General features: G+C 41.0%; 87 protein-coding genes, 3 pseudogenes and 1 riboswitch. Of the genes and pseudogenes, 64 read left to right on the forward strand and 26 right to left on the reverse strand.

Annotated elements, in window-relative coordinates; translation table 11 throughout:
* The first annotated feature begins 736 nt into the window (after nucleotides 1-736).
* The 22 genes from HMPREF0106_RS17150 to HMPREF0106_RS17045 all read left to right on the forward strand — a co-directional run bounded on the left by HMPREF0106_RS17150 (nucleotide 737) and on the right by HMPREF0106_RS17045 (nucleotide 21,129).
* Nucleotides 737-2,053, forward strand: a complete 1,317-nt coding sequence (locus HMPREF0106_RS17150) for a hypothetical protein (protein ID WP_157133800.1) — start codon at nucleotides 737-739, stop codon at nucleotides 2,051-2,053.
* Between the two features lie 2 nt (nucleotides 2,054-2,055).
* Complete coding sequence (locus tag HMPREF0106_RS17145; protein WP_050427860.1) at nucleotides 2,056-2,994, forward strand: glycosyltransferase family 2 protein; 939 nt, start codon at nucleotides 2,056-2,058, stop codon at nucleotides 2,992-2,994.
* A 3-nt stretch (nucleotides 2,995-2,997) separates the two neighbouring features.
* Entirely contained in the window at nucleotides 2,998-4,212 is a 1,215-nt protein-coding gene (locus tag HMPREF0106_RS17140; RefSeq protein ID WP_009039464.1) for an O-antigen ligase family protein, read from the forward strand.
* A gap of 11 nt (nucleotides 4,213-4,223) precedes the next feature.
* Nucleotides 4,224-5,324 carry a glycosyltransferase family 4 protein gene (locus HMPREF0106_RS17135; RefSeq protein ID WP_157133801.1) on the forward strand — a complete coding sequence of 367 codons (1,101 nt, stop codon included), beginning with the start codon at nucleotides 4,224-4,226 and terminating at the stop codon, nucleotides 5,322-5,324.
* Between the two features lies 1 nt (nucleotide 5,325).
* A complete protein-coding gene (locus HMPREF0106_RS17130; RefSeq protein ID WP_009039466.1) occupies nucleotides 5,326-6,441 on the forward strand; it encodes a polysaccharide deacetylase family protein in 1,116 nt (371 codons plus the stop codon).
* A 2-nt stretch (nucleotides 6,442-6,443) separates the two neighbouring features.
* A complete protein-coding gene (locus HMPREF0106_RS17125; protein ID WP_009039467.1) occupies nucleotides 6,444-7,358 on the forward strand; it encodes an ATP-grasp fold amidoligase family protein in 915 nt (304 codons plus the stop codon).
* The gene (locus HMPREF0106_RS17120) at nucleotides 7,355-8,458 is read left to right on the forward strand and encodes a glycosyltransferase family 4 protein (RefSeq protein ID WP_009039468.1); all 1,104 of its coding nucleotides are present in this window, start codon (nucleotides 7,355-7,357) and stop codon (nucleotides 8,456-8,458) included. The genes HMPREF0106_RS17125 and HMPREF0106_RS17120 overlap by 4 nt, the downstream gene beginning before the upstream one ends.
* 554 nt (nucleotides 8,459-9,012) lie before the next feature.
* A complete protein-coding gene (locus HMPREF0106_RS27760; protein WP_232286767.1) occupies nucleotides 9,013-9,138 on the forward strand; it encodes a hypothetical protein in 126 nt (41 codons plus the stop codon).
* A gap of 217 nt (nucleotides 9,139-9,355) precedes the next feature.
* The gene (locus HMPREF0106_RS17110) at nucleotides 9,356-9,862 is read left to right on the forward strand and encodes a nucleotidyltransferase domain-containing protein (protein WP_157133802.1); all 507 of its coding nucleotides are present in this window, start codon (nucleotides 9,356-9,358) and stop codon (nucleotides 9,860-9,862) included.
* A gap of 1 nt (nucleotide 9,863) precedes the next feature.
* The gene (locus HMPREF0106_RS25410; protein WP_009039470.1) at nucleotides 9,864-10,517 is read left to right on the forward strand and encodes an acyltransferase family protein; all 654 of its coding nucleotides are present in this window, start codon (nucleotides 9,864-9,866) and stop codon (nucleotides 10,515-10,517) included.
* A gap of 479 nt (nucleotides 10,518-10,996) precedes the next feature.
* A complete protein-coding gene (locus tag HMPREF0106_RS17100; RefSeq protein ID WP_009039472.1) occupies nucleotides 10,997-12,091 on the forward strand; it encodes a glycosyltransferase family 4 protein in 1,095 nt (364 codons plus the stop codon).
* 93 nt (nucleotides 12,092-12,184) lie between these two features.
* Nucleotides 12,185-13,228, forward strand: a complete 1,044-nt coding sequence (locus HMPREF0106_RS17095; protein ID WP_157133803.1) for a glycosyltransferase — start codon at nucleotides 12,185-12,187, stop codon at nucleotides 13,226-13,228.
* Nucleotides 13,210-13,836: a hypothetical protein gene (locus tag HMPREF0106_RS17090; protein WP_009039474.1), complete on the forward strand. Its 627-nt coding sequence runs from the start codon at nucleotides 13,210-13,212 to the stop codon at nucleotides 13,834-13,836. The genes HMPREF0106_RS17095 and HMPREF0106_RS17090 overlap by 19 nt, the downstream gene beginning before the upstream one ends.
* Complete coding sequence (gene pssD / locus HMPREF0106_RS17085; protein ID WP_009039475.1) at nucleotides 13,833-14,288, forward strand: PssD/Cps14F family polysaccharide biosynthesis glycosyltransferase; 456 nt, start codon at nucleotides 13,833-13,835, stop codon at nucleotides 14,286-14,288. The genes HMPREF0106_RS17090 and pssD overlap by 4 nt, the downstream gene beginning before the upstream one ends.
* Nucleotides 14,285-14,752 (forward strand): glycosyltransferase, encoded by a 468-nt coding sequence (locus HMPREF0106_RS17080; protein WP_009039476.1) that lies wholly within the window; start codon nucleotides 14,285-14,287, stop codon nucleotides 14,750-14,752. The genes pssD and HMPREF0106_RS17080 overlap by 4 nt, the downstream gene beginning before the upstream one ends.
* Before the next feature lie 20 nt (nucleotides 14,753-14,772).
* Entirely contained in the window at nucleotides 14,773-15,528 is a 756-nt protein-coding gene (locus HMPREF0106_RS17075) for a glycosyltransferase (RefSeq protein WP_009039477.1), read from the forward strand.
* Nucleotides 15,525-16,430, forward strand: a complete 906-nt coding sequence (rfbA, locus tag HMPREF0106_RS17070; protein ID WP_009039478.1) for a glucose-1-phosphate thymidylyltransferase RfbA — start codon at nucleotides 15,525-15,527, stop codon at nucleotides 16,428-16,430. The genes HMPREF0106_RS17075 and rfbA overlap by 4 nt, the downstream gene beginning before the upstream one ends.
* A 12-nt stretch (nucleotides 16,431-16,442) precedes the next feature.
* Entirely contained in the window at nucleotides 16,443-17,576 is a 1,134-nt protein-coding gene (locus tag HMPREF0106_RS17065) for a dTDP-glucose 4,6-dehydratase (protein ID WP_009039479.1), read from the forward strand.
* Nucleotides 17,577-17,578: 2 nt separating this feature from the next.
* Nucleotides 17,579-18,160 (forward strand): dTDP-4-dehydrorhamnose 3,5-epimerase, encoded by a 582-nt coding sequence (gene rfbC, locus HMPREF0106_RS17060; RefSeq protein WP_009039480.1) that lies wholly within the window; start codon nucleotides 17,579-17,581, stop codon nucleotides 18,158-18,160.
* Between the two features lie 530 nt (nucleotides 18,161-18,690).
* Nucleotides 18,691-19,680, forward strand: a complete 990-nt coding sequence (locus HMPREF0106_RS17055; RefSeq protein ID WP_009039481.1) for an NAD-dependent epimerase/dehydratase family protein — start codon at nucleotides 18,691-18,693, stop codon at nucleotides 19,678-19,680.
* A 7-nt stretch (nucleotides 19,681-19,687) separates the two neighbouring features.
* The gene (locus tag HMPREF0106_RS17050; RefSeq protein ID WP_032851204.1) at nucleotides 19,688-20,686 is read left to right on the forward strand and encodes an MraY family glycosyltransferase; all 999 of its coding nucleotides are present in this window, start codon (nucleotides 19,688-19,690) and stop codon (nucleotides 20,684-20,686) included.
* Between the two features lie 5 nt (nucleotides 20,687-20,691).
* The gene (locus HMPREF0106_RS17045; protein ID WP_009039483.1) at nucleotides 20,692-21,129 is read left to right on the forward strand and encodes a WbuC family cupin fold metalloprotein; all 438 of its coding nucleotides are present in this window, start codon (nucleotides 20,692-20,694) and stop codon (nucleotides 21,127-21,129) included.
* Nucleotides 21,130-21,405: 276 nt separating this feature from the next.
* Here the strand turns inward: HMPREF0106_RS17045 and HMPREF0106_RS17040 are convergent, their stop codons facing one another.
* From HMPREF0106_RS17040 to HMPREF0106_RS17035, 3 genes are all read right to left on the reverse strand, one after another.
* Nucleotides 21,406-21,828 (reverse strand): N-acetylmuramoyl-L-alanine amidase, encoded by a 423-nt coding sequence (locus HMPREF0106_RS17040; RefSeq protein ID WP_004309229.1) that lies wholly within the window; start codon nucleotides 21,826-21,828, stop codon nucleotides 21,406-21,408.
* Nucleotides 21,829-21,833: 5 nt separating this feature from the next.
* On the reverse strand, nucleotides 21,834-21,941 hold the full coding sequence (locus HMPREF0106_RS27020) for a smalltalk protein (protein WP_151920958.1): 108 nt from the start codon (nucleotides 21,939-21,941) through the stop codon (nucleotides 21,834-21,836).
* Between the two features lie 162 nt (nucleotides 21,942-22,103).
* Complete coding sequence (locus HMPREF0106_RS17035) at nucleotides 22,104-22,592, reverse strand: DNA-binding protein (RefSeq protein ID WP_004303576.1); 489 nt, start codon at nucleotides 22,590-22,592, stop codon at nucleotides 22,104-22,106.
* Nucleotides 22,593-22,811: 219 nt separating this feature from the next.
* Between HMPREF0106_RS17035 and HMPREF0106_RS25775 the strand changes: the two are divergent.
* A pseudogene (locus tag HMPREF0106_RS25775) lies at nucleotides 22,812-23,030 on the forward strand (DUF4248 domain-containing protein).
* A 181-nt stretch (nucleotides 23,031-23,211) separates the two neighbouring features.
* Here the strand turns inward: HMPREF0106_RS25775 and HMPREF0106_RS17030 are convergent.
* Together HMPREF0106_RS17030 and HMPREF0106_RS17025 are read right to left on the reverse strand one after the other, a co-directional pair.
* A complete protein-coding gene (locus HMPREF0106_RS17030) occupies nucleotides 23,212-25,053 on the reverse strand; it encodes a DUF3987 domain-containing protein (RefSeq protein WP_009039484.1) in 1,842 nt (613 codons plus the stop codon).
* Nucleotides 25,054-25,080: 27 nt separating this feature from the next.
* The gene (locus HMPREF0106_RS17025) at nucleotides 25,081-25,710 is read right to left on the reverse strand and encodes a BT4734/BF3469 family protein (RefSeq protein ID WP_009039485.1); all 630 of its coding nucleotides are present in this window, start codon (nucleotides 25,708-25,710) and stop codon (nucleotides 25,081-25,083) included.
* A gap of 682 nt (nucleotides 25,711-26,392) precedes the next feature.
* Here HMPREF0106_RS17025 and HMPREF0106_RS17020 point away from each other — a divergent pair.
* From HMPREF0106_RS17020 to galE, 8 genes are all read left to right on the forward strand, one after another.
* On the forward strand, nucleotides 26,393-26,818 hold the full coding sequence (locus HMPREF0106_RS17020; RefSeq protein ID WP_004317952.1) for a SoxR reducing system RseC family protein: 426 nt from the start codon (nucleotides 26,393-26,395) through the stop codon (nucleotides 26,816-26,818).
* Between the two features lie 7 nt (nucleotides 26,819-26,825).
* Nucleotides 26,826-27,740, forward strand: coding sequence for a Fe-S cluster domain-containing protein (locus HMPREF0106_RS17015; protein WP_008022714.1), 915 nt, complete (start codon nucleotides 26,826-26,828; stop codon nucleotides 27,738-27,740).
* 24 nt (nucleotides 27,741-27,764) lie between these two features.
* The gene (gene rsxC, locus HMPREF0106_RS17010) at nucleotides 27,765-29,102 is read left to right on the forward strand and encodes an electron transport complex subunit RsxC (protein WP_004309220.1); all 1,338 of its coding nucleotides are present in this window, start codon (nucleotides 27,765-27,767) and stop codon (nucleotides 29,100-29,102) included.
* A gap of 5 nt (nucleotides 29,103-29,107) precedes the next feature.
* A complete protein-coding gene (locus HMPREF0106_RS17005) occupies nucleotides 29,108-30,115 on the forward strand; it encodes an RnfABCDGE type electron transport complex subunit D (protein WP_008022713.1) in 1,008 nt (335 codons plus the stop codon).
* Nucleotides 30,112-30,849, forward strand: a complete 738-nt coding sequence (locus HMPREF0106_RS17000) for an RnfABCDGE type electron transport complex subunit G (protein WP_009039486.1) — start codon at nucleotides 30,112-30,114, stop codon at nucleotides 30,847-30,849. The genes HMPREF0106_RS17005 and HMPREF0106_RS17000 overlap by 4 nt, the downstream gene beginning before the upstream one ends.
* A gap of 14 nt (nucleotides 30,850-30,863) precedes the next feature.
* Nucleotides 30,864-31,448, forward strand: coding sequence for an electron transport complex subunit RsxE (rsxE, locus tag HMPREF0106_RS16995; protein ID WP_004295586.1), 585 nt, complete (start codon nucleotides 30,864-30,866; stop codon nucleotides 31,446-31,448).
* A 22-nt stretch (nucleotides 31,449-31,470) separates the two neighbouring features.
* Nucleotides 31,471-32,043 (forward strand): electron transport complex subunit RsxA, encoded by a 573-nt coding sequence (rsxA, locus tag HMPREF0106_RS16990; protein ID WP_004303570.1) that lies wholly within the window; start codon nucleotides 31,471-31,473, stop codon nucleotides 32,041-32,043.
* Between the two features lie 223 nt (nucleotides 32,044-32,266).
* Nucleotides 32,267-33,301: a UDP-glucose 4-epimerase GalE gene (gene galE / locus HMPREF0106_RS16985; protein WP_009039487.1), complete on the forward strand. Its 1,035-nt coding sequence runs from the start codon at nucleotides 32,267-32,269 to the stop codon at nucleotides 33,299-33,301.
* Nucleotides 33,302-33,557: 256 nt separating this feature from the next.
* Here galE and ispE read toward each other — a convergent pair whose 3' ends face one another.
* A complete protein-coding gene (gene ispE / locus HMPREF0106_RS16980; RefSeq protein WP_009039488.1) occupies nucleotides 33,558-34,382 on the reverse strand; it encodes a 4-(cytidine 5'-diphospho)-2-C-methyl-D-erythritol kinase in 825 nt (274 codons plus the stop codon).
* A gap of 234 nt (nucleotides 34,383-34,616) precedes the next feature.
* On the opposite strand from ispE, the gene dnaB reads away from it, so the two are divergent.
* From dnaB to HMPREF0106_RS16960, 4 genes are all read left to right on the forward strand, one after another.
* A complete protein-coding gene (dnaB, locus tag HMPREF0106_RS16975) occupies nucleotides 34,617-36,176 on the forward strand; it encodes a replicative DNA helicase (RefSeq protein WP_009039489.1) in 1,560 nt (519 codons plus the stop codon).
* 111 nt (nucleotides 36,177-36,287) lie between these two features.
* Nucleotides 36,288-38,750 carry a phenylalanine--tRNA ligase subunit beta gene (gene pheT, locus HMPREF0106_RS16970; protein WP_009039490.1) on the forward strand — a complete coding sequence of 821 codons (2,463 nt, stop codon included), beginning with the start codon at nucleotides 36,288-36,290 and terminating at the stop codon, nucleotides 38,748-38,750.
* A 33-nt stretch (nucleotides 38,751-38,783) separates the two neighbouring features.
* Nucleotides 38,784-39,524: a YebC/PmpR family DNA-binding transcriptional regulator gene (locus tag HMPREF0106_RS16965; protein WP_008022700.1), complete on the forward strand. Its 741-nt coding sequence runs from the start codon at nucleotides 38,784-38,786 to the stop codon at nucleotides 39,522-39,524.
* An 8-nt stretch (nucleotides 39,525-39,532) separates the two neighbouring features.
* Entirely contained in the window at nucleotides 39,533-39,778 is a 246-nt protein-coding gene (locus HMPREF0106_RS16960) for a TIGR03905 family TSCPD domain-containing protein (RefSeq protein ID WP_008022698.1), read from the forward strand.
* A gap of 209 nt (nucleotides 39,779-39,987) precedes the next feature.
* On the opposite strand, the pseudogene HMPREF0106_RS28410 reads toward HMPREF0106_RS16960, so the two are convergent.
* A pseudogene (locus HMPREF0106_RS28410) lies at nucleotides 39,988-40,059 on the reverse strand (hypothetical protein); the annotation flags it as partial.
* Between HMPREF0106_RS28410 and HMPREF0106_RS16955 the strand changes: the two are divergent.
* A complete protein-coding gene (locus HMPREF0106_RS16955; protein ID WP_008022695.1) occupies nucleotides 40,038-41,291 on the forward strand; it encodes an Nramp family divalent metal transporter in 1,254 nt (417 codons plus the stop codon). The pseudogene HMPREF0106_RS28410 and the gene HMPREF0106_RS16955 overlap by 22 nt on opposite strands.
* Nucleotides 41,292-41,320: 29 nt before the next feature.
* Nucleotides 41,321-42,082, forward strand: coding sequence for an exodeoxyribonuclease III (locus HMPREF0106_RS16950; protein WP_032851206.1), 762 nt, complete (start codon nucleotides 41,321-41,323; stop codon nucleotides 42,080-42,082).
* Here the strand turns inward: HMPREF0106_RS16950 and HMPREF0106_RS16945 are convergent.
* Together HMPREF0106_RS16945 and HMPREF0106_RS16940 are read right to left on the reverse strand one after the other, a co-directional pair.
* The gene (locus tag HMPREF0106_RS16945) at nucleotides 42,077-42,484 is read right to left on the reverse strand and encodes a secondary thiamine-phosphate synthase enzyme YjbQ (protein WP_008022692.1); all 408 of its coding nucleotides are present in this window, start codon (nucleotides 42,482-42,484) and stop codon (nucleotides 42,077-42,079) included. The genes HMPREF0106_RS16950 and HMPREF0106_RS16945 overlap by 6 nt on opposite strands.
* Nucleotides 42,485-42,497: 13 nt before the next feature.
* Nucleotides 42,498-42,764, reverse strand: a complete 267-nt coding sequence (locus HMPREF0106_RS16940) for a hypothetical protein (protein WP_008022690.1) — start codon at nucleotides 42,762-42,764, stop codon at nucleotides 42,498-42,500.
* Nucleotides 42,765-42,856: 92 nt separating this feature from the next.
* Here HMPREF0106_RS16940 and HMPREF0106_RS16935 point away from each other — a divergent pair, with 92 nt between their 5' ends.
* The 5 genes from HMPREF0106_RS16935 (at nucleotide 42,857) to nhaA (ending at nucleotide 48,248) form a co-directional block, all read left to right on the forward strand.
* Nucleotides 42,857-43,315, forward strand: a complete 459-nt coding sequence (locus tag HMPREF0106_RS16935) for a C-GCAxxG-C-C family protein (protein ID WP_009039492.1) — start codon at nucleotides 42,857-42,859, stop codon at nucleotides 43,313-43,315.
* Between the two features lie 155 nt (nucleotides 43,316-43,470).
* Nucleotides 43,471-43,671 carry a winged helix-turn-helix domain-containing protein gene (locus tag HMPREF0106_RS16930; protein ID WP_004295603.1) on the forward strand — a complete coding sequence of 67 codons (201 nt, stop codon included), beginning with the start codon at nucleotides 43,471-43,473 and terminating at the stop codon, nucleotides 43,669-43,671.
* A 128-nt stretch (nucleotides 43,672-43,799) separates the two neighbouring features.
* Nucleotides 43,800-45,581, forward strand: a complete 1,782-nt coding sequence (gene lepA / locus HMPREF0106_RS16925) for a translation elongation factor 4 (protein ID WP_004312779.1) — start codon at nucleotides 43,800-43,802, stop codon at nucleotides 45,579-45,581.
* Nucleotides 45,582-45,722: 141 nt separating this feature from the next.
* Nucleotides 45,723-46,901: a hypothetical protein gene (locus HMPREF0106_RS16920; RefSeq protein ID WP_008643708.1), complete on the forward strand. Its 1,179-nt coding sequence runs from the start codon at nucleotides 45,723-45,725 to the stop codon at nucleotides 46,899-46,901.
* Between the two features lie 45 nt (nucleotides 46,902-46,946).
* Complete coding sequence (gene nhaA, locus HMPREF0106_RS16915; protein ID WP_004312783.1) at nucleotides 46,947-48,248, forward strand: Na+/H+ antiporter NhaA; 1,302 nt, start codon at nucleotides 46,947-46,949, stop codon at nucleotides 48,246-48,248.
* On the opposite strand, the gene HMPREF0106_RS16910 is transcribed toward nhaA, so the two are convergent.
* The 4 genes from HMPREF0106_RS16910 to HMPREF0106_RS16895 all read right to left on the reverse strand — a co-directional run bounded on the left by HMPREF0106_RS16910 (nucleotide 48,245) and on the right by HMPREF0106_RS16895 (nucleotide 52,810).
* A complete protein-coding gene (locus tag HMPREF0106_RS16910) occupies nucleotides 48,245-49,480 on the reverse strand; it encodes a DNA recombination protein RmuC (RefSeq protein ID WP_009039493.1) in 1,236 nt (411 codons plus the stop codon). The genes nhaA and HMPREF0106_RS16910 overlap by 4 nt on opposite strands.
* Entirely contained in the window at nucleotides 49,480-50,334 is an 855-nt protein-coding gene (gene map, locus HMPREF0106_RS16905; RefSeq protein WP_008643702.1) for a type I methionyl aminopeptidase, read from the reverse strand. The genes HMPREF0106_RS16910 and map overlap by 1 nt, the downstream gene beginning before the upstream one ends.
* A 100-nt stretch (nucleotides 50,335-50,434) precedes the next feature.
* Complete coding sequence (locus HMPREF0106_RS16900) at nucleotides 50,435-51,058, reverse strand: DUF4858 domain-containing protein (RefSeq protein WP_009039494.1); 624 nt, start codon at nucleotides 51,056-51,058, stop codon at nucleotides 50,435-50,437.
* 111 nt (nucleotides 51,059-51,169) lie between these two features.
* Nucleotides 51,170-52,810 carry a B12-binding domain-containing radical SAM protein gene (locus HMPREF0106_RS16895; protein ID WP_009039495.1) on the reverse strand — a complete coding sequence of 547 codons (1,641 nt, stop codon included), beginning with the start codon at nucleotides 52,808-52,810 and terminating at the stop codon, nucleotides 51,170-51,172.
* A gap of 111 nt (nucleotides 52,811-52,921) precedes the next feature.
* Here HMPREF0106_RS16895 and HMPREF0106_RS16890 point away from each other — a divergent pair, with 111 nt between their 5' ends.
* Nucleotides 52,922-53,320: a hypothetical protein gene (locus tag HMPREF0106_RS16890; RefSeq protein WP_009039496.1), complete on the forward strand. Its 399-nt coding sequence runs from the start codon at nucleotides 52,922-52,924 to the stop codon at nucleotides 53,318-53,320.
* 74 nt (nucleotides 53,321-53,394) lie between these two features.
* On the opposite strand, the gene HMPREF0106_RS16885 is transcribed toward HMPREF0106_RS16890, so the two are convergent.
* Nucleotides 53,395-54,315: an RluA family pseudouridine synthase gene (locus tag HMPREF0106_RS16885; RefSeq protein ID WP_004312314.1), complete on the reverse strand. Its 921-nt coding sequence runs from the start codon at nucleotides 54,313-54,315 to the stop codon at nucleotides 53,395-53,397.
* 112 nt (nucleotides 54,316-54,427) lie between these two features.
* Nucleotides 54,428-55,798, reverse strand: coding sequence for a 23S rRNA (uracil(1939)-C(5))-methyltransferase RlmD (gene rlmD, locus HMPREF0106_RS16880; protein WP_229037639.1), 1,371 nt, complete (start codon nucleotides 55,796-55,798; stop codon nucleotides 54,428-54,430).
* Between the two features lie 247 nt (nucleotides 55,799-56,045).
* On the opposite strand from rlmD, the gene ppdK reads away from it, so the two are divergent.
* Nucleotides 56,046-58,766, forward strand: coding sequence for a pyruvate, phosphate dikinase (gene ppdK, locus HMPREF0106_RS16875; protein WP_004312312.1), 2,721 nt, complete (start codon nucleotides 56,046-56,048; stop codon nucleotides 58,764-58,766).
* 108 nt (nucleotides 58,767-58,874) lie between these two features.
* Here ppdK and HMPREF0106_RS16870 read toward each other — a convergent pair whose 3' ends face one another.
* Nucleotides 58,875-59,438 carry a YdeI/OmpD-associated family protein gene (locus HMPREF0106_RS16870; protein WP_008643692.1) on the reverse strand — a complete coding sequence of 188 codons (564 nt, stop codon included), beginning with the start codon at nucleotides 59,436-59,438 and terminating at the stop codon, nucleotides 58,875-58,877.
* A 406-nt stretch (nucleotides 59,439-59,844) separates the two neighbouring features.
* Between HMPREF0106_RS16870 and HMPREF0106_RS16865 the strand changes: the two genes are divergently transcribed.
* Nucleotides 59,845-60,378 carry an outer membrane beta-barrel protein gene (locus HMPREF0106_RS16865; RefSeq protein ID WP_009039498.1) on the forward strand — a complete coding sequence of 178 codons (534 nt, stop codon included), beginning with the start codon at nucleotides 59,845-59,847 and terminating at the stop codon, nucleotides 60,376-60,378.
* A gap of 196 nt (nucleotides 60,379-60,574) precedes the next feature.
* Nucleotides 60,575-61,147 (forward strand): porin family protein, encoded by a 573-nt coding sequence (locus HMPREF0106_RS16860; protein ID WP_008022665.1) that lies wholly within the window; start codon nucleotides 60,575-60,577, stop codon nucleotides 61,145-61,147.
* A gap of 144 nt (nucleotides 61,148-61,291) precedes the next feature.
* Here the strand turns inward: HMPREF0106_RS16860 and HMPREF0106_RS16855 are convergent, their stop codons facing one another.
* The 10 genes from HMPREF0106_RS16855 to HMPREF0106_RS16810 form a co-directional block, all read right to left on the reverse strand.
* Nucleotides 61,292-61,900, reverse strand: coding sequence for a thiamine phosphate synthase (locus HMPREF0106_RS16855; protein WP_004313169.1), 609 nt, complete (start codon nucleotides 61,898-61,900; stop codon nucleotides 61,292-61,294).
* Nucleotides 61,901-61,962: 62 nt separating this feature from the next.
* Entirely contained in the window at nucleotides 61,963-62,655 is a 693-nt protein-coding gene (locus HMPREF0106_RS16850; RefSeq protein ID WP_008643680.1) for a HesA/MoeB/ThiF family protein, read from the reverse strand.
* 4 nt (nucleotides 62,656-62,659) lie between these two features.
* On the reverse strand, nucleotides 62,660-63,784 hold the full coding sequence (thiH, locus tag HMPREF0106_RS16845; protein ID WP_008643679.1) for a 2-iminoacetate synthase ThiH: 1,125 nt from the start codon (nucleotides 63,782-63,784) through the stop codon (nucleotides 62,660-62,662).
* A gap of 87 nt (nucleotides 63,785-63,871) precedes the next feature.
* Nucleotides 63,872-65,569: a phosphomethylpyrimidine synthase ThiC gene (gene thiC / locus HMPREF0106_RS16840; RefSeq protein ID WP_008643678.1), complete on the reverse strand. Its 1,698-nt coding sequence runs from the start codon at nucleotides 65,567-65,569 to the stop codon at nucleotides 63,872-63,874.
* Nucleotides 65,570-65,582: 13 nt separating this feature from the next.
* Entirely contained in the window at nucleotides 65,583-66,356 is a 774-nt protein-coding gene (locus tag HMPREF0106_RS16835; RefSeq protein WP_009039499.1) for a thiazole synthase, read from the reverse strand.
* 167 nt (nucleotides 66,357-66,523) lie between these two features.
* Nucleotides 66,524-67,144 carry a thiamine phosphate synthase gene (locus tag HMPREF0106_RS16830; RefSeq protein WP_004313164.1) on the reverse strand — a complete coding sequence of 207 codons (621 nt, stop codon included), beginning with the start codon at nucleotides 67,142-67,144 and terminating at the stop codon, nucleotides 66,524-66,526.
* A 4-nt stretch (nucleotides 67,145-67,148) separates the two neighbouring features.
* Nucleotides 67,149-67,349 (reverse strand): sulfur carrier protein ThiS, encoded by a 201-nt coding sequence (thiS, locus tag HMPREF0106_RS16825; protein WP_008022653.1) that lies wholly within the window; start codon nucleotides 67,347-67,349, stop codon nucleotides 67,149-67,151.
* Between the two features lie 60 nt (nucleotides 67,350-67,409).
* Nucleotides 67,410-67,503, reverse strand: a riboswitch (TPP riboswitch).
* A gap of 55 nt (nucleotides 67,504-67,558) precedes the next feature.
* Nucleotides 67,559-69,541, reverse strand: coding sequence for an ATP-binding protein (locus HMPREF0106_RS16820; protein ID WP_009039500.1), 1,983 nt, complete (start codon nucleotides 69,539-69,541; stop codon nucleotides 67,559-67,561).
* A gap of 151 nt (nucleotides 69,542-69,692) precedes the next feature.
* Nucleotides 69,693-70,310, reverse strand: a complete 618-nt coding sequence (locus HMPREF0106_RS16815; protein ID WP_004295710.1) for a superoxide dismutase — start codon at nucleotides 70,308-70,310, stop codon at nucleotides 69,693-69,695.
* Nucleotides 70,311-70,385: 75 nt separating this feature from the next.
* Nucleotides 70,386-72,125 carry a hypothetical protein gene (locus HMPREF0106_RS16810; protein WP_009039501.1) on the reverse strand — a complete coding sequence of 580 codons (1,740 nt, stop codon included), beginning with the start codon at nucleotides 72,123-72,125 and terminating at the stop codon, nucleotides 70,386-70,388.
* A gap of 146 nt (nucleotides 72,126-72,271) precedes the next feature.
* Here HMPREF0106_RS16810 and HMPREF0106_RS16805 point away from each other — a divergent pair, with 146 nt between their 5' ends.
* The 18 genes and pseudogenes from HMPREF0106_RS16805 to HMPREF0106_RS16735 all read left to right on the forward strand — a co-directional run bounded on the left by HMPREF0106_RS16805 (nucleotide 72,272) and on the right by HMPREF0106_RS16735 (nucleotide 96,254).
* A complete protein-coding gene (locus HMPREF0106_RS16805; protein WP_004312306.1) occupies nucleotides 72,272-74,650 on the forward strand; it encodes an ATP-dependent helicase in 2,379 nt (792 codons plus the stop codon).
* Nucleotides 74,651-74,675: 25 nt separating this feature from the next.
* Nucleotides 74,676-75,368 (forward strand): hypothetical protein, encoded by a 693-nt coding sequence (locus HMPREF0106_RS16800; protein WP_004312305.1) that lies wholly within the window; start codon nucleotides 74,676-74,678, stop codon nucleotides 75,366-75,368.
* 266 nt (nucleotides 75,369-75,634) lie between these two features.
* The gene (locus HMPREF0106_RS16795; RefSeq protein WP_004312304.1) at nucleotides 75,635-77,197 is read left to right on the forward strand and encodes an ATP-binding protein; all 1,563 of its coding nucleotides are present in this window, start codon (nucleotides 75,635-75,637) and stop codon (nucleotides 77,195-77,197) included.
* Between the two features lie 93 nt (nucleotides 77,198-77,290).
* The gene (locus HMPREF0106_RS16790; RefSeq protein WP_009039502.1) at nucleotides 77,291-78,217 is read left to right on the forward strand and encodes an Rpn family recombination-promoting nuclease/putative transposase; all 927 of its coding nucleotides are present in this window, start codon (nucleotides 77,291-77,293) and stop codon (nucleotides 78,215-78,217) included.
* A gap of 750 nt (nucleotides 78,218-78,967) precedes the next feature.
* Nucleotides 78,968-79,711, forward strand: coding sequence for a hypothetical protein (locus tag HMPREF0106_RS0124505; RefSeq protein WP_032851180.1), 744 nt, complete (start codon nucleotides 78,968-78,970; stop codon nucleotides 79,709-79,711).
* Entirely contained in the window at nucleotides 79,708-80,028 is a 321-nt protein-coding gene (locus HMPREF0106_RS0124510; protein ID WP_032851182.1) for a transcriptional regulator, read from the forward strand. Before HMPREF0106_RS0124505 ends, HMPREF0106_RS0124510 begins: the two co-directional genes overlap by 4 nt.
* A 174-nt stretch (nucleotides 80,029-80,202) precedes the next feature.
* On the forward strand, nucleotides 80,203-80,433 hold the full coding sequence (locus tag HMPREF0106_RS25785; RefSeq protein ID WP_074705171.1) for an NVEALA domain-containing protein: 231 nt from the start codon (nucleotides 80,203-80,205) through the stop codon (nucleotides 80,431-80,433).
* Complete coding sequence (locus tag HMPREF0106_RS16785; RefSeq protein WP_009039503.1) at nucleotides 80,402-81,484, forward strand: BF3164 family lipoprotein; 1,083 nt, start codon at nucleotides 80,402-80,404, stop codon at nucleotides 81,482-81,484. Before HMPREF0106_RS25785 ends, HMPREF0106_RS16785 begins: the two co-directional genes overlap by 32 nt.
* Before the next feature lie 220 nt (nucleotides 81,485-81,704).
* The gene (locus tag HMPREF0106_RS16780) at nucleotides 81,705-81,953 is read left to right on the forward strand and encodes an NVEALA domain-containing protein (RefSeq protein WP_009039504.1); all 249 of its coding nucleotides are present in this window, start codon (nucleotides 81,705-81,707) and stop codon (nucleotides 81,951-81,953) included.
* Nucleotides 81,954-81,958: 5 nt separating this feature from the next.
* Entirely contained in the window at nucleotides 81,959-83,104 is a 1,146-nt protein-coding gene (locus tag HMPREF0106_RS16775) for a hypothetical protein (RefSeq protein WP_032851183.1), read from the forward strand.
* Between the two features lie 110 nt (nucleotides 83,105-83,214).
* Nucleotides 83,215-84,075 (forward strand): DUF1573 domain-containing protein, encoded by an 861-nt coding sequence (locus tag HMPREF0106_RS16770; protein ID WP_225739769.1) that lies wholly within the window; start codon nucleotides 83,215-83,217, stop codon nucleotides 84,073-84,075.
* 18 nt (nucleotides 84,076-84,093) lie between these two features.
* The gene (locus HMPREF0106_RS16765; RefSeq protein WP_009039507.1) at nucleotides 84,094-86,100 is read left to right on the forward strand and encodes a transglutaminase-like domain-containing protein; all 2,007 of its coding nucleotides are present in this window, start codon (nucleotides 84,094-84,096) and stop codon (nucleotides 86,098-86,100) included.
* Entirely contained in the window at nucleotides 86,091-87,974 is a 1,884-nt protein-coding gene (locus tag HMPREF0106_RS16760) for a glutaminase domain-containing protein (protein ID WP_009039508.1), read from the forward strand. Before HMPREF0106_RS16765 ends, HMPREF0106_RS16760 begins: the two co-directional genes overlap by 10 nt.
* Nucleotides 87,971-88,847 (forward strand): annotated as a pseudogene (gene lepB / locus HMPREF0106_RS16755) (signal peptidase I). Before HMPREF0106_RS16760 ends, lepB begins: the two are co-directional and overlap by 4 nt.
* 3 nt (nucleotides 88,848-88,850) lie before the next feature.
* A complete protein-coding gene (locus tag HMPREF0106_RS16750; RefSeq protein WP_009039509.1) occupies nucleotides 88,851-90,506 on the forward strand; it encodes an O-antigen ligase family protein in 1,656 nt (551 codons plus the stop codon).
* Between the two features lie 8 nt (nucleotides 90,507-90,514).
* Complete coding sequence (locus tag HMPREF0106_RS16745) at nucleotides 90,515-91,606, forward strand: efflux RND transporter periplasmic adaptor subunit (protein WP_032851208.1); 1,092 nt, start codon at nucleotides 90,515-90,517, stop codon at nucleotides 91,604-91,606.
* Nucleotides 91,607-91,628: 22 nt separating this feature from the next.
* Nucleotides 91,629-94,712 carry an efflux RND transporter permease subunit gene (locus HMPREF0106_RS16740; RefSeq protein WP_009039511.1) on the forward strand — a complete coding sequence of 1,028 codons (3,084 nt, stop codon included), beginning with the start codon at nucleotides 91,629-91,631 and terminating at the stop codon, nucleotides 94,710-94,712.
* Nucleotides 94,713-94,793: 81 nt separating this feature from the next.
* Nucleotides 94,794-96,254: a TolC family protein gene (locus HMPREF0106_RS16735; RefSeq protein WP_085931287.1), complete on the forward strand. Its 1,461-nt coding sequence runs from the start codon at nucleotides 94,794-94,796 to the stop codon at nucleotides 96,252-96,254.
* Nucleotides 96,255-96,423: the final 169 nt, after the last annotated feature.

Consider the following 96,423-nt stretch of genomic DNA (forward strand, 5'->3'; position numbering starts at 1 on the left):
AAGTGACAGGATGGCACACGTTTCAGCGGTATATCATACCATCATCTCAACCTGTAAGATGCAGGGTGTGTCTGTGCTTGATTATTTCAAGAGATTTTTCAGCGAAATTGTTAAAGGACGTAGGGATTATGAACATTTGTTACCCTTGACAATCGGACTGGAGTAATAACAAATATTAAAAATCAGTATCTTTTTTGACGTTATTTATGAGGGAACCGCCTTGTGGCGGCTTTCCTTGGGGTACACGTCAAAATTGGACGCTAACATATAAAAATAGCGAATACCTATCTTTATGATAGGTTAGTTAGCGTCCAAAAAGACGTATATGAAATTCCCTAAAGAATGAAGACATTTGCAACTGTAACCTTGTGGATAGTGCTAGGTTGTATCGATTACGAGAATCTATTACCGATAACTATCGGGATAAGAAATAAACATTAAAAGAAAATTTTTATTTTGGCATTTTTTATAAAAAAAGCCTCTGAAGTGCGGACTTTACTATATGATATGTCAAAATTGGTGCTAACCCCCAATGTCAGATTATACATCAAATAATAAGCGAATAGCGAAGAACACGATGTTTTTGTATATCCGAATGTTTTTCTCGCTGATAGTGTCTTTGTATACGTCAAGGGTGGTGCTTAATACCCTTGGTATTGTAGATTATGGAGTGTATAACACAGTGGCGGGATTTGTCACTATGTTTGCGTTCCTTAATTCTACATTGTCTGCAAGCATGCAGAGATTTTATAATTATGAAGGAGCTCGCGATGGTATAGAAGGATATAAGAGAGTATATTCAGTTGGTATACTAATCCATGTGATTGTTATGCTGATCATTCTTGTATTGTTGGAGACTATTGGTATCTGGTATATAAACAATGTGATGGTTGTACCTGAAGATCGCTTAGTAACAGCAAATGTCGTATTCCAATTCTCTGTTGCATCACTTTGTCTGTTGGTGATGACGATACCGTATATAGGAGCTGTAATGGCATCAGAGAGAATGGACTTTTATGCAATAGTAAGTGTGATGGATACCTTGTTTAAATTGCTTTGCATATTGGCATTGCCTCATCTTCCATTTGACAAGTTATCTACTTATGGAGCATTATTGCTGCTTATTTCCATAATGGATTTCTTGGCATATTCAATATATGTAAAGCGAAAGGTTTTAAAGTTCAAACTTGAATTGCACGCTGATAAGTTATTAATTAAACAGCTCTTATCATTCTCGGGGTGGAATGTCATAGGAACCTTTGCATTTATGTTAAAGGGGCAAGCCTTAAATATGTTGCTCAATTATTTTTTCGGACCTGTCATTAATGCGGCCCGTGGTGTTGCTTACCAGATAAATGGGGCCATCAGTTCTTTCTCTTCGAACATTGTAGTGGCTTATAGACCTCAGATTGTACAAGCGTATTCCAGAGGCGAAGAGTCAAGAGTAAATTTTTTATTTTTCTCACAATCCAAGATTTGTTTTGCACTAATTGCTTTATTGATCACTCCAATAATAATCGATATTGACTATATCTTGGGTCTTTGGTTAGGGGATGCTGTGCCCCAATATACGGACATCTTTGCTACTTTGGTTTTGCTTGATTCTTTGGTCTGTACGCTCAACGCCCCATGTACACAAGTTGTTTTTGCTACAGGAAATATTAAAGGTTACCAAATCGCCTCTTCATGTGTTAATCTATTACTCTTGCCTGCATGTTGGCTCTTTCTGTACCTCGATTTTGATGCCACATCAACGTTTGTTATAACCATAATATTTTCAGTTCTGAATCAGGTTGTATGTGTAATTCAAATGCTGAAAGTATTTAACCTGAATGTTAAACAGTATTTATTAAAGGTTATTGTTCCATGTATGGCATTCATTTCCTTGTGTTCGCTTCCGGGATATTTAGTTTACATAAATATGAATCAATGCATCCTTCGATTAGTATGTATTGGATGTGTAAGTGTCCTTTGGGGATCCGCTTTAGCATATTTATTACTCTTTGATAGTAGTGAAAGAAAACGAATTATAACAATGATAAAGCACAAGTGATTATGCCAAAGCTTTCTGTGATTGTCCCAATCTATGGGGTAGAAAAATATATAGAAAGGTGTGCTCGTAGTCTATTCGAGCAGACACTTGAGGATATTGAATATATTTTTATTGACGATTGTACCCTCGATAAATCTATTGGGATTCTCAAACGACTTATCGAAGAGTATAGAACAAGTCTTAAAGAGAAAAATTATTCTGTGACTATTGAGAAAATGCCAAAGAATACAGGACTACCTGGTGTTAGAAAATATGGAATACAACTGGCTACAGGGGAATATGTAATTCATTGTGATTCTGATGATTGGGTGGATTTTGATATGTATCGTCTAATGTATGAAAAAGCAAAAGCAGATGATGCGGATGTTGTTTCTTGTGGTTATATAGTACATGATGGTGACCGACACCTTCGTCAAATGAAGGAGACTCCTAAAGTTTTGAAGGAGGATGCGATTAAGCAAATGATGCTGCAACAAACCCATTGGGTACTTTGGAATAAGCTATTTAAAAGGTCATTATACAATAACCCACTTATATATCCTACAGAGAATATGGGAGAGGATATGGCTCTTTCATTACAATTAATGTATTATTGTAATAAGATGAGCTATATAGATGATGATTTATATTATTATTTTTATAACCGAGAATCTTTAACAAATACAAAGGACGAAATAGCTTCTTTGAAGCGATTTAGTCAAACACATAGGAATTGTGAATTAGTGTATGACTTTTATTCATCTAAAGGTGATTTCAAGGTATACAAAAAAGCATTAGAATGGCTCAGGATGGTTGTAAAAATGCACATAGATAAAAGTACACATAAGGGTAAAATTCTATGGAAGTCAACTTATTTTCATGTAGAGTTTAAGTTATTGTTTAATCCCTTAATAACTAATGAACAAAGAAAGATTGTTTTACGAAAAATTCTTCGAAGATAGGACATGAACACAAAAGCATTATCATCATATCAACTAACCTTAGCATACATAACTATTTTTTTATGGATAGTATGGAGACCATTCTCTTTGATGGTTATTCATTTTGATGCTGGTCAGCGTGTATCTATACTTTTCTTGGTATTATGTTTGTTCTTTACAGGTTCATTATTGGTTAAATTTATATTTACAAAACCTATTTCATTACTCTCTTGGGTGTGTATCTATGGATTTGTGAATGCCATAATAAAACATTCTGCTCTCTTAGAGCAAGATAATGGGTACTTCTACCTCATGTATCATACAGTAATGCCTTTTTTGTTATTTGTTATAGCAATTCTATGTTTTGAGAATGATTTTGAAAAGACTGTTAGAGTAGTATCCAGAGCTTTGGTTGTCTATTCAATAATAACCATCGCTTTTGCGGGGAACATTACCGGAAATGAGAGAATGGAGTCTGGTTCAATAAACATTAATGAAGTTGTTCTTTATTGCTTGTGTGGCGTTAGTTTTATGTTTTTAAGATATGTAAGAGGTCAAATTTCCAAAACTGAAATGCTTACGGTCGCTTTCCCCATCTTTGTTAGTGTGATGGCTGGATCTCGTATGGGGCTACTTACACTCTTCATTATTGTGATTGGATTATTATCCTCCAAATTAGATTTTAAAAAAACAGGAACATTTATATTCTTGATAGTAGGTAGTATTGTGTTATATTTTGGTATTGACTATATATTGCATAATACTTTTGCTGGTGAGCGAGTACTAGGAACCCAAAATGAAGTAAATGATAGATATGCAGATTTCAAGACAGGAACCATATTGGACTTATTGGGAGATAGAGGTTTTATGTATTATTATAGTTGGCCTCTTTTCTTAGAACACCCAATTACAGGAATTGGTCTCTACAACTATATTCAATATAGCCCTTGGGGAATGCGCCTTCATACTGAATATGCAACACAATATGTAGAAAATGGATTACTTGGTTTTATTCCATTCATTTCCTTTTTGATCATTTTATTGAAGAAGCTTAAGATAACAAAAAAAGAAAATAAAATATTGAATGAGGTTAACAGTATAAAAATGATATTTTTTATCTTGTCATCTGTATTGTTTTCAAATCTAGTACTGTGGTCTTTTGACATGGTATGTGTTTATTTGGTATATGCTATGGTTGCGGTATATCCATCGCATAACTCGAAACTTCATTTGAAATAAAGATAATGATTATGAGAACAGTACTATTTTTTTCTTCACTTTATCCGACAATAACTGGAGGAATGGAGGTATATAATTATCATCTTTCAAACAAGTTGCTTAATGGTGATAGAGATGATATTATTATGGTTACTTCAGACCCATCTCGAAAGGCTAGTAGTAAGGTCGTCAAAGTTAGTAATCGGTTGTTTTTGACACGCAGATGGGGGCTTGATATATTATCAATGTTTGTGTGTTGTCTCTTTTCGTCCAAGACAAAGATTAGAGATTGGAACTGTATAATGGTTCCATATACAAGCAGTTTTGAACTGAGTGTATGGCCAATTCTATTATTTCAAAAACTATTTGGCTTTAAGTACTCCATTCATTGTCATGGAGGGGGTGCCAAACCTTGGAAGTATTTTAACCTGCAGAAATCTTTTTTTGATAAGGCTATTCACAAGGCAGCAGTGTCTGAAGCGTTAAGAGTAGAATACAGCAAGCGTCTTGGATATGAATTGGAATATCTACCACCATTGGTCGAGTTCACTTCTCCTCAGGAAGATGTCCAGTCTCTTAAGAAAAAATATGGTGTAGAGCGTTTCAAAAAAGTGATTCTTTATGTAGGAAGTATTAAGCCTTTGAAAGCTCCTGAGGTTCTTTTGAAAGCATATAGCTCTTTTAGTGCAGATGTAAAGTCAGATACTTGCCTTCTTTTCGCAGGAGATGGTCCATTGCGTAAGGAACTGGAGCAGAAGTATGTATCAGATTCAATTATCTTTTTGGGTAGTGTACCTAACAACAAAGTATGCGAACTTTTTACATTGGCGGACTACTACTGTATTCCTTCGTGGTTTGAGGGGACATCGGTCTCTCTCTTAGAAGCAATGAGTAAACAATGTTGTTGCATAGGTACAGATGTTCAAGGTATCAATACTATGATTCAGAATGACGTTACAGGGCTTTTGTTTCTGAAAGATGATGATGTCGCACTCTCACAATTGTTCTTGAAGGTGTTGAATAACGAGCCGCTCTCACATAGTCTCGGATTGAAAGCGGCAGAGTTCTACAATACACATTATTCGTATTCCAATCATATATCTCAAGTTCTTGAATTCATAGATTATAAATAATATGCGCAACGTAATCATGATGCACAGTGTAGGTAGCATACACACAAGTTGGAAAGAGGCTTGGCTATCTATCGAAACTCAGCAGTTTAAATATTTGTGCAAATATTTAAAAAGACATAAGTATCGCACCCATTATCTTGACTATTGGTATATTAATGAAGGAAAAGGTATTGATAAGAAAGATCTTTTCTTGACATTCGATGATGGATATCTGGATAACTTGCTTGTTGCATATCCGATAATGAAGAAGTACGGCATTAAGGGTACAATCTTCATTAATCCTGAGTTTGTTGATCCTAGTTCTGGTATTAGAACATTGGAAAGCAATAAGGGAGAGACAAGAGGTTTTCTTAATTGGGATGAAATCAAGTTTCTGGATAAGACAGAGGAGTTTGATATACAATCTCACAGTATGTCACATAACTTCTATTTTAAGTCAGACAAGTTGATAGACATTCATGATGGTAGTGACAAATATCATTGGTTAGCTTGGATAAGCAGGCCTAAGCGTAAACCATTCTGGCAACTTGAATCACAAGGAAACTTTACTCCTAAAGGTTATCCGGTATTTGAGTATTATAGAGCTTTGGGACTTCGCAGATATTTTCCAGATGAAGAATTGATTAAGTTATCAGAAGAACTGTATAATGAGAATACTCCAAAGGAACAAATTATTGAACAACTGAATTTTTTTAAGAAAACACATCCTGGTAGATTTGAGAGTGATTCTGAAATGGAAGAACGCTTCAAATATGAGCTTTTTGATAGCAAGAGAATACTCGAAGAAAAGTTAAACAAACAGATAACGATTCTTTGTTGGCCAGGAGGCGGTTATAACGATGCTTCATTACGTATTGCTCAAGAGGCTGGATATTGGGCGTCAACAATAGCTTCGGCAGATAATACGGGGTTCTTTGATAACTCAGGAAATATCTACAAACGAATTGTAAGATATCCAATGTCTTCAAATGTAAAATGTGGACAATGGGTGGGAAAAACAAGAGTCGTGATTGCGACCCTTCCTGCACATCTTGTTGTAAAAATGAAACTCGAAGAAGGAGATTTCATGTGGAAACTATTTAGTAAAATCAGAGGTTTAATTAATAGAATGAAATAGCTATGAGACCAATATTATATTATCTGAAGCATCCAAAGGATACTGCAGTGTTTGCATTTATGAAGATAGCACCATTTCTACCAGATTCTCTCCATCTACGTATTCTTTATAGGATTGAAATGGGTAAAAGACTCAATTTGTCTAACCCGGTTACTTTTTGTGAGAAACTACAGTGGCTGAAACTCTATAACAGAAAACCAGAATACACTAAGATGGTGGATAAACTTGCGGCGAAAGAATATGTTGCAAGTATAATCGGTAATGAATACATTATTCCTGTTTTGGGAGTTTGGAATAATCCTGAGGAAATTGACTTTGATAGTCTTCCAGTACAGTTTGTACTTAAAACTTCTCATGGAGGTGGCGGAAACGGAGTAATAATCTGTAAGGATAAATCTAAACTGGATATTAATGGTACAAGAAAGAAGTTGAAAGAGCTTATGAAGCAGGATATTTATCGCTCTCGTGTAGAATGGCCATATAAAGATGTCCCTAAGAGGATATTTGCTGAAAAATTTATGGTTGATGAAAGTGGAAATGAACTGAAAGACTATAAACTTCTGAATTTTGGAGGTGAGCCTCTCTATATAGAGGTAGATAGTGGCCGTTTTACTGATCATATCCGTAATATATATAATACTCAATGGGAGTTTCAGAATATCGCCATAGGTTATAGGAATGACCTTGGTGTACATTTTGAGAAGCCTAAAGAATTGAAAAAAATGGTTGATTTGGCGAGAGTCCTTTCAAAAGGTCTTCCTTTTTTGCGGACTGACTTTTATGTAATTAATGACAAAATATATTTTGGTGAGCTTACTTTTTTCCAGAGAAGTGGATTTACTTCGTTCACTCCTTCATCTGTAGATTTAGCTCTGGGAAATAGGATCGTCTTACCAGTTAAAACAACCCAGAAGTGAAAATAGTAATAATCACCGACCATCTTCGCGGAGGTGGAAAAGAAAGAAGATTAATAGAGCTGATTAAAGTTCTATCAACTTCGAACGATAAATATCAGTTTGTCATCATTATGATGGATGGTAAGAGCGAGGAGGATATTGCATATAAGTATATTCTGGAGTGCGATATCCCTGTCATCTACCTCGGAGGAATGAGTCGTATTAAGCAGATATCGAGAATCTACTCGATCTGCAAGAGCGAGAAAGTGAGTCTTGTTCATTTCTGGGCACCAATAATCTATGGATATTGTCTCGCTCCCATTCGTTTGTTTTTGCATATACCAATGATTAGTTCCTCCATAACTAGTGCTCGCAAGCAGGGAGGTAACAAGTTTTGGATGTGTAAACCTTCATATCTGTTGTTTGATAAGATTCTCTCTAACTCTTATCAGGCGTTGAAGATTAACGAGGTTCCGAAACGGAAGGCAATCTGCATATACAATGGTTATAATCCAGAACGTTCTTTTATTAAGACACAAGCAGAGGAAATACGAAAACGTTACAATATAAAGACTACTCATATTGTTTCAATGGCCGGAGAGTATTCTTACCGCAAGGATTATCCTCTTTTCGTAAAAGCTGCAAACAGAGTGCTTGAGCAGAATCCGGATGTCACATTTCTCGCTATGGGTAGTGGAGATTCTACTCCATACGAAGAACTCATTGCGCCAAACTGTAAAGACCGCATTAGATTTGTCGGACGTGTGACTGATGTGGAATCTGTTTACAATGCTAGTGATGTAGTGGCACTTGCTACAACCGTCGAGGGTGTGAGTAATGCAATTATGGAAGGAATGGCGCTTGGAAAACCGATAGTATCAACAAAAGGACCATTCGTTGGAACTTCGGAGATTGTAGAGCACGGTATAAGCGGATTCCTTACAGAGTATCACGATGATAAAGTATTCGCAGAATATATCCTATGCCTTCTTTCCGATTCAGAGCTTCAACAGCAGATGGGTGAAAGAGGAAAGCGGATTGTAGAGGAAAAGTTTAGCATTGAGCAAATGATTAGTGAGTTTGTAAAAGTGTATGATATGTACAATAGTAAGAATTCATAAGCATGCTGTTTAATTCCTAACTTAATTTGTTTCTTCATCTTTCTATTGTATTGGATGATATCAGTCACATACAACAAGGCGAGAAATCTAGTATTGCGATATATGAGAGAATTCTTCAAATAAATTGTAATTAACAAATACTATATAATATATGATACACAAATTTTGGCTAATGCTATTTTACGGAATAGCCAACCATCTCCCAGATTCGTATACAATGTTTTTGGGCAGACTTTCTAATAAATTACGCATTATTATATGTAAACATATCTTTAAAGAATGTGGAAAGGTAACAACCATCAATCGAAATATCTATTTCGGAAATGGCAAAAACGTAGAGATTGGAGATTATAGCGGGATTGGTTCAAATTGCGTTTTGCCAAATGATATAAAGATTGGTAAATATGTAATGATGGGACCAGAACTTTATTGTCTAAGTTACAGTCACATAATAGATAATCCTGATATCCCGATGTGTCAACAGGGGGGGGGTAAGGTGTTCATATTCAGGGATTTGTATCGGAGATGATGTCTGGATTGGTGGCAAGGTAATTATTACAAAGGGACGGCACATCGGTAATCATAGTATTTTGGGTGCAGGTGCTGTAGTAACAAAAGACGTTCCTGACTATGCAGTTGTGGGCGGTAATCCTGCAAAGATTCTAAAAATGCGTAAATAATCATCGTAAATTTTATGTTCAGCAAATGAGTTTTTCATACATTATATTGCTTTTTAAAAAACATAAGAAGCATTTGCCCGAGAGATTGAAGGGTACGTTTATTGGCGAGTTTTGTCGCTATGGTTTTATGATTTTCCTTTCTGCCTGGATACTGCAAGGAGTTAGGATTACTAATTGGCGAGAGGTGGTGATTCGCTATGCGATAGATATCATACTTATGGCAATTATGATTTCTTTTGGGGTTCATTGGGCATTGGCATTCTTTATTGCTCATAGCATTAACTTCACTTTGAACGGTCAGCTCTTCGCTATGTACACCCACATGGGTGCTACCGGTGTAAAGGCAGAAAAGTTCTTGAATGACACAATCAAGATGAGCAAGATGATCGAGAAGCATAAATTCATTCGTGCTTCTATCGCCTATGGCTCATTGTCAAGGGGATGCTATAAGAGGACTTCAGATATTGATATCCGCTTGATACCGGCAGAAGGAGGATGGTGGGCAACGGCTTTCTATGCAGTATGGCTTAGGACATGGGCATTTTTCGTTCACTATCCGCTTGATATGTATTGCTATGATCCGAAGGTGGTAGTTAAGAAGATGCGTTCGGACGAGCTACCTATTATGGTGAATGAGAGGGACAAATGTATGATGCAATGGTATCCAGAGCGAGTAGAGTTTGACGAGTTTATCAAGATATTTACCGAAGCAAATATTAAGTAATATGACACGAACGAAACGATACGATTGGGTTGATTTCATGAGAGGAATAATGATGTTCTTGGTGGTGCTGTATCATAGTGAAGTTTATTATGGTTCCGGACATTCATGGAGCTGGATATTCGAACCTTTCTTTCTCTCAGGTTTCTTCTTCATCAGTGGATATCTCTTCACAAGAGATATTACTAAAGTAGATTTCATGTCAAAGCTTAAGCAGGTGTTTAGGGCTATCATAGTACCGTATTTCATATTTGTGATAGTGATGGCTTTTCCAAAGATAGTATTGGGACATTCGAATGCACAACAGATTCTTATTGACATTGTCATGTTAAGAGCATCGTGGTTCGTTATTGCCATTGCAGTAATGCAGTTGCTATATGCTGCTATATTATACATTAGGCCATCTGTGCCAAGTATAGTTGTTTCCACAGCCTTTATGTTTTTGATAGGTTATGCATTTGTGCTGATGTATCGTGACTGTCAGCAGTGGTGGGTAGAGAATCTATGGTTATACTCAAATGATTTACCAAACCGACTGCCGGCATGCTTGAATCTTGCACTTGTGCAGAGTCCATTCTTTGCGTTGGGAATACTTTTCAAATATTTTGAAGGTAGTATTTTAAATATGTCATTTGTGGTGGGGGGGGTAAATCGTTGATAATCAGTATGCTGTTGTATGTTGTGTTGTATATTTGGATAGATCATTCTTATATAGGTAGCTCAATGTGTGTAGCGATGGATCAATACAATAATATATTACTTATCTTTTTAATAGGACTGATAGGGATCTGGGCATTAATGTGCATAAGCAACAGGATACAGAACGGAAAATTGCTGAACTATATCGGCAAGTATTCGATATTGTTTTACTTTTTAAATGGTGCAACCCTCACATTCGTATCAGCATTGATGAAGAAGGTTGCCTTTATGGATCCTGATAACTATTTCAATCAGTTCCTTGTTGCGGTTATCGCTACAGTTGTTATGTTTCCTTGTGTATGGTTTATCAACAAGTATTTGCCTCTGCTTAGTGGCAATAAAGATAGTTTCAATAAGTTGTCGAAAAAATTGGGACTCAGAATTCAATGGTAGTTCTAGAACTACCTGAATAATAGAAGATAATTCTTTGAAAGAATAATGAAAGTATTGAATTTGATTTGGGGCTTCACTTTAGGGGCTGGTATAGATAAGTGTTTTCTTACCTATGCTAGATTGGGTGAAGTGGATAAGGAGGTGGAAGTCCTGTCCGTCTGCATTAATTTACAAAATCTCAACTCTCATATAGAGCCACTTCGTGAGATAGGAGCTGAGTTTATAAATATTAAAAGCAGGACAGACTTTTCTTGGGTTAATAAATTGAAGGAACTTGTAGATAGGGAGCAGCTCGACATAATATTTACCCATGGTTTCAATGGTGCCATTGTCGTGCTGATAGAGCGTTTGTTTAAAGGGGTAAAGTTACCTGTAGTATTCTCCTACCATGGCCTTTATAATCCTCCGACTCCTTCGCGAAAGTTTATAGCACCCGTGTTTAATGGTTTGCCAATATGGATATATAAGCACTTAGCCAAGAAGGTGGTCAGTGTTTCTGATGATTCGGGCAGGCAACTGATTACTCGTGGTGTTCCTCCATCAAAGGTGGTAACTGTATATAATGGAATTAAGGATATCTGTACTGATACTAAGGTGGAGATGAATAATGATGTAGTAAACATCGTGAGCTGTTCGCGAATTGATGCCATCAAGGGATTAGATGTACTTCTTGACGCATTAGCTATATTGCGAGATAAAGGCTTGATGTTCCATTATTATATGATTGGCGAAGGTCCGGAATTGGATTCACTGAAAAAACATTGTGCAAGCTTAAATCTAAATGATTATGTCACCTTTGCAAGTTATCAGACAAATATTGCAGAATGGTTGAATGGGGCTGATATTTTCACTATTACATCCTATCAGGAGAATCATTCGATTGCTGTTTTGGAGGCTATGCGGGCAGGTAAAGCAATTGTTGCCACAAATGTTGGTGGTAATGGAGAATCAATCAGAGATAGTTATGAGGGGTATCTCGTACCGGCTGGTGACACAGATGCATTAGCTGACGCTCTCGAAAAACAGATTAAGAATGGGGATTTAAGACTCCGGTTCGGAGATATGGCAAGAAAACGATTCGTCAATCTATTTACTGAAGAGGTTATGATGAAGAGTCTTGTAAAAGTTCTGAAAAGTTAAATGAAAGTCTTATTATACACTATAGAAATGGTAAAAGGCGTTGAGCGTCTGATGCCATGGAGGACTCTAATAGAAGTTGCAAAGCTTGCTTCTATGGAGATAGAGATCGCTATTTGTTCGGCTCAAGTGCCAGAAGAGGTGCGTGAGTATGAAGGGGTGAAAATCTATTCCATCGATTATGGAATAGTTGCTTTCCGGCAGTTTGTTATTGATGGAGGATGGGATGTGGTTTACTATCCCATTACATACCGTCAAGGTCTGAAAAATATGAGTGGGCTTACTACAATACCAGCAAGAAAGATAGCTTACATTCCTGGTGGCTTATGTCCATTGAGTGGATCCATGAAACTTATTCAGATGGGAGAAGTAAAGCGTGCTTTACCATATCTATTGGATACCGTCACTCCGCATAATCTCATTGCAAAGAAACTTCTTGATGCAGGATTTGAGTCAATCGTTTGTCAAACTCCTTTAACTTCAGAAGATGCTGCTCGAAGCGGTTGGGACAAGGTCGTTACAGCTTTACCCGGAAATATTTCTAACTCAAACTTAGATGCATTTGACGAAAGCTATTATGAGAAACTGGGATTGAAGAAACAGAAGTTCGTTTTGTTCAGTGGTGCTCCTGCTCTGACACGAGGTTCCATTCTCGCAATGAAAGCTTTCGATAAGGCAGCAGATAGGTTACCAGATACGAAGATGGTGATGCTGATGCGTAGGGATGTAAGTAGCGATTTTACAGCTTTTGATAAGGCTGTATCTGAAATAAAGAACAAAGACAGGTTTATAATTAGTTACGACAGGGTATCCCCCAACCAATTGTTCTACTTTTTCAAGAAAGCGTGGGTTGCAATGCTACCATTCTTGGTCGTACCGTCAGAGATTCCGCTGACATACTTCGAGGTTATGCAGTGGGGCATACCGATACTCACTTTTGAAAATGGAGGTACAACGGATTATCTGAGGAAAGGCTTGAAGATAGCCAAACATAGGACGGTTTCTTCTTTGGCAGAAGCTATTGTCGAAATTTGCAAAAATACGGAAGAGAGAAATCGTCTTTCGAACAATGCTAAAGAAATAATGTCTAACCATCCATCTTGGAATGAAACATCAAAGAAATGGCTAAGTGTATTATAATTAGTGGTATTGATGGCTCTGGAAAGAGTACGATCATAAATGAAACACAGATGGCTTTGGAGGCCGAAGGCAAAAAAGTGGGATATATTTGGCTCAGATTCAACCACTATCTGACCAAAGGAATGCATGCTATCGCTCGCGTATTGGGATTGAGCGTAAAGGTTCATAACGAGATGGGAGATGTGTGGCAACACAGATTGTATAAGAATCAGGTATTCTGTTCGCTCTATATTCTTACTACCTATTTGGATTCTTGGATGAGTCGATTGAAGTATAATAAAATGGCAAAGGGAAAGGACACCGTAATTTGCGACCGATGGATAACTGATATTTTGGTGGATTTGGCCACAAAGACCCATCGCAAAGACTTTCTTGACTCGAGATGGGCAAAACGATTTATGAAGATATTACCTGAAGGAGCCCGAATGTTTGTGGTCGTGAGAAATACGGAAGCTTTGATAGATTGCCGACTGGAGAATCGAGTGGATCCGAACTTCGAGTTCAGATTGGGGATTTACGAAGACCTCTGCAAGAAACACTATGTTACGGTAGTTGACAACAATGGAACTATAGCCAATAGCGTGAAACAGATTATTGATAGGTTATGAAGAAGGATTTGAAAATTTGTTGCATATCTTCTCATGGTGGACATCTGCATGAGATGATGGGAGCTATGGAAGGAATAAAAGGAAATATCGTATGGTTAACCCATAAAACAAAGGCTTCTCAAGTAACTTTAGAGGGAAAACCACATCATTTCATATTGGATCCTAATGTCAGTAAAATTAAGTTTGGAATTAATACGTTTCAAGCACTTTGGTATTTAATATTAGAGCGTCCCAAAGTAATTGTGTCCACGGGTAGTGGAATAGCACTCCCTATGATGTTACTTGGTAAATATCTTTTTCGCTCTAAATTGGTGTTCGTAGAGTCGGCTGCCATGGTAGTACAGCCATCCAAGACCGGTCGTGCCATATATAAGTATTGTGACTTATTTCTAATTCAATGGGAGTCACTCAGAAAGTTTTATCCTAACGCTAAATTTGTTGGTATATTATGATATTTTCAGGGTTTGGAAATGCGCCAGCTCATATGTCCTTTGATCGTATGGCAGAGGCTGTAGATGAGTTCGCAAAAATTTCAGAAGAAGAGGTACTAGTTCAGACCGGACACACCCAATATCAGTTTAAGTATGCAAGAACTGTCAAGTTTATGGAACATGAAGAATTACTCGAAACCATAAAAAAGGCAAGTCTAGTAATATTACAAGGTGGTTGGGGTACTATTGCTGAGAGTGTTGATTTGGGTAAGAAAGTTATCAGTATTCCAAGACGTGTAGGTCAAGAGTGTAATCACCCTCAGGAAGAGGTTGTTAGGCATCTTGAAAAAATGGGATGTTTGATTGGGTGCTATGATGAGAAGCAACTACCTATGATGGTAGAGAAATCCAGAACTTTCATTCCTAAACAACTACCAAAGGGAAGTGCTAAGAAATTACTTACAGAGTTTTTTGATTCACTATAAATCTTAGTAGAGAGTTAGATATGACAATATCGGTTGTACTGTTAGAGTATCACTCTATCAATGAAATCAGTTTGGCAGTGGATGCCATCCGCAAGCACGATAAAGAGTGCGAAATTGTGGTATCCAGCAATTCGTTATATAATGCAGAGGAGCAGAACAAAGCTAAGGAGGCGGTATCAAATGTCAAGTGGACTTTTAATAAAAAAAACGGTGGTTTCGGATATGGTATGTCCATGGGTGCCAAGGAGGCTGCAGGAGAGTATGTTGTATTCCTGAATTCAGATGTACTACTGCAATCTGATTTCAGCAGTATGATAGCATACATGGAAGAACATAAGAATGTAGGTCTGATTGCTCCAGAACTTGTAGATGAGAATGGAACTGTACAGGATAGCTACAGAAAGACTATCACTCCATGGAATTTCTTTTGGCGACATCTAGAACGCTTTATGCATATAAAGCATGAACTGAAGAAGACAGATCCAATAGTTGTGGATTGGGTAATCGGAGCATTTATGCTTACCAAGAAAGCGTATTTCGATATGGTAGGTGGCTTTGACTATAAGACCTATTTCATGTATGCAGAAGATATGGATTTGTGTCATGAATTGAAACTAAAGGGGCTTGATACAGTTTATTACCCTCTTGTTGCTGCTCAGTATGTGGGTACCCGAGCTGCACGGAGTAATAAGAAGTACACAAAGATATTTTTGTGTTCACTCTTCGGATATTGGAAGAAGAATCTATTCAGAAGAAACAAAAAGCATAATATATGAAAGGTATTGTTCTGGCCGGTGGTAGCGGTACTCGTTTATATCCTATCACCAAGAACATTAGTAAGCAGCTTATGCCTATTTATGATAAACCTATGGTGTATTATCCAATCAGTGTGCTTATGCTTGCGGGTATCAGAGATATTCTTATCATCTCTACACCTCATGATCTTCCTGGTTTCAAAAGACTTCTGGGAGATGGTTCAGATTATGGTGTTCATTTCGAGTATGCTGAACAGCATTCGCCAAATGGACTTGCGCAAGCATTCACCATTGGTGCAGACTTTATAGGTGACGATAGTGTTTGCCTCATTTTAGGTGACAATATATTTCATGGAGCGGGTTTTATCGGTATGCTCAAAGAGGCTGTTCATACAGCAGAAAAGGAGAGTAAGGCGACAGTGTTTGGTTATTGGGCAAACGATCCAGAACGATATGGTGTAGCAGAGTTTGATGTAAAAGGTAATTGTTTGAGTATTGAAGAGAAACCATCTCGTCCTAAAAGCAACTATGCAGTCGTCGGGCTTTACTTTTATCCTAATAAGGTGGTGAAGGTGGCTTCTACAATCCAGCCTTCAGCAAGAGGTGAGTATGAGATCACTACAGTAAATCAGAAATTCCTTGCTGATGGTGAACTCAAGGTTCAGACTCTTGGTCGTGGATTTGCTTGGCTTGATACAGGTACACATGATTCACTCTCAGAGGCATCAACCTATGTAGAGGTACTCGAGAAGAGACAGGGTCTCAAGATTGCATGCCTTGAAGGGATCGCATATCGTCAAGGATGGATTACTGATGAGCGCATGCGTGAATTCGCTCAGCTAATGATTAAGAATCAGTATGGTCAGTATCTACTCAAAGTAATTGACGAATTGAAAGAAGCAGGAAAACCGAATCTCGATTAAAAGAATACAATAATGAAGAATATAGTAATCACTGGTGGTGCAGGTTTTATTGGTAGCCATGTAGTTCGTCTTTTTGTAAACAAATACCCAGAGTACAAAATTATCAACCTTGATACACTCACTTACGCTGGTAACTTGGCTAACCTCAAGGATATTGAGGATAGACCAAACTATAAGTTCGTGAAGATGGATATCTGTGACTTCGATGCATTCTACAAATTGATGCAGGATGAACAGGTTGATAGCATTATCCATCTTGCAGCAGAGTCTCATGTAGATCGTTCTATCAAAGATCCTTTTACTTTTGCTAAGACTAACGTGATGGGTACTCTCTCTCTTCTTCAGGCAGTTAAGCTCTATTGGGAGTCGCTTCCTGATAAATACGAGGGTAAACGTTTCTATCACATCTCTACCGATGAGGTATATGGAGCACTCACTATGAATCATCCTGATGGCATCGAGCCTCCATTCATAACCAAGGCTAGTTCTGAAACTCACCATCTTGCTTATGGAGATGACTTCTTCTATGAGACTACAAGGTACAATCCTCATAGTCCTTATTCTGCCTCCAAGGCATCAAGCGATCATTTTGTCCGTGCATTCCACGATACTTATGGCATACCAACTATTGTGACTAACTGTTCAAACAATTATGGCCCTTATCAGTTCCCAGAGAAGCTTATTCCTCTCTTCATCAACAATATCCGTTATCGTAAACCACTTCCTGTTTATGGAAATGGAGAAAATGTACGCGATTGGCTATTTGTAGAGGATCACGCACACGCTATCGACCTTATCTTTCATAAGGGCACTATCGCTGAAACCTACAATATTGGTGGTTTCAACGAGTGGAAGAATATCGATATTATCAAAGTTATAATTAATACCGTAGATCGCCTTCTCGGTCGTGTAGAGGGGGAAGACATGGATCTTATCACTTATGTAACTGATCGCCTTGGTCACGACGCTCGTTACGCGATTGACTCTACAAAACTTCAGAAAGAACTTGGTTGGGAACCAAGTCTACAGTTTGAGGAAGGTATAGAGAAGACAGTACGCTGGTATCTTGATAATCAGGAGTGGCTGGATAATGTGACTTCTGGAGATTATCAGTCGTATTACGATAATATGTATAAAGGTAGATGAGCATGGAAGTAATCAAAACAAAAATAGATGGAGTTGTCGTCATTGAGCCTAAAGTGTTCAAGGATACAAGAGGTTATTTCTTAGAGAGTTTTTCACTGAGAGAGTTCGAGAAGAAAGTTCGCAAAATTAGTTTTGTACAGGATAACGAGAGCATGAGTTCTTATGGAGTTATGAGAGGTTTCCACTTTCAGTTTCCTCCTTATACCCAGAGCAAGCTTGTACGTTGCGTGAAGGGAAGGGTGCTTGATGTAGCAGTAGATATTCGCAAGGGTAGTTCGACTTATGGTCAGCATGTGGCAGTAGAACTCAGCGAAGAGAACCATCATCAGTTTTTTGTACCAAGAGGTTTTGCACATGGCTTTGCAGTACTTTCTGAGATCGCAGTATTTCAGTATAAGTGCGATAATTTCTATAATCCTCAGGCGGATGGTGGAATTTCTATCAAAGATGAGGGCCTTGGGATTAATTGGATGATTCCTTCTGAGAGTATTATTCTTAGCGAAAAAGATACGAGACACACTTTCCTAAAGAATTTTGACTCCCCGTTTTCTATTGATATGAATTTTTATCCGGAGTTTGAATAATGAATATTTTAGTAACAGGTTCTAATGGTCAACTAAAAAATAAGATGCGTATCATTAATAAAGAGGGTATAGATAAGTATATCTTTACTGATATTACAACAAGAAGGTGTAGAGACTAGTATTTTGACATAACGGATTTTGAAGCTATTCGTGAGATAGTAGCTGAGTATCTGGTAAATGCAATCGTAACGATTTTATCTACTACTTAGCGACTCCTCCACTAATATCAATCTTAAAGGCGATCCTTTTTTATCCATTCGATTTATCTAAAGTTTCAAGTCATAAATCTGAATAGAATTTCCGCTATTGAAGACCGTTCTAAATTTTTTGATGCAATTGACATGGTTTCTTAACGAGAACTATGGAGAAGCATATTGAGAAAAGAGGACTACATCACATCTGGCAGAATCAGTTTAGCTACAAGCTAATGTCAAATTTAAATGTATTAATTAACAAAACTCAAATTGGGCATCTTTCAAATGTTCAAACAAAGGGTAATGTCCTTTTGAGTACTTACAATAAGTTATTATATGAACATCCTCATTACCGGAGTCCACGGTTTCGTCGGCTCTAATTTAGTGAAGGCTCTCGCGCCTGAGAATACAATATATGGTTTGGATATTGTAGCTCCTGAGAAGGAAGGTGTAATAAAGACTTTCTCATGGGACGATCTAGGCAGTATTGACTTCCCGCAGATTAATGTTGTTATTCATCTTGCGGGTAAGGCCCATGACACTCGCAATAAGAGTGTGGCGGATGTGTATTTCAAAGTAAATACAGGTCTTACTCAACGTATTTTTGATTGGTTTCTTACCAATGGGTCAGCAAAGAAATTTATATTTTTCTCTACAGTAAAGAGTGCTTCAGACAAAGTAGAAGGCAAATGCCTTACAGAAGAATGCGTTCCCACTCCCGTAGGCCCTTATGGAGAGAGTAAAATTAAAGCGGAGGATTATATAATCGGGCATTTTGCCCCTGAAGCACTTAAACGTCCTTATCACAATTTTGATGATGGCGACTCTCTTGTAAAAGGGAAGAATGTATACATTATACGCCCTTGTATGATTCACGGACCTGGAAACAAGGGTAACCTCAATCTTCTTTATGGAGTAGTGAGCAAGGGGATTCCATGGCCTCTTGGTGCTTTTGAGAATCATCGGTCGTTTACTAGTATTGGAAATCTTTGTGTAGTAATTGACGGATTTTTAACTAAGAATGTACCTTCAGGTATTTATCATATGGGAGACGATGAAGCTCTTTCAACTAATGAACTCATTCAAGTTATTTGTGAGGCTCTTGGTAAGAAAGCTCATATATGGTGCATTCCGAAAGGTCTGATGAACGGAGTTGCAAAAGTGGGTGGTTGGTTTCATCTTCCACTCAATCCTCTTCGAATGCAGAAGCTCACAGAAAACTATGTAGTGAGTAATGCCAAGATTAAGGCTGCTCTTGGCATTACGCGGATGCCGGTAAGAGCGAAGGATGGATTGATGGACACTATTAGAAGTTTTAAGCAGTAGAATGATTATGAATGCATACTTGACTTACGGAATTATTTTTGTGATTCTATTGGCATTAGAGTTATGCTATTTCAAGGTAGCTGACCATTTTAACATCATTGACAAACCCAACGAACGTTCATCACACTCTACGATAGTATTACGTGGTGGCGGAATCATCTTCTTGATTGGTGTATGGATTTGGAGTGTCTTCTTTGGATTTCAATATCCCTGGTTTCTGGTAGGCCTGACGCTTGTAGCAGGCATTAGCTTTGTAGATGACATCCATTCATTACCGGACTCTGTAAGATTGGTCGCTCAGTTTGCAGCTGCCGCAATGGCATTCTATCAGCTCGGCATATTGCATTGGTCAATGTGGTGGATAATATTACTGGCACTAATCGTCTATGTCGGTGCCACGAATGTGATAAACTTCATGGATGGAATCAATGGTATCACAGCAGGCTACTCTTTGGCTGTATTGATACCGTTGGCACTGGTGAATATAAATGGTGTTTTTGTAGAACAGAGTTTGATCATATCAACGATTCTTGCTTCATTGGTGTTTTGTATTTTCAATTTCCGTCCGAAGGGTAAAGCGAAATGCTTTGCAGGGGATGTCGGCTCTATTGGTATTGCTTTTATTATACTGTTTCTGTTAGGTAATGTGATGATCAGGACAACGGATATTACTTGGCTGATATTCTTGTTAGTATATGGTGTGGATGGCTGTCTGACTATTGTACATCGTATTATGTTGCACGAGAACTTGGGCGAGGCACATCGTAAGCATGCTTATCAGATTATGGCTAATGAGTTGAAAGTGGGGCATGTAAAAGTTTCATTGCTGTATACGGTTATGCAGTTAGTGATTTCTCTTGGATTTATCTATCTTTGTCCCGATACGGTGTTTGCTCATTGGTTATATTTGGTGAGTGTATCAGCTGTATTGGCTATTGTTTACATATTGTTCATGAAAAAATACTATCAGTTACATGAAGAATATCTCATATCATTAAAACAATAACGATTATGGAATTTAATAAAGAATTTCTAGACAAGCTATTTGAACAGGCCACAGAAAATCCTCGTTTGCGTCAGAACTTTGACCTACGCACTTCATCTGCCGATACCAGTCAACGTATGCTAAACGCATTGCTGCCAGAAACTAAAGTGCCTATTCATCGGCATGAAGATACTACCGAAACAGTAATCTGCCTGTGTGGCAGTTTGGACGAAGTAATTTATGAGGAAGTAGTTTCATATGAGAATGATACGGATGATTTTCAGAAGGAGATGAATGTGCAAGATGTAGTTCGTAAGGTGGAGTATCGAGAAGTACAGCGTATCCATCTCAATCCTACAGAAACCAAATATGGTTGTCAGATACCAAAGGGGGCATGGCATACTGTGGAAGTGATTGAACCATCTGTCATCTTTGAGGCTAAAGATGGAGCTTATGCTCGTTAAACGATGAAAAACAGATGAAATGAATAGGAAGTACTGAAAGTGCTTTTTAATACGTTATGTTATAATTGAACATTTACAATGGAATGAAAAAATGTAGGTCCCTAGATTCATGTGACAAACATAAATCCCTACATTTAGTAGATTAGGAGCAATATAGTGATATTGTCCTAATCTCGCTCTTCATATTAGTGTTAACACTAATATGATTTCCAAAAATACCAACTGTCTGTGAAGATCGTTGATATTTTTTTTATACAATAAGACAGTGGTGGAAATCTAAAAGGATGCTATTTCTGCATACTCTTTCACCGCATCAAAGCACGGACATCCTTTCATTGGATTCAAGTCCCGGTGTCCCACAATCAACGCTTTCGGAAACTGCCTTTTCAACTCCCTCAACAAGGCAAGCAGGGCTCCTTCTTGCTCCAATGTACGCGTATCTTTCGGTTTCCCGTTCGCATCCAATCCTCCCTCATAACAAACACCTATCGAATGGGCATTATGATTACGGCAGTGTGCCCCGACCTTTTCTAACGCACGTCCCCGGTGAATCTCCCCATCGCGAGTAATGTAAAAATGATAGCCCATATCGCGGAAACCACGGTGCAAGATATGATCCTGTCGGCAAGCCTCCGCCGAAAGGGACTTTCCTTCCGGCGTGGCACTGCAATGAATGATAATTAATGTAATAGTCCGCATGGGGGTTACATGCAACTTTGTATTCCGAACACACCTCCGATGGCGGTGGCTACAGTGATAATGATTTTGAGAACTAAGCTCCATACGGAGCGGGGAGATGATGAATTACTCATAATAAGAGGTTTTGAATAAATTAATAATAGTTTTCTTTGTCACAGATTTACTATAGATTTACCACAGATCTACACAGACTCACACAGATAAATAATCGACTACTTTAGTAACTACCAATTCAATATAATCTGTGGAAATCTGTGTAATCAGTGGTGAACCTTTTAAGCAGCCGGGTCAGGTGCTTCGCCACCTCCGTCCGGTTTCGGATCAGGGTTGTCACCCGAATCAGAACCTCCTCCGGCGGTTGTCGGTTTCTGATATTCCGCCTGCTGCTTCAACTGACTGTCGAGTTTCAGATTATTAGTCGACAGATTACCGGTAGCACGAGCTTTCAGACGCATACCGCTAATGTTCTTTTCCAACGAGAACTCTTCCAGCGTATCGGCTGCCTTACTACGAATACCCACACCGAAAATGGCAAGATCATCAATTTTCACACACTTGCCGTCCAGCAACAATTCCTTGATGCAATCTACCATATCCGAAAGCACACCTTTGATGACCCCACCGGAATACGGTGAATTGTGCTTCGACATATGTTCGGCAAGCTTGGCCAAATCAAACGTTTCATCGCTTACTGCACGGGCGAACCACTTACCCGCATTCAAGCCTTTCTTCTGCTGGTTCTGATAAATTTTGTAACGAATCATAAAACAATAAATTAAAGGGTTAAACATATTGTCCGGGGATTCTTTTCCCTTTCGACGATACAAAAATACTACTCCGGATCTCCCGGAAATCAGCTGTGCACGGTTGTGTCTGGTAGCGGTCGGTTATTTGTCATTATAGTCGGTTATTCAATGGAAAAACGTTGGTTATATAGTCGTTTTTTGTTATTTTTGTAACAGTAAATCAGAAATATATCCATCATGAGTGAATTTAAAATACGTGCTTACGGGCGCATGGAACTGGCGCAACTCTATTCTCCGCAACTAACTGACATCGCTGCCTATCGAAAAATGAAGAAATGGATCTCTTTGTGTCCCGGACTTCTACAACGTCTGTAAGACTTAGGCTACGAATCAAAGCGACGCTCATTCACACCGTTGGAGGTGAGAGTCATTGTGGATGCTTTAGGAGAGCCTTAAATAAAGCGTCGCTTTATGGTGTATAAAGCACCGCTTTACGATGTCTAAAGCTTAGCTTTACACCTCCTAAAGCGATGCTTTATGCAGGACAAACGATTGTTTCAGTCAAAACGGATGTGGTAATTGAAATGACTACTGCATCCGTAAGTAAAACAGGTACAGTAGGTACACTTTTTCCGGTTCACTCATACACACACGCACGCGCATACAACCCTTTACCGTCCATACTGATTAATTTTCCGTGTTTGGTGAGACGCTTCAGCCAAGTGAGGGCTGTGTTTTCCTTAATTCCCATGGCAACTGCTTCTTCCAGTAACTGTGTACGAGTAAATTCATCACCCAGTTTCTGGAAGAGATAATCACGATCGGCATTAGGACGGTGGCTGATTTCTGTATTGGGGAGGAACGATAGAATATGCGTGGCATGACAGTAGAGAGGTTCCGCAAGACTAAGCACAGCATGAAAGTCTTCCTGTGAAATGGATACATCCCAACGAGTGATGATGTCATCTTTGCGGTTGTCCGCAGGAATCTCCTTGTCCGGTGTGAAAGGAGAGGTGGGAGAGGTCTTGAAGTCGTAGGGCTGCGGGCTTTCGAGGGCACGCAATACGGCTACTTCCGACATGATTCTGCATAGATTGACGGCCAGACGTGCCACAAAACTATACATTTCCCTTCCATTAGCTACACTGGAGCGTTCAAACAAGTCGGAAAAGACGGTGTCGATTTCTTCTTTTTGTTCATCCGTGAGTTGCAGGGTATGAATGCCGTGCGCTTTTATCACGCTCAACTTTTCTTTCCATTCCAGTCCCATAGCGGTGAATATCTCCTCCCAATCTATCTCGTTGTCCATAAATTGGCTGATCCATTTACTGATTCCGCACATGTAATAATATAATTGGCGGGAGTATGATCCGTCTTCTGCCGTCGGAATGAAAGTTTGCACCTGCGACGGCGTACCCGAAATCAGGACGGAAAGATAGCTTTTCTTCACTTCCCGGTATTCCTGGTCGGTGCGGCGGTTGTAGGACAAGCGGTCGTGGTCGAACGCTTTGCGCAGGGTATCGCTCCAATGACCATGGTCCGATCCGATGGCGGTGGAAAGGGTGTCCGCTTCCGCTTCGCAGATAAGTCCGGTTCCGTCGGAGTCCATGATGTTTTGTAGGATACCCGTACCGGTGTTGTTGCCCGAAATGAGGAACATCCTGTTAGGGGGCATTTGTGGAGCCTCCTTTTTGGTTCGTTCTTTCCCCATAGCATCGTACTCGGCTTTCTCTTTTTTGTATGCTTTCATCTGTATGGCCACTTCTTTGCGGATCTCGTCGTGGATAGGTTCCACGAGTAAGCGGATGTAGGAAAGGATACCTTTGCCGGAAGCCGAAGGAGCCACTACGAAACATTGGAGGCTGGGGTGATGGTATTTGCCGCCATATAGGCATCGCACGTGGCGCGACATACAAGCACCCAGGGCAGTGAGCGCTCCCAATAACATGATGTCGTGTTGTATTGGGCTGCTCCCGGCTTTTATGATACGTTGCAAGAATTCCGGCCAGTTGTTTTTCGGAAAAGTGGGCAATTGATGTTGCGGTTCACTGCCCGGCAATAGTTCTTCTTCCCCTTCTCTTTCTTCGGAGATATTGTCATTCCCTACCTTATTATACGCGCCCGTGTGTGGGGGAAATTTGCGTGCTGTACCTGCTGTACCTTTTGTACCTGTGGGATGTTTGGGCATTTCTTCTATGCAGATGCTTACTCCCGTCGCTTCGGCAAGGTGGAAAGCGGTGCCCAGGTGCACTTCTCCACGTTGGGTGTGGAGTGCGTTGGAGAATACCCGTTCGGCATGTTCGCGCTGATACTTGGGAGATACCCGGCACAGGCGGTGAAAAAACTCACGTCCTGCTTCACCGCAATCCGTTGCGATGGCGAATGACAATTGTACGTATTCAAGATAAGTGGGAGCAATGTCCGCTCCTGCCGTTTCGACTGCTTCGGTGAGACGGCGTAAAGATTCAATATCGGTCATTTTGATTTATGATTTTTGATTTATGATTTATTTGTTGGTGGTTCTGAACAATGCTTCCGGGTCGTAACTAAGGAAACAGGATCTCACGAGGTCTTTGCCGGAGAAATCTACTTTGGATTTCGTTTCGGAAGAAACCGCTGTTACCGTATTGTATGCCGTCTCTACGTACCGCATCGCCCAACTCATGTTTTCTGTGATATTTTTTGTATCATTTGTCGTGGAGGAATAATGGCAAGGAACAAATGCCTTTACACCCAGTCCGCTGGGGCTGATAAAGGTGAGTACAGGTTGTAGGAGAGGATCGTCATAGAGCATACGTCGCATTTCCACTGCTTCCTGATAAGAGTGGAGACCGTCCACATCTACTATCACCAGGTGAGACGGGGAGACGAAATCCTTACAGCTACGGCGGGTGAATGTGCCGCAAGGGGTCACATACGGAAGCAATGATGCTTTGGCGGCTCGTATATCTGTGGCATTCCGTACTTGTGCGGTCAGGGTTTTGAGATTCTCATTGCAAGTAATCATTTGGAAAACTTGTTCGATGGAGACTTCGCAGAAGGGGATAAGCGTGGGAGGAGTCATCAGTCGGCCTTGTTTGTCTTTGATGGGAGCGATAGGTGGCATAAAATAGGACATTCTGTAGTTGTTTGACATCATTTTCTTTTTGTTATAAGTTAAAATGTTTATTTTTGCAAAAAATATGAGTGTGTTTCAAAAACACGGCATGAAGGTAGTAATAACAAAATAGACTCTACCCTGATATGTGAGGATAAAAGTTAAAATATTTAATTATTAAAGTGTGTATTTAACAACAAAAAACAAAGATGAAAAAGAAAACGGTTTGTTGCAGTGATTTGGGAGCTTATATTAATGAGTTGCTAAACGTGCGAAATTGAAAAATGAGTATGTATGCGAGACCCTGGGTATGGGACATGATGTTTTGAATGGCATAAAAAAGGGCTAAATCTCCCATTGAACGATTATATAAAAGTAATGAATCTCTGTTTGAATGCCTACAACGAAGAGGAGATTGAACTGATTTTGAATACGTTGGTGAGAATGTATCTGCGCTACTACAAGAAGAGGATAGTGGAGTAATCCGTGAAATAATTGATAGAAAATCCCGGCTGAATAAATAAAAACGGCTGGGATTTTTTTGTTTAGGATGTCTATTTGTCATTCTTGGGAAATATCAAATGGTAGCTATATCTTTTCCGTGTGCGATAACGAAAATGCAAAAAATAACAATTTATTATGTAGAAAAAGTTGGGGGAATGCTTCGTAGTTCATAAATAATGATTAAATTTGCCGCGATTTGTAATGCGGAGTTTGCAAAATGACGAATAATACTATAAAGCATCTAGGTATTGTGGAAAACATCCAAGGTTCTCATCTGTCGGTGAGGATTGTCCAGACATCGGCTTGCGCGGCTTGTAGCGCAAAGGGGCATTGTTCCTCGGCGGATAGTAAGGACAAAATCATAGATATTATAGATACCGCGGCTTCTTCCTATCAGGTGGGAGAGAAGGTGATGGTGGTCGGCGAAACGTCGATGGGCATGATGGCAGTGGTATTGGCTTTCGTACTTCCTTTCGTACTTCTTATTTTTTCATTGTTTCTTTTGATGGCGTGGATAGAGAATGAGTTGTATGCAGCACTTCTTTCTCTGGCTGTCCTTATACCTTATTATTTCGTTTTGTGGCTCAATAAAACGCGACTCAAACAACAATTTTCATTTACTATAAAACCAATAAATAACTAAAAACATTATGAATTTGATTCTGATTGCAGTGATTTCATTGGGAGCTATAGCGCTCGTGCTGGCCGCTATTCTTTATGTGGCTTCCAAGAAATTTGCCGTGTATGAAGACCCGCGGATTGCTCAGGTGGGAGAAGTGCTTCCCCAGGCTAATTGTGGTGGATGTGGCTATCCCGGTTGTAGCGGATTTGCCGACGCTTGCGTCAAAGCCGGTTCGCTGGATGGTAAATTCTGCCCCGTAGGTGGACAACCTGTCATGGCACAAATTGCTGATATCCTCGGACTTGCAGCCGGTGAAGCTGAACCGATGGTAGCAGTGGTAAGATGTAACGGAACGTGTGCCAATCGTCCGCGTACCAACCAATATGATGGTGCGAAGAGTTGTGCTATTGCCGCTTCGCTGTATGGTGGGGAAACGGGATGTAGTTACGGATGTCTGGGGTGTGGCGACTGTGTGGCTGCTTGTCAGTTCGATGCCATCCACATGAATCCTGAAACGGGGCTTCCGGAAGTGGATGAAGCGAAATGTACCGCTTGTGGCGCCTGTGTGAAGGCTTGCCCGAAAGCGATCATCGAAATCCGTCCGCAAGGAAAGAAGTCACGCCGCGTGTATATCTCTTGTGTGAATAAAGACAAGGGAGCTGTGGCACGTAAGGCTTGTACAGTGAGCTGTATCGGCTGTGGCAAGTGTGTGAAGACTTGTCCGTTCGAGGCTATTACGCTGGAAAACAATTTGGCTTACATCGATCCGAACAAGTGTAAATCTTGCCGGAAATGTGTGGAAGTTTGTCCGCAGAATAGCATTATCGAGTTGAATTTCCCGCCGCGGAAACCGAAAGAAGAAGCTCCGGCTGCTCCGAAACCGGCTACAAAAGTGGAAACTCCTGCTGCAAAGGCTACAGAAGCTCCGAAAGTAACAGAATAATAACAGAAAAAAATACAGAACTGTATGTTAAAGACATTTTCAATTGGTGGAGTTCATCCACACGAAAATAAATTGTCGGCACATCAACCTATTATCACAGCGGAAGTTCCTGCAAAGGCTGTTATTTTGCTGGGGCAGCATATCGGTGCGCCTGCAAAACCGGTTGTAGCGAAAGGGGATGTGGTAAAGGTAGGCACACGGATTGCCGAACCTGCCGGCTTTGTTTCGGCAGCAATTCACTCTTCGGTCAGTGGTAAAGTGGCGAAGATTGATACCATAGTCGATGCCAGCGGTTATGCGAAACCTGCCATCTTCATTGATGTGGAAGGCGACGAATGGGAAGAAACAATCGACCGTAGCACCACACTGGTGAAAGAGTGTGAACTTTCCGCAGAAGAGATCGTGAAGAAGATTGCCGATGCTGGAATCGTAGGTCTGGGCGGTGCTTGTTTCCCTACGCAGGTGAAACTTTGTCCTCCTCCTTCTTTCAAGGCTGAATGTGTGATTATCAATGCCGTAGAGTGTGAACCTTACCTGACTGCCGACCATCAGCTGATGCTGGAACACGCGGAAGAAATCATGGTGGGGGTTTCTATCCTGATGAAAGCGGTGAAAGTGAACAAGGCATTTATCGGAATCGAAAATAATAAGCCGGATGCTATCGAACTGATGACCAAAGTGGCTTCCAGCTATGCAGGTATCGAAGTAGTGCCCTTGAAGGTGAAATATCCGCAAGGAGGTGAAAAGCAGCTGATCGACGCGATTACCAAACGTCAGGTGGCGAGCGGTGCATTGCCTATCTCTACGGGAGCAGTCGTGCAGAACGTGGGAACAGCATTTGCCGTTTATGAAGCTGTACAGAAAAATAAGCCGTTGTTCGAACGTGTGATTACCGTGACAGGAAAGTCGGTTGCGAAACCTTCCAACTTCCTGGCTCGTATCGGTACACCGATGAAACAGTTGATTGACGCTTGCGGTGGTCTGCCCGAAGATACGGGTAAGGTGATCGGTGGCGGTCCGATGATGGGTAAGGCGCTCGTAAATATCGAGGTTCCTACTGCGAAGGGCAGTTCCGGTATCCTGATTATGAATCAGAAGGAAGCCAAACGTGGTGAGGCGCAGACTTGTATCCGTTGCGCGAAGTGCGTGAGTGCCTGTCCGATGGGACTGGAACCGTACTTGCTCGGAGCCTTGTCCGAAAACGGAGATTTTGAAACAATGGAAAAAGAAAGAATCATGGATTGTATCGAGTGCGGCTCTTGCCAGTTCACTTGTCCTGCCAACCGTCCGTTGCTCGACTACTGTCGTCTGGGCAAAGGCAAAGTAGGTGCTATGATTCGTGCACGTCAAGCTAAAAAATAACGAATATGGAAAATAAATTAATCGTATCACTATCACCCCACGTTCATGGCGGAGACAGCGTACAGAAAAATATGTATGGCGTGCTGATCGCACTGATTCCGGCTTTTCTGGTGTCTCTCTATTTCTTCGGACTGGGTGCCCTGATTGTCACGGCTACTTCCGTTGCAGCTTGTTTGTTCTTCGAATGGGCGATCGGGAAATATTTAATGAAGAAACCTACCACCACCATCTGCGACGGCTCTGCCATCATCACAGGTGTGTTGCTGGCATTCAACTTACCGTCTAATCTCCCTATCTGGATTATCATTCTGGGTGCACTGTTTGCTATCGGTGTAGGAAAAATGTCTTTCGGCGGATTAGGTTGCAATCCTTTTAATCCGGCACTGGCAGGACGTGTGTTCCTGTTGCTTTCTTTCCCGGTACAGATGACCAGCTGGCCGGTAGTCGGACAGTTGACCGCCTATACGGATGCTACCACCGGTGCCACTCCGCTGGCATTGATGAAACAAGCGATTCATGCTGCAGATAAAAGTGCGGCTATGGATGCTTTAAACCAGATTCCGGATGCATTGAGTTTGCTGATCGGACAGAATGGCGGATGCTTGGGTGAAGTGAGTGCATTGGCTCTATTGATCGGACTGGTTTATATGCTCTGGAAGAAGATCATTACCTGGCATATTCCTGTGTCTATCCTGGCTACCGTGTTTATCTTTGCAGGTATCATGCACTTGGCAGATCCGGAAAAATATGTTTCTCCGATATTGCAGTTGCTCTCCGGTGGTCTGATGCTGGGTGCTGTCTTTATGGCAACCGACTATGTGACTTCTCCGATGAGTAAGAAAGGAATGTTGATTTATGGTGTATGTATCGGTCTGCTGACGGTTGTCATCCGTCTGTTCGGTGCTTATCCCGAAGGTATGTCGTTCGCCATCCTGATTATGAATGCGTTCACTCCGCTGATTAATACCTATTGTAAACCAAAACGCTTTGGGGAGGTAGCGAAGAAGAAATGAAAAAGTTAGAATCATCTTTAAAGAATATGTTGCTGGTACTTACGGGCGTGACTGCTGTCTCCGTAGCGTTGCTGGCTTATGTAAATGAACTGACAAAAGGCCCCATTGCCGAAGCGAATGCGAAGACACTGAACGAGGCTTTGAAAAAGGTTCTTCCCGAATTTACCAATAATCCGGTAGCGGAAAGCGATACGATCTTCAGCGAGAAAGACGGAAAGAAGAATGTTGACTTTATCGTTTATCCGGCTAAAAATGGCGAAGAACTTGTAGGAACGGCCGTCGAAGCTAAATCAATGGGATTTGGTGGCGAACTGAAAGTGTTGGTAGGCTTTAACGCCGAAGGTAAAATCTATAATTACTCGTTACTCGCTCACGCGGAAACTCCGGGACTGGGTTCTAAAGCCGACAAATGGTTCGGAGCATACGACCCGGCCAAGGGAGAACAGGCTGTGTCTCATGAAGAGAGTAAAAAGTCTATTTTGGGGATGAATCCGGGTGAAGCTCCGTTGACCGTCAGCAAAGATGGGGGAGCGGTGGATGCCATTACAGCTTCTACCATTACTTCACGTGCGTTTTTGAATGCTGTAAATGCTGCTTATCAGGCTTATAAGGCAGAAGGTGGTAAAGTGAATGGTGTCAGCGGTGCTTCTCAAAAGGCTACAGGCGCAGACTCTGACACTGCTACGGGAGCTACGATAAAAGTTGAACTTACTGATTCGGTCAGTGCTAAATAAGAAAGGAGACAGATATGAATAACTTTAAAGTAATGATGAACGGGATTATCAAAGAGAATCCTACGTTTGTACTCCTGCTCGGTATGTGTCCTACATTGGGTACGACTTCGTCGGCCATCAATGGTATGGGTATGGGACTGGCTACCATGTTCGTTTTGATCTGCTCGAATGTGGTGATCTCTTTAATCAAGAACCTGATTCCGGATATGGTGCGTATCCCGTCGTTTATCGTGGTGATCGCGTCTTTCGTAACCTTGCTTCAAATGGTGATGCAGGCATACGTGCCGGGACTGTACGCTACGCTCGGACTTTTCATCCCGTTGATTGTAGTGAACTGTATTGTGTTGGGACGTGCCGAAGCATTCGCCGCCAAGAATAACGCAGTTGCTTCTATGTTCGACGGTATCGGCATGGGACTTGGTTTCACCATTGCCCTGACATTGCTGGGTGCTGTCCGTGAATTTCTGGGAACCGGTAAGATTTTCGATCTGACCATCATGCCGGAAGAATATGGAATGTTGGTATTTGTATTGGCTCCGGGTGCTTTCATCGCTTTGGGATACCTCATTGCGCTGATTAACAGTTTCAAGAAAGCCTAATTCAATTAAATAAGAAAAGAATATGGAATATATATTGATATTTATTTCGGCAATCTTTGTAAACAACATCGTGTTGTCGCAGTTCTTGGGTATCTGTCCGTTCCTGGGCGTATCTAAGAAAGTAGAGACTGCGATGGGTATGAGCGCTGCGGTTGCTTTCGTGTTGACCATCGCTACCATCGTTACCTTCCTGATTCAGAAGTTTGTGTTGGATGTTTTCGGGCTGGGATATTTGCAGACGATTACGTTCATTCTGGTCATTGCCGGATTGGTGCAGATGGTGGAAATCATTCTGAAAAAAGTATCGCCTGCTCTGTATCAGGCTTTGGGCGTGTTCTTGCCTTTGATTACAACCAACTGTTGTATTCTTGGTGTGGCTATCCTGGTGATTCAGAAAGACTACGACCTGCTGACAGGTGTTGTGTACGCGTTTTCTACGGCCATCGGTTTCGGTCTGGCACTGGTGCTTTTTGCCGGATTGCGCGAACAGATGAGCCTCGTGAAAGTACCTAAAGGAATGCAAGGCACTCCGATTGCCTTGATTACCGCCGGTTTGCTTGCTATGGCATTCATGGGATTCTCCGGCGTGGTGTAAGGATTTACAGTTGATAATTAAATAGGGGATTGGAAGCTCTGCTGTATGGCGTCATACAGCTTTGAGTTTCCAATTCTTTTTTATACCTGATTGCCACCCAATCGTACCTAAATTACTTTTCAGCAAATAAAATTGTGGCAAATTATTGCTATTCCATTTTATTTCCATACATTTGTAACTCAAACAATGATAAGCCGAGAAACTAACCATTTTTATAAAGTATATGAAAGAAAGAATTTTAGTAACAGGCGGGACAGGATACATAGGGTCTCATACTGTTGTAGAACTACAAAACAGTGGATATGAAGTAATCATCATCGATAATTTATCAAATTCAAGTGCTGACGTTGTTGACAATATAGAGAAAGTTTCCGGTATTCGCCCAGTTTTTGAAAAGCTGGATTGCCTGGACTTTGCTGGTCTTGATGCAGTATTTACAAAATATAAAGGAATTAAGGCGATCATTCACTTTGCAGCGAGCAAAGCAGTAGGAGAATCGGTACAGAAACCGTTGCTTTACTACCGTAATAACCTGGTTTCTTTGATTAACCTTCTCGAACTGATGCCAAAACATGGAGTAGAAGGTATTGTGTTCTCTTCTTCCTGTACGGTATATGGCCAGCCGGATGAATTGCCGGTGACAGAAAAGGCTCCGATTAAGAAAGCGGAATCGCCATACGGAAATACGAAACAGATCAATGAAGAGATTATTCGTGATACGGTAGCTTCAGGTGCTCCGATCAATGCGATTATGCTGCGCTATTTCAATCCGATTGGTGCGCATCCTACGGCATTGCTGGGTGAACTGCCTAATGGGGTTCCTCAAAACCTGATTCCATATCTGACCCAAACCGCCATCGGCATCCGTGAGAAACTAAGTGTGTTTGGTGATGATTATGATACACCGGACGGTTCTTGTATCCGTGACTTTATCAATGTTGTTGACTTGGCTAAAGCCCACGTGATCGCTATCCGTCGTATCTTGGAAAAGACACAAAAAGAAAAAGTGGAAGTGTTCAATATCGGTACAGGACGTGGCGTTTCTGTATTGGAATTAATAAATGGCTTTGAAAGAGCCACCGGCGTAAAATTGAATTATCAGATTGTCGGACGTCGTGCAGGCGACATTGAAAAAGTTTGGGCGAATCCGGATTTCGCAAACCAGGAACTGGGTTGGAAGGCTGTAGAAACTTTGGAAGATACTTTACGTTCTGCATGGAACTGGCAGCTGAAACTTCGTGAAAGAGGGATTCAATAAAAGAGATTTGTTTTAAAATAAACATAAAAGATTAAACAAATCGTGCATGCGATTTGTTTATTTGATGCTAATCGACCTGAAGCTGTTTATGAGTATGCGAATATACGTAAATAGTACTTATGCCTCCCCGGCATAGACAGGAAAGATTGCATAGTAGTTTTGTCGTGTTTTATTTTGTGTTTGTGTTGTGACGGTACTACGACGTGAGTCGTGGTACCGTTTTTTGTTCGCCCATACTGGGCGAACAAAACTATGTTTATAGCTTTCCTTTGAAACAGAAAACGTCGCTTTCTCCTATTGTTTCCGGTAAAGAAGTTCCGGGGGCGAACAGTCCGAACACTGAAGAGCCGGAGCCGCTCATGGAGGCGTAGATCGCTCCTTGATGATAGAGTTCTCTTTTAATTTCCCCAATAACGGGATGTTGCGGGAATACACTTGCTTCAAAATCATTGATTAGGATATCCTTCCATTCTGCAACTGGACGCAGGATTGCCTCTTTGACCGGATATTCCGGACGGTGGGGATGAATATTTGAAAAAGCTTCCCGGGTAGAAACGAAAACGTTCGGTTTGACAATCATGATTTGGTAACCGCTTAATGAAAGCTCGATTGGTGAGAACAGGTTTCCGATTCCTTCGGCATAGGTCGGCTTGTTTTTAATAAAGAAAGCACAGTCCGCTCCCAAAGTGGCGGCATATACCTCCAGCTGTTCTTCAGATAATTCCAGCTGAAAATGATCGTTGAGCAACTTCAGCATAAAAGCGGCATCGGATGAACCGCCCCCCAGTCCGGCTCCCGAGGGAATATGCTTATATAAATGAATTTCGACAGGGGGAAGATGAAACTCCTTATCCAGCAATGAATAGGCCTTTGCCACCAGGTTGTCTTCCGGATTGCCGGCTATCTCCATGCCATACTGGTGGAGGGTAATCTTCTTTTCTGTTTCAGAAGAAGTACGGATTTCGAGAGCGTCCTCGAGGGCTACCGGATAGAAAACGGTTTCCAGATTGTGATATCCGTCCGGGCGTTTTTCCGTGATGGAAAGTCCCAGGTTTATTTTGATATTAGGAAAAGCGAGCATAAGGTTATTTACTATTTTTCAATTTACGATTTACTATTTGCAGTGCCGCACATGACAATTAATCATGTGTTGAATGTAATTCGGGAGCAAAGTTAGTAAAATCTTCATTTTTCCTTATCCATTCTTCATGATTATATTCTATCTTTGTCGTCCCGACTGGAAAAACTCTGTTATAAAGGAGTCTGTCCGGTCGCAAAATAGTAAATAGTAAATTGTAAAATAGTAAATACCTCGATGGCCGAACAGAAAAGAAATACCCGCAATACAAAGTCTACTAAGGTACAACCGGTAAATGATTATGGACGTATTCAGCCGCAGGCACCTGAACTGGAAGAAGCAGTTCTGGGAGCTTTGATGATTGAAAAGGATGCTTACTCATTGGTGAGTGAGATTCTTCGTCCCGAATCTTTTTACGAACACCGACATCAGTTGATTTATTCTGCCATCACCGATCTTGCGGTGAATCAGAAGCCGGTGGATATTCTGACTGTAAAGGAACAACTTAGCAAACGCGGAGAACTGGAAGAGGTGGGAGGCCCGTTCTATATTACTCAATTGAGTAGTAAGGTGGCTTCATCAGCGCATATTGAGTATCACGCCCGTATTATTGCACAGAAATCTCTGGCGCGTGAGCTGATTACGTTTACAAGCAATATCCAGAGTAAGGCGTTCGATGAAACGCTGGATGTGGACGACTTGATGCAGGAAGCGGAAGGTAAACTTTTTGAGATTTCGCAGCAGAACATGAAAAAGGATTATACGCAGATCAATCCGGTGATTGACGAAGCCTATAAGCTGATTCAGAAGGCTGCGGCGCGAACCGACGGTTTGAGTGGTCTTGAGAGTGGTTTTACAAAGCTAGACAAGATGACTTCCGGTTGGCAGAATTCCGACCTTATCATTATCGCTGCACGTCCTGCGATGGGTAAGACCGCCTTTGTCCTTTCTATGGCTAAGAATATTGCTGTCGATTATCGGAACCCGGTGGCGTTGTTCTCGCTTGAAATGAGTAACGTTCAGTTGGTGAACCGTTTGATTGCGAATGTCTGTGAGATTCCGAGTGAGAAGATCAAAAGTGGACAGTTGGCAAATTATGAATGGCAGCAATTGGACTATAAACTGAAGAATCTGATGGATGCACCGCTTTACGTGGATGATACTCCGTCTCTGTCTGTATTTGAACTTCGAACGAAAGCGCGTCGTCTGGTACGTGAACATGGGGTGAGAATCATTATTATTGACTACCTTCAGTTGATGAATGCGAGCGGTATGGCGTTTGGTAGCCGTCAGGAAGAGGTTAGTACCATTTCCCGTTCGTTGAAAGGACTGGCGAAAGAGTTGAATATTCCGATTATCGCACTGTCGCAGTTGAATCGTGGTGTGGAAAGTCGTGAAGGTATTGATGGTAAACGTCCGCAGTTGAGTGACCTTCGTGAATCGGGAGCCATCGAGCAGGATGCCGATATGGTGTGCTTTATCCACCGTCCGGAATACTATAAGATTTATCAGGATGATCGTGGTAATGACCTGCGTGGTATGGCGGAGATTGTCATCGCCAAGCATCGTAATGGTGCGGTAGGCGAGGTGTTGCTCCGGTTTAAGGGAGAATTTACCCGTTTCTCCAATCCGGAGGACGATATGGTTATCCCGATGCCGGGTGAGCCTGCCGGGGCTATGTTAGGATCGAAAATGAATACAGGTAATGCAGGTTCCGTACCTCCTCCCGCGCCTGATTTTGCACCGCAGACAGCGAATCCGTTCGGAGCACCGGGGGATGGACCTTTGCCGTTCTAGTTGCGTCCCTGTGGTGAAATAACGCGCAATTTTTTATCAAACCTTCTCGGTCAACCGAAAAATCTTATTAACTTTGCGAATCTTTTTGAGAAACAATAAAAAATTAAGTATATGAATATCTCTTATAACTGGCTGAAAGAGTATGTCAACTTCGACCTGACGCCCGATGAAACGGCTGCTGCGTTGACTTCTATCGGCTTGGAAACAGGTGGTGTAGAAGAAGTGCAAACCATTAAAGGTGGTTTGGAAGGACTTGTGATCGGTGAAGTGCTGACCTGCACGGAACATCCTAATTCTGACCATTTGCATATTACTACTGTTAATCTGGGAGACGGTGAACCGGTACAGATTGTTTGTGGTGCCCCGAATGTGGCTGCCGGACAGAAAGTGGTGGTAGCTACTTTAGGTACGAAACTTTATGACGGTGACGAATGTTTTACCATCAAGAAATCAAAAATCCGTGGGGTAGAATCTACAGGTATGATTTGTGCTGAAGACGAAATCGGGATCGGTACGGATCATGCAGGTATCATCGTATTGCCGGAAACTGCTGTTCCGGGTACGCTTGCCAAGGATTATTATAATATCAAGAGCGATTATGTACTGGAAGTGGACATCACGCCTAACCGTGCGGATGCCTGCTCTCACTATGGGGTAGCTCGTGACCTGTATGCTTATCTGATTCAGAACGGTCGTCAGGCAACTTTACAGCGCCCGTCAGTGGATGGCTTTAAAGTGGAAAACCATGACTTGAATATCGAAGTGAAGGTTGAAAACAGCGAAGCTTGTCCGCATTATGCCGGTGTTACCGTGAAAGGTGTAACGGTGAAGGAGAGTCCGGAATGGCTGCAAAACAAATTGCGCCTGATCGGTGTGCGCCCTATTAATAATGTAGTGGATATTACGAACTATATCGTTCATGCTTTCGGTCAGCCGTTGCATTGCTTCGATGCCGGAAAGATTAAAGGCAATGAAGTGATTGTGAAAACAATGCCCGAAGGTACTCCGTTCGTTACGTTGGATGAAGTGGAGCGTAAGTTGAACGAACGCGACCTGATGATTTGCAACAAGGAAGAGGCCATGTGTATTGCCGGCGTATTCGGCGGACTGGACTCCGGTTCTACGGAAGCCACGACAGACGTATTCATCGAAAGTGCTTATTTCCATCCTACATGGGTGCGTAAGACGGCTCGTCGTCATGGCTTGAATACGGATGCTTCTTTCCGTTTCGAACGTGGTATCGATCCGAACGGCGTGATTTATTGCCTGAAACTGGCTACTTTGATGGTGAAAGAACTGGCTGGCGGTACGATTTCTTCTGAAATAAAAGATGTATTCACTACTCCTGCACAGGATTTTATTGTCGATCTTGCTTACGAAAAAGTACATTCTTTGGTAGGTAAAGTGATTCCGGTAGAGACAATCAAGAGCATTGTGACTAGCTTGGAAATGAAGATTACCAATGAAACGGCAGAAGGACTGACATTGGCTGTTCCTCCTTATCGTGTAGACGTGCAGCGTGATTGCGATGTGATTGAAGATATTCTTCGTATCTATGGATATAATAATGTGGAAATTCCGACTACGTTGAACTCCAGTCTGACTACAAAGGGTGAGCACGACAAGTCGAATAAATTGCAGAATCTGATTGCAGAACAACTGGTGGGTTGTGGATTCAATGAAATTCTGAACAACTCACTGACTCGTGCTGCTTATTATGATGGGTTGGAGGCTTATCCGTCCAATCACCTGGTGATGTTGCTCAATCCGTTGAGTGCTGATCTGAACGCTATGCGTCAGACCTTGCTGTTCGGCGGACTGGAAAGCATTGCTCATAATGCCAATCGTAAGAACGCTGATTTGAAATTCTTCGAATTCGGTAACTGTTATTATTTCAATGCTGACAAGAAGAACGAAGAGAAGGTACTGGCTCCTTATTCGGAAGATTATCACTTGGGCTTGTGGGTAACCGGTAAGAAGGTTTCCAATTCATGGGCGCATGCGGATGAGAACAGTTCGGTGTATGAATTGAAGGCTTATGTAGAAAATATATTGAAGCGTCTGGGACTGGATTTGCACAATCTGGTTGTAGGTAATCTGACAGACGATGTTTTTGCTGCCGCACTCTCTGTCAACACGAAGGGCGGAAAACGTCTTGCTTCTTTCGGTATTGTAACTAAGAAGCTGTTGAAAGCATTTGATATCGACAATGAAGTATATTACGCCGACTTGAACTGGAAGGAATTGATGAAAGCCATCCGTTCTGTGAAGATCAGCTACAAGGAAATCTCCAAATTCCCTGCTGTGAAACGCGACTTGGCATTGTTGCTTGATAAGAATATACAATTTGCCGAAATCGAAAAGATTGCATACGAAACAGAGAAGAAGCTGTTGAAAGAGGTGGAGCTTTTTGATGTATATGAAGGTAAGAACCTCGAAGCGGGTAAGAAGTCGTATGCGGTGAGCTTCCTGCTTCAAGATGAAAACCAGACTTTGAATGATAAGATGATTGATAAGATCATGTCGAAACTGGTGAAGAACCTGGAAGATAAACTGGGTGCCAAACTTAGATAAACTTAAAATTGTCATTATTAAAAATATAAACCAATGGGAAGAGCATTTGAATATAGAAAGGCCGCTAAACTGAAAAGATGGGGTCACATGGCTAAAACTTTTACAAGACTGGGTAAACAAATCGCTATCGCTGTAAAGGCAGGCGGTCCGGAACCTGAAAACAACCCGACGCTGCGTTCGGTGATCGCTACTTGTAAGCGTGAAAACATGCCGAAAGATAACATTGAACGTGCTATCAAAAACGCAATGGGTAAAGACCAGAGCGACTACAAGAGTATGACTTATGAAGGATACGGCCCTCACGGTATTGCTGTGTTTGTAGATACATTGACAGACAACACAACTCGTACGGTGGCTGATGTTCGTTCGGTATTCAATAAGTTCGGTGGCAATCTGGGTACAATGGGTTCTCTTGCGTTCCTTTTCGACCACAAATGTGTGTTCACTTTCAAGAAGAAAGACGGATTGGATATGGAAGAACTGATTCTCGATCTGATCGACTATGACGTGGAAGATGAATATGAAGAAGATGATGAAGAGGGAACAATTACTATCTATGGTAATCCTAAGAGCTACGCCGCTATTCAGAAGCATCTGGAAGAATGTGGCTTTGAAGATGTCGGTGGAGACTTCACTTATATCCCGAACGACTTGAAAGAGGTTACTCCGGAACAACGCGAAACATTGGATAAGATGATCGAACGTCTGGAAGAATTTGATGACGTGCAGACTGTCTATACCAATATGCAACCGGAAGAAGGGGAAGAGGAGTAAGACAGGTTATGGAATATGTTTATAAGACCCAGGGGACTTGCAGCACGAATATCGAACTGAATGTGGAAGATGGAGTGGTGAAGGAAGTTGCTTTCTGGGGAGGATGTAATGGTAACCTTCAAGGTCTTTCCCGCCTTGTGAGAGGGATGAAGGTAGCGGATGTGATCACAAAACTTGAAGGAGTGCGTTGTGGTGGCAGACCGACTTCATGTCCCGATCAATTATGTCGTGCATTGCATGAGATGGGATATTGATTGATTTTTCATTTATGTAAATTATATATTGATTTGTGGCCTCTGGCAATTGGTTTGTCGGAGGTCATTTTTTTAGCAGAAAGTCCTTATTTCTTTTTCTCGAGTAGTCCTTACTCAACCCTTTTATAATAATGTCCTCATAATTAGTGTATCATCTGTGTCCATAGGTCATCTACTTATTGGTCGGTATTTTGAACTAAAATTGATTCTCACTCGTTATTTATAAGTATATTTGTACTGGATAAACTATTATGCAAAAATGAAGAATATTTTTCAAGACTTAAGACGGAAAGATCATAAACGCTATCTGGGTGGACTGGATGTTTTTAAATATATTGGTCCGGGGCTACTGGTTACTGTAGGATTTATTGATCCGGGAAACTGGGCTTCTAATTTCGCCGCCGGTTCCGAATTCGGCTATTCCTTGCTTTGGGTGGTTACCTTGTCTACTATCATGCTGATTGTCCTTCAGCACAACGTTGCTCACTTGGGAATCGTTACCGGACTTTGCCTTTCGGAGGCGGCCACTAAGTACACCCCTAAATGGGTGTCACGACCTATTCTTGGCACAGCAGTACTGGCGTCGATCTCTACTTCCCTGGCGGAAATTCTGGGAGGTGCCATCGCGTTGGAAATGTTATTGGATATTCCTATTATATGGGGAGCTGTATTGACTACGCTTTTTGTCTCCATCATGCTTTTCACTAATTCGTATAAAAAGATAGAACGTTCCATCATTGCGTTCGTTTCTGTTATCGGGCTTTCATTTATTTATGAATTGTTTCTGGTGGAAATAGACTGGCCGGCTGCAACGGCGGGGTGGGTGACTCCTTCTTTCCCGAAAGGTAGTATGCTGATTATCATGAGTGTGTTGGGAGCGGTAGTGATGCCTCACAATCTGTTCCTTCATTCGGAGGTGATACAGAGTCACGAGTACAATAAGAAAGATGATGCTTCTATTAAGAAGGTATTGAAATATGAGTTGTTTGACACTCTTTTCTCAATGATTGTAGGTTGGGCGATTAACAGTGCCATGATTCTGCTGGCGGCCGCCACTTTCTTTAAGAGCGGTATTCAGGTAGAGGAACTGCAACAGGCTAAGTCTTTGCTCGAACCTTTATTGGGAAGTAATGCGGCAATTGTATTTGCATTGGCATTGCTGATGGCGGGCATTTCGTCAACTATTACGAGCGGAATGGCGGCAGGTTCTATTTTTGCAGGTATTTTCGGCGAGTCTTATCATATCAAGGACAGTCACTCGCAGGTGGGAGTTCTCTTATCTTTGGGAATTGCCTTATTGCTGATTTTCTTTATTGGAGATCCTTTTAAAGGATTGATTATTTCGCAGATGGTACTTAGTATTCAATTGCCTTTCACCGTGTTCTTACAGGTGGGACTGACGTCTTCCCGAAAGGTGATGGGCGATTATGTCAATAGTCGTTGGAGTACGTTCGTGTTGTACTCGATTGCTATTATCGTTTCGGTACTGAACATTATGCTTTTGTTTTCATAAAATGAACATGAACTTATAAATATAGAATGATGAAAATTATTACTTATAACGTGAACGGACTACGTGCAGCCGTATCTAAAGGGTTACCGGAATGGCTGGCACAGGAGAATCCTGATATTCTTTGTCTGCAAGAGACGAAACTGCAACCGGACCAATATCCGGGAGAAGTGTTTGAAGCATTGGGCTACAAGTCTTATTTGTACTCGGCGCAGAAGAAGGGATACAGTGGAGTGGCTATACTTACCAAGCGGGAACCGGACCATGTGGAATATGGGATGGGAATGGAAGCATACGATAATGAAGGACGTTTCATCCGTGCGGACTTCGGAGACTTGTCGGTAGTCAGTGTTTATCACCCTTCGGGAACAAGCGGGGATGAACGCCAGGCCTTTAAAATGGGGTGGTTGGAAGATTTCCAGAAATATGTGATGGAGTTGCAGAAGTCTCGTCCCAACTTGATTCTTTGCGGTGATTATAATATCTGTCACGAGCCGATTGATATTCATGACCCTGTCCGGAACGCGACCAACAGCGGTTTCCTTCCTGAAGAACGGGAATGGATGACGCGTTTCCTGTCTGCGGGATATGTGGACTCTTTCCGTACGCTTTGTCCGGAGAAACAGGAATATACCTGGTGGAGCTATCGTTTTAATTCGCGTGCCAAGAATAAAGGCTGGAGAATTGATTATTGTATGGTCAGCGAACCGGTACGCCCGCTGTTGAAACGGGCGTATATCCTGAATGAGGCCGTACATTCCGACCATTGTCCGATGGCTCTGGAGATATTATAGAATGGTAATACTCAATTTACGGGTGTCTCCTCCGTCGCGAAACTCGCCGAGGTAGACGCCTTGCCATGTACCTAAGTTCAAACGGTGGTTTTTGATGGGGATGGTGACCGAGCTTCCTATCAGGGAGGCTTTTATATGGGCACTCATATCGTCAGGGCCTTCAAGGGTATGGATGAAGTAGGGAGCACCGTCGGGGACAAGTTTATTAAAAAACGTCTGAAAGTCATGCCGTACGTCCGGGTCTGCATTTTCGTTGATGGTCAGTCCGGCAGAAGTGTGTTTGATAAAGACTACCAGCAGGCCGCTTTCAGGAAGTGCGGGTAGCTGTGAGACAATATCGCGCGTGATTAGGTGAAATCCGCGCGAATAATGAGGTAGTTGAATATCAAATGTTGTAGCCATAAATTTCCGTCTTTTAAAATTTGGATGGTGGATTCAGATCAACATACGGATCTTTGATGGCTGATTCCATCATCGCATTGATTGTAATTCCTGTATCTTCTTTGTAATTCCTTCTTTTGTTCCATTCACGTATGTCCTTAAGAGTGACATCACGTTTCTTTCTGTTTTGAGGGAAATTACTTTTTCTTTTCCTATCGGCATATTCATCCTTTCTGGCTGCGCTCATCATAGCTTGGATGGCAATGGCTGTTGATTCTTTATATGAAATAGTTTTGTTCATATTTTCTTTTTTTTGATTTTAATCTTTACGCCCTATCCGGTACAAAGATACTTTTTTATACTTTTGCACAAAATAAAAATGCAAAATAGTTTATGGAAGATAGAATACAGAAAGCAGTGGAGCTTTTTAGGAGTGGATATAACTGCTCACAGTCGGTGGTAGCGGCTTTTGCGGACATGTATGGATTTACACAGGAACAGGCATTGCGTATGAGTGCTTCTTTTGGCGGGGGCATCGGACGGATGCGTGAAACGTGTGGAGCTGCCTGCGGCATGTTTCTGGTGGCAGGCTTGGAAACCGGTGCTACGGAAGCAACTGACCGGGAAGGAAAAGCTGCCAATTATGCGGTAGTGCAAGAACTGGCGGCTGAATTTAAGAAGCGTAACGGCTCGCTGATTTGTGGCGAATTGTTGGGATTAAAGAAAAAAGAGCCGGTCTCCACTATTCCGGAAGAGCGTACTGCTCAATATTATAGCAAGCGTCCCTGTGCAAAAATGGTTGAAGAAGCGGCAAGAATTTGGTCGGAATATCTCGAAAAGCATCCAAAATGAGCTCCTAAAATGCTTTTTTATTACAAAAACGGTAAAAAAGTGCTCAATAAAGTGTTATATAACATAAAAATAACTATCTTTGCCTCCGAAATAAAATCTGAAAGTCTTTATGGCTGGAAAGATTTTAAGCATGTCTAACTAAAATTGCAAAGCAAATGTTGAAAGAAAAAGCTGGTGTAATTGCAGGTACTATCTGGAATGCACTGAACGAAACAGAAGGAATGACTGCCAAGCAGCTTAAAAAAGCAACTAAATTGGTTGACAAAGATCTGTTTCTCGGCCTTGGCTGGTTATTGAGAGAAGACAAAGTCTCTGTGGAAGAAGTTGAAGGTGAACTCTTCATCAAATTGATCTAAGCGAGTAACTCACTTAAGCAATAAAAAAATGCGTTGGTACATAATCATAATGTTATCAACGCATTTTTTTTTATTCCGCCATTTACGTATCTTTGCACACCAAAAAGATAAAATAATAAGAATTCAGAATGAAGAATATACGCAACTTTTGCATTATTGCTCATATTGACCACGGTAAGTCGACTTTGGCTGACCGTTTGTTGGAGTTTACACATACCATTCAGGTTACTTCCGGGCAGATGCTTGATAATATGGATCTGGAGAAGGAAAGAGGGATCACTATCAAGAGCCATGCTATCCAGATGGAATATACTTATCAGGGTGAAAAGTATATCCTTAACTTGATTGACACCCCGGGACATGTGGACTTTTCGTATGAGGTATCGCGTTCTATTGCTGCGTGTGAAGGTGCGTTGCTGATTGTCGATGCTTCCCAGGGAGTGCAGGCGCAGACGATTTCAAATCTGTATATGGCTATTGAGCATGACCTTGAGATTATTCCGGTGATTAATAAATGTGACATGGCGAGCGCCAATCCCGAAGAAGTGGAAGATGAGATCGTTGAATTGTTGGGCTGCAAACGGGAGGAAGTAATCCGTGCGTCCGGCAAAACGGGGATGGGAGTGGAAGAGATACTGGCGGCTGTGATTGAGCGGATTCCTCATCCGGAAGGAGATGAAGAGGCTCCGTTGCAGGCTTTGATTTTCGACTCTGTATTTAATTCTTTCCGCGGAATTATAGCCTATTTCAAGATCGAAAACGGTATGATTCGCAAGGGAGACAAGGTGAAGTTCTTCAATACGGGAAAAGAGTATGACGCCGATGAAGTAGGGGTGTTGAAAATGGATATGGTGCCTCGTAACGAACTTCGTACGGGAGATGTAGGATATATTATTTCCGGTATCAAGACTTCCAAAGAGGTGAAAGTGGGAGATACCATTACGCATATTGCCCGTCCGTGTGAAAAGGCTATTGCCGGTTTTGAGGAAGTGAAGCCGATGGTGTTTGCCGGAGTTTATCCGATTGAAGCGGAGGATTTTGAAGATCTCCGTGCGTCTTTGGAGAAGTTGCAGTTGAATGACGCGTCTTTGACTTTCCAGCCGGAATCTTCGTTGGCTTTGGGTTTTGGCTTCCGTTGTGGTTTCCTCGGATTGCTCCACATGGAGATTGTGCAGGAGCGCTTGGACCGTGAGTTTGATATGAATGTGATTACTACGGTGCCGAACGTTTCTTACCATATATATGATAAACAAGGTAATATGAAGGAAGTGCATAACCCTGGTGGTATGCCCGACCCGACGATGATTGACCATATCGAAGAGCCGTATATCAAAGCATCTATTATTACTACTACCGATTATATCGGCCCTATCATGACGCTTTGTCTGGGTAAACGTGGTGAATTGATCAAACAGGAATATATCTCCGGTAACCGGGTGGAAATCTATTATAATATGCCTTTGGGAGAAATTGTGATTGACTTTTATGATAAGTTGAAGAGTATTTCTAAAGGGTATGCTTCGTTTGATTATCATCCGAATGGTTTCCGTACTTCCAAACTGGTGAAGTTGGATATCCTCTTGAACGGTGAGCCTGTGGATGCGCTTTCCACTTTGACGCATATTGACAATGCTTACGATATGGGACGCCGGATGTGTGAGAAGTTGAAGGAACTTATTCCGCGTCAACAGTTTGATATTGCCATTCAGGCAGCTATCGGAGCGAAGATTATTTCTCGTGAAACCATTAAGGCGGTTCGTAAGGATGTGACCGCGAAGTGTTATGGTGGCGACGTGAGCCGTAAACGTAAACTGCTTGAAAAACAGAAAAGAGGTAAAAAACGAATGAAACAAATCGGTAACGTGGAAGTGCCGCAGAAAGCCTTCCTCGCCGTACTGAAGCTGGATTAAAAAAACACTGCCGCAAGCAATTTTTCAGAGATATGTTCTGAACAAATTGACTTGCGGTTAGTTTTTAATACACCAGGTGATTGCCTTCTGTCTGCAGAGCTTTCCTTGGCAATCACTTTTTAGGAACAAACAACTATAAATATGAGAAAAGTTCTGTCTTTTTCGGGCTTCCTGATGTTGGGGCTCGTCGTTTCGCAATTCTTGCCGATGATGGCAGGGGATGGCTATGGAGCTGTTAAATACATATCGAATGTATTGCTCTATGTATGCCTTAGTTTTATAATGATTAATGTAGGCCGTGAATTCGTTCTTGATAAGACACGATGGAAAAGTTACGCCCAGGATTATTTTATTGCCATGGCTACGGCTGCTTTGCCGTGGTTTATGATTGCCATTTATTATGTGTTTGTATTGCTTCCACCCGATTTTTGGAATAGTTGGGAAGCCTGGAAGGAGAACTTACTATTGAGCCGTTTTGCCGCACCGACATCAGCCGGTATTTTGTTTACAATGTTGGCGGCTATCGGGTTAAAGTCCAGTTGGATTTATAAGAAGATACAGGTGTTGGCTATTTTTGACGATTTGGATACGATTCTTTTGATGATTCCTCTTCAGATTATGATGATCGGGCTACGCTGGCAGTTGATTATTGTGGTAGTGATTGTGTTCCTGTTATTATCGATCGGCTGGCAAAGGCTGAATAAGTACGATTGGCGTCAGGATTGGAAGGCTATCCTCTTTTATTCAATAATCATATTTTTGGCTACTCAAATTCTTTATCTCGGTAGTAAGGAATTGTATGGGGAGGAGGGAAGTATTCATATTGAAGTCCTGCTGCCTGCATTTGTGCTGGGTATGATTATGAAACATAAGGAACATGACACGCCCGTGGAACGAAAGGTGTCTACCGGAATCTCATTTTTCTTCATGTTCCTGGTGGGGATGAGTATGCCGCATTTTATTGGTGTGAACTTTGCGGAGACTCATGCAGGTGCTTATTCCGTCACCGGTTCGCAGGAGATGATGTCGTGGGGGATGATTATGTTTCATGTAGTGATTGTCTCTTTATTGTCGAATATAGGAAAGCTTTGCCCGATGTTCTTTTACCGTGACCGGAAATTAAGCGAGCGACTGGCTCTTTCTATCGGTATGTTTACCCGTGGTGAGGTAGGAGCCGGAATTATTTTCATAGCGTTAGGGTATAACTTGGGTGGGCCGGCATTGGTGATTTCTGTTCTTACCTTGGTACTGAATCTGATTTTGACAGGAATTTTTGTACTTTGGGTCAAAAATCTTGCTTTAAGGAGTTATACTAATTAGAAAATTCTGTATATTGCAAAACTAATATTATAAAAACATTTCGTTATGACTATTTTGCGGACTATGCGGAACTTCTCGTCTATGAATATCACGGCGAGTATTCTTTTATTCCTGGCTGCTATCTCGGCAGCCATTATTGCGAACTCTTCTGTGGCTCCGGTATATCAGGAATTTTTGTCGCATGAACTTCATTTACAGATAGGAAATTTTAATTTGCTTTCGCATGGTGGGGAAAATCTGCGAATGATTGAGTTTATCAATGATGGTTTGATGACGATTTTCTTTTTATTGGTTGGACTGGAAATCAAACGTGAGCTATTGGTAGGTGAGCTTTCCTCTTTCCGTAAGGCGGCGTTGCCTTTCATTGCCGCTTGTGGTGGGATGTTGTTGCCTGTGATGATCTATTCGCTTATTTGTGTTCCGGGTAGTGAAGGCGGACATGGACTCGCCATTCCTATGGCTACGGATATTGCTTTTTCATTGGGGGTGTTGAGCTTATTAGGCAGCCGTGTGCCGTTGAGTTTGAAGATTTTTTTGACTGCTTTTGCGGTAGTCGATGATATCGGGGGAATTTTGGTGATCGCTCTTTTTTATAGTTCACATGTTGCCTATGGCTATCTTTTGGTAGCTATACTCTTTTATATTTTACTTTATTTTATAGGAAAGTATGGAACGACAAATAAGGTATTCTTCTTGGTGATTGGGGTGATTATCTGGTATTTATTTTTGCAATCCGGTATTCATAGCACTATTTCGGGAGTTATTCTTGCTTTTGTTATTCCCGCTAAACCTCGTCTGAATGTAGGGAAGTACATCGAAAAAATTCGTCATACCATTGCCGATTTTCCGGCAATGCAATCTGAAAGCATTGTGCTGACTAATGAGCAAATAGCCAAGTTGAAAGAGGTCGAATCGGCTTCCGACCGTGTAATTAGTCCGTTGCAGTCATTAGAAGATAATTTGCATGGAACAGTCAATTATTTGATTCTTCCTCTTTTTGCATTTGTCAATGCCGGCGTTGTGTTTAGTGGGGGAGGCGAATTAGTGGGAGCTGTCAGTATTGCTGTTGCTGCCGGTCTGTTACTGGGAAAATTTATTGGAATATATTTCTTTACCTGGCTGGCTATAAAAATAAGATTGACTCCCATGCCTTTAGGGATGACCTGGAAGAATCTTTCCGGAGTTGCATTGTTGGGAGGTATTGGCTTTACTGTATCACTCTTTATCGCTAATCTTTCTTTTGGGGTAGACTATCCTGTATTATTGAATCAGGCCAAATTTGGTGTATTGACCGGAACCGTACTTTCCGGCTTACTGGGATATGTCGTACTTCGGATTTCGCTTTAATCTGTCGATTCATCGTCTCCATCATCTATCGGAAGAATTTTCATGCTTTCTTCATGTGGCAATTGTTCAACTTGGCGGAGTTTTCGTTCGATAGCGCGAGTCCGCTTACCCATTACTTCTTCTAGTTGGTCGCCGGCATTTTGAAGGTTTTTCTGTACTTTTTCGAGTAGTCCTCCGAATTTGCTGAATTCTGTTTTTACAGCTCCTAATACCGTCCAAACCTCTCCCGTTCGCTTTTGAATAGCTAACGTGCGGAATCCCATTTGCAGGCTATTTAGGATAGCCCCTAGTGTAGTAGGTCCTGTGACAACTATTTTGTAATCTTTTTGCAGAGTTTCTACCAGGCTTGTTCTTCGGATTACTTCGGCATAAATGCTTTCAAAAGGCAGAAACATAATGGCGAAGTCTGTGGTAAAAGGAGGATCTACATATTTGTCGTGAATGTCTTTCGCCATTTTTTTGATGGTTGTTTCCAATTGCTTGCCGGACGATTCTATCAATGCAGTATCTCCTGCTTCAAAAGCATCATAATATTGTTCGTACACATCTTTGGGAAATTTAGCGTCGATAGGCAGGTAGACGGTGCTGTTCGCATCATCCTTTCCCGGAAGTTTGATTGCGAACTCAACGAATTCGGTTCCGCTTTTCTTGGTTTTTACATTAGCGTCGTATTGTTCCGGACTCATCATCTGCTCTAATAATGCTCCTAACTGAACTTCGCCGAATGTACCACGCATTTTTACATTGCTCAATACCTTCTTTAATCCGCCTACGTCTTGAGCCAGAGATTTCATTTCGCCTAGTCCTTTCTGCACATTCTCAAGTTGTGAGCGGACAATTTCAAATGATTGGCCAATGCGTTCGTTCAATGTCTTTTGCAATTTTTCTTCCACCATTGTCCTCATGTCATCCAACCTCTTTTCGGTCGATTTAATCAATGATTCCTGTTGACGGGCCATCATATCGAATTTCTGACGCTGCAGCTCTCCGTTAGTCAACATATTTTTGTGCAATGTGTCTTGCAATTGCTGCATATTCTGATTCAGCGTTTGAGTCATCTCCAAGCGGAGTTCCCGGATGCTGCGATTCAGTTCTTCGCGATTCTCCTGCATTTGTTGGCGCAAAGCTGTTTGCAGTTGTTCCGCTTGCGTTTGATTATTACCTTTTGTAAGTGACAGTATTAGTAAGACTATCACTAATGCAGCAACAACGATAAGTAAAATTAATTCCATTAATAAGTAAGAATTTCGTTTCCGGTTTCAGTAATCAGAATCATGTTTTCCCATTGGGCGGAGGGGAGTCCGTCGTCGGTGCAGACAGTCCATCCGTCGGCATCATCTATAAAGACTTCGTAGGTTCCCATGTTAATCATGGGTTCGATGGTAAAGGTCATTCCCGGTACGATCATCATGCCCGTACCCCGTCGGCCGAAATGCTCTACGTCCGGTTCCTCATGGAATTGCATCCCTACGCCATGTCCGCAGAGATCACGAACTACGCTGAACCCGTTCTTTTCTGCATGTTCCTGGATGGCGGCGCCTACATCACCCAGTTGTTTCCAGGGTTGTGCAGCGGCAATACCTATTTCCATACACTCTTTGGTGACTTGTACTAATCTTTGCATGTCAGGATTGACATCGCCAATCATAAACATACGGGATGCATCGGAGAAATATCCTTTATAAATGGTAGAAACGTCCACATTGATAATGTCTCCGCTTTTTAGAATCTCATTTTTGTTGGGAATACCGTGACAAACCACGTCGTTAATGCTTGTGCAGACGCTTTTGGGAAATCCTTCGTAGTTGAGTGGGGCAGGGATAGCGCCGTGGCTGGTGGTGAAATCATATACCAATACATCAATCTCTTCGGTGGACATTCCTTCCCGGATATTTTCTGAAATGTAATCCAGCAGTGCTGTATTGATTTTTGCACTTTCCCGGATGCCTTCCAGTTGTTCGGGAGTACGGAGTACTTTACGCGGTGGAAGTTTGTAACCTTGTTTTCTGTATTTCTGTATTTTTGCTTCTACTTCTGCCGGATAATTAGAGGGGGTAAACCGGAATCCCTTGATAAAGTTCTTCATTATGATAGCATATTTAATCGTATGACAAAGGTACGAGAATAAATGGAAAATATGCTTTCTTGCTTTCTAAAACTTTTCGATCCTCAATTATCAATAGGATTTACCATTCGTATGAAACGCTAACTTGAGGTATCCATTCCCATCTTTTTCGTATAGCATTATATTGGTATTGCATCCCTGTTTTGATTTTCCAGTTTTTGTTTATTTTGAAAACGACATTACTTCCCAATTTGGTTGGTTCCACTTCGGAGGGGAGCCCTCGGTATCTTCGGGTATCGAGGTTTTGTGAACCATATATATCGAGAGACCATCTGGAGGATAATTTATATTCCATTTGGCTTTGGATATGGAAATGATTGGAATTTTCTGCAAAGTCACTTTTACTATGCAGAATAAGATTCTTGTTTATTCTTAGCCAGGAATAAGTGGGTAAAAAGGTGGAACCTGGCTTTTGGAACATCTTGTATGTGTGAATAGAAGGTTTCGAAAAGATTGTGGAAGATTTTAAAGTGGGTAGTGTGGGATCAAAATCTACAAATGGTTTTCGAGAGTACATTTTTTGCTCTACTTTTTCGATAAGCTTTCTGTTTATCTTGATTTCCTGATCGGATTCCAACATTTGCTGAAGTCTCAATGAGTCCTGTTTGCTCCATTCTTGCCCTGTTGCGGATAAGGGGAACAATAATAAACAAAGAATATTCAATTGATATTTCCGAATGTCCATACACTGTGCTAGTAAAGTTTATTGTATGGACGGTGAAAAACAGGATATGCTGCTTTGAACGATTAGTGAATAGTAATTATTTCACATAATATGGGAATACTTTTCTTTTGTTTATGATAGTTTTCTAGCTTTGAAAACGGGTTGTATCTTCTGAATTTCCGATTCAAAGCCAAACCAGTAGCCATGTCCTTCTTCATCGACAGGGAGGAAACATAGTCGTAGATTTTCACGGTATGCACCGTATACTACTTCCCAACTTTCAGGAGGTAACTGTCTTTTGGTTCTTACTTTTTCTGCCGGAGCTTTTTTTAATGACATACCTGCTTCTATCCATGCAATACTGACTTGTGTCAGGTAGTCGGGATAATGATTCTTGCAGAAATCATAAAGGATTAATCCTCTTCTTTCCAAGCTAAGAGGAGTGTCGATGACATCTGTCCGGACCAGATGGTCGAGTAGGTCATGTATAAAATGGGGGTTCTCCAAAATTAGTATACGGGTGATATTTCGCCAGGTAGGAGTGTTATAGAAACCGTCTAACAGGCGTGACAGATAATGGGCTGTTTGTAACTCATCTACTGTGATTTCACGGGTTTGAAGTACTTCGTATGGAGGAAGTGGAGAATACTGTATACCTAATTCATCCGCTCTTCTTCGCATTTCGGTGCCCGGAAGTAATTTCAGAGATTCCAGTTGGATTTCTCCTGCGCCATACTCGGTTAAGGTACGGACGTCGTCGAAAATCTCTGATAGATGGTAGAGTGGGAGTCCGGCTATCAAGTCGGCATGAGTTTCCATGTTTTCAAGTGAACATAGATAATGGAGTCCGGCCAAAGCATTGGAGAGTTTTCCTATTCTTCGACTTTGTTCAAGCACGTTTTCCCGAAGGCTTTGGATACCGGCTTCCAGGTGCAGCAGACCTTTAGGCAGAGTGGCTAATTCCTGTTTGAGTTCATCGGAAAGTAGTGCCGGATGAATTTCCAGATGGAAACAGATGTCCGGGTATTCACGGAATAAATTTAATAGCTCTTTTGCCCGTTTATTATTGTAATTGAAAGTACGATCCAGTACTCGCACGTTTTTGATTCCGTGTTCGTGTATCACGTCGAGACGTTCTTTGATTGCTTCGAGAGATAAGGTACGAACCGGCTTTTCACCTCCACTGACACAAAAAGCACAGGTGTTAAAACATCCCCGGGTAGTTTCTAACTGCACAAATGGTTTGCTCCAATTGAAGAAACGGCTTTTTTCGGGAGGAACCAATTCAGAAAAGTTCATGACACGGGCAAGTCCGTTGTCCTGATATTCTCCTGATTCATTCAGGTAACAAAGTCCTGTGATTGATTTCCATTCCTTTCTTGGCTGATTCCACACTTTTAACCATAATGGAAATACTTCTTCGCCTTCTCCGCGAAACACTCCGCTTACAAATTTGTTCTTATATAAGAAAGCTTCATTATCTCCTAAAAATTCGGGACCTCCGAGTATAACACAGCAGTGAGGTAGTAATGCTTTTGCGCGTGAAACAATGTGCAGGAGTTGCTCATGATTGAATAGCCAATTGGTAGCTGCAATGATATCCGGTTGATGGCGGTAGATTTGATTGACGACACTGCCAGTGTTTTCATTGATCGTAGCGGAGACGGTACACCATTCAATGTCTGTATTATTTGCTATTTGGGCATGTAAGGCAGGTAATGCCAACGAAGAATGAGCGTACGAACTATTTAAATCAAGCCAAAGAAGTTTCATGTGGAAATTTTAATATTATCTTTGCAAAGGTACAAAAAACTTGTGGCTTGTGATGTATAGTAAATAAAAAACGCTAATTTTGTATTAATAAACGCAATAAACTAGAGAATTATGGAAATGATAAAGAAATATGCGGGTATCTTGATGATGCTGACTTTATTGGTTGGCTTTACTTCGTGTGAAGACGATGAAGATATTTATGACGATTTGATGGGACGTACTTGGGTTGGTGATTTATGGTTTGGTTCTGACAATAATCCGATAGAAAGTGGTATTCGTTTGGATAACAATGGTTTGGGAATAGATTACCAAGTCTTTGACTACGATGGTAGGCCGGCCGGTGATTTGCCATTCCGTTGGTGGGTGGATTATGGAACATTGTATCTTGATTATGGTTATGATTTTGCTTTACGTGAGATTAGAGGTGTTCGTGTTAGAGGTCGTTATTTGCAAGGTGATTTGTATCTTGATGGAGAATATATTGATTATATTGAGTTGCAGATGCAATAGAATAAATTATAATTTAAATAGAAAAGGAGTTATATCAATCGATATAACTCCTTTTCTATTTTGAGCATATTGTTTTATTTTTTTAGAAACAACTTCTTAAATTCCGCCGGATAAGGCGTCTCGAACTCCATTAAATCTCCCGTTACCGGATGATAGAAACAAAGTTTGAAGGCATGGAGTGCCAATCGTCCGATAGGGTTGGGAGAATCTTCTCTTCCATATCTTCCGTCGCCGATAATAGGATGGCCTAAATCCTGCATGTGTACACGAATCTGATTCTTTCGGCCAGTTTCCAAATCGAGTTCCAACAGAGAATATCCGTTAGCGCGTTTGATTGTCTTATAGTGGGTAATAGATTTTGATCCACCGTCATCATATTCACTGGAACTTACGTAAAGCGTTTTATCAGTCAGCCAGGAAACGACTGTATCATAATCTTTTTCCATACTACCTTCCACTACAGCTACATATCGGCGGTCGGTCACTATCTCATGCCAGTTGTCGCGTAGCGTCCGCTGCGTTTTTTCATCTTTGGCAAACATCATCAGACCGGAAGTATCTCTATCTAAGCGGTGAACGATAAACACACGGAATTGACGTCCGGAGCGTTGCACATATTCATTCAGTATCGTGTAGGCAGTGCGCTCTTTCTGACGCTCCGTATTGACGGATAGAAGTCCTTGCATCTTTTCGACGACAATGATATAGGCGTCTTCATATACAATCTTCAGCAATCTGTTATTAAATTCTTTCTTTCCCTTTTGCTTGCTGATTTTCACTTTCATGCCTGCTTCAAGGGGAAAGTTGAATTGCGTGGTTATCACATTATCAACAAACACGACCCGCTTGCTTAACAACGATTTTAATTTCGTGCGACTTGCATCCGGCATCTTGGCAGCCAGGAACTCCATTAATTCCATGGGCTCTTTGACTGCATAATTGGTATATTGAGCACGTGCTTTTTCTGCAGGAGTTCTTCTAGGTCTTTTTTTCATTTCTTTTTTCTTTTGAGAATTTATTTTTCACCACAGATTACACAGATTAACACAGATTTTTATTACTGATTATTATAATCTGTGCTAATCTGTGTAATCTGTGGTGAACTCTTTATCGAAGTTTCAGCAACACCACATTTTCTACGTGATGAGTGTGAGGGAACATATCTACGGGCTGAACAGCCTTCACCTTATACTTTTCATTCAGTAATTGCAGATCCCGCGCTTGAGTAGCAGGATTACAACTTACATATACAATTCGTTTCGGTTCCGCAAACAAAATGACATCAATCACATCCTGGTGCATACCGGCACGGGGAGGGTCTGTGATGATTACGTCGGGGCGCCCATGCTGATTGATGAAATCCTGCGTCAGCATATCTTTCATATCACCGGCATAAAAAATTGCGTTCTTGATATCATTGATTTCTGCATTCACCTTTGCGTCTTCAATAGCTTCCGGCACGTATTCAATACCGATCACCTGGCGGGCTTGGCGTGAAACGAAATTGGCAATTGTTCCTGTTCCTGTATAAAGGTCATATACCAGTTCGTTTCCTGTTAATCCGGCAAAGTTACGGGCTATCTTATATAAATTATAAGCCTGTTCCGAGTTAGTCTGATAGAATGATTTCGGGCCGACCTTGAAACGCAAGCCTTCCATTTCTTCAAAGATGTGGTCTTTCCCTTTAAATACGTGAACGTCCAAATCGTTGATGGTATCGTTGCACTTATTATTAATAATGTATAGAAGCGAAGTGATTTCGGGGAAAGAGTCCGCTACGAATTGGAGTAATTGCTTGAACAGTTCCATTTCGTGATCTTCTGTAATCTTGCAAATGACGATTACCATCAGTTCCCCTGTGGAAGATGTGCGTATAATCATATTCCGCAGCATACCTTCCTGTGTGCGCAGATTGATGAAAGAATAATCGTGTTCGTAAGCGTAGTCACGTACTGCGTTCCGGATGCGGTTGGATATATCATCCTGCAACCAGCATTTCTCAATAGCCAGTACTTTGTCGAATGCTCCCGGAATGTGGAAACCTACCGCATTCATCTGATCGTATTTCACGTCCTGACGAACTTCCTCGTTTGTCAACCAGCGCTTATTTGAAAAGGTGAATTCCAGTTTGTTTCTGTAAAACTCCGTTTTGTCAGAACCGAGAATCGGAGAAATCTCGGGAAGTTCGATCTTTCCGATACGTCTCAAATTATCTTCCACTTGTTTTTGCTTATATCTGATCTGCTCCGAATAGGGGAGCACTTGCCACTTGCAGCCACCGCATACGCCATAATGTTGGCAGAAAGGAACAGCGCGATTGGGCGACAGCTCGTGAAACTTCACCGCTTCAGCTTCGGCATATTTATTCTTTTTACGCTTGATTTGCAGGTCTACAACATCACCCGGCACTACATAGGGAACAAAAATCACTAGGTCGTTTACTTTTGCGATGGCTTTTCCTTCGGCAGCCACATCCATGATTGTTACCTTCTCCAATAAGGGAAGCTCTTTTTTCTTTCTTGCCACTTTTACACCAGTCTAATAATTACTTTGCAAAAGTAGGTATTTTTTTTGGAAAAAATTCGGGTATACAGAAATATTCCGGATTGTAATGTCGAAATTGCATTTTGATAGAAAGTTTTTTCGCAAAAAGTTTTCAAGTTTGCGAAATATCCTTAGATTTGCGAACAGAAAAAAGTCATAATGTAACTTTAAACACAATATTATGGATAAAAAAAGAGTTTATACCTTTGGTAATGGTCAGGCAGAAGGAAAGGCTGACATGAAGAATTTGCTCGGTGGTAAGGGAGCCAACCTTGCTGAAATGAATTTAATCGGAATTCCTGTCCCTCCCGGATTCACAATAACTACAGATGTTTGTACGGAATACAATACGTTAGGACGTGATAAAGTGGTTGAGTTGCTGAAAGATGAAGTTGTAAAAGCGATCGCTCATGTGGAAGCGTTGATGAAATCTAAATTCGGTGATGTTGAAAATCCTTTGTTGGTATCTGTACGTTCCGGTGCACGCGCATCTATGCCGGGTATGATGGATACGATCCTGAACCTCGGATTGAATGATGAAGTGGTGGAAGGTATTATCCGTAAAACGGGTAATGCACGTTTTGCATGGGACTCTTATCGTCGTTTTGTACAGATGTACGGTGACGTTGTGTTGGGCATGAAGCCTACCAATAAAGATGATATTGACCCGTTCGAAGCTATCATCGAAGAGGTGAAGAAAGCGAAAGGGGTAGAACTGGATAACGAGTTGAAAGTGGAAGACTTGCAGGAACTCGTAAAGAAATTCAAGGCCGCTGTAAAAGAACAGACCGGAAAAGATTTCCCGACTTGTGCATACGAACAACTTTGGGGAGCTATCTGTGCTGTATTTGATTCATGGATGAATGAACGCGCTATTCTTTATCGTAAGATGGAAGGTATACCTGATGAATGGGGTACAGCTGTCAATGTACAGGCTATGGTGTTCGGTAATATGGGTGATACATCGGCTACAGGTGTTTGTTTCTCACGAGATGCCGGTACAGGCGAAGACCTTTTCAATGGTGAATACCTGATTAACGCACAAGGTGAAGATGTAGTGGCAGGTATCCGTACTCCACAGCAGATCACTAAGATTGGTTCTCAACGTTGGGCTGTATTGGCTGGCGTTACCGAAGATGTTCGTGCTGCGAAATTCCCTTCAATGGAAGAAGCAATGCCGGAAATCTATAAAGAATTGGATGCTCTCCAGACTAAACTGGAAAATCATTATAAAGATATGCAGGACATGGAGTTCACCGTACAGGAAGGTAAACTCTGGTTCCTCCAGACACGTAATGGTAAGCGTACAGGTGCTGCTATGGTAAAGATTGCTATGGACTTGCTCCGTCAGGGTATGATCGACGAAAAGACTGCTTTGATGCGCGTGGAACCGAATAAACTTGATGAATTGCTCCACCCTGTATTCGATAAGGATGCTTTGAAGAAAGCCAAAGTGTTGACCCGTGGTCTTCCGGCTTCTCCGGGTGCTGCAACCGGTCAGATCGTATTCTTTGCTGATGACGCTGCCGAATGGCATGCTGCCGGTAAACGTGTGGTGATGGTTCGTATCGAAACTTCTCCGGAAGACTTGGCCGGTATGGCAGTTGCCGAAGGTATTCTTACGGCTCGTGGCGGTATGACTTCTCACGCGGCTGTTGTGGCTCGTGGTATGGGTAAATGCTGCGTATCGGGTGCAGGTGCATTGAACATTGATTATAAAAACCGTACGGTAGAGATTGACGGTGTACTACTGAAAGAAGGTGACTATATCTCTTTGAACGGAAGTACAGGTGTAGTATATAATGGTAAGGTAGAAACGAAGGCTGCAGAGCTTTCCGGCGACTTTGCCGAATTGATGACACTGGCTGATAAATATACTCGTTTGCAGGTACGTACCAATGCGGATACTCCTCATGATGCGGAAGTTGCACGTAACTTCGGTGCAGTAGGTATCGGCCTTTGCCGTACAGAACACATGTTCTTCGAAGGCGAAAAGATCAAAGCAATGCGTGAAATGATCCTGGCGGAAAATGCAGAAGGACGTCGGAAAGCATTGGCTAAGATTCTTCCATATCAACAAGAAGACTTCAAGGGTATCTTTAAAGCAATGGCTGGTTGCCCGGTGACCGTTCGTTTGCTCGATCCTCCTTTGCATGAGTTCGTTCCTCACGATTTGAAGGGACAGCAGGAAATGGCGGATACGATGGGTGTAAGCCTGCAATATATCCAGCAACGTGTAGAATCACTGTGTGAACATAACCCGATGTTGGGTCACCGTGGTTGCCGTTTAGGAAATACTTATCCTGAAATTACTCAAATGCAGACACGTGCAATTTTGGGTGCTGCATTGGAACTGAAGAAAGAAGGAGTGGAAACTCATCCGGAAATCATGGTTCCGTTAACCGGTATCTTGTATGAATTCAAGGAGCAGGAAAATGTGATTCGCTCGGAAGCTAAGAAATTGTTTGAGGAAGTAGGAGATAGTATTGACTTCAAAGTAGGTACAATGATCGAGATCCCGCGTGCTGCTTTGACTGCCGACCGTATTGCTTCTTCTGCCGAGTTCTTCTCATTCGGTACAAATGACTTGACGCAGATGACCTTCGGTTATTCTCGTGATGATATAGCTTCTTTCCTTCCTGTTTATTTGGAAAAGAAGATTTTGAAAGTAGACCCGTTCCAGGTTCTCGACCAGAATGGTGTGGGACAGCTGGTACGTATGGCTACAGAAAAAGGCCGTGCTATCCGTCCGGATTTGAAATGTGGTATCTGTGGTGAACATGGTGGTGAGCCTTCTTCTGTGAAGTTCTGTCATCGGGTAGGTCTGAACTACGTTAGTTGTTCTCCATTTAGAGTGCCGATTGCCAGACTGGCGGCCGCTCAGGCAGCGATAGAAGGATAGTCAAATACGCTGGTTAGGTACTTAACTATCTGATAAATAGGCTGTAAATACTTGTGAAAGTATTTGCAGTCTATTTTATTTTAGATTATCATTGATTTTTAGTTGGGATTAATAGTATTTCTCTATTCCGCCAAATCCTGTGATCTTTTTATTTTCTTTCGTTTTATTGATAAAGTTGTTTAATCGCTTTTCAAATTCTTCAGGTCGTTTTCTGGCTGCTTCAATGTATGCAATTCGGATACGTTTATATGCGTCGGAAAAATGGAGATAATTTTCCCATATTGTCTTATCTTCCTTCAATCTTTCAATTATATCATTGGGGAAAATGAAAGGATCAGATAATACATTTCGTATTTTATCCTCAAATTTGGGGTGTATCATTTTATTTTCCAATAGCCACTTAAGTCTTTCTTTGTTAGCTTGCGAATAGGTACTTTTAGGGTTTCTGGGTGTGAAATGCTGAATTTTATGTTCTTTGTCGAGCGATTTTATCGTACTGTCAATCCACTCGAAACAAAGAGCTTCTTCAACAGCGTCGTTGTATGTGATACTTTTTTCGCCTGAAGACTTGCTGGGAAATACAAACCAAACTTCATTGGCAGTCTCAAAGTTGTCATTCAACCACTTTCGCCAATCTTTTCTGTTCTCGAAATACTTTATTTCTATTGACATAACAAATCGTTTAAACTAACTGTTTTATTGCCTTTACTTTCATAATAACGAAGCATTTTACACTATACAATGTCAGTCAAACGCGTCTGTGTCTGATGGCTGAAAGGCTTACCACCCGTCAAAGATACTAAATCTTAAAGAAACAGTCCTCATTACTTCTTAAATCCTTTGGCTTATTATGGTATGACAACACTCACTACATGCAATATATTTGAATAAGAATCGATAGCAAGAATTTTGTGTTGCCATATAATATGATGTACAGAGTCTCCGTTAAACATTTATTTGGTGTTTATTATAAAAAACTAACTAAATGTTTGTTTGTTCATAAAAACTGCTTTACATTTGCACCCAGAAATCAATCGACCGAATTGGGGTCTAACGTTTAATTAAAAAAACAAAGAAAATGAAAAAGGGTTTATTATTGGTAGTTGTGATGTTAGCAACTATCGCTGTAAAAGCACAAGACATTTACGTAGGCGGATCTTTGAACGTTTGGCGTAACAGCACAGGCAACACTACTTCTTTTAAAATTGCTCCGGAAATCGGATACAACTTTAATGAAACATGGGCGCTGGGTGCTGAATTAGCGTATGGACATGAGTATGCAAACAAAGTTTCTATGAATTCATTTGACTTTGCTCCGTATATCCGTTTCTCTTATTATGAAAGTGGTATTGTGCGTTTATTCTTAGATGGAACCGCTTCAATCGGTTTTGATAAAGTGAAAGATGGAGATACTTTTAAAAGAGGTCAAGTCGGTTTGAGACCGGGAATCGCAGTTAAGTTGAATGACAATTTCTCTTTTATAGCTAAGTATGGTTTCTTGGGTTATCGGAGAAATATGGATTATGATGAGGATTATGCTCCTATTAAGCATTCATTCGGACTTAATCTTACTAGCGAAGACCTTTCAATTGGTTTCCACTACGCATTCTGATAAGAAGAAAAGTAATTCAACAAAATAGGAAAGGGAGTTCTCAAAAATAGGGAATTCCCTTTTTTTATGTATAATCTCTATAAATTACGCACTTGTTAACGAAAAAGTTGTTTAATACAAATTACAGTTATACATTTGTATTATTAAACAATGAGGTCAATAAAAACCTTTAGTATTAATTTAAAACTTTAAAATTATGAAGAAGAGTGTTTTGTTTGTTTTATTTGCGCTGATTTCAGTAGCAGGTTTTTCTCAAATTACAGGTTGGAATGCCAAGGTAGGGATGAACTTTAGTAATTATACAGGTGACCTTGATCTGAATGCAAAAGTTGGCTTTAAGCTTGGAGGAGGTTTTGAATATGCTTTTAATGATACATGGTCATTGCAGCCTTCATTATTCCTGACTAGTAAAGGTGCAAAGAAAGATGGAAATAGCATTAATGCAATGTATTTGGAATTACCGGTAATGGCTGCTGCACGTTTTAATGTTGCAGATAATACGAATCTTGTAGTTAATGCAGGTCCTTATTTTGCTTGTGGTATTGCTGGTAAGCAAAAAATTGATTTAGGAAATAACACAGAACGTAAAGTTGATACTTTTGGTGATGATGCTTTGAAGCGTTTTGATGCAGGTCTTGGCGTAGGAGTTGCATTGGAATTTGGTAGAATCATTGCAGGTTTGGATGGTCAATTCGGTTTGGTTGATGTGCAGAAATTTGGTAATCCTAAAAACATGAACTTTTCTATTGTTGTAGGATATAAGTTCTGATAAGAAAACACTGAAAATATAGAAAGCCGTTGCAGAAGGTAATTCGCAACGGCTTTTTTAATATTTCATGATTGGGAAAAACACTTCTCTTATTGGATAAAATGAGGAAGCATAACCAGTTAGTTTTATGATCGGCTATATTTATTAATCTGATAGTTTCTTCAGCTTTTTGAAATGCTCGATTACGGCTAAATAATTTTGGTCCTGACAAGCGTCGAATCTATTCCAGAGATCTCCTAAGACGACAGCCCCTCCGAAACCGAAATCCTTAATCTCCAATAAATTGTCTTCATTGATACCTCCCAATGCCATCACTTTCGAGTCGATAATCTTGGCTCTTTGTGCTTCGCGTAACTCTTCGGCAGTGTATGTTGAATAGTAATTCACTTTAGAGATACTGTCATAGATAGGGCTCATAAAAACATAGTCGTAAAAGTGCTTTCTGTTTTTTACCTCCTCCACTGAATGGCAGGAACAACTGATATGACCATAATAATCATGCGGTTCTTTGGGGTTACGTGCATTCAGGTGGATTCCCATCAGGTTGAATTCTTCTTTCAGATAAAAATGCTCATGTGTAACGATGCGACGGTGATATTTATCCGGAATAAGTGTCAATAGCCGTTCCGAATACATAGCCGGAGTCTCCGGCTTCCTAAGATGTAGGACATCCAGCCCCTCTTCGAAAAGAGCAGTAATAATCTTATCTTCTTCGACGAAGAAAGTAGGGGTGGTAACTACAATTAGTTTCATTTCTTTTGTTAAAATTGGATTGTTTAGCAAAGTTACTAATTAACTATGTCAGAAACCAACCTTTATAGTGAAAATTTGTTAGATTGCAGTGTCCGCAGGTCAATTGTCCATAGTTCGCCGGCTAAAACATCACCAAAACCACAGATTATTTTCAGTACTTCCGTAGCTTCAATGCTCCCTACAATGGCAGGAGTAACCCCCATCACTCCTTTGGGTGGAGGAGGCATCCGTTGCATTTCTTCTTCATCGGGATAAAGATCCCGGTAGTTTTTCTTTTGATTTCCGTAGTTGAACACAGAAACCTGTCCTTCAAAACCGCAGATAGCACCATATACGTAGGTTTTTTTCTGTTCAATGCAAATGTCGTTAATCAGGTAGCGGGTGGCAAAGTTGTCGCAGCCATCCACCACTATATCATATTCCTGAATGATATCATACGCATTGTCTTTCGTCAGCCGGGCAGCGTAGGGGTGTATTTCGATCTCACTGTTAAGAGCGGAGAGCCGTTCCGCAGCACAGATAGCTTTGGGTTTACCTAACTCCTTTTCGGAATAGAGCACTTGTCGTTGTAGGTTGGTGACGCTTACTAAGTCATCATCTACCAGCCCCAGGCATCCCACACCAGCACCTGCCAGGTAGAGAGCGATGGGAGAGCCCAGCCCTCCCACGCCTACAATAAGCACTTTGGCTTCCTGCAGTTTCTTCTGACCTTCTTCTCCGACTTCGGGAAGTATAATTTGTCTGTCGTATCGCATCTGTTTATCTTTTAAAATCAAAAGACTGATCCCAATCTTTCCAGACGGGTTCACGACCCAGTTTTTTCAAATCACGTTCCACTTCAACCGCCTTTCGCTCATCACTTACGTGAAATTGTTCCAGGGTTTGAGGATAACTGAAATATCCTCCCGGTTCAGTTTTACTTTCCGCACTCATTGTGGTTACGCCAAGTGTTGCCATGTGGTTTCGGATTTCTGCGCTCTCACGGGTAGAATAAGAGATATCTACATCATGGTCGAAGATTCGCATGGCGAATGTAAGTTGGGCGAGTTCCCGGTCATTCATGACTACATTCGGCTGGAATCCGCCGTTTTCAGACGGGCGCATACGCGGGAAGTTTACGCTATATTTCGTTTTCCAGTAATGCTTCTGTAAATAGCGCAGATGATAAGCCATCATCGTTACGTCGGTTCGCCATTCCTCCAGACCGATCAGGACACCCATACCAATCTTGTGTACACCTGCCTGTCCCATGCGGTCGAAGCCGTTTACACGCCATTCGAATTTTGACTTCATGCCTCTTGGATGATACGTTTTGTAATTTGCTTTATGGTAAGTCTCTTGAAAACAGATCACTCCGTTCAGGCCATGATTGGTCAGCTCTTTGTATTCTTCCATTTTAAGAGGCATTACTTCAATTTGCAGGTTGCTGAAGTAAGGCTTTGCCAAATCCAACGCCCGGGCAATGTATGGAACACCTGCTGCGGCCGGGTTTTCACCGGTTACAAGCAGTAGATTCTCAAAAGGAGCCAACCGTTTGATGGCTTTGTATTCATTGACAATCTCTTCCTCTGTCAATATCGTTCTCTTCATCGGATTGCTGATGTGAAAACCGCAATAGACACAGGAATTGGTACATGAATTAGTCAGGTAGAGCGGTACAAACATAGAGATTGTCTTACCGAACCGTTCCATTGTATATTTCTGACTAAGGCGTGCCATCACTTCCAGATAAGGAGTGGCGGCAGGTGAAATCAGCGCCATAAAGTCGTTGACATCCAGATGCTCTTTTTTACCCAACGCACGGCGTACGTCAGCATCTGTTTTGGAATAGATGGCTTTTGTCGTCTCTTCCCAGGATATTTTTTCTAATTCGTCTGAGAACATTTTATTCAATTATAAATTAAAAATTGAAAATTAAAATGAGGGGAGAGAGGTAGGTCAGTGGCCCGACGTTTTGTTTCTCCCCACTCATTATTTATTGCCTTTGGCACTTTTCTTTAAATCGCGTGACAATCTCATTGCACAGAAATTAGGTCCGCACATCGTACAATATTCTCCATCGATATGGTGTCCTGCACGGAAATAGGTCTGCGCCCGTTCCGGATCGAGAGACAGGTCGAACTGGTCTTTCCAGCGGAACTCATAGCGAGCTTTACTCAATGCGTTGTCGCGTACCTGTGCACCCGGGTGTCCTTTTGCCAGGTCAGCGGCATGAGCGGCTATCTTGTAGGTAATAACTCCTACGCGTACGTCTTCTTTATCAGGTAAGGCAAGGTGTTCTTTCGGGGTGACATAACAAAGCATAGCCGTCCCCAACCATCCGATTTGTGCGGCACCGATAGCAGAAGTGATATGGTCGTATCCGGGAGCAATATCCGTCACCAACGGGCCGAGCGTGTAGAAAGGGGCGTCATGGCATTTTTCAATCTGACGTTCCATGTTCTCTTTAATTTTATGCATCGGAACGTGTCCGGGGCCTTCAATAAATGCCTGAACATTCTTATCCCAGGCACGGAGCACCAGCTCTCCCATGGTATCGAGTTCGGCAAACTGCGCTTCATCGTTTGCGTCGTAGATAGAACCCGGGCGAAGTCCGTCACCTAATGACACGGCTACGTCATATTGTGCCAGAATATCACAGATATCGTCAAAATGATCGTATAAGAAACTTTCCTGATCGTGTACGAGGCACCATTTACTCATAATACTTCCTCCACGGCTGACAATGCCGCACAAGCGATTATCGGCAAGATGAACATTATGACGGCGAATCCCTGCATGGATGGTAAAGTAATCGACCCCTTGTTCACATTGTTCAATCAATGTGTCCCGGTAGATTTCCCAGGTGAGGTCTTCCACTATGCCATTCACTTTTTCAAGTGCCTGATAAATAGGAACAGTGCCTACCGGTACGGGACAATTGCGGATAATCCATTCACGTGTTTCATGGATGTTTTCTCCTGTGGAAAGATCCATCAACGTGTCTCCACCCCATTTACAGCTCCACAGTGCTTTCTCCACTTCTTCATCAATGCTGGAGGTAGTAGCCGAATTTCCGATGTTCGTATTGATTTTTACAAGGAAGTTACGTCCGATAATCATCGGTTCAGCTTCCGGGTGGTTGATGTTGGCCGGTAGTACAGCACGTCCCTCCGCAATCTCCTGACGAACAAATTCGGGGGTAATGTGAGTTTTAATTCCCAGTTCCTCACAATTCATATTTTCGCGGATCGCTACGTATTCCATTTCAGGAGTGATAATTCCTCTTTTGGCATACGCCATTTGGGTGATTGTTTCTCCTTTTTTAGCACGGTAGGGCAGGGCGATGTGTTCGAAACGTAAGTGATCGAGACTTTTATCATCTCTTCTCATTTGTCCGTATTCCGAAGTAATTTCAGGCAACTGTTCCACGTCACCACGACTCACGATCCATTCTTCACGCATGCGGGGCAGTCCTTTTTTGAGGTCAATGTTCATTTCTGCATCACTGAACGGTCCGCTGGTATCATATACATATATTTCCGGATTCGGTGTTGCTATCTTTTCTTCGCCTTCAAAGCTGACACTGGGTACTTGCTCCACTTTCCGCATCGCTACACGGATATTCGGATAAAGTTTACCGGGTAAATAGACTTTCTGCGAGCGGGGGAATTTTATTTTTTGTTCCATAGTTTATTCGTTTTTAATCAAGAAAAGCCGTTAGAGGTGAACTTGCTTCTGCCACGAAGTCGACGGCTTGTAATCCTAATCCTGCTTCGTAAGCCTGTCTTCCGGCTTCTGTAGCCGCTTTGAATGCTTTTGCCATTTCTACCGGATTTCCGGCAACGGCTATTGCGGTATTAACTAATACAGCGGAAGCTCCCAGTTCCATTGCTTCGGCAGCATGACTGGGTGCACCGATACCCGCATCTACGACTACCGGGATACCTGCCTGTTCGATAATGATTTGCAGGAATTCTTTGGTCTGCAATCCTTTGTTCGTACCGATGGGTGCACCGAGCGGCATAACGGTAGCTGCGCCTGCTTCTTCCAGCCGTTTGCAGAGTACAGGGTCAGCCTGGCAATAAGGTAACACGATAAAGCCCAGTTTCACCAGTTCTTCCGTAGCTTTCAGTGTTTCGATAGAGTCGGGGAGCAGATAGCGCGGGTCCGGATGAATTTCCAGTTTCAGCCAGTTTGTTCCAAAAGCTTCGCGAGCCAGTTGTGCGGCGAAAACAGCCTCTTCCGCGTTACGTACACCGGAGGTGTTGGGCAATAACTGAATATTCGGATGAATGATATGTTTCAGCATGTCGTCCTCTTTGTTATTCATGTCGATTCGTTTCATGGCAACAGTTACCATTTCCGTACCCGAAGCCAGAATAGCTTGTTCCATTACTTCATTGGAATTGAATTTTCCTGTTCCCAGAAAAAGACGGGAGCTAAATTCGCGTCCCGCAATTACTAACTTTTCCATTCTATATATTTTAGTTGATTATTTAAATGCTGATTTTTTGAGACAGAAGAACATAAGAACAAAAATAAAACAGTAGTTTAATAACAGTAGAAATAATTATCTAAGTGCAGCTTTTATGTTCTTTTGTTCTTCTGTCTGAATTAAAATTCCATTTATCATTTGACAAATTATAGATCACTTTCAATGATTCTACGTGTTTCTTCTACCGGATTATCTGCTCCGAGAATAGTTCCTGACAGGGCTATTCCATTTACTCCTGTATGAAGTATGGCAGGAATATCCTCAAAAGTGATTCCCCCGATAGCTACAACGGGGATTTCGATATTCGCTTCCTTCATCTGTGAAAGAATAGAAGAATAGCCCTCCAAACCCAGTACAGGGCTTAGATTCTTTTTAGTGGTAGTAAACCGGAAAGGACCAATGCCGAGATAATCGGCTCCGGCACGATAGTGCTGTACGACATCTTCGAAAGTGTTTGCAGTGCCGCCGATAATAAAGGCTTCACCAAGTATTTGGCGGGCCTGGTCGATAGGCATATCCTTTTTGCCTAGATGTACACCGTCCACTTCCAGCTTTTTGGCCAGTTCGACGTGGTCATCCAGAATCAGGATTGCTTCGTGCTCTTTGCAAAGCGGCTTCAGTTGCAGGGCTACTGCTTCCACTTCTTCGAGAAGAGCGTCTTTCATACGTAGCTGGATCCATTTGCATCCGCCTTCGAGTGCCATACGTGCCGATTCGAGGTACGAATACCGTTCGGTCTGATGCGTGATAAATTGTAGACTAATCATCTCCTTATCCTCCGCAAGCCGCTTTGATAATCACCAGGTTATCGTTCTCGTGTAGAATGAAACACTCCCATTCGGTACGGGGAATCATTTTGTTGTTTACGGCGATAGCAATGCCTTGAACCGGAAGTTCGAGCTGTGCTGTCAGTTGCGTAAGGGTAGAGTCAGGAGACATTTCCACCTCTTTGTTGTTCACTTGTACTTTCATTGTCCTATCAGAATAAATAAGTTGAAAGTAAATACAAAGAGCGTGCTTAAATGGAAAGGCGATAAGAAGAAACACAATCCCTACGTCAGTATTAACTGCCTCAGGTTCCTAGGGTATAATCTCAGCCCCTCATGGGGCACCCCTTTGTCTTTACGGGAGCAAAGTAAGCGAAAAAGAAACAGAAAAACACTAAATCAGTCGATTTTTTTTCATTTTTCTGTTGATTCCTGTTTTTTGATAGGATGAGAAAAGATAAATCGGGCACCATTTTTGTAGCTTTTGTCAATCCAGATATCACCTCCCATATATTGGATGGTCAGTTTGCAGATAGCCAGTCCCAACCCTGTACCTTGCACGAATTCATTCAGCTTTTCGAAACGTTGGAATACGAGTTCCTGTTTATCTTCGGGGATTCCCGTGCCGGTATCTGTCACCGAGAATAGCATACATTGCTTTTCTTCGTCCACTTCATAATCCAGCGTGATACTTCCTCCGGCAGGAGTGAATTTCAAGGCATTATTCAGCAGGTTGATAATAATCTGTTGCAGACGCAACGGGTCCGTGTAGAGCATGTAAGGCTCCTTAGGCATTTGGAGTTTGATGTCTACATCCACTGTCTTGTTCCGGTTGGTGAGAGTAATCATATTCTGGCAATGGTTCACCAGCTCGCACCATTCATAGTTGAATTGCAGCTTTCCTGATTCCAGGCGTGATATATCCAGTACATCGCTAATCAGTTGGAGCAATAAATTGGAATTAGTCTGGACGATATCCGCATATTCTTTCAATTCATCATTCTGCTCTACCGAACCGATAATCAGGCTGGAGAAACCGACAATTGCATTTAAAGGTGTCCGTATCTCATGGCTCATATTCGAGACAAAAGCACTTTTTAATTGATTAGCTTCTTCGGCGCGCTCTTTGGCGTCACGTAATTCGATTTCAGACTCTTCCAGTTTCTCTTTATCTTCCCGCAATTGTTGCGTGGTTCTTTCAAGGTGATTTTTCAGGATTTTCGTCCGGTAATAGTAATACAGGGAAATCATCAGACTTCCTACTAATACGAGGAAGATAATCAGGATAAATTGCACTTCTGTCTTGTAGGCTACAAAGAAGGGGATAGGCTGATTGATAACCATTGAGTTGACAGGCAACTTCTTGTTTTCAAATCCCCATTCCTTTAGTTTCTTCGCGTCAAATTTATATCGGTTGGGTAAGACATTGATGCTGCTGATACCCGTTTCCTTCTGGTCTAAAAAGCGGTAAGCATATTCTCCCATATTTTTTCCCACTCCTTCATATTGCGGGACATATCCTCCGATGGCCCAATAGCCTATTGCGGTGGAAGTCATACTGAACACAGGCAGGAGTGGATTGGCTTTGGAAAAAGCATAAACGGAGTTGTTCATGTAAGTGATCCCCCGGCTGTCAATTCTCCAGATACCAAGAAGCATTGCTGTGTTTCTGGGAAGATTACGCAATTGATTGGCAGCCATATCGAGTGTGTGGATGCGACCGTCAATATAGGTGATGGATAACTGCGGGAAATGTTGCAGGTTTTTCTTGAACCATGCCAGTTCGGCAAGTCCGTTATAGGTATTATCCGATACAAATACCAGGTGCTCTGTGTCCGGGTAGAAATCCTGTATCATTTCGATATCTTTGCTGATGTTATATTCGTATGTATCACAGTATTTTACGTTGTACTCCTTCATTCGTTCCGTTAAGTTGATACTTACAGGATTATAGTTCCTCATATCGATTGAATCCTCCGGAATACGGATGCCGTTGCGTGATGCCATTGCGCAGAAAACAGGAAGCTGTTTATATTTCTCATCTTCAAGATGAAGGAAACTGCTCCATGCTTCACCACCCAAAAGAATCACTAATTTAGCTTTCGGATGTTTGTCTAAAATATCGGTTAATGTTTTTTTCCATTGGTGCGCCTGCGTTAAATCCGTCGCATTCATGTTTTCTACAATGGTCGAGTATCTTCCTCCCAATTGGGTGTAGGTTTCTATAAATGTGCTGATGTTATCGTAGGTATATTTAGTGTCAGAATTGTATGAGGTAATGAACAGGATCTCTTCCTCTGGTTCTTCTGTGGCGGCAGCGTTGCAGAAAAGGGGGAAGAAAAGGAGTACAGCAATGGAGACAATAAATCGTATTTTTTTTCTTTTATACAGTATCATAATTGTTTGTTATGTTGTTTTATGAGTTGCAAAAATACAACTAATGCATCTGATATACAATAAAAGTCTGTTTCTTTTTAATCTGTAAAAAAGGTCGCTGTGAAAAACACAACGACCTTTTCCATAAGTATAGTTTAGCTTGTAAATTTGATTACATTCTTTTTTCAACCACATCCCAGTCGATGATATCCCACAGGGCGTTTACGTGGTCGGCACGGCGGTTCTGGTAATCCAGATAATAGGAGTGTTCCCAAACGTCAAATCCAAGAAGTGGTTTCAAACCGGCACGTACCGGATTGCTGCCGTTCCCCTCTTTAGTGATTTTCAGTTTACCGTCTTTATCTACGGATAGCCAAGCCCATCCTGAACCAAACAATCCGACTGCTGCTGCATTGAATTCTTTCTTGAAGTTTTCAAAGCTGCCAAAGTCACGTTTGATGGCTTCTCCCAGTTTACCGGCCGGCTCCTTCTTTGAAGGTTTCGGGGCAAATTGCAGGAAGTACAGGTTGTGGTTCAATACTTGTCCGGCGTTATTGAATATAGCTCCATCCGGTGCGGCTGCAACGATTTCTTCTACCGTTTTACCTTCATATTCTGTTCCGGGCACGAGGCTATTCAGATTATTTACATACGTTTGTAGATGTTTTCCGTAATGGAAATCTATTGTTTGCTGACTGATTACAGGTTCCAACGCATTGTTAGCGTAAGGAAGTTTAGGCATTTCGTAAGTCATGGTCATCATAATTAAAGACATTAATATAGTATTCATAATGTTACAAGTTTTAATTGGCTTGTTATACTATAATAACAGAAGCCCTTTGCAAAATGTTCACAGCATCTTACTTTATTTGTAAATGTACTGTATGCGTTCCACTTCTTTTGGATGCTCACGGTCGGTCCGGCAGATCCATTGGCCCGTATTATCATATTCATAATAAGAATTGCTATCGATCTGGTTTCCGTATTTATCGTACAGGCAGGTCAGGCATCCCGATGTTTTCTGGTTATTGCCTAAAATCCGTTGGTAAACGATTTGTGTCAGATAACCGTATTTATCGTATTCATAAGCATCTTTTTGTGAAATAATCTGATCCGAAGAATTGGCAAAAAGCAGGTTTTGATGTTGGGATGAAATCAATCTGCCTTTATCATCATATTTGTTTGCGGTGTACGCCTGAAGTTCTCCATTCTTATTATACTCTTTGGTTTCGGTCAATAACCCCTGTTTATTATAGGAACTTATGATGACTCTTCCATCTGTATACTTGAGCGAATCACTCTCGATACTTCCGTCCGTACCGATACGGCGTGTCCGTCGGTAGAGATCCGTTTTGGTTTTCGGATTCGTTTGCACTTCAAAGATGCAGTGACCTTGCGGATCGTATAATCTGTTCGTTTGTATTTCATTGCTTGGCTGACCGTTCTTTACGGTAAGCGACAATGTAGAAATGAGCTGTCCCTTATCGTCATACGAATAAGTGGTCGAGGTATTTCCCGTACTGTCATTTTCCGCAGACTTAATCAATCGTCCTCCATTATAGTATTTCACAGAAGTAGGAGTGGATATGATTGTTTGCAGAATAAACGGTGTCCGTAGTGCATTGGCCTGGTCACGAAATTCCTTGTATCTGTGTGTGCAAAGAAAATCCTGCAGCATACTCAAAGATTCGGAATTAACAATGGCAGCTTTTAAAAGCTCAAAATCAGCTTTTTCACTAAGATATTCAAGGTCGTCCAGATGAGTACGTGCTATGGAAGTCAGGTAAGGTGATTGCTTATACTCGTCAATAATCTGCCGGATGGCTGTTGCGTTTCCTTTCTCCCGGAGGCTGTCGATTCCTTGAAACAGAAAATCATCGTATAACGCGCGAACTTCCGGAAGGAATGGACGCGTGTCTTTATCCGTGAAGAATTTCTGCATGTTGGCGTTATCAAAAAATGCCTTGAAATTCGCTGATGTCGGATTACTCTTTACAATCTGGTAAAGCCGTTTGTTTTCCGCAGTGTTGATTTGAGAGATAAATTTGCCGTTCGGATATTCCGTGATGTACGTTTGATAAATATTCAGCGTAGGTGTTTTCAGCATACCTTCCAGTAAAGCCATTTCACGGATGTCCCGTACCTTTTGCAAGATGGTAGAATCTCCCGGATAACCGCTTGACTGGATACTGTCCATCAACGTCTTGCTAAAAGGGATTTGATCTTTCGAAGCTTCCAGAATGGAGATAACAGCCAGTTCCGCTTTGTTTTGTACGTTGGAAAGTTGTATTTTCTCTTCTTCACAGATATTGGGAAAATAAGCTTTCGTTGCCCTTTCGTAGCATCCGAAATAGTTGGTGGCAGCCTGTTCGCTTTGCTCGTTCCACAATCCGTTGAGCACATCCAATAATGCCAGTTCCTCGGCATAATAGGTTTGTGTCTCGTCATCTATCTTATCACGGTTTTTCTGCCATTTGTCGGCGTCATTATCGTTCAGATACTTTAGCAGCTTTTCCAGGCGGCTCTGCTTTTGTGCCATTGCCTGTGGAATGCAGGCGACCAGAAACAAACTCAAAATAATCGATAAAAATATACTTCTTTTCATTGCTTTTTGGTGTTAGGTTAAAATAGTTAGTGATGAAAATTCATAAAAATACCTTCATTCTCGAATGAATATTATACTTTTGTATTGAGAACAAATTTGAATGCCAAGGGTTTGTTAAAAATCCACATTGTTTTTATAATGCTGTTATGAATACCAATTATATAGATGAATTGAACGAGAGTCAGTGTGCTGCAGTGACTTATAATGACGGTCCTTCGCTGGTGATAGCCGGTGCAGGTTCGGGGAAGACGCGTGTATTGACTTATAAAATCGCTTACTTGCTGGAACAGGAGAACGGCTACAATCCGTGGAATATCCTTGCACTGACCTTTACGAATAAGGCGGCGCGCGAGATGAAAGAGCGTATTGCCCGTCAGGTAGGTATGGAACGGGCACGTTATTTGTGGATGGGGACTTTCCATTCCATCTTCTCACGGATTCTTCGTGCCGAAGCAACATTTATCGGGTTCACTTCCCAGTTCACCATCTATGATACGGCTGATAGTAAGAGTCTGCTCCGTTCCATCATCAAAGAGATGGGATTGGACGAGAAAACTTATAAACCGGGAGTAGTGCAGGCACGCATCTCCAATGCCAAAAACCATTTGGTCACTCCTACGGGATACGCTGCCAATAAAGAGGCTTACGAAGGAGATATGGCTGCCAAGATGCCTGCTATCCGTGATATCTATACTCGTTATTGGGACAGATGCCGTCAGGCGGGAGCGATGGATTTTGATGATTTATTGGTATATACCTATATTCTGTTTCGTGACTTTCCGGAAGTGCTGGCACGTTATCGCGATCAGTTCCGTTATGTATTGGTGGACGAGTATCAGGATACGAATTATGCGCAGCATAGCATTGTTCTACAACTGACTAAAGAAAATCAACGGGTCTGTGTAGTGGGAGACGATGCGCAAAGTATCTATTCTTTCCGTGGGGCGGATATTGACAATATTCTCTATTTTACAAAAATCTACCCCAATACGAAAGTTTTTAAACTGGAGCAGAATTATCGTTCCACACAAACCATTGTTTGTGCTGCCAATAGCTTGATTGAGAAGAATGAACGCCAGATACGGAAAGCCGTGTTTTCGGAGAAAGAAAAGGGGGAACCTATCGGCGTATTTCAGGCGTATAGCGATGTGGAAGAGGGAGATATTGTAGCTAATAAGATTGCAGAGCTACGACGGGAGTATCGCTACGGATATGCTGATTTTGCCATCCTGTATCGTACGAATGCACAAAGCCGTATTTTTGAAGAGGCTCTTCGGAAACGGAGTATACCTTATAAGATTTACGGAGGACTTTCGTTCTACCAGCGAAAAGAGATAAAAGATGTGATTGCTTATTTCCGTTTGGTAGTGAATCCGAATGATGAAGAAGCATTCAAGCGAATCATTAATTATCCGGCTCGTGGTATTGGAGATACGACAGTCGGGAAGATTATATCGGCGGCTACCGATCATGGCGTAAGTCTTTGGGCGGCACTCTGTGAACCATTGAGTTACGGACTGGATATAAATAAAGGAACGCATGCAAAACTGCAAGGCTTTCGTGAATTGATAGAAGGTTTCATTGTCGATCAGGCAGATAAGAACGCTTATGAAATAGGAACGAATATCATCCGTCAGTCCGGCATTATCAACGATGTTTGTCAGGACACATCCCCCGAGAATCTAAGCCGTAAGGAAAATATAGAAGAGTTGGTGAATGGAATGAATGACTTCTGCGCTTTGCGGCAGGAGGAGGGTAATCCGAATGTGTCTCTTACCGATTTCCTTTCGGAGATTGCATTGCTTACCGATCAGGATTCCGACAAGGCGGATGATGGGGAAAAGATAACGTTGATGACAGTTCATTCGGCTAAAGGATTGGAGTTTAAGAATGTATTTGTGGTCGGTCTGGAAGAAAACCTGTTTCCCAGTGGGATGGTAGGAGATTCTCCCCGGGCACTGGAAGAAGAACGTCGTTTGTTCTATGTAGCTATTACTCGTGCGGAGGAACATTGTTATCTGTCTTTTGCCAAAACCCGTTTCCGTTATGGAAAGATGGAATTTGGAAGCCCCAGTCGTTTCTTGCGTGATATCGATGTTCATTACTTGCAATTGCCGCATGAGGCAGGAGTGAGCCGTGCTGTCGATGAAGGTGCAGGACGTTTCCGTAGAGAGATTGAAGGAGGATTCACCCGTTCAGCTTCTCCGTCGCGTGCCCCTTTCGGAAGTACATCTTCCGAACAACGTGAACGTCCGAAAGCACAGATCATTGCTTCCAGCGTACCGAGGAATTTGAAGAAAGTTAGTACTGTTAGCCCAAGTAGCGGTGCACAGGCAACCTCTTCCACTTCGCCATCGGTAGCAGGAGTACAGGCCGGACAGATGATAGAGCACGAACGTTTCGGATTGGGTGAAGTGATTAAAGTAGAAGGAACGGGAGACAATGCGAAAGCAACTATTCATTTTAAAAATGCGGGAGACAAACAACTATTATTACGTTTCGCTCGTTTTAAAGTGGTAGAATAAATAATAACACTAAATAGAGAGACTCATGAAGAAACAACTAACAGTAATTTTGCTTTCCGCTTTGATTGTGAGTGGATGTGCGTCGGGGCGTATGGGAAATCCGGGAGCTATCATGGCAGGTGCTTCTATCGGAGGTAGTCTGGGAAGTTCGATAGGCGGACTTATCGGAGATAATAATCATGGCTGGAGGGGCGGTTACCGTGGTTCTGCTATTGGGAATATTGTGGGAACCATTGCCGGTGCGGCTATTGGAAACGCGTTGACGGCGCCGAGGCAAGAGCAAATAGAGGAAGATGCGTATATTCCTGAAGTACGGGAAGTGCGTGTGCAAAAGTATAAGAAACAGCCGCAAGTGCAACAGCCTATTTCTCAACTGAAGTTGCGCAAGATCCGTTTTATAGATGATAATCGCAGTCATGTGATTGATGCGGGAGAAAATAGCAAGATAATCTTTGAGATTATGAATGAAGGGAGAAATCCTGTTTATAATGTAGTTCCTGTGGTAGAAACGGTGGGGAAGGTGAAGCATCTCGGCATTTCTCCTTCCGTGATGGTGGAGGAAATTCTTCCGGGTGAAGGCATCCGTTATACCGCTTCCATTCATGCAGGTGAAAAATTGAAAGACGGTGAAGTGACATTCCGTGTCGCAGTGGCGGACGAGAATGGAATGATTTGTGATTCGCAGGAATTTACCTTGCCTACACAGCGCGGAAACTAGAGTTAAAAGCCCGAAATATTCGGTTTAAATATAGTGACGGTATTTGCCTTGGATAGTGACGCTATCCTAAGCATATACCGTCACTATATTGGTGGGATAGCGTCACTATTTTAATGGCTATTAATAAGGTAGTTCTTTAGATAAGTTTATGTGAATCGAACAATGCAATTGAATGATATTGTAGGGTTTTATAATAATATTAAGTGTCATGTAATCATTTTATTTCGTATCTTTGTTCATATTTCCAATAAAAGCATTAGAGTGGTATGAAAGAGACATTTAGAAGATATCCTATCGGAATACAGAATTTTGAGGATTTACGTAATAATGATTGTGTGTATATTGATAAAACTGCATTAATTTATCATTTGACTCATACAAATAAGATTTATTTCCTTAGTCGTCCGCGTCGCTTTGGAAAAAGTCTTCTAGTCTCTACTCTTGAAGCTTATTTTTCCGGAAAGAAAGAGTTGTTCGAAGGATTGGCTATGGAACAGTTAGAGAAAGAATGGACTGTTTATCCTGTGTTGCATATTGATTTTAGTAGAACGAAATACACCACAATCGAAGATTTGCAAGAGCAATTGAATCTTTATCTAAGCGAATGGGAGAGGACTTATGGGAAAAATGAAGAAGAAACGAGCTATGCAGCCCGTTTAACCGGTTTGCTTCAACGAATCTACCAACAGACAGGAAAGCAGGCTGTTGTATTGATTGACGAATATGATGCACCTTTATTGGATAGTAATAGCGACTCTGCTTTACAAGGACAATTGCGAACTGAAATGCGGAAGTTTTTCAGTCCTCTTAAAGCGCAAGGGCAATATCTTCGTTTCTTGTTTCTGACAGGAATCAGCAAGTTCAGTCAGATGAGTATATTTAGTGAGCTGAATAACTTGCAGAATATCAGTATGAGCGATGATTATAGTGCTATTTGTGGTATTACAGAGCAAGAGTTGCTAAGTCAGATGCAACCGGATATTGAGAGGATAGCTCAAGCGAATAATGAAACCTATGAAGAAGCTTGTCGGCATTTGAAACGGCAGTATGACGGTTATCATTTCAGCAAGATTTGTGAAGATATTTACAATCCGTTCAGCCTTTTCAATGCATTTTCGCAAAGAGATTATAAGAGCTTTTGGTTTTCTACCGGCACGCCTACTTTCTTGATTGAAATGTTACAGCGAATGGACTTCAGTCTTACTCTATTGGAAAAGATGGAAGTGAAAGACGAAGATTTTGATAAAGCGACAGAGGTTATTACCGATCCGATTCCTGTACTTTATCAGAGTGGCTATTTGACTATTAAAGGATATGAACCTCTCTTTCGTACATATACATTAGGTTATCCCAACGAAGAAGTTAAGATAGGCTTTATTGAGACTCTGATCCCTTCCTATCTCAATCAACCGACACGTGAAAGTAATTTTTATGTAGTCTCTTTTGTAAGAGACCTGATGAAAGGTGATATTGAGCAGTGCCTTCTTCGTACTCGTTCTTTCTTTTCTTCTATACCTTATGATTTGGAGAATAATCAGGAAAAGCACTATCAGACTATTTTCTATTTGTTATTCCGTTTGATGGGGCAATATGTGGATGTAGAGGTTAAGAATGCTATTGGTAGGGCTGATGTGGTAATCAAGATGCCTGATGCGATTTATGTGTTTGAATTTAAGGTAGACGGAACTCCCGAAGAAGCGTTGGCACAAATTAATAGTAAACAGTATGCCATTCCTTATGAGGTAGAGCATCGCAAGGTTGTTAAAGTTGGAGTGAATTTCGATAGTACAACGCGGACTTTGGGACAGTGGAAGATAGAATATTCTTAGTAGAAAGAAATTGAAGCATATATACTTGAAATCAAACATTTTCTGCTTACCTTTGTTAGCTTGAAACAAGATAACAAGAAAGGAGACGAACTTATGTCAAGTAATTATATTCGTTTCGATTGGGCTATGAAACGTTTATTGCGTAATAAAGCCAATTTTGCAGTTCTTGAGGGCTTTCTAACTACTCTTTTGAATGAAAAGATAATCATTCGGAAGCTTTTAGAGAGTGAAAGCAATCAAGAAGATGAGTTTGATAAGTATAATCGTGTAGATATGCTTGCTGAAAACTCGAAAGGTGAACTTATTCTGATTGAAGTTCAGAATAATAATGAGTATGCTTATTTTCAACGTATGCTGTTTGGTACTTCTAAATTAGTGACCGAGTATATTAATCGTGGAGAAGGCTATTATAAGGTACGTAAAGTATATAGTGTCAATATTGTCTATTTTTCTTTGGGTAGTGGTAAAGATACCGTATATCACGGTAAAACGGAATTCCGGGGAATTCATCAGGGAGATATGCTTGAACTGACTCCTTTTCAAAAACAAACTTTTAAAGTGGATACAGTAAGTCAACTTTATCCTGAATATTATATTTTGAAAGTCAATGATTTTAATCAGGTAGCTAAAAGTCCGTTGGAAGAATGGATCTATTATCTGAATACAGGTGATATTCCTGATAGTGCGACTGCTCCAGGTTTAACAGAAGCCCGTGAACGATTAAAACTTGACAAGATGACTAAAGCGGAACTTGAGGCTTACTATCGCCATTTGGATAATATTGTAATATTAAAGGATAATATATTCACTGAACGTGCTGAAGGTCGTGCAGAAGGTCGTGAAGAAGGACGCGCAGAGGGTCATGCTGAAGGTCGTGTAGAGGGTCGTGTGGAAGGAATTAATGAAGGCCGTCTGGAAGAGAAAAGGGAAACTGCAAGCAATATGAAGACTCTGAATATTCCTCTTGATGTTATTTCGCAAGTCACAGGCTTGTCCATAGAAGAAATAAAGGCGTTGTAATAAACGCCTCTATATAATTGTTAGTATCCTATATCATCTTAGACATGATATAGGATTTTTTTATATATGGAAGTCTTGAAATGAGAACATACATAAAAATAGGATATCTTATGCGTTTCTCCTGCTTGAATTTAAGACAGAGTCTTGTATGCAGATAAATATGTGAGTAATTAGGGATTATGGAAATCTGTGGTGCTTTGTTTTTAGGTTATTTGGATGCTTATTGTTTGCTGTAAAGAGGTTATTTGCGGATATTCGTTTGACTATTTGATAAATACTTTCTTTTTGCTATATTTGATTTGGATGGGATATAGTGTGAAATAGCTGAAAATATACCGATAAACTCGGGTCTCACCGATGAATGTATTGTTCCTCGGTGAGGAAGGAAGCGACGCACACCGGGCAACGAGTCGTTCCTCGGTGAGGAACAAAGCTTAGTTAGCGGTAAATAATTCGTTTTTTATCCCTTATTTATGTAATATTTAGTCTGAAAACGGTATATTCTTGCATTGATTTATGCATTTATTTCTCTCTTTGCTTCATTTTTACTTTAAAATTAAACAGGTAAATCTTAAAAATAGGACAGGTGCTTTTACTATATGGGTGAAAAGGTTGATAACTTATTCTCTAACGTCCCTGCTAGAAAATCGCAGGAATATGTTTTTTGTAGTATGGTATTATCTGTCTAACTCGTCGATTGATGTAAAAAATGTTATCTTTGTGCTCGAAAAGGATATAAAATGAAACACGATGAGAACTAAAAATATTATTCTGTTAGCTGTTATTGCTTGTATTGGTGTAGTTGCATTCTTTTTTGCTTGCAAGTACTCTTATGAATCTAAGCTATCTGCGCTTAAAGAGGAGGCGAAAGAAGCTTTTATTAAGGCATTTAATCAGGAACTGAAAAGTCGGAATGTGGAAGGGGAAGGTCCTTTGATGCTTACTCTTCCGGATGTATCAAATGTGGGATTTACAGAATTACCGGATTCGGTAATCTATGCAGATTCTACAGGTGTATATAAGTTAAAGTTAGATAAGGCAAAACATTACAACAATATAACGACAGATACTAGTGTTCGTTTGCTGCATAGCGTTGCTTTTAAAGAACATCCCATTCAGCCAGATTCATTGAATCTTATTTGGAAAAAGTATTTAAACGAGTCGGGTATCTCAATGGAAGCAGCATTATATGTTTCCGTTGTAGATAGGCTTGGTGATGTGACATCAGCATCTACCTCTTATAGTGAATGGCGTAAGTTCTCAAATTTGGTGTTTATTGTTTCTATAGGCTATGCTTGTGAAATAGAGGTAATGGCTTATCTTCATTATTCCGTTTGGAATATGCTATATATGGAAATCATTTTGGGTTTATTGATATACATCGTTTGTATATATATGATTTACAAATTTATTTTATTTGTTCAAAATAAAATATTTTCTATAAGAAAGAAGGAAGTTATAGAAAAGCCTGTTATAAAAATAGTGAAGAAATGAATGATAGTTCTTCTATACGTTCTTATAAATTACATGAAGGTTTTATATTTCATGCAGATCAAAAAGTAATAGAGTTTAATGGGCGACAAAAGTATTTGCAGCCACAGCCTAGTAAGCTATTGGAGCTTTTTCTTAGAATGGAAGAAACAGGATATGTTTTAAAAAATAGTGATATTAGTGAGAATTTGTGGTCTGATGGAAGTGCTACAAATGATCGAATTCATAAAGCGGTAGCACGTTTGCGTTCTAACATAAAAGAGTTAGATTCTTCTATTGATATAGAAAAATGTGTAGATGGGTATCAATTGGTTCTATAATCTAAAATTCTTTTAATAGCTATAAACCTCGATGAAATGGCAATTTTTAGATAATTGTAATATCTCTTTAGATTATAATTTATAGTAGGTCGGAAATGGTCAGCCACATTTTATAGCTTCTTTTTGCCAGTTTACTACCTTTGTTCACATATTAATCTTATAACAAAAAGCAATATGAGAAAACTGGTATTCTTCTTATTTTTATGTCTAATGGTGTATTTAACGGTAAAACGTCCAGCTAATCACCACGTTTCATTCAATACATTACTCAATTATAATATAGAGGCTTTAGCTGCGGGTGAAGGTACAAATATGTATAAATGTTTGGGATCAGGATCTGTAGATTGTCCGATAGCTCATGCTAAAGTTAAATATGTCTTTGGAGGATACAGCCTTGAGGAATGATATTAAGTATCTGTTTTTTTTCTTTTTATTTCTGATTTCTTGTAGTAAGAAACATAAAGAATATGCGGACAATGTATTTGCTTATTCTGAATTTCCACGAGAAAAAGAGCTAAAAGGAGAAGTCATAGAGCTTGATACAGCCCTGTTACGCTATCCATTTAGGATACGAATTGAAGAAGATAAAGCTATTGTAATGGATTTACATGGTCTTGATCATTATGGACACTTATTCCAATATCCTAGTTTTCAGTATTTATCTTCTTTTGGCAAGCGTGGTGATTCACCTACAGAAATGTTATCAATGGAGAATTTTCGTTTGCAGGATCGTGGAGTCTGGACATTGGATGCCAATAAAAGTGAATTAACTAGGTTAGACTTTTCTTCATCCGGTGATTCACTGCTTCGTGACGAAACGGTAACATTGGATGAAGATATACTTCGACCACTTGATTTTGCTATATATAATGATACAATGTTTATTATTCCTGACTATTCCGGTGAAAATCGTTTATGTCGAGTTAACCGTAATGGGAGGCTTATAGATAAGATAGGGGTTATTCCGACTATTGATGAAAAAGCATTGAAAAATGCTCGTCCAGCGTTAGCCCAAGCATGGAGGAGTTTCCTAGACTACAATCCTAACAATGGAATATTGGCGGTAGTTACCCAGTTGGGGGAGGTCCTTGAGGTTTATAATTTGAAAGATAGTACCTATGTTGTTCGTATAGGTGGGCATGGTGAACCTGAATTTACAATATCAGATGGATATGGTATACCTACGGGAATTATGGGATTTAGTGATGTACAAGTAACAGATAGTGCCATTTATGTAGTATCTCATGGAACGCCTTTTAAGGAGATTGCGAGACAAAGCGGAAAGCTTCCTGATGGAGGAAAATATATTTATGTATTTAGTTTGAAAGGAGAACCGTTATGCAAATATGTACTCGACCATTATATATATGGAATTTGGGTGGATGAAGCTACTAAAACGATCATGGCGACGGATGTAAATAGCGATCAACCGATACTAAAATTTGATTTTGGTTGAATGGCTAGTTAATAACATAATAAACAAGGAGCAGACTGATGAACTGGTTCAATCTTGTCGGATTTGCTTAAACATCATCTGCTCCTTAACCCCTAATAGAAAGGAGGTTATTCCGATGCAAACATAAGACTAAAATTTAGTGTAGCAAACTATTGCTATTCTGTTGAAAGGATAGATACAGAAAAAATGAAAGTTTATTTACTAATATAAAGAATTAAATATGAAAAGGAAATTATTAAGTATGGTAGTTGTAGCTATAGTTGCAATAGTAGCAGGATACAATGTTTATATATCACAGAATGAAACAAAATTGTCAGATTTGGCTTTGGCTAATGTAGAAGCTTTTGCATGGGGAGGAGAAACTGGTGGTCCTTACTATTTACGTCCATGTCCTACTCATGCAGGTGCAGAGTGTGGTTCTACAGTATATGATAGGGATAATCGATGTGCAAATTTAACTAATTGTTGATTATTATGTCATCTTTAAAAATCCTTTTTTTGATGTTGTGTATGACTTTGGTATCATGCACAGGACAAAGAACAGGGAAAGAGGATGATAATAATGATGGAGTTACAATAGAAGTGGAGGAAATTAAATTTCCTCCACAAGATATTTTGCAACTAAAATCATATTATATGTCTTCATCTGTTCACGTTGATTCAACGGACTACTTGATTGGTTATAATTATCGATCACATTCTTTAGACTGTATGAATCTGAAATCTAAATCAGTAACTCAGATTATATTACCAGGGGATGGTCCTGATGCTATTGTTCGTCTGTCAGGAATATATGTACAATCGTTAGATTCTGTATGGATATCTGATGAGTCAGAACGTGCTTTCTTGATTGATAGTGCGGGAACGATAAAAAGAACCATTGATTTAAAGAAATATTTGGAGGAACAAGAACAATTATTAATAAATACTAATTATGCAATGTTCACTTCCCATTTGTTTTATAGTTCCCCTCGCCATTCACTAATGTTTTTAGTAAAAAACACAGCTTCTGATACATTTATAGTAAAAGAAATTTTCATGGATAAAGATGATAAGATGGCAACTTATCGGTTATCTCCATCCAAGATCATTCCGGATATGAGTAAAGGATATGCATATATAAATTTTCCCAATGTTAATTTTGTAGGTGAAAATATAGTATACAATTATCCCGTCGAATCTTCTATTTATACATTGAACATGAGGACAAACGAACGAAAATACATATTGGCAGATAGTCGCTATACTTCTAATATAATAGAGAAATGTACGACTACGGGAGATTATGCCACTTTGGAAAAACACTGGCTTGAAAACCCCCATTTTTATGATGTCATGTATTTGCCCAAATATAAGATATATGCCCGTTTACATGCTGACAAAGTTGATTTCGATGAGAAGAAAGGTGTAGAAAAACTTATAAATGAACGTGATTTATATTTGATGCTATTTGATGAGCATATGGAGAAAATCGGTGAAATGAAATTATCGAATTGTAGATATAGTCCTTTTACAAGTTGGAATGCAACCTATGGTGGTATCGCTTTTTTTGTTGATAATATTCTAGACGAGAAAAATGATACTGATGATTTAACCATAGATATGATTTTTCTGAAATGAATTGAATTGATTTAGTTTGGCTTTGAATGGTATTGAGACTTTGTTCTCTTTTATTGTTTTTCTATCAATAATCATGATTAATGAGGAGTATGCTTAAAGTTATATTATATATGATTCTGTTTGCTATATTAATGAGTTTTCATTCATGTCAAAAGAAGGCAAATGTTGAAATCACTAATGTGGTTGAGGAATGGATTAATAGAGAAATTAAATTTGATGATGGCTATATTTTTACTCGGTTGGGTAAGGATTCTGTATATAATTCAATACCTACGAACAAATATAAAATCTTGGTTTATACAGATTCTGTGGGATGCGTCGGGTGTACTTTGAGGTTATCACAGTGGATGGAATGGATAACGCAGATAGATTCGATATCTGAAAACAAAGTTTCTTTTCTATTTTTTATACATCCTAAAGATATGAGAGATTTATTGCTGCTATTATGTAGTCAGAATTTTGATGTTCCGGTTTGCATAGATAGGAATAATTCTCTTTATAAATTGAATCGCTTTCCTTCTAATGCAATGCTACAAACATTTCTGTTAGATGAACATAATAAGGTTTTGGCTATAGGTAATCCAATGCATAATCCCAAAATAAAAGAATTATATATGAAGATAATTCTGGATAAGAAGCAGGCTTTGGTGTCGGAGGAAAGGAAGCAAACAAAAATTATGATAGATAAAAAGTATATGGATTGGGAAACATTTGATTGGAAGAAACAAAAGTCTTGCGAGTTTATTCTGACCAACATTGGAAAAGAATTATTAGCAGTAGATAATGTGATTACTTCTTGTGGCTGTACTACAGTTGAATATCCTAAAGAACCTGTTCAACCCGGCAAGAGTTTGACTTTGAAAGTGAAATATCAAGCAGAACATCCTGAACATTTTAATAAAACAATAACCGTGCATTGTAATGCAGAAGGCTCTCCATTCTATCTGAAAATTAGTGGAAATGCAAAATGAATATTTAAAAAAGGCTTGATGAAGTATTTCGGATATATCCAACTTATAGTTTTGGTGCTGTTTATCTGGCTGGGCTGGCAAATTATAGACAAGATGGCATTCAGAGAGGAAATGATAACTCCTCTCGAAGCTGCCCTGCTATCTGCTAAAAACAACCGGAAAGAGTTGGAAAAGGTACTTTGTCATTACCAAAAGAATCCTGCTGACAGTTTAAAATACAAAGCGGCCTGCTTTTTGATAGAAAATATGCCTTTTTATACCTATTCCGATGGAGAACAATTAGAGAATTATAAGTCCTACTACGCGTGGTTAAAAGTATGTAAGAATAAAACGCCGCAACAAATCTCTGATTCGGTCGAGAAAGTATTTGGACCTATGAAAGAACCTGTGAAGAAACGCGATATCCTAGAAATAGATTCCGCTTATTTGTGTCATAACATTGATTGGGCATTTAAAGTTTGGCAGGAGCAACCTTGGGGCAAGAATATTTCATTTGATACATTTTGTGAGTACCTGTTGCCCTACCGGATTGATGATGAACCGTTAACCTATTGGCGCGAGACATATTATGAGAAATATAATTCGTTGCTGGATTCACTGCGTATATCCGACACCTTAGACAAAGAAGATCCAGTAGTGGTAGCTAAATATTTGATGGCTAGATTACCGGATAAACAGACTCTTTATACTTCTATAGTCCCTTTTTCTTTCGGACATGTCGGACCTGAATTTGTGCAGTACCAAGTAGGAAGTTGCAGAGAATTGACGGATTTTGAAATCTACCTCTTTCGGGCTTTAGGCATTCCCTGTGCAATAGATTATCTGTCTGCACGTGGTGATGTAAATGCCGGTCATTTCTGGGTGATAGTCTGGGATAAAGATGGAGAAGGATATATGTCCGACTTTATGACAAAATTGATACGTGTTCGCAAATGTGATCTGTACCGGTGGGGAGGATCTGCCAAGATATATAGATATACTTTTAGTGTGAATAGAGAGTTACATGAGCAGATGGCACAATATGGAGAGAAAGTATATCCGTTCTGGCGTATTCCCAAGTTTAAGGACACAACTTATGATTATGCGTATTCATACCAAAAAGAACTGGTCATTCCTTTAGAGAAACAATACAGGAATGTTAGGAATGGTAAGATTGCTTATCTATGTGCTAGCAATAGGGATCATTGGATTCCGGTTGACTGGACCGTCTACGACGCTGGTCATCTGGCCTTCCGATATGTTCGTAACGGTGCCGTTTTGAGGGTTGCTACTTATGAGGACGGAGCGTTGCATTTCTTAACTGATCCTTTTTATACGGATAGAGAAGCAAATGAAACTTATTTTTATTCCGTTGGAAAAGAGAAGAAGGAGGTGGTACTGTATGCTAAAACTAATATAGATGGAGAGAATTGGTTTAGAGATCGAATGATAGGAGGCGTTTTTGAAGGAAGTAACCGAACTGATTTTGGAGAAAAAGATACATTGTTTATTATACAAAGCAGACCTGATCGGCTGAATACGACAGTAAAAAGCTGGTCTGATAAAGAGTATCGTTATATTAGATATGTGGGACCTCCCAATGCTCATTGTAATGTGTCGGAAATCGCTTTTTATGAGAAGAATGATACTGCCGCTTTGTCGGGAAAGATCATAGGTACTCCCGGATGTTGGGAACATGACGGAACACATGAATACACCAATGCTTTTGATGGAAGAACGTGGACTTCTTTTGATTATTCCGAACCTACTGGAGGTTGGACCGGGCTTGATTTGGGTCGGAAAATCCGGATAGACCGCATTGTCTATACCCCGCGCAACAGGGATAACTTTGTCCGCCCGGGCGATGACTATGAACTATTTTATTGTGACCGGGATTGGAAGTCTGGCGGGAAAATCAAGTCAGCCTCCGACTCATTGGTATTCCGGAATATTCCGGAAAATGCGCTTTTGTTTCTGCGCAACTATACACGCGGAGTGGACGAGAGAATTTTTGTTTACGAAAAAGGGAATCAACGATGGAAATAAGAACATATCATAATCTTGTCATGACATGGAGAATGATGATGCTTTCGGGTATTATTCTTCTAATATGTTCCTGTCATCCCGATAAGGAACTTTTGCCTTTTTCCGGCATAGCTCCTTCCAAACATACCTTATTGGCGCTTTCTCCAGATTTTTCTATTAGTGTCACAGGGGATACAATCAACAGGAGTTATTCATGTTTGAGGTCAGGAAAAGAGTTTCCGTTAACAGGCATTTTGCGAGTGGACGGCAAGGCTTACCGTTTTCTGGGGGGAGATTCCTTGCGTATATTGCCTCTGGCTCCTCTTTCGAATGACAGTTTCGGGTGGTCGGCAAAATATTCTTATCTTTTTCCGGGCAAAGGATGGGAACAATGTGGATACGATGATTCTTTGTGGAATGAGGGTAAAGGGGCCTTCGGACCGTTAAGAGGAGCATACCCGGTTTACACTGCATGGGGAGCTGAAAATATATATGTCCGCAGGCATGTGAAGGTGGATCAAAAAGAGGTTTTGGAGGGGCGAAAAGTCTATATTCGCTATATCTGTGATGATCAGGTGAAGCTTTATTGCAATGGGAACTATTTGTTTGAGAAAGGATTTACTAACCGGCCGAAATGTCAACGTTTAACTGGTGAAGGTATGAATCAAATAGTTAATGGCAATAACGTTCTGGCTGCATACTGTCGTAATACGGGAGGTCCTGCTTTACTGGATTTTGGCTTATATATAGAAAATAAGAATTATGGTGATGCGGAACCTGCCACATTGAAACTGATGGATGTACAAGCCATGCATACCCGAACCGTTTTTCAATGCGGAGATGTGGAACTCTCGATTGATTTTGTTTCCCCTTCCTTGTCAGAAAAATGGGATTTGGCCGGATGGCCTGTCGGTTTTGTTTCCTATCAGACTCACACAGAAGGAAAACAGCAACACAATATAAAAATCCTGTTCGATGTAGATATGGAATGGATGTTCGGCAAGAGTAAGGTCAATAGTTGGGTTGAACAGGGTTGGCATTTTGTGAAGTCCGATAGTTTGTATCTGGCTATGGCAGCAGATGAAACAACCTTTTCATGTATGGATGGTCATGCCATCTTGTCTCAAAAGCTGTACGTGGGAAATGAAGAGGATAAGAATAGTGGGGTATTACTTGTCGGATATGAAGAAGGACAGGTGCTGCAATATGATGGCGAGGTTCTGTCTCCTCTTTGGAATAGTGATGGGACAAGGGAGGTAAAAGAATCAATGAAATCCGTAGGAAATAGATATAAGGAACTTAAAGCAGAATGTGATCTTCTGGATAACCGGTGGAACTCCAAAGCATTTCGGGCAGGGGATAAGGGATTTGCGGAGCAAATGCTTCCTGCTTACCGTAATTTTGTATCCTCTCATAGGTTTATGTCATTTTCTGATAATAAGCTTTTTTGTTTGGGCGATACTTTGGGTAATGTCAGGGAAGCTTATAAGAGTTTTCCGGTATTGTTATTCTTTAATCGTACCGACTGGATGAGAGGCTTGTTGGATCCCATATTCGAGTACTGTGAAGATATTCATTGGAGCAAGAAATACCCGCCGTATGATATAGGCTTGTATCCTGTTGCCGGTAAACAGGTGAAATTGGAAGACTGTGCCGTAGAGGCGGCTGCCAATATGCTGATGATGACAACTGCTGTTGTTGAGGCGGAACAGGACTTCAGTTACGCTGATATGCATTGGGAGCAATTGGGGATGTGGGCGGATTATTTGCAAAAGAAGATGAAAAAAGAAACATATCCTTTCACCGGATTATTGGATGAAAATGACGAACGTGTGAAATGTGTGTTAGGGTTGGCGGCTTATCGTAAATTGATTCAACTAAAGGGGAGCTTATGAGCAAGATAAAGAGAATTCGGGCGATATTGGAGAATTTGGCTTTCTTCATATTCTGCATGGTGGTAGTTCTGTTCTTGATGCAACTGTTCTGTTTTACTTCATTCAGGATACCTTCGGATTCTATGGAACCGGCATTGAAGGATGGCGACCGGATATTGGTCAATAAGATGATAAGGGGGGGCTCGCCTGTTCGATGTGTTTGCAGCTTTGGATAATGAGGATGTCACTATCCACAGGATGCCCGGATGGGGGAGTTTCAAGAGAAATGATATACTGGTTTTCAATTTCCCTTATCAGATGAACCGTTGGGATAGTGTCCGGATGGACGTGATGCAGTATTATGTAAAGCGGTGTGTCGCCCTGCCGGGGGATACCTTGGAGATTCGTGGGGGATTTTATAAAGTACGTGGTTGTGACGAACAGTTGGGAAACTGCGATGCCCAGCAATATCTGGCGAATCTGAAGCATCCGGAACAGCATGGCATTGTGGTAGGTACATTTCCGTATGACAAACAAATTGGATGGAATATCCGTGAGTTCGGACCTTTGCCGATTCCCAAGAAAGGTCAGACTGTAATGATGAACCGTACGAACTGTCTTTTATACAGGCAGTTGATAGGTTGGGAACAGAAGAAGAAACTACGTATAAAAGACGGACAAATAGTATTGGGAGACAGTGTGATTACCCAATATCGCTTTAAAAAGAACTATTATTTTGTTTCCGGTGATAATATGGCAAATTCACAGGATTCAAGATATTGGGGAATGTTGCCTGAAGAATATATTGTAGGTAAGGCTGCCCGTGTCTGGTATTCGGAAGATAAATTTACGGAGAAACCTCGTTGGGATAGGATTATGAAGAAAATCAAATAAGGAATGAAAGTCAAGTTGGAATTGAAGCAAATAACAAAAGGGAATATGGCGACTGTAATAACTATTACAGGAGTTGCGGCAATTTTGTGTGTAGTAGCTTTTTCTACTCCAAATGACATCCCTGTCGGCGAAATGGCATATCAAAAACTATGCTTGGGACGTATGGCCGTTGTTTTTGTCATTTGTAATCTGCTTTCTTTTTGCTTGAATAGAAAACAATATCTGTCTTTTCCATCCATAGTGACGTGGGTATTGATTGTGTTGGGAGGGTTTGAAGCTATTTGGGGATTGAGGCAAATATATGGTTTCGCTGTTTCCAATCACTCCTTATATGCACTCACGGGATCTTTCTATAATCCGGGACCTTACTCGGGATATTTGGCAATGATATTTCCGCTTTGTCTGCATGAATGGCTAAATTTGAAAGAAAAAACGGAGCGTACATGGATAGAACTGGGAAAGTATTATCTGGCATTAGGAGTGATGCTGTTGATTCTTTGTGTATTACCTGCCGGAATGAGTCGTTCGGCTTGGATTGCCGCCGCAGTATCGGGCGCATGGGTGTATGGAACGCACGTTTCATGGGGAAGTAAACTAAAGGAGATTAGAAAGATATATAAGAGAAAAGTAGTGTTGGCCTGTATTGCAGGAAGCATTATATTCATAGTGATTGGTTACTCACTTTTTCAGTTAAAAGCAACTTCCGCCAATGGGCGCTTGTTCATGTGGAAAATTAGTACTCTTGCGATCGCTGAAAGTCCTCTTGTAGGACATGGAACTGGGAATTTTGTTTCGGCCTATGGCAGAGCGCAGGAAGATTATTTTGCCAACGGAGAATATTCGGAGACGGAAGAATTGGTGGCAGGAAGTCCGGAATATGCTTTTAATGAATATCTTCAAGTAGCAACAGAATATGGGATTCCTTTTTTATTTGTCGTTTTATTAATAATTGCGTTTTGTCTTTGGAAGGGGAGTAGGGAAGGACGAATAGGTATTTGCGGTGGTGTAATTTCTGTTTTAGTATTTGCTTTTTCTTCTTATCCGATGCAGATTCCAGGATTTGCAGTGACCTTCTATTTCCTGCTGGCTGCTTGTGTTATTGGACGCTCGAAGATAATGCTATTATTTTTTATTTCGATAATAATTCTATTAGGGACATATTATTGGAAAAACAATCAATATGTTGTATGTAAGGATTGGTATCGTAGTAAAATGCTCTATAATATCGGAGCATACCAATCAGCTAAAGAAGAATATGAAAAGTTGTATTCCGAATTGAAGAATCGGGGAGCCTTTCTTTTTGAATACGGGTATTGCTTGCATAAATTGAAGGAGTATGATAGCTCTACAAAAGTGTTGAAAGAAGCCATGGAGCATAGTAATGACCCAATGATTCTGAATATTATTGGTAAAAATTATCAGGCATCAGGAAAGTATGAGAAAGCGGAAGAGAGTCTGATTCGGTCTACGCAGCGACTTCCGGGACGAATTTATCCGTATTATCTTCTGGCAAAGCTGTATGCGGAGCCGGAATACCAACAACCTGAAAAATTAAAGCGTATGGTTGAGGTTGTACTGACAAAAGAACCGAAGGTGCAATCGACAGCGGTAAAAGAGATGAGAGTGGAAGTAAAGAAATTATTGAAACAAATAAACTGATAAATATGATGAAACACAATAGTACATGGTTATTGTCATGTCTGGCATTAGGGATTCTGATAACATCTTGCTCTGGCAAGAAAAACGATGTAGATAAACAGGAACAAGGTGTTTCCACTGTTCTTCCTGATGCTAAGAATGAAGTCACTACTCAAATACTAAAGAGACGTGATTTTCATCACGAATTAGTCAGTAACGGCAAAGTAAGTGCTCTCGGACAGGCTGATCTTCGTTTTGAGACAAGTGAAGTTATTGCTCGTATTTATGTGAAGAATGGTGACCGCGTACATAAAGGACAGAACTTAGCTGAACTGGATAAATTTCGCTTGGAGCAGAAGCTGTCTCAAGCGGAAGATGCTTTGTTGAAAGCCGAGTTGGAACTGAAAGATGTATTGATCGGACAGGGGTATACCTCCGAAGATTTCAGCAAAGTTCCTGTGGAAACAATGAAACTGGCAAAAGTGAAGAGCGGATATGAGCAGTCGAGATCTCAATATGAATTGGTGAAAAGAGAAACAGAACATGCTACACTGGTTGCTCCTTTCGATGGAATAGTGGCTAATCTGTTTTCTAAACCATATAATTTAGCTAATACTTCCGAGGTGTTTTGTACGGTTATTGATACTCGTGGGATGGAAGCTGATTTTACAGTGTTGGAGAATGAGTTGGCTTTTATTAAAACAGGTGATAAGGTGATGATTACTCCTTATGCCGGAGGAGATTCGTTTGAAGGTAGCGTATCTGAAATCAATCCATTGGTAGATTCGAACGGAATGGTAAAGGTGAAGGCTGTAGTCAACGGACAAGGAAAACTGTTCAGTGGTATGAATGTAAGGGTAAGTGTTAGAAGAAGTTTAGGGCAACAATTGGTCATTCCTAAAACGGCTGTTGTGTTACGCTCCGGTAAGCAAGTGGTATTTACTTTACAAGAAGGCAAGGCTATGTGGAATTATGTGCATACAGGATTGGAAAATGCAACGGAATATGTTGTTTCGGATAAATCACAGAAAGGGATTGAAGAGGGGTTACTGGAGGGAGATACGATTATTGTGACCGGAAATCTGAATCTGGCACATGAAGCGGCAGTAAATGTAAGATAATCTGTGCCAAAATCGAGTAATTATGATAAAATTTTTAATCCAGCGTCCTATTGCCGTATTGATGGCTTTTACTGCCTGTTTTATAATCGGGTTGGTGACATATAATACTTTGCCTATATCATTGCTTCCGGATATTGCCATTCCGGAGATAACGATACAGGTGTCTGCCGCTAATACCTCTGCCCGTGAACTGGAAAACACGATTGTGAAACCTTTACGGGGACAACTGATTCAGGTGTCTACATTGAAAGATATTCATAGTGAATCGAGAGACGGAGGAGGTATGATCCGCCTGTCTTTTGAGTTCGGTACTAATACGGATCTTGCCTTTATAGAGGTCAATGAAAAAATAGACGCTGCAATGAATTATCTTCCCAAGGATACTGAACGCCCGAAAGTTATTAAGGCAAGCGCAACGGATATACCCGTGTTTTACCTGAATCTGACCTTAAAGAATGATAGTGCTTATAGTACGATAGGACAGCACTCTTTCCTGGATTTGTGTGAATTTGCCGAATCGGTGATCAAGCGAAGGATAGAGCAGCTCGAAGAAGTGGCTATGGTAGACGTGACCGGATTGGTGGAGCGTCAGGTACAGATTGTACCCGATGAGGATAAACTGGCTATGATGGGGTTTTCCATTGAAGATATTGAATCGGCTTTGGCTGCCAATAATGTGGAGCCGGGTAGTATGACAGTACGCGACGGATACTATGAATATAATATAAAATTCTCCACTCTGTTGCGTACCGCGGAAGATGTGGAAAATATATACCTGCGTAAGGGAGACCGCATTGTCCAACTAAAGGACTTCTGCAAAGTTTCTATCGTGCCCGTAAAAGAAAAAGGTATATCTGTATCGAACGGGAAAAGGGCGGTGACGCTGGCTGTTATCAAGCAGGCGGACGAGAATATGGATAAGATGAAGCAGTCTCTGGTAAGGACGATGGAGCATTTTAGACAGGTGTATCCTGATATTGATTTTAGTATTAGTCGCAACCAAACGGAATTGTTGGATTACACAATTTCAAACCTGCAACAGAATCTTTCTTTAGGATTCCTTTTTATCTGCCTGGTAGCCGTCCTGTTTCTGGGAGATGTGAAATCTCCGTTGGTGATCGGACTTAGTATGGTAGTTTCTATCGTGATTAGTTTTGTTTTCTTCTATCTGTGTAATATGTCACTGAATATCATTTCCCTTGCCGGATTGATTTTGGCTTTAGGAATGATGATTGACAGCTCGATTATCGTGACCGAAAATATATCCCAATATCGGGAGCGGGGCTATTCATTGCGTCGTGCCTGTATAACAGGAACAAGTGAAGTGGTGACACCCATGTTGAGTTCTTCCCTGACTACCATTGCCGTGTTTGCTCCTTTGATTTTTATGAGTGGTATTGCCGGAGCTATCTTCTATGATCAGGCTTTTTCGGTTACAGTGGGATTGATGGTTTCGTATTTTACCGGTATTATGCTTCTTCCGGTGCTTTATCTGCTGGTCTATCGGACAGGTATTCATGCCCGAAAATGGAAATGGCTTTCTTTTAAATTCAATAACCCGATAAAGGATCACACATTGGATCGTTTTTATGATGCCGGGGTAGATTGGGTGTTCCGTCACAAAACGTTTAGTGTATTGTTTTGTGTTGTCTCCATCCCGCTTTGTGTATTCTTCTTTTTCTTTATCGACAAGCAACGGATGCCTGATATAGAAGAGAATGAATTGATTGCCCGGATCGAGTGGAATGAGAATATTCATGTGGATGAAAACAGGAGGCGCGTGGATGAGCTTTTTAGAGATTTAAAAGAACAGGTATTGGAGCACACGGCATCTGTTGGCAGGCAGGATTTTCTTTTGAATCGTGAAAGGGAACTTTCTTCTTCCGAAGCGGAACTCTATTTCCGAACGGAAACATCAGAAATAATCGCTCCTTTGCAACAGGAAATATACCATAAACTGAAAGAACGTTATCCGCTTTCCGTTATTTCTTTCTCTCCACCGGAGACTGTATTTGAGAAACTCTTTGTAACGGGAGAACCGGATATCATAGCCGAATTTTACACTCGTAATAAGGCAAAAGCACCGGAAGCGGAAACGATCCGGAGTGTGGAGCTGGAGTTAGCCCGTAGGACGGGAATTGCTCCTACAGGCATTGCTTTTGAGAACCAGTTGAACCTAAGTATCAATAAGGAGAAACTATTGCTTTATCGTGTTGCTTACAATGAACTTTATAGAGTTTTGAAAACTGCTTTCCGGGAAAATAGTGTGACTATGTTGCATTCTTACCAGCAATATCTTCCGATCAACGTTGCGGGCAGTGAGAAGACGGTGAATGAAATATTGCAGGAAACACTGATACAGACTGAACCGGACAGTAAAGGCGACAGAGAGTACATTCCACTCCGGGAACTGGTGACGGTTACTCCTGCCGAGGACTTGAAGAGTATTACTGCCGGACGTAACGGGGAGTATGTTCCTTTTGATTTTTATGGCGTACAGGACGGAAACAAACTGATAAAGGAGGTGAAACAAACGGCAGAAGATATGAAAGACTGGGATACTGGATTCTCCGGCAGTTTCTTTTCTAACAGTGAGATGTTGGATGAATTGGTGATCATCTTATTTATTTCACTGTTACTGATGTATTTTATTCTTGCCGCACAGTTTGAAAGCTTTTTGCAGCCTTTGCTTGTTTTGGCGGAGATACCGATTGACCTCGCATTTGCACTGCTTTTACTCTGGATTTGCGGACATACGCTGAATTTGATGTCTGCTATCGGGTTGATCGTTACCTGCGGTATTGTAATTAATGACTCTATTCTGAAGCTGGATGCTATCAATGAATTGCGTAAGGCGGGTGTTCCGCTATTAGAAGCGATACATGAAGCTGGTCGTAGGCGTCTACGACCGATTATCATGACTTCTCTGACTACCATTTTCGCAATGGTGCCACTGCTTTTTTCTTCGGATATGGGTTCGGAGTTACAAAAACCGTTGTCTATTGCTATGATAGGAACAATGTCGATTGGTACGGCGGTGAGCTTATTTATTATACCGTTACTTTACTGGTTCATTTACCGTAACAAGAAAATAAGTAACAGCTAGAAAGTAATAACTAATAGTTCTAAAATGAAAGTTATGAATAGATTAAAGAAAAGAATTCCTGTCTTCCTCTGTGTCTTCTGTATGTTTGGTGGTGAATCTTCACTTTGGGCACAGAAACACCTGGTATTGGATTTGAACAGGACAATTTCTCTTGCTAACGACAGTTCGCTGGAATCATTCCGTACGCAGAATATGTATTTATCCGGTTATTGGGAGTATAGGACTTTTCGGGCAAATCGTTTGCCTAGTCTGACACTGGATGTTACTCCGGCACAATATAACCGGGATATAACGAAACGATACGATTCGGGACAGGATTTGGATGTATACCGTACGCAACAGTCTTACTATGCTTATGGAGGATTGAGTGTAAAACAGAACTTTGATTTAACCGGAGGTACTTTTTATCTGGAATCGAATCTTGCCTATATGCGTAACTTCGGAAGTAACAGTGCTACGCAACTTACGAGTGTTCCCATACGAATCGGATATTCGCAAAGTCTGGTAGGATATAACTCCTTCAAATGGGAACGGAAGATAGAACCGTTGAAGTATGAGCGTGTGAAAAAGGAATTTCTCTATAATGTGGAAAAAGTGTCGGAAACGGCTACGAATTATTTTTTCTCTTTGGCTATGGCGCAAGCAGAATATAATCTTGCTAAAGAAAACTTGGCTTCTACGGACACATTGTATCGTATCGGGCAACAACGCCATCGAATTGCAGCTATCTCACAGGCTGATTTGTTGACATTGAAACTGGATCGCGTGAATGCGCAGAATACATTGCAGAATAAAGCAAGTGACCTGAAACGGGCTATGTTTTCACTGGCTTCTTTTCTCAATCTGGATAAGAATACGCAAATCAAACTGGAACTTCCTTCCCGCCCGGAGATGGTGGATATTCCGGTAGATGAGGCTTTGAGGTGGGGCAGGAATAATAACCCGCAATTGTTGGAACTGAAACAGAATGTACTTGAAGCGGAACGGAATGTAGATAAGACGAAGAAAGAATCTCGCTTTAACGCAAGTGTGAATGCCAGTATCGGTTTTAATCAGGTAGCGGATAACTTTGGAGATGTGTATCATAAACCGATGCAGCAGGATTTGGTGGCAGTCAGTGTTTCTATTCCGTTATTGGACTGGGGTGTTCGTAAGGGAAAGTATAATATGGCAAGAAATAATCTGAATGTAGTGAAGATCTCGGCACGTCAGGATGAGATTAGCATCGAGGAGGAAGTGATTATGACGGTAAGTGATTTTAATATCCAGCAGCAATTGATAGCCAGTGCGGAAGAAGCGTTGGATCTGTCTATACTTGCTTATAATGAGACAAAACAGCGCTTCATTATCGGCAAGGCGGATATTAATAGCTTGACTCTTTCTCTCAACAGGCAGCAACAGGCACAACGTAATTTTATCTCTGCCTTGCAGAACTACTGGCTGAATTATTATAAGATACGCCGGCTTACTTTATTTGATTTTGCAGCGAAGCTTTCACTTTCGGACAGGTTTGATTTTAATGGAGGAAAGTTGGTTAAATGATAATTTTGCGGAGTGCCTTGAAAGGGCTTAATTATATAGCGTAGGGCAACGCCCTACGTAAAAACGGCAATCTGAATTTGCGCCCTGAAAGGGCATAATTGTATACAGTTCCGCCCTTTCAGGGCTTGTGGCTGGTGTGTTTTTTTCGTAGGGCGTTGCCCTACGCTAT

Source organism: Bacteroides sp. D22 (assembly GCF_000163675.1).
In the GTDB taxonomy this organism is placed as follows: Bacteria; Bacteroidota; Bacteroidia; order Bacteroidales; family Bacteroidaceae; genus Bacteroides; species Bacteroides xylanisolvens.

Excerpts from the sequence above, each read along its gene's own strand:
- HMPREF0106_RS17150 (WP_157133800.1), top strand. The coding sequence starts at position 737 with ATGCAGAGATTTTATAATTATGAAGGAGCTCGCGATGGTATAGAAGGA.
- HMPREF0106_RS17145 (WP_050427860.1), top strand. The coding sequence starts at position 2,056 with ATGCCAAAGCTTTCTGTGATTGTCCCAATCTATGGGGTAGAAAAATAT.
- HMPREF0106_RS17140 (WP_009039464.1), top strand. The coding sequence starts at position 2,998 with ATGAACACAAAAGCATTATCATCATATCAACTAACCTTAGCATACATA.
- HMPREF0106_RS17135 (WP_157133801.1), top strand. The coding sequence starts at position 4,224 with ATGAGAACAGTACTATTTTTTTCTTCACTTTATCCGACAATAACTGGA.
- HMPREF0106_RS17130 (WP_009039466.1), top strand. The coding sequence starts at position 5,326 with ATGCGCAACGTAATCATGATGCACAGTGTAGGTAGCATACACACAAGT.
- HMPREF0106_RS17125 (WP_009039467.1), top strand. The coding sequence starts at position 6,444 with ATGAGACCAATATTATATTATCTGAAGCATCCAAAGGATACTGCAGTG.
- HMPREF0106_RS17110 (WP_157133802.1), top strand. The coding sequence starts at position 9,356 with ATGGCAATTATGATTTCTTTTGGGGTTCATTGGGCATTGGCATTCTTT.
- HMPREF0106_RS25410 (WP_009039470.1), top strand. The coding sequence starts at position 9,864 with ATGACACGAACGAAACGATACGATTGGGTTGATTTCATGAGAGGAATA.
- HMPREF0106_RS17100 (WP_009039472.1), top strand. The coding sequence starts at position 10,997 with ATGAAAGTATTGAATTTGATTTGGGGCTTCACTTTAGGGGCTGGTATA.
- HMPREF0106_RS17095 (WP_157133803.1), top strand. The coding sequence starts at position 12,185 with ATGGAGATAGAGATCGCTATTTGTTCGGCTCAAGTGCCAGAAGAGGTG.
- HMPREF0106_RS17090 (WP_009039474.1), top strand. The coding sequence starts at position 13,210 with ATGGCTAAGTGTATTATAATTAGTGGTATTGATGGCTCTGGAAAGAGT.
- pssD (WP_009039475.1), top strand. The coding sequence starts at position 13,833 with ATGAAGAAGGATTTGAAAATTTGTTGCATATCTTCTCATGGTGGACAT.
- HMPREF0106_RS17080 (WP_009039476.1), top strand. The coding sequence starts at position 14,285 with ATGATATTTTCAGGGTTTGGAAATGCGCCAGCTCATATGTCCTTTGAT.
- HMPREF0106_RS17075 (WP_009039477.1), top strand. The coding sequence starts at position 14,773 with ATGACAATATCGGTTGTACTGTTAGAGTATCACTCTATCAATGAAATC.
- rfbA (WP_009039478.1), top strand. The coding sequence starts at position 15,525 with ATGAAAGGTATTGTTCTGGCCGGTGGTAGCGGTACTCGTTTATATCCT.
- HMPREF0106_RS17065 (WP_009039479.1), top strand. The coding sequence starts at position 16,443 with ATGAAGAATATAGTAATCACTGGTGGTGCAGGTTTTATTGGTAGCCAT.
- rfbC (WP_009039480.1), top strand. The coding sequence starts at position 17,579 with ATGGAAGTAATCAAAACAAAAATAGATGGAGTTGTCGTCATTGAGCCT.
- HMPREF0106_RS17055 (WP_009039481.1), top strand. The coding sequence starts at position 18,691 with ATGAACATCCTCATTACCGGAGTCCACGGTTTCGTCGGCTCTAATTTA.
- HMPREF0106_RS17050 (WP_032851204.1), top strand. The coding sequence starts at position 19,688 with ATGAATGCATACTTGACTTACGGAATTATTTTTGTGATTCTATTGGCA.
- HMPREF0106_RS17045 (WP_009039483.1), top strand. The coding sequence starts at position 20,692 with ATGGAATTTAATAAAGAATTTCTAGACAAGCTATTTGAACAGGCCACA.
- HMPREF0106_RS17040 (WP_004309229.1), bottom strand. The coding sequence starts at position 21,828 with ATGCGGACTATTACATTAATTATCATTCATTGCAGTGCCACGCCGGAA.
- HMPREF0106_RS27020 (WP_151920958.1), bottom strand. The coding sequence starts at position 21,941 with ATGAGTAATTCATCATCTCCCCGCTCCGTATGGAGCTTAGTTCTCAAA.
- HMPREF0106_RS17035 (WP_004303576.1), bottom strand. The coding sequence starts at position 22,592 with ATGATTCGTTACAAAATTTATCAGAACCAGCAGAAGAAAGGCTTGAAT.
- HMPREF0106_RS17030 (WP_009039484.1), bottom strand. The coding sequence starts at position 25,053 with ATGACCGATATTGAATCTTTACGCCGTCTCACCGAAGCAGTCGAAACG.
- HMPREF0106_RS17025 (WP_009039485.1), bottom strand. The coding sequence starts at position 25,710 with ATGTCAAACAACTACAGAATGTCCTATTTTATGCCACCTATCGCTCCC.
- HMPREF0106_RS17020 (WP_004317952.1), top strand. The coding sequence starts at position 26,393 with ATGACGAATAATACTATAAAGCATCTAGGTATTGTGGAAAACATCCAA.
- HMPREF0106_RS17015 (WP_008022714.1), top strand. The coding sequence starts at position 26,826 with ATGAATTTGATTCTGATTGCAGTGATTTCATTGGGAGCTATAGCGCTC.
- rsxC (WP_004309220.1), top strand. The coding sequence starts at position 27,765 with ATGTTAAAGACATTTTCAATTGGTGGAGTTCATCCACACGAAAATAAA.
- HMPREF0106_RS17005 (WP_008022713.1), top strand. The coding sequence starts at position 29,108 with ATGGAAAATAAATTAATCGTATCACTATCACCCCACGTTCATGGCGGA.
- HMPREF0106_RS17000 (WP_009039486.1), top strand. The coding sequence starts at position 30,112 with ATGAAAAAGTTAGAATCATCTTTAAAGAATATGTTGCTGGTACTTACG.
- rsxE (WP_004295586.1), top strand. The coding sequence starts at position 30,864 with ATGAATAACTTTAAAGTAATGATGAACGGGATTATCAAAGAGAATCCT.
- rsxA (WP_004303570.1), top strand. The coding sequence starts at position 31,471 with ATGGAATATATATTGATATTTATTTCGGCAATCTTTGTAAACAACATC.
- galE (WP_009039487.1), top strand. The coding sequence starts at position 32,267 with ATGAAAGAAAGAATTTTAGTAACAGGCGGGACAGGATACATAGGGTCT.
- ispE (WP_009039488.1), bottom strand. The coding sequence starts at position 34,382 with ATGCTCGCTTTTCCTAATATCAAAATAAACCTGGGACTTTCCATCACG.
- dnaB (WP_009039489.1), top strand. The coding sequence starts at position 34,617 with ATGGCCGAACAGAAAAGAAATACCCGCAATACAAAGTCTACTAAGGTA.
- pheT (WP_009039490.1), top strand. The coding sequence starts at position 36,288 with ATGAATATCTCTTATAACTGGCTGAAAGAGTATGTCAACTTCGACCTG.
- HMPREF0106_RS16965 (WP_008022700.1), top strand. The coding sequence starts at position 38,784 with ATGGGAAGAGCATTTGAATATAGAAAGGCCGCTAAACTGAAAAGATGG.
- HMPREF0106_RS16960 (WP_008022698.1), top strand. The coding sequence starts at position 39,533 with ATGGAATATGTTTATAAGACCCAGGGGACTTGCAGCACGAATATCGAA.
- HMPREF0106_RS16955 (WP_008022695.1), top strand. The coding sequence starts at position 40,038 with ATGAAGAATATTTTTCAAGACTTAAGACGGAAAGATCATAAACGCTAT.
- HMPREF0106_RS16950 (WP_032851206.1), top strand. The coding sequence starts at position 41,321 with ATGAAAATTATTACTTATAACGTGAACGGACTACGTGCAGCCGTATCT.
- HMPREF0106_RS16945 (WP_008022692.1), bottom strand. The coding sequence starts at position 42,484 with ATGGCTACAACATTTGATATTCAACTACCTCATTATTCGCGCGGATTT.
- HMPREF0106_RS16940 (WP_008022690.1), bottom strand. The coding sequence starts at position 42,764 with ATGAACAAAACTATTTCATATAAAGAATCAACAGCCATTGCCATCCAA.
- HMPREF0106_RS16935 (WP_009039492.1), top strand. The coding sequence starts at position 42,857 with ATGGAAGATAGAATACAGAAAGCAGTGGAGCTTTTTAGGAGTGGATAT.
- HMPREF0106_RS16930 (WP_004295603.1), top strand. The coding sequence starts at position 43,471 with ATGTTGAAAGAAAAAGCTGGTGTAATTGCAGGTACTATCTGGAATGCA.
- lepA (WP_004312779.1), top strand. The coding sequence starts at position 43,800 with ATGAAGAATATACGCAACTTTTGCATTATTGCTCATATTGACCACGGT.
- HMPREF0106_RS16920 (WP_008643708.1), top strand. The coding sequence starts at position 45,723 with ATGAGAAAAGTTCTGTCTTTTTCGGGCTTCCTGATGTTGGGGCTCGTC.
- nhaA (WP_004312783.1), top strand. The coding sequence starts at position 46,947 with ATGACTATTTTGCGGACTATGCGGAACTTCTCGTCTATGAATATCACG.
- HMPREF0106_RS16910 (WP_009039493.1), bottom strand. The coding sequence starts at position 49,480 with ATGGAATTAATTTTACTTATCGTTGTTGCTGCATTAGTGATAGTCTTA.
- map (WP_008643702.1), bottom strand. The coding sequence starts at position 50,334 with ATGAAGAACTTTATCAAGGGATTCCGGTTTACCCCCTCTAATTATCCG.
- HMPREF0106_RS16900 (WP_009039494.1), bottom strand. The coding sequence starts at position 51,058 with ATGGACATTCGGAAATATCAATTGAATATTCTTTGTTTATTATTGTTC.
- HMPREF0106_RS16895 (WP_009039495.1), bottom strand. The coding sequence starts at position 52,810 with ATGAAACTTCTTTGGCTTGATTTAAATAGTTCGTACGCTCATTCTTCG.
- HMPREF0106_RS16890 (WP_009039496.1), top strand. The coding sequence starts at position 52,922 with ATGGAAATGATAAAGAAATATGCGGGTATCTTGATGATGCTGACTTTA.
- HMPREF0106_RS16885 (WP_004312314.1), bottom strand. The coding sequence starts at position 54,315 with ATGAAAAAAAGACCTAGAAGAACTCCTGCAGAAAAAGCACGTGCTCAA.
- rlmD (WP_229037639.1), bottom strand. The coding sequence starts at position 55,798 with ATGGATGTGGCTGCCGAAGGAAAAGCCATCGCAAAAGTAAACGACCTA.
- ppdK (WP_004312312.1), top strand. The coding sequence starts at position 56,046 with ATGGATAAAAAAAGAGTTTATACCTTTGGTAATGGTCAGGCAGAAGGA.
- HMPREF0106_RS16870 (WP_008643692.1), bottom strand. The coding sequence starts at position 59,438 with ATGTCAATAGAAATAAAGTATTTCGAGAACAGAAAAGATTGGCGAAAG.
- HMPREF0106_RS16865 (WP_009039498.1), top strand. The coding sequence starts at position 59,845 with ATGAAAAAGGGTTTATTATTGGTAGTTGTGATGTTAGCAACTATCGCT.
- HMPREF0106_RS16860 (WP_008022665.1), top strand. The coding sequence starts at position 60,575 with ATGAAGAAGAGTGTTTTGTTTGTTTTATTTGCGCTGATTTCAGTAGCA.
- HMPREF0106_RS16855 (WP_004313169.1), bottom strand. The coding sequence starts at position 61,900 with ATGAAACTAATTGTAGTTACCACCCCTACTTTCTTCGTCGAAGAAGAT.
- HMPREF0106_RS16850 (WP_008643680.1), bottom strand. The coding sequence starts at position 62,655 with ATGCGATACGACAGACAAATTATACTTCCCGAAGTCGGAGAAGAAGGT.
- thiH (WP_008643679.1), bottom strand. The coding sequence starts at position 63,784 with ATGTTCTCAGACGAATTAGAAAAAATATCCTGGGAAGAGACGACAAAA.
- thiC (WP_008643678.1), bottom strand. The coding sequence starts at position 65,569 with ATGGAACAAAAAATAAAATTCCCCCGCTCGCAGAAAGTCTATTTACCC.
- HMPREF0106_RS16835 (WP_009039499.1), bottom strand. The coding sequence starts at position 66,356 with ATGGAAAAGTTAGTAATTGCGGGACGCGAATTTAGCTCCCGTCTTTTT.
- HMPREF0106_RS16830 (WP_004313164.1), bottom strand. The coding sequence starts at position 67,144 with ATGATTAGTCTACAATTTATCACGCATCAGACCGAACGGTATTCGTAC.
- thiS (WP_008022653.1), bottom strand. The coding sequence starts at position 67,349 with ATGAAAGTACAAGTGAACAACAAAGAGGTGGAAATGTCTCCTGACTCT.
- HMPREF0106_RS16820 (WP_009039500.1), bottom strand. The coding sequence starts at position 69,541 with ATGATACTGTATAAAAGAAAAAAAATACGATTTATTGTCTCCATTGCT.
- HMPREF0106_RS16815 (WP_004295710.1), bottom strand. The coding sequence starts at position 70,310 with ATGAATACTATATTAATGTCTTTAATTATGATGACCATGACTTACGAA.
- HMPREF0106_RS16810 (WP_009039501.1), bottom strand. The coding sequence starts at position 72,125 with ATGAAAAGAAGTATATTTTTATCGATTATTTTGAGTTTGTTTCTGGTC.
- HMPREF0106_RS16805 (WP_004312306.1), top strand. The coding sequence starts at position 72,272 with ATGAATACCAATTATATAGATGAATTGAACGAGAGTCAGTGTGCTGCA.
- HMPREF0106_RS16800 (WP_004312305.1), top strand. The coding sequence starts at position 74,676 with ATGAAGAAACAACTAACAGTAATTTTGCTTTCCGCTTTGATTGTGAGT.
- HMPREF0106_RS16795 (WP_004312304.1), top strand. The coding sequence starts at position 75,635 with ATGAAAGAGACATTTAGAAGATATCCTATCGGAATACAGAATTTTGAG.
- HMPREF0106_RS16790 (WP_009039502.1), top strand. The coding sequence starts at position 77,291 with ATGTCAAGTAATTATATTCGTTTCGATTGGGCTATGAAACGTTTATTG.
- HMPREF0106_RS0124505 (WP_032851180.1), top strand. The coding sequence starts at position 78,968 with ATGAGAACTAAAAATATTATTCTGTTAGCTGTTATTGCTTGTATTGGT.
- HMPREF0106_RS0124510 (WP_032851182.1), top strand. The coding sequence starts at position 79,708 with ATGAATGATAGTTCTTCTATACGTTCTTATAAATTACATGAAGGTTTT.
- HMPREF0106_RS25785 (WP_074705171.1), top strand. The coding sequence starts at position 80,203 with ATGAGAAAACTGGTATTCTTCTTATTTTTATGTCTAATGGTGTATTTA.
- HMPREF0106_RS16785 (WP_009039503.1), top strand. The coding sequence starts at position 80,402 with ATGTCTTTGGAGGATACAGCCTTGAGGAATGATATTAAGTATCTGTTT.
- HMPREF0106_RS16780 (WP_009039504.1), top strand. The coding sequence starts at position 81,705 with ATGAAAAGGAAATTATTAAGTATGGTAGTTGTAGCTATAGTTGCAATA.
- HMPREF0106_RS16775 (WP_032851183.1), top strand. The coding sequence starts at position 81,959 with ATGTCATCTTTAAAAATCCTTTTTTTGATGTTGTGTATGACTTTGGTA.
- HMPREF0106_RS16770 (WP_225739769.1), top strand. The coding sequence starts at position 83,215 with ATGATTCTGTTTGCTATATTAATGAGTTTTCATTCATGTCAAAAGAAG.
- HMPREF0106_RS16765 (WP_009039507.1), top strand. The coding sequence starts at position 84,094 with ATGAAGTATTTCGGATATATCCAACTTATAGTTTTGGTGCTGTTTATC.
- HMPREF0106_RS16760 (WP_009039508.1), top strand. The coding sequence starts at position 86,091 with ATGGAAATAAGAACATATCATAATCTTGTCATGACATGGAGAATGATG.
- HMPREF0106_RS16750 (WP_009039509.1), top strand. The coding sequence starts at position 88,851 with ATGAAAGTCAAGTTGGAATTGAAGCAAATAACAAAAGGGAATATGGCG.
- HMPREF0106_RS16745 (WP_032851208.1), top strand. The coding sequence starts at position 90,515 with ATGAAACACAATAGTACATGGTTATTGTCATGTCTGGCATTAGGGATT.
- HMPREF0106_RS16740 (WP_009039511.1), top strand. The coding sequence starts at position 91,629 with ATGATAAAATTTTTAATCCAGCGTCCTATTGCCGTATTGATGGCTTTT.
- HMPREF0106_RS16735 (WP_085931287.1), top strand. The coding sequence starts at position 94,794 with ATGTTTGGTGGTGAATCTTCACTTTGGGCACAGAAACACCTGGTATTG.